At 71.1% G+C, this 95468-nt stretch carries 75 protein-coding genes, 2 tRNA genes, 2 pseudogenes and 1 riboswitch; of the genes and pseudogenes, 41 read left to right on the top strand and 38 right to left on the bottom strand.

What is annotated here, in order from left to right; translation table 11 throughout:
• The 5 genes from ACWCPY_RS28465 to ACWCPY_RS28445 all read left to right on the top strand — a co-directional run.
• Window positions 1-393: flavodoxin-dependent (E)-4-hydroxy-3-methylbut-2-enyl-diphosphate synthase (locus tag ACWCPY_RS28465; RefSeq protein ID WP_451269648.1), on the top strand; the 393-nt coding region annotated here is incomplete at its 5' end.
• Between the two features lie 26 nt (window positions 394-419).
• Complete coding sequence (gene dxs / locus ACWCPY_RS28460; RefSeq protein WP_451269646.1) at window positions 420-2321, top strand: 1-deoxy-D-xylulose-5-phosphate synthase; 1902 nt, start codon at window positions 420-422, stop codon at window positions 2319-2321.
• Window positions 2318-3715, top strand: coding sequence for an aspartate aminotransferase family protein (locus ACWCPY_RS28455; RefSeq protein ID WP_451269644.1), 1398 nt, complete (start codon window positions 2318-2320; stop codon window positions 3713-3715). Before dxs ends, ACWCPY_RS28455 begins: the two co-directional genes overlap by 4 nt.
• Window positions 3716-3776: 61 nt before the next feature.
• Window positions 3777-4385 (top strand): helix-turn-helix domain-containing protein, encoded by a 609-nt coding sequence (locus ACWCPY_RS28450; RefSeq protein ID WP_451269642.1) that lies wholly within the window; start codon window positions 3777-3779, stop codon window positions 4383-4385.
• 31 nt (window positions 4386-4416) lie between these two features.
• Entirely contained in the window at window positions 4417-4584 is a 168-nt protein-coding gene (locus tag ACWCPY_RS28445) for a DUF6126 family protein (RefSeq protein WP_451269640.1), read from the top strand.
• Window positions 4585-4607: 23 nt separating this feature from the next.
• Here ACWCPY_RS28445 and ACWCPY_RS28440 read toward each other — a convergent pair whose 3' ends face one another.
• Window positions 4608-5420 (bottom strand): tyrosine-protein phosphatase, encoded by an 813-nt coding sequence (locus tag ACWCPY_RS28440; protein ID WP_451269638.1) that lies wholly within the window; start codon window positions 5418-5420, stop codon window positions 4608-4610.
• A gap of 225 nt (window positions 5421-5645) precedes the next feature.
• On the opposite strand from ACWCPY_RS28440, the gene ACWCPY_RS28435 reads away from it, so the two are divergent.
• The 3 genes from ACWCPY_RS28435 to ACWCPY_RS28425 all read left to right on the top strand — a co-directional run bounded on the left by ACWCPY_RS28435 (window position 5646) and on the right by ACWCPY_RS28425 (window position 10169).
• Window positions 5646-7742, top strand: coding sequence for an alpha-galactosidase (locus ACWCPY_RS28435; RefSeq protein WP_451269636.1), 2097 nt, complete (start codon window positions 5646-5648; stop codon window positions 7740-7742).
• A gap of 297 nt (window positions 7743-8039) precedes the next feature.
• A riboswitch (cyclic di-AMP (ydaO/yuaA leader) is annotated at window positions 8040-8196 on the top strand.
• 3 nt (window positions 8197-8199) lie between these two features.
• On the top strand, window positions 8200-9135 hold the full coding sequence (locus tag ACWCPY_RS28430) for a M23 family metallopeptidase (protein WP_451269634.1): 936 nt from the start codon (window positions 8200-8202) through the stop codon (window positions 9133-9135).
• A 188-nt stretch (window positions 9136-9323) separates the two neighbouring features.
• Entirely contained in the window at window positions 9324-10169 is an 846-nt protein-coding gene (locus ACWCPY_RS28425) for an SGNH/GDSL hydrolase family protein (RefSeq protein WP_451269632.1), read from the top strand.
• Window positions 10170-10205: 36 nt separating this feature from the next.
• Here the strand turns inward: ACWCPY_RS28425 and ACWCPY_RS28420 are convergent, their stop codons facing one another.
• From ACWCPY_RS28420 to ACWCPY_RS28395, 6 genes are read right to left on the bottom strand one after another with little or no spacing between them, the layout of a single operon-like run.
• Window positions 10206-11084, bottom strand: coding sequence for an STM4011 family radical SAM protein (locus tag ACWCPY_RS28420; protein WP_451269630.1), 879 nt, complete (start codon window positions 11082-11084; stop codon window positions 10206-10208).
• Between the two features lie 6 nt (window positions 11085-11090).
• Window positions 11091-12452 (bottom strand): STM4012 family radical SAM protein, encoded by a 1362-nt coding sequence (locus tag ACWCPY_RS28415; RefSeq protein ID WP_451269629.1) that lies wholly within the window; start codon window positions 12450-12452, stop codon window positions 11091-11093.
• Entirely contained in the window at window positions 12449-13264 is an 816-nt protein-coding gene (locus tag ACWCPY_RS28410; RefSeq protein WP_451269662.1) for an STM4013/SEN3800 family hydrolase, read from the bottom strand. The genes ACWCPY_RS28415 and ACWCPY_RS28410 overlap by 4 nt, the downstream gene beginning before the upstream one ends.
• Window positions 13265-13301: 37 nt before the next feature.
• The gene (locus ACWCPY_RS28405) at window positions 13302-14456 is read right to left on the bottom strand and encodes an STM4014 family protein (RefSeq protein WP_451269627.1); all 1155 of its coding nucleotides are present in this window, start codon (window positions 14454-14456) and stop codon (window positions 13302-13304) included.
• On the bottom strand, window positions 14437-15408 hold the full coding sequence (locus tag ACWCPY_RS28400; protein WP_451269625.1) for an STM4015 family protein: 972 nt from the start codon (window positions 15406-15408) through the stop codon (window positions 14437-14439). Before ACWCPY_RS28400 ends, ACWCPY_RS28405 begins: the two co-directional genes overlap by 20 nt.
• A gap of 6 nt (window positions 15409-15414) precedes the next feature.
• Window positions 15415-16371, bottom strand: coding sequence for an STM4015 family protein (locus ACWCPY_RS28395; protein WP_451269623.1), 957 nt, complete (start codon window positions 16369-16371; stop codon window positions 15415-15417).
• Between the two features lie 192 nt (window positions 16372-16563).
• On the opposite strand from ACWCPY_RS28395, the gene ACWCPY_RS28390 reads away from it, so the two are divergent.
• Window positions 16564-16890 (top strand): hypothetical protein, encoded by a 327-nt coding sequence (locus ACWCPY_RS28390; RefSeq protein ID WP_072488886.1) that lies wholly within the window; start codon window positions 16564-16566, stop codon window positions 16888-16890.
• Between the two features lie 129 nt (window positions 16891-17019).
• Window positions 17020-18021 (top strand): DUF6745 domain-containing protein, encoded by a 1002-nt coding sequence (locus ACWCPY_RS28385; RefSeq protein ID WP_451269621.1) that lies wholly within the window; start codon window positions 17020-17022, stop codon window positions 18019-18021.
• Between the two features lie 61 nt (window positions 18022-18082).
• Here the strand turns inward: ACWCPY_RS28385 and ACWCPY_RS28380 are convergent, their stop codons facing one another.
• The 4 genes from ACWCPY_RS28380 to ACWCPY_RS28365 all read right to left on the bottom strand — a co-directional run bounded on the left by ACWCPY_RS28380 (window position 18083) and on the right by ACWCPY_RS28365 (window position 23251).
• Window positions 18083-18694, bottom strand: a complete 612-nt coding sequence (locus ACWCPY_RS28380; protein WP_266429819.1) for a TetR/AcrR family transcriptional regulator — start codon at window positions 18692-18694, stop codon at window positions 18083-18085.
• 105 nt (window positions 18695-18799) lie between these two features.
• Window positions 18800-19492 (bottom strand): hypothetical protein, encoded by a 693-nt coding sequence (locus tag ACWCPY_RS28375; RefSeq protein WP_451269618.1) that lies wholly within the window; start codon window positions 19490-19492, stop codon window positions 18800-18802.
• A complete protein-coding gene (locus tag ACWCPY_RS28370; RefSeq protein ID WP_451269616.1) occupies window positions 19417-22527 on the bottom strand; it encodes a S8 family peptidase in 3111 nt (1036 codons plus the stop codon). Before ACWCPY_RS28370 ends, ACWCPY_RS28375 begins: the two co-directional genes overlap by 76 nt.
• 160 nt (window positions 22528-22687) lie before the next feature.
• Window positions 22688-23251 carry a carboxymuconolactone decarboxylase family protein gene (locus tag ACWCPY_RS28365; RefSeq protein ID WP_451269614.1) on the bottom strand — a complete coding sequence of 188 codons (564 nt, stop codon included), beginning with the start codon at window positions 23249-23251 and terminating at the stop codon, window positions 22688-22690.
• A 148-nt stretch (window positions 23252-23399) separates the two neighbouring features.
• On the opposite strand from ACWCPY_RS28365, the gene ACWCPY_RS28360 reads away from it, so the two are divergent.
• From ACWCPY_RS28360 to ACWCPY_RS28330, 7 genes are all read left to right on the top strand, one after another.
• Entirely contained in the window at window positions 23400-23840 is a 441-nt protein-coding gene (locus tag ACWCPY_RS28360; protein ID WP_451269612.1) for a PPOX class F420-dependent oxidoreductase, read from the top strand.
• Window positions 23841-23939: 99 nt separating this feature from the next.
• On the top strand, window positions 23940-25181 hold the full coding sequence (locus ACWCPY_RS28355) for an MBL fold metallo-hydrolase (protein ID WP_451269610.1): 1242 nt from the start codon (window positions 23940-23942) through the stop codon (window positions 25179-25181).
• 378 nt (window positions 25182-25559) lie between these two features.
• Entirely contained in the window at window positions 25560-27479 is a 1920-nt protein-coding gene (locus ACWCPY_RS28350) for an ATP-binding protein (protein WP_451269608.1), read from the top strand.
• Window positions 27480-27486: 7 nt separating this feature from the next.
• Window positions 27487-27921, top strand: a complete 435-nt coding sequence (locus tag ACWCPY_RS28345; protein WP_451269606.1) for a roadblock/LC7 domain-containing protein — start codon at window positions 27487-27489, stop codon at window positions 27919-27921.
• A 2-nt stretch (window positions 27922-27923) separates the two neighbouring features.
• Window positions 27924-28295 (top strand): DUF742 domain-containing protein, encoded by a 372-nt coding sequence (locus ACWCPY_RS28340; RefSeq protein ID WP_329192307.1) that lies wholly within the window; start codon window positions 27924-27926, stop codon window positions 28293-28295.
• 349 nt (window positions 28296-28644) lie between these two features.
• Complete coding sequence (locus tag ACWCPY_RS28335) at window positions 28645-29205, top strand: GTP-binding protein (RefSeq protein WP_451269660.1); 561 nt, start codon at window positions 28645-28647, stop codon at window positions 29203-29205.
• Window positions 29202-29789 (top strand): GAF domain-containing protein, encoded by a 588-nt coding sequence (locus tag ACWCPY_RS28330; protein WP_451269604.1) that lies wholly within the window; start codon window positions 29202-29204, stop codon window positions 29787-29789. The genes ACWCPY_RS28335 and ACWCPY_RS28330 overlap by 4 nt, the downstream gene beginning before the upstream one ends.
• Window positions 29790-29801: 12 nt before the next feature.
• Here ACWCPY_RS28330 and ACWCPY_RS28325 read toward each other — a convergent pair whose 3' ends face one another.
• From ACWCPY_RS28325 to ACWCPY_RS28305, 5 genes are all read right to left on the bottom strand, one after another.
• Entirely contained in the window at window positions 29802-31712 is a 1911-nt protein-coding gene (locus ACWCPY_RS28325; protein ID WP_451269602.1) for a DUF2264 domain-containing protein, read from the bottom strand.
• A 33-nt stretch (window positions 31713-31745) separates the two neighbouring features.
• Complete coding sequence (locus ACWCPY_RS28320) at window positions 31746-34166, bottom strand: polysaccharide lyase 8 family protein (RefSeq protein WP_451269600.1); 2421 nt, start codon at window positions 34164-34166, stop codon at window positions 31746-31748.
• Window positions 34167-34189: 23 nt separating this feature from the next.
• Window positions 34190-35584 carry a M60 family metallopeptidase gene (locus ACWCPY_RS28315; protein WP_451269658.1) on the bottom strand — a complete coding sequence of 465 codons (1395 nt, stop codon included), beginning with the start codon at window positions 35582-35584 and terminating at the stop codon, window positions 34190-34192.
• A 159-nt stretch (window positions 35585-35743) separates the two neighbouring features.
• Window positions 35744-36838 (bottom strand): LacI family DNA-binding transcriptional regulator, encoded by a 1095-nt coding sequence (locus ACWCPY_RS28310; RefSeq protein ID WP_451269598.1) that lies wholly within the window; start codon window positions 36836-36838, stop codon window positions 35744-35746.
• Between the two features lie 62 nt (window positions 36839-36900).
• A complete protein-coding gene (locus tag ACWCPY_RS28305; RefSeq protein ID WP_451269596.1) occupies window positions 36901-37887 on the bottom strand; it encodes a hydroxyacid dehydrogenase in 987 nt (328 codons plus the stop codon).
• 339 nt (window positions 37888-38226) lie between these two features.
• On the opposite strand from ACWCPY_RS28305, the gene ACWCPY_RS28300 reads away from it, so the two are divergent.
• The 5 genes from ACWCPY_RS28300 (at window position 38227) to ACWCPY_RS28280 (ending at window position 45607) form a co-directional block, all read left to right on the top strand.
• Window positions 38227-39240 (top strand): ABC transporter permease, encoded by a 1014-nt coding sequence (locus tag ACWCPY_RS28300; protein ID WP_329819084.1) that lies wholly within the window; start codon window positions 38227-38229, stop codon window positions 39238-39240.
• A gap of 82 nt (window positions 39241-39322) precedes the next feature.
• Window positions 39323-40183: a carbohydrate ABC transporter permease gene (locus ACWCPY_RS28295; RefSeq protein WP_451269656.1), complete on the top strand. Its 861-nt coding sequence runs from the start codon at window positions 39323-39325 to the stop codon at window positions 40181-40183.
• A gap of 74 nt (window positions 40184-40257) precedes the next feature.
• Entirely contained in the window at window positions 40258-41931 is a 1674-nt protein-coding gene (locus tag ACWCPY_RS28290; protein ID WP_451269594.1) for an extracellular solute-binding protein, read from the top strand.
• Complete coding sequence (locus ACWCPY_RS28285; RefSeq protein WP_451269592.1) at window positions 41928-43394, top strand: M1 family metallopeptidase; 1467 nt, start codon at window positions 41928-41930, stop codon at window positions 43392-43394. The genes ACWCPY_RS28290 and ACWCPY_RS28285 overlap by 4 nt, the downstream gene beginning before the upstream one ends.
• The gene (locus ACWCPY_RS28280) at window positions 43391-45607 is read left to right on the top strand and encodes a right-handed parallel beta-helix repeat-containing protein (RefSeq protein ID WP_451269590.1); all 2217 of its coding nucleotides are present in this window, start codon (window positions 43391-43393) and stop codon (window positions 45605-45607) included. Before ACWCPY_RS28285 ends, ACWCPY_RS28280 begins: the two co-directional genes overlap by 4 nt.
• A gap of 183 nt (window positions 45608-45790) precedes the next feature.
• Here ACWCPY_RS28280 and ACWCPY_RS28275 read toward each other — a convergent pair whose 3' ends face one another.
• Both ACWCPY_RS28275 and ACWCPY_RS28270 read right to left on the bottom strand, forming a co-directional pair.
• The gene (locus ACWCPY_RS28275) at window positions 45791-46693 is read right to left on the bottom strand and encodes a transketolase family protein (protein WP_451269588.1); all 903 of its coding nucleotides are present in this window, start codon (window positions 46691-46693) and stop codon (window positions 45791-45793) included.
• A 73-nt stretch (window positions 46694-46766) separates the two neighbouring features.
• Window positions 46767-47468: a transketolase gene (locus ACWCPY_RS28270; RefSeq protein WP_451269586.1), complete on the bottom strand. Its 702-nt coding sequence runs from the start codon at window positions 47466-47468 to the stop codon at window positions 46767-46769.
• A 126-nt stretch (window positions 47469-47594) separates the two neighbouring features.
• On the opposite strand from ACWCPY_RS28270, the gene ACWCPY_RS28265 reads away from it, so the two are divergent.
• Together ACWCPY_RS28265 and ACWCPY_RS28260 are read left to right on the top strand one after the other, a co-directional pair.
• A tRNA-Pro gene (locus ACWCPY_RS28265) sits at window positions 47595-47671 on the top strand.
• Between the two features lie 176 nt (window positions 47672-47847).
• On the top strand, window positions 47848-50007 hold the full coding sequence (locus ACWCPY_RS28260) for an amino acid ABC transporter substrate-binding protein (protein ID WP_451269584.1): 2160 nt from the start codon (window positions 47848-47850) through the stop codon (window positions 50005-50007).
• 73 nt (window positions 50008-50080) lie between these two features.
• Here ACWCPY_RS28260 and fusA read toward each other — a convergent pair whose 3' ends face one another.
• Window positions 50081-52186 carry an elongation factor G gene (gene fusA, locus ACWCPY_RS28255; protein ID WP_451269582.1) on the bottom strand — a complete coding sequence of 702 codons (2106 nt, stop codon included), beginning with the start codon at window positions 52184-52186 and terminating at the stop codon, window positions 50081-50083.
• Window positions 52187-52716: 530 nt separating this feature from the next.
• On the opposite strand from fusA, the gene ACWCPY_RS28250 reads away from it, so the two are divergent.
• Window positions 52717-53349, top strand: a complete 633-nt coding sequence (locus ACWCPY_RS28250; RefSeq protein ID WP_451269580.1) for a class I SAM-dependent methyltransferase — start codon at window positions 52717-52719, stop codon at window positions 53347-53349.
• 19 nt (window positions 53350-53368) lie between these two features.
• Here the strand turns inward: ACWCPY_RS28250 and ACWCPY_RS28245 are convergent, their stop codons facing one another.
• On the bottom strand, window positions 53369-53695 hold the full coding sequence (locus ACWCPY_RS28245; RefSeq protein WP_451269578.1) for a hypothetical protein: 327 nt from the start codon (window positions 53693-53695) through the stop codon (window positions 53369-53371).
• 121 nt (window positions 53696-53816) lie between these two features.
• Window positions 53817-54701, bottom strand: a complete 885-nt coding sequence (locus ACWCPY_RS28240) for a DUF2510 domain-containing protein (RefSeq protein ID WP_451269655.1) — start codon at window positions 54699-54701, stop codon at window positions 53817-53819.
• Between the two features lie 108 nt (window positions 54702-54809).
• Here ACWCPY_RS28240 and ACWCPY_RS28235 point away from each other — a divergent pair, with 108 nt between their 5' ends.
• From ACWCPY_RS28235 to ACWCPY_RS28210, 6 genes are all read left to right on the top strand, one after another.
• Window positions 54810-55589 carry a crotonase/enoyl-CoA hydratase family protein gene (locus tag ACWCPY_RS28235; protein ID WP_451269576.1) on the top strand — a complete coding sequence of 260 codons (780 nt, stop codon included), beginning with the start codon at window positions 54810-54812 and terminating at the stop codon, window positions 55587-55589.
• 93 nt (window positions 55590-55682) lie between these two features.
• Entirely contained in the window at window positions 55683-56732 is a 1050-nt protein-coding gene (locus ACWCPY_RS28230; RefSeq protein WP_451269574.1) for a S66 family peptidase, read from the top strand.
• Between the two features lie 138 nt (window positions 56733-56870).
• Window positions 56871-57617: a FadR/GntR family transcriptional regulator gene (locus ACWCPY_RS28225; RefSeq protein ID WP_451269572.1), complete on the top strand. Its 747-nt coding sequence runs from the start codon at window positions 56871-56873 to the stop codon at window positions 57615-57617.
• 156 nt (window positions 57618-57773) lie between these two features.
• The gene (locus ACWCPY_RS28220) at window positions 57774-58541 is read left to right on the top strand and encodes a (Fe-S)-binding protein (RefSeq protein ID WP_451269570.1); all 768 of its coding nucleotides are present in this window, start codon (window positions 57774-57776) and stop codon (window positions 58539-58541) included.
• The gene (locus ACWCPY_RS28215; RefSeq protein WP_451269568.1) at window positions 58538-60085 is read left to right on the top strand and encodes a lactate utilization protein B; all 1548 of its coding nucleotides are present in this window, start codon (window positions 58538-58540) and stop codon (window positions 60083-60085) included. Before ACWCPY_RS28220 ends, ACWCPY_RS28215 begins: the two co-directional genes overlap by 4 nt.
• Entirely contained in the window at window positions 60082-60714 is a 633-nt protein-coding gene (locus ACWCPY_RS28210; RefSeq protein ID WP_451269566.1) for a LutC/YkgG family protein, read from the top strand. The genes ACWCPY_RS28215 and ACWCPY_RS28210 overlap by 4 nt, the downstream gene beginning before the upstream one ends.
• 51 nt (window positions 60715-60765) lie before the next feature.
• Here the strand turns inward: ACWCPY_RS28210 and ACWCPY_RS28205 are convergent, their stop codons facing one another.
• The 5 genes and pseudogenes from ACWCPY_RS28205 to ACWCPY_RS28185 form a co-directional block, all read right to left on the bottom strand.
• The gene (locus ACWCPY_RS28205; protein ID WP_451269564.1) at window positions 60766-62667 is read right to left on the bottom strand and encodes a DUF2264 domain-containing protein; all 1902 of its coding nucleotides are present in this window, start codon (window positions 62665-62667) and stop codon (window positions 60766-60768) included.
• Window positions 62664-63704 (bottom strand): hydroxyacid dehydrogenase, encoded by a 1041-nt coding sequence (locus tag ACWCPY_RS28200; protein WP_451269654.1) that lies wholly within the window; start codon window positions 63702-63704, stop codon window positions 62664-62666. Before ACWCPY_RS28200 ends, ACWCPY_RS28205 begins: the two co-directional genes overlap by 4 nt.
• 35 nt (window positions 63705-63739) lie before the next feature.
• Window positions 63740-63886 (bottom strand): annotated as a pseudogene (locus ACWCPY_RS28195) (carbohydrate ABC transporter permease); the annotation flags it as partial.
• A gap of 43 nt (window positions 63887-63929) precedes the next feature.
• A pseudogene (locus ACWCPY_RS28190) lies at window positions 63930-64337 on the bottom strand (extracellular solute-binding protein); the annotation flags it as partial.
• A gap of 102 nt (window positions 64338-64439) precedes the next feature.
• The gene (locus tag ACWCPY_RS28185) at window positions 64440-65576 is read right to left on the bottom strand and encodes a substrate-binding domain-containing protein (protein ID WP_451269562.1); all 1137 of its coding nucleotides are present in this window, start codon (window positions 65574-65576) and stop codon (window positions 64440-64442) included.
• Window positions 65577-65999: 423 nt separating this feature from the next.
• On the opposite strand from ACWCPY_RS28185, the gene ACWCPY_RS28180 reads away from it, so the two are divergent.
• The 3 genes from ACWCPY_RS28180 to ACWCPY_RS28170 are packed head-to-tail and all read left to right on the top strand — an operon-like array spanning window position 66000 to window position 69789.
• Window positions 66000-67916 (top strand): RiPP maturation radical SAM C-methyltransferase, encoded by a 1917-nt coding sequence (locus ACWCPY_RS28180; RefSeq protein WP_451269560.1) that lies wholly within the window; start codon window positions 66000-66002, stop codon window positions 67914-67916.
• The gene (locus tag ACWCPY_RS28175; RefSeq protein WP_451269558.1) at window positions 67913-68518 is read left to right on the top strand and encodes a DUF5825 family protein; all 606 of its coding nucleotides are present in this window, start codon (window positions 67913-67915) and stop codon (window positions 68516-68518) included. Before ACWCPY_RS28180 ends, ACWCPY_RS28175 begins: the two co-directional genes overlap by 4 nt.
• 5 nt (window positions 68519-68523) lie before the next feature.
• Complete coding sequence (locus ACWCPY_RS28170; protein ID WP_451269652.1) at window positions 68524-69789, top strand: MFS transporter; 1266 nt, start codon at window positions 68524-68526, stop codon at window positions 69787-69789.
• Window positions 69790-69879: 90 nt separating this feature from the next.
• Here ACWCPY_RS28170 and ACWCPY_RS28165 read toward each other — a convergent pair whose 3' ends face one another.
• Together ACWCPY_RS28165 and ACWCPY_RS28160 are read right to left on the bottom strand one after the other, a co-directional pair.
• A complete protein-coding gene (locus tag ACWCPY_RS28165; protein ID WP_451269556.1) occupies window positions 69880-71409 on the bottom strand; it encodes an amino acid permease in 1530 nt (509 codons plus the stop codon).
• Between the two features lie 87 nt (window positions 71410-71496).
• On the bottom strand, window positions 71497-72504 hold the full coding sequence (locus ACWCPY_RS28160) for a hypothetical protein (RefSeq protein WP_451269554.1): 1008 nt from the start codon (window positions 72502-72504) through the stop codon (window positions 71497-71499).
• Between the two features lie 442 nt (window positions 72505-72946).
• Between ACWCPY_RS28160 and ACWCPY_RS28155 the strand changes: the two genes are divergently transcribed.
• Genes ACWCPY_RS28155 through ACWCPY_RS28145 form a run of 3 tightly spaced genes read left to right on the top strand, consistent with a single transcriptional unit; the run spans window position 72947 to window position 77077 of the window.
• Window positions 72947-74380, top strand: coding sequence for an FGGY family carbohydrate kinase (locus ACWCPY_RS28155; RefSeq protein WP_451269552.1), 1434 nt, complete (start codon window positions 72947-72949; stop codon window positions 74378-74380).
• A 19-nt stretch (window positions 74381-74399) separates the two neighbouring features.
• On the top strand, window positions 74400-75848 hold the full coding sequence (locus ACWCPY_RS28150) for an FAD-dependent oxidoreductase (protein ID WP_451269550.1): 1449 nt from the start codon (window positions 74400-74402) through the stop codon (window positions 75846-75848).
• The gene (locus ACWCPY_RS28145) at window positions 75845-77077 is read left to right on the top strand and encodes an FAD-dependent oxidoreductase (protein WP_451269548.1); all 1233 of its coding nucleotides are present in this window, start codon (window positions 75845-75847) and stop codon (window positions 77075-77077) included. The genes ACWCPY_RS28150 and ACWCPY_RS28145 overlap by 4 nt, the downstream gene beginning before the upstream one ends.
• 7 nt (window positions 77078-77084) lie before the next feature.
• Here ACWCPY_RS28145 and ACWCPY_RS28140 read toward each other — a convergent pair whose 3' ends face one another.
• Both ACWCPY_RS28140 and ACWCPY_RS28135 read right to left on the bottom strand, forming a co-directional pair.
• Window positions 77085-77453, bottom strand: a complete 369-nt coding sequence (locus tag ACWCPY_RS28140; protein ID WP_362446091.1) for a hypothetical protein — start codon at window positions 77451-77453, stop codon at window positions 77085-77087.
• Window positions 77454-77586: 133 nt separating this feature from the next.
• Window positions 77587-78090 (bottom strand): DUF309 domain-containing protein, encoded by a 504-nt coding sequence (locus ACWCPY_RS28135; RefSeq protein ID WP_451269546.1) that lies wholly within the window; start codon window positions 78088-78090, stop codon window positions 77587-77589.
• Between the two features lie 108 nt (window positions 78091-78198).
• Here ACWCPY_RS28135 and ACWCPY_RS28130 point away from each other — a divergent pair, with 108 nt between their 5' ends.
• Both ACWCPY_RS28130 and ACWCPY_RS28125 read left to right on the top strand, forming a co-directional pair.
• Window positions 78199-80832, top strand: coding sequence for an ATP-binding protein (locus ACWCPY_RS28130; RefSeq protein WP_451269544.1), 2634 nt, complete (start codon window positions 78199-78201; stop codon window positions 80830-80832).
• A gap of 51 nt (window positions 80833-80883) precedes the next feature.
• A tRNA-Pro gene (locus ACWCPY_RS28125) sits at window positions 80884-80957 on the top strand.
• A gap of 56 nt (window positions 80958-81013) precedes the next feature.
• On the opposite strand, the gene ACWCPY_RS28120 is transcribed toward ACWCPY_RS28125, so the two are convergent.
• The 3 genes from ACWCPY_RS28120 to ACWCPY_RS28110 form a co-directional block, all read right to left on the bottom strand.
• Complete coding sequence (locus tag ACWCPY_RS28120) at window positions 81014-81388, bottom strand: hypothetical protein (protein ID WP_451269542.1); 375 nt, start codon at window positions 81386-81388, stop codon at window positions 81014-81016.
• A gap of 198 nt (window positions 81389-81586) precedes the next feature.
• Complete coding sequence (locus ACWCPY_RS28115; protein ID WP_451269540.1) at window positions 81587-82168, bottom strand: hypothetical protein; 582 nt, start codon at window positions 82166-82168, stop codon at window positions 81587-81589.
• 115 nt (window positions 82169-82283) lie between these two features.
• Window positions 82284-88475, bottom strand: a complete 6192-nt coding sequence (locus ACWCPY_RS28110; RefSeq protein ID WP_451269650.1) for a DNRLRE domain-containing protein — start codon at window positions 88473-88475, stop codon at window positions 82284-82286.
• 1120 nt (window positions 88476-89595) lie between these two features.
• On the opposite strand from ACWCPY_RS28110, the gene ACWCPY_RS28105 reads away from it, so the two are divergent.
• Together ACWCPY_RS28105 and ACWCPY_RS28100 are read left to right on the top strand one after the other, a co-directional pair.
• A complete protein-coding gene (locus tag ACWCPY_RS28105; RefSeq protein WP_451269538.1) occupies window positions 89596-90018 on the top strand; it encodes a GNAT family N-acetyltransferase in 423 nt (140 codons plus the stop codon).
• 105 nt (window positions 90019-90123) lie between these two features.
• Window positions 90124-91413 (top strand): cytochrome P450 family protein, encoded by a 1290-nt coding sequence (locus ACWCPY_RS28100; RefSeq protein WP_451269536.1) that lies wholly within the window; start codon window positions 90124-90126, stop codon window positions 91411-91413.
• On the opposite strand, the gene ACWCPY_RS28095 is transcribed toward ACWCPY_RS28100, so the two are convergent.
• The 5 genes from ACWCPY_RS28095 to ACWCPY_RS28075 all read right to left on the bottom strand — a co-directional run bounded on the left by ACWCPY_RS28095 (window position 91376) and on the right by ACWCPY_RS28075 (window position 95336).
• Window positions 91376-91870 carry an FBP domain-containing protein gene (locus ACWCPY_RS28095; protein WP_451269534.1) on the bottom strand — a complete coding sequence of 165 codons (495 nt, stop codon included), beginning with the start codon at window positions 91868-91870 and terminating at the stop codon, window positions 91376-91378. The genes ACWCPY_RS28100 and ACWCPY_RS28095 overlap by 38 nt on opposite strands.
• Window positions 91871-91880: 10 nt before the next feature.
• Window positions 91881-92435, bottom strand: a complete 555-nt coding sequence (locus tag ACWCPY_RS28090) for a nucleotide triphosphate diphosphatase NUDT15 (protein ID WP_451269532.1) — start codon at window positions 92433-92435, stop codon at window positions 91881-91883.
• A 120-nt stretch (window positions 92436-92555) separates the two neighbouring features.
• On the bottom strand, window positions 92556-93455 hold the full coding sequence (locus ACWCPY_RS28085; protein WP_451269530.1) for a hypothetical protein: 900 nt from the start codon (window positions 93453-93455) through the stop codon (window positions 92556-92558).
• Complete coding sequence (locus ACWCPY_RS28080; protein WP_451269528.1) at window positions 93452-94465, bottom strand: SPFH domain-containing protein; 1014 nt, start codon at window positions 94463-94465, stop codon at window positions 93452-93454. The genes ACWCPY_RS28085 and ACWCPY_RS28080 overlap by 4 nt, the downstream gene beginning before the upstream one ends.
• A 55-nt stretch (window positions 94466-94520) precedes the next feature.
• Window positions 94521-95336: an SDR family oxidoreductase gene (locus ACWCPY_RS28075; protein ID WP_451269526.1), complete on the bottom strand. Its 816-nt coding sequence runs from the start codon at window positions 95334-95336 to the stop codon at window positions 94521-94523.
• Window positions 95337-95468: the final 132 nt, after the last annotated feature.

The following is a 95468-nucleotide window of genomic DNA, read 5'->3' as shown; positions in this document are numbered from 1 at the left end:
GCCGAGGAGGTCAAGGTCGGTATCCAGATCCTGGAGTCGTTGAATCTGCGTCAGCGGCGGCTGGAGATCGTGTCGTGTCCGTCGTGCGGGCGGGCGCAGGTGGATGTGTACAAGCTGGCGGACCAGGTGTCGGCGGGTCTTGAGGGCATGGAGGTTCCGTTGCGGGTGGCCGTGATGGGCTGTGTCGTCAATGGTCCGGGCGAGGCCCGTGAGGCGGACCTGGGCGTGGCGTCGGGCAATGGCAAGGGGCAGATCTTCGTGAAGGGCGAGGTCATCAAGACCGTGCCGGAGTCGAAGATCGTCGAGACGCTGATCGAAGAAGCCATGAGGATCGCCGAGGACATGGCAGAGGCGGGGACGCCGTCGGGGGTTCCTGCCGTCACCGTGAGCTGAGACGGAACCAGAGAGGGGGCCCGAGCGTGACGATTCTGGAGAGCATCCGGGGGCCGCACGATCTCAAGGCGCTGAACGGAGCACAACTCGGCGAACTCGCCGAGGACATCAGGCACTTCCTCATCCAGGCGGTGGCCAGGACCGGCGGCCATCTGGGGCCCAACCTCGGGGTGGTGGAGCTCTCCATCGCCCTGCACCGTGCCTTCGACTCGCCCGCCGACCGCATCCTCTGGGACACCGGGCACCAGAGCTATGTGCACAAACTGCTCACCGGACGGCAGGACTTCTCCAAGCTGCGCGGCAAAGGGGGCCTGTCCGGATACCCCTCCCGGGAGGAGTCCGCGCACGACGTCATCGAGAACTCGCACGCCTCGACCGTCCTCGGCTGGGCCGACGGCATCGCCAAGGCCCATCAGGTGCTGGGGCGGAGCGACCACGTCGTGGCCGTCATCGGCGACGGGGCCCTCACCGGCGGGATGGCCTGGGAGGCGCTCAACAACATCGCCGCCGCGCGCGACCGGCCGCTGATCATAGTGGTGAACGACAACGAGCGTTCCTACGCCCCCACGATCGGCGGCCTCGCCAACCACCTCGCCACCCTCCGTACCACCGACGGGTACGAGCGCTTCCTCTCCTGGGGGAAGGAGATGCTCCAGCAGACCCCCGTCATCGGACAGCCGCTGTACGAGTCGCTGCACGGCGCGAAGAAGGGATTCAAGGACGCCTTCGCACCGCAGGGCATGTTCGAGGACCTCGGGCTCAAGTACGTCGGGCCGATCGACGGCCACGACATCGCGGCCGTCGAATCGGCCCTGCACCGTGCGAAACGCTTCCACGGCCCGGTGCTGGTGCACTGCCTCACCGAGAAGGGCCGCGGCTACCCGCCCGCGCTCCTGGACGAGGCCGACCGCTTCCACACCGTCGGCGCGATGGACCCGCTGACCTGCGCCCCGCTCGTCCCGGCCGACGGGCTCTCCTGGACCTCGGTGTTCGGGGACGAGATCGCCGCGATCGGCGCGGAGCGGCCGGACGTGGTGGCCATCACGGCGGCGATGCTGCACCCCGTCGGACTGACGAAGTTCGCCGAGGCGTTCCCCGACCGGGTCTGGGACGTCGGCATCGCCGAGCAGCACGCAGCCGTGTCCGCGGCCGGACTGGCCACCGGCGGCCTCCACCCGGTCGTCGCCGTCTACGCCACCTTCCTCAACCGGGCCTTCGACCAGCTGCTGATGGACGTAGCGCTGCACCGGTGCGGGGTGACCTTCGTCCTCGACCGGGCCGGCGTCACCGGACCCGACGGGGCCTCGCACAACGGCATGTGGGACATGTCCGTGCTCCAGGTCGTCCCCGGGCTGCGGATCGCCGCCCCGCGCGACGCCGGTGAACTCCGCGCCCAGCTCCGTGAGGCCGTCGACGTCGACGACGCGCCCACCGTGATCCGGTTCCCCAAGGAGTCGGTGGGGGAGCCGGTCCCGTCGGTCGGCCGGATCGGCTCCATGGACGTGCTGCACCGGGCGGAGCACCCCGATGTGCTGCTCGTCGCCGTCGGCGTGCTCGCCCCGGTCTGTCTGAAGGCCGCCGATCTGCTGGCCGGGGCCGGCCTGCGCTGCACCGTCGTCGACCCCCGCTGGGTGAAACCGGTCGACGAGGAACTGCCCCCGCTCGCCGCCCGGCACCGGCTGGTCGCCGTCGTCGAGGACAACAGCCGGGCAGGGGGCGTCGGCTCGGCGGTCGGGCAGGCGTTGCGGGACGCCGGGGTCGACGTACCGCTGCGGACGTTCGGCATCCCCGAGCAGTTCCTCGCGCACGGCAAGCGCGCCGAGGTGCTGGCCGACATCGGGCTCACCCCGGTGGAGATCGCCGGACGGATCAGCGCAGCACTGGCCGCCAAGGAGGCGGCGACGAGGACCGAGGAGAGCGGGGAATGAAGGACGACGGGCCCAAGGGCTTCGACCTGGCGCGACTCCTCGCGGAGCGCGGCGCCGAGCGCTACGAGCTGCACACGAGACACCTCAACCACCAGCTGCCCCGGATGCTCCGCACCATCGGCTTCGACAAGGTCTACGAACGGGCCGAGGGCGCGCACTTCTGGGACGCGGACGGCAACGACTACCTGGACATGCTCGCCGGATTCGGCGTGATGGGCCTCGGCCGGCACCACCCCGTCGTACGCAAGGCCCTGCACGACGTCCTCGACGCCTCGCTCGCCGACCTCACCCGCTTCGACTGCCAGCCGCTGCCCGGACTGCTGGCCGAGAAGCTGCTCGCGCACAGCCCGCACCTGGACCGGGTCTTCTTCGGCAACAGCGGCACGGAAGCGGTCGAGACGGCCCTGAAGTTCGCCCGCTACGCCACCGGCAGGCCCAGGATCCTCTACTGCGCCCACGCCTTCCACGGCCTGACGACCGGCTCCCTCTCAGTCAACGGGGAGGACGGATTCCGGGACGGCTTCGCCCCCCTGCTGCCGGACACCGCCATCGCACTCGGCGACCTCGACGCGCTGCGGCGCGAACTCAAGCGCGGTGACGTGGCGGCACTGGTCGTCGAGCCGATCCAGGGCAAGGGCGTCCACGCCGCGCCCCCCGGCTTCCTGCGCGAGGCGCAGGAACTGCTGCACAAGCACAAGGCCCTGCTCATCGCCGACGAGGTGCAGACCGGACTCGGGAGGACCGGCGACTTCTACGCGTACCAGCACGAGGAGGGTGTCGAGCCCGATCTGGTCTGTGTCGCCAAGGCGCTCTCCGGCGGCTATGTGCCGGTCGGGGCGACCCTGGGCAAGGACTGGATCTTCCGGCGGGTCTACTCGTCGATGGACCGGGTCCTGGTCCACTCCGCGAGCTTCGGCTCCAACGCCCAGGCTATGGCGGCCGGGCTCGCGGTCCTCGCGGTGATGGAGGACGAGGAGACCGTCGACCGTGCGCGCCGCACCGGTGAGCTGCTGCGCGACCGGCTGACCGCACTGGTCGACCGCTACGAGCTGCTGCACGAGGTGCGCGGGCGCGGGCTGATGATCGGCATCGAGTTCGGCCGGCCGTCCTCGCTCAAGCTGCGCAGCCGCTGGACCATGCTCCAGGCGGCCCGCAAGGGACTCTTCGCGCAGATGGTGGTGGTGCCGCTGCTCCAGAAGCACCGCATCCTCACCCAGGTCTCGGGCGACCACCTGGAAGTGATCAAGTTGATTCCGCCCCTGGTGATCGACGAGTCGGACGTCGACCGGTTCGTCACGGCGTTCACCGCTGTGATGGACGACGCACACAGCGGCGGTGGGCTGATGTGGGACTTCGGCAGGACACTGGTGAAGCAGGCGGTCGCCAACCGCTGACCGTTTTTGCCTGAGAGGCAAGATATTTGCCTCTCAGGCAGGATCCTGGCCCAATGGGTACATGAATCCTCCAGACGGAGGGGTGGCCGACGAGCTGCCCGGAGTCGCGCCCCGCCTGCGCGACCTGCGCCGGAGCCGTGGTCTCACCCTGGAGACCGCCGCTCAGCGGGCCGGGCTCTCACCCGCCCATCTCTCCCGGCTCGAAACGGGTCGCCGCCAGCCTTCGCTGCCGATGCTCCTCGGTCTTGCCAGGATCTACGGTACGACGGTCTCCGAGCTGCTCGGCGAGACACCCCCGGAACGGGACGCGATCATCCGCGGCGGAAAGTTCGAGGGAGCCGAGGCGGACGGCTGGATGTACCGGCAGACAGGCGGCTCCGGCCGGGCGATGCAGGCGCTCCGCGTCCGGGTTCCGCAGGCCGCGCAGAGCGATCTCGTGCGGGTACATCCCGGCGAGGAATGGCTGTACGTGCTCGCCGGGCACCTGAGGGTCTGGCTCGGGGAGACCGTGCACGATCTCGCCCCCGGGGACAGCGCGCACTTCGACTCGCTCACCCCGCACCGGATCACCGCCGTCGACCGTGAGGGTGCCGAGCTGCTCTTCGTCCACACCCTGCTGCAGAGCCCCGCCGCCGAGCTGTGTCTCGGCAGTGGCATCCACCGCCGCTGAGACCGGTCTCCGGTCGCCAGAGAGGACCGTCATGTCCGATTCGGAGAACTTCGACCCGCTGGGGTCGAACAAGAAGTACGAGGCCCAGGAGCGGAAGTTTCCGCGCGGTGTGGTGATCCGGCTGTTCGCCTACCTCATCGCCGGACACATCTTCGCCGCCTTCCTCTACCTGCTCTTCGCGGTGGCCGGCAAGGGCTGACCACCACGACCGGGCGGCCCCGGCTACGCCTCGTCGAGGAGCCGGTCGCGCAGCCGCTCACGGGTCCCGGGGGTGAGTCCCAGGCCCTCGGAGAAGTAGCGCTCCGTGCTGCCCCAGGTCTCCTCGATGGTGGCGAACGCCGCGGCGAGGTACTCGGCATGGGCGCCGAAGAGCGGATTCAGCAGTTCCATCACCTCGGCCGACATGCCGTCCGCCGAGGTGTCGCTGCGGCGCACCCGGTAGCGCCGGTGGGCGTCGTTGGACTTGAGGTAGTCGGCCTCGATGGCGTCACGCTCGACGCCGACCGCGAGCAGGGACACCGCGATCGACAGACCGGCCCGGTCCTTGCCCGCCGCACAGTGCATCAGGGCGGGCACGCTGTCCTCGGCCAGGGCGTGCAGTACCCGGCTGTGCTCGGCGGTGCGGTCCCGGATGATCGAGCGGTACGAGGCGACCATCCGGTTCGTTGCCTTGCCGTCGCCGAGGATCGAGCGCAGTTGCTCGGTGTCGCCGTTGCGGACCATGTGCCAGAACTCCGCACCGTCGGCGGGGTCGGAGAGCGGGATGCTCACATTCCGTACGCCGGGCAGCTCCACGTCCAGACCGTCGAGCCGGCGGTCGGCGGCATTGCGGAAGTCGAAGATCGTGTGCAGGCCGAGGCCGCCGAGGAAGGAGGCGTCCTCGGTGGTGGCGTGTGCCAGGTGACCACTGCGGAAGAGCCGCCCGTGCCGCACCCGCCGTCCGTCCGCGGTGGGCAGCCCGCCCACATCGCGGAAGTTGCGGACACCCGCCAGCTCGGGTTCCGCCGACGGTACCTGCGGCAACTGCTGCGTCACAGCGACTCCTGGGGTGTCCGGTGCCGACGCGGGTCGCCGGCGAGGCAACTTCCGCGACGGTACGACATTGGTTCCTCAGGCAATCATCTCGGCCTTTCCCTGTCGATACCCGGGCGAACTCCGGTGCTCCAGTGGCGAATCCGCCCGGTGAATTCCTGGCAAGTCCGTTGCCCACGCCCCAACGATGATCGATGATGTGCGGAACTGTTGGAATGTGGGGATGCGATGATCGAGACGGGCAACACCGGCCGGACCTGGCTGCTCACCGGGGCGAGCAGCAGCTATGCACTGCGACTGACCGAGCAGGACGAGCTGGTCCATCTGCACTGGGGGCCGAGGATCTCCCTCGCGGCGGCCGAGGCGCTGGCCGCCGCGCCGGAGCTCCCCTTCAGGGCCTTCGAGTCCCACCTCGACGGCCGGGAGGAGTATCCGGTGGAGGGCGGCCCCCGGTTCGTGCGCCCGGCGCTCTCGGTGCGTACCCCCGAGGTCCGCGGCACCGAGTGGGCCTTTGCCGACGCCTCGGTGGACGGGGACGAGCTGCGGCTCGGCTTCACCGACTCCGTGCACCGGCTCGACCTCACCCTGCACTACCGGATGCGGGACGACTCCGACGTCGTGGAGCGCTGGGCCACCGTCGCCCATGCCGGACCGGACGGCCCGCCGCTGGAACTGCTGCGCGCCGACGCGGCCGCCTGGTCGTTGCCGGCCCGCGACGGCTGGCGGCTGAGCCGGCTGCACGGACGCTGGGCGGCGGAGTCGCGGCTGGAGCGGGCGGAGCTGCTCCACGGCGAGAGCGTCATCTCCAGCCGGCGCGGCCACACCGGGCACCAGTACCTGCCGTGGGTGGCCCTGGACGCCGACGGCGCGGCGACGGAGGAGAGCGGCGAGGTGTACGGCTGCGCGCTCGGCTGGTCCGGCTCGTGGCGGATCTCCGTGCAGCGGCTGCCGGACGGGCTCGTGCAGATCACCGGCGGCGCCGGCTACGACGACTCCGGACTGCTGCGGCTCGCGCCGGGGGAGTCGTACACCACGCCCGTGTTCGCCGGGCTGTGGAGCGGCCAGGGGTTCGGCGGCGCGAGCCGCGCCTGGCACGCCTGGCAGCTGGCCCATGTGATCCCGGACGCGGAGAAGCCGCGGCCGGTGCTCTACAACTCCTGGGAGGCGACGGGCTTCGACATCTCGCTGGACCAGCAGCATGCCCTCGCCGTGCGCGCTGCCGCGATGGGCGTCGAGCTGTTCGTGGTGGACGACGCGTGGTTCGGGCAGCGGACCAGCGACCGGGCCGGCCTCGGTGACTGGACGCCGAATCCGGACCGCTTCCCCGGCGGGCTGAAGCCGCTCGCCGACGAAGTGCACCGGCTCGGCATGCAGTTCGGAATCTGGGTCGAACCGGAAATGGTCAATGCCGACAGCGACCTCTACCGCGCGCACCCCGACTGGGTGCAGCACTTTCCCGGACGGGCGCGGACGGAGTACCGCAACCAGCTGGTGCTCAATCTGGCCCGCCCCGATGTGCAGGAATATCTCTGGGAGCAGCTGGACACACTGCTCTCCGAGACGCCCGTCGACTATGTGAAGTGGGATTTCAACCGCTGCTTCACCGATGCGGGCTGGCCGGGCGAGGAATACCCGCAGAAGCTCTGGATCGAGCATGTGAACGCCCTGTACGCACTGATCGACCGGCTCAGGGCCGCACATCCCTCGGTCGCATTCGAATCCTGCTCGGGCGGCGGCGGCCGGATCGACCTGGGGATCCTGTCCCGTACGGACCAGGTGTGGACCTCCGACAACACCGACCCGCTCGACCGTCTCGCCATCCAGGAGGGCTTCGGGCACATCCACCCGGCCCGGGTGATGGCCGCCTGGGTCACCGACAGCCCGAACCACCAGCTCAACGGCAGGGTCAGCTCGCTGCGCTTCCGTTTCGTGAGCGCCATGGCCGGTGTGCTCGGGGTCGGCGGGGACCTCACCGAATGGAGCGAGGAGGAGCTGGCCGAGGCGCGGACCTGGGTGGAGCTCTACAAGGAGATCCGGCCGGTCGTGCAGCACGGCGCGCTGTACCGGCTGCGCGAGCCGCGCGGCGGACTCAGTGCGGTCCAGTACGTCCACGGCCAGGAGACCGTGGTCCTGATGTGGCTGGAGGCGCAGCGATACGGGGAACGGCCCCCGGCCCTGCGGCTGCGCGGGCTCGACCCCGCGGCGGCATACACCTGCCTGGACACAGGGGCGGTGCACCACGGCTCGGCGCTGCTCCACCAGGGACTGCAGAGCGGACTCCAGGGGGATCTCGACGCACGGGTGCTGCGCCTGCGAAGGGTGTGACAGAAGGGGCATGTCCGTAATGCGGTCTTTTGTCTGAACATCGCCCGTTTATGCGGGAGATGATCGCCGCCTCGTGAGCGGGATCATATCCGTGACGGTGTGTGGCGGCAGGAGGGTCGGGCATTCCGTGCGCCGTGCGGAAAGCCAAGATCCGTAATCCACGGAGTGTGACCGGAATTCCGCACCGATTTCCCCGGTGCGGAATCCGCAATGGAACCCGCCGCTTGTTCTCGCCGTCCCGACTCGCTTACGGTCACCGTCAATCCGGACGGACCGCCTAATCCTGCCGCCGCCCGGAATTCGTACCCACTCATCGCGTGGCAGGAGCGGGGGAACCAGGTAAGTCGCCGACCGGAGAAATCCGGCCGGCTCGGGGTGAAGTCGCACTCGGTGCGGCCGGGCATCTCCAGCCCGAACCCGACAGCTCACCTCGCAGGCGCCGGAGAGGAAGCACGTCATGCCCATATCGGGTAAGCACCGCCGTACGAAGATCGGTCCCGTCGCCCGTGGCGTCGCCGCGGTCGGTGCCGGTGGCGCCGTCATCGCACTCCCGCTGCTCGGTGCCACCGGTGCCCACGCCGCGGAGCAGGCCGCCCCGGCCGCCGCCCCGCAGTCGGCCACCGCCGCCGCGCACGCCCAGCCGGTCACGCAGAAGCAGGCCGCCACCACGACGTACTCCGTCGTCTCCGGCGACTACCTGTCGAAGATCGCCGCCGAGCACAAGATCGAGGGCGGCTGGCAGCAGCTGTACCAGGACAACCGCAAGGTCGTCGGTGAGGACCCCAGCCTGATCTTCCCGGGCATGAAGCTGACCCTCGGCGGCAAGGCGGCCGGCAACGCCGCGCCCACCGGCGCCGGCACCGGCTCCGCCCTCCCGTCGAAGGCGCCCTCCGCCGCCGCGGCCGCCGAGAAGTCCGCCCCGGCCAAGTCCGTGACCGCCGCCCCGCAGTCCAAGGCGGCCTCCGCCCCGGCCGCCAAGAGCAGCAGCTCCGGCTACGTCCACCCGGTTCCCGGCAACCACACCACCAACTACCGGGCCTCCGGCTCCAACTGGTCCAGCGGCAGCCACAGCGGAATCGACTTCCCCGTCGCCACCGGTACCAGCGTCAAGACCATCACCTCCGGCACCGTCGTCACCGCCGGCTGGGGCGGCGCGTACGGCAACCAGGTCGTCGTCAAGCACGCCGACGGCCACTACTCGCAGTACGGCCACCTGTCCTCGCTCTCCGTCTCGGCGGGCCAGACCGTGACCGTGGGCCAGCAGATCGGCCTCTCCGGTTCCACCGGCAACTCCACCGGCCCGCACCTCCACTTCGAGGTCCGCACCGGCCCGGCGTACGGCTCGGACATCGACCCGATCGCCTTCCTGGCCTCGCACGGCATCTACGTCTGAGCCGAACGGCCGGGCAGCTGAGCGACACAGCATGACCTGAGCAACACAGAAGGGGCGGTGCGCGGCGGCGCACCGCCCCTTCTGCTTATTCCCTCTTTATCAAAACTGACCGGGTGGTCTATCTCACCACCCGTCAACCCCATATTACGGTCGCGTAGGTCACATTCGGCGGTGCAGGATAAGCGTTTGTGGCAGACGATTCGAGAAAAAACCAACGTGGCGTCAACAACCGACAGGGCGTCATCGGGTCGTACGCGGCGATCGGCGACAGCTTCACCGAGGGAGTCGGCGACCCCGGCCCGGACGGGACCTTCGTCGGCTGGGCGGACCGATTCGCGGTACTTCTCGCGGACCAGCTCCCGGACCCCGATGCGGCGACGGGCGGCGAAGGCTCCGCGCACGGCAATTTCAGGTACGCCAATCTCGCCGTACGAGGACGCCTCCTCGACCAGATCGTCGAGGAGCAGGTGCCGCGCGCCAAGGAGCTCGCACCCGATCTGGTGAGCTTCTGTGCGGGCGGCAACGACATCATCCGGCCGGGCACCGACCCCGACGACGTGGCCGAGCGCTTCGAGCGCGCCGTCGCCGAGCTGACCGGGGCGGTCGGCACGGTCATGGTCACCACCGGCTTCGACACCCGTGGCGTTCCCGTGCTGCGCCATCTGCGCGGCAAGATCGCCACGTACACCGCCCATGTCCGGGCCATCGCCGACCGCTACGACTGCCCGGTCCTCGACCTGTGGTCGCTGCGCTCCGTCCAGGACCGGCGCGCCTGGGACGACGACCGGCTCCATCTGTCGCCCGAGGGACACACCAGGGTCGCGCTGCGCGCCGCCCAGGTCCTCGGTATCGACGTGCCGGCCGACCCCGACCAGGAATGGCCCCCGCAGGCGCAGCGCGGCACCCTCGAAGTACGGCGCGACGACATCCACTGGGCGCGCGAGTACCTGGTTCCGTGGATCGGCCGGCGGTTGCGCGGCGAATCCTCCGGCGACCACGTCGAGGCGAAACGGCCGGACCTCCTGCCGCTCTAGACCGTCTCGCGCAGTCCCGCCGGACGTGTCCGGAGCTCAGACACGTCCGGCGAGCAGCGGCGGCAGCGATGCCGGTATCCGCTCCAGCACACCGCCGGCGAAGACGTCGTACAGCGGCAGCGTCTCCAGATGCACGTAGCCGATGTGGCAGTCGCAGACCGCCAGCGGACAGGCACGCGGACCGAGGGCCCTGCGGTAGCTCCCGTCGTAGAGATTGCCCAGCTCTGCCGGGACGAAATGGCAGCGTCGCACGGTGCCGTCACCGTCCACCGAGACGACCGACTCACCGGTCCTGCAGGGCAGCCCGGCCGACCGGTGCGGACGCCGGCTGTACGGGAAGAGCGGGTCGATGGCCGTCCAGCGGTCCGCCTCCTCGTCCGTGTAGCTGTGGCCCTCCGCCGCGTTCACCCAGAGATAGACCTCCTCCGGCAGCGCGGCGCGCAGCCGCCGCGCCTCGTCGAGATGGTCGTCGAGCCCGACCACACCGACACTGTGCCGGATGCCGAGCGCGGTCAGCTCCCGGCACTTGGCGAGGAACCGCTCGTACGGCGTCTGCCCCGGGTGGTACGTGCACCACAGCGCGATCTTCTCGCGGCCCGCCTCACCGGCCTCGGCCAGCCACCCCGTACGGCTGCTCATGTTGGTCTGGATCGCGACCCGTCGGATGTGCGGCAGCTGCGCCAGCTCGACCAGCGCACGGCGGTACCAGGAGCGGACCAGCCCCTCGCCCCACGGGGTGAAAAGCACCGAGATCCGGTCACCGGTCTGCGCCGCGGCCCACGCCGTGAACCGCTCCAGCGCGGCACGGTCGGCCCGCAGCTGCTCCGGGCTGTCGCGCCGCTTGGCGAAGGGGCAGTACGGACAGTCGTAGTCGCACGAGGCGAGCGGGCCTCGGTAGAGGATCGTCAGGTCCATGGGCGCTCACTTCAACTCGTACGCGGCCATCGTGGCCCGTACACCGGGGGAGAACAGTTCCGGGCCCAGTGCGTCGGAGTGGGCCAGGCCCTCGGGGGAGAGCCGCAGCAGTCCCAACGCCCCGGCCGACGCGTCGAGCCAGCCGCGCGCCTCGAACCGGGCCAGTTCGAGGGGGAAGTCGTCGGCCGGCGAGGTGCCGAACCGCTCCCTGTAGTCGGCCAGGCGCAGCCCCTCCGCCTGGAGGACCGACTGCAGGAGGTGGCGGCGGCGCGCCTCGTCGCCGTCGACGTACCGCCCGACCTCCGCGCGGGAGAAGTCCTCGGTGGCCGCGTAACCGTCGATGATCGCCCGGACCTCCCGCATCTCGACCGCGTAGTCGAAGGAGTAGTGCAGTCCCGTGGTGTACGAGCGGGCACCGCACCCCAGGCCGATCATGCCGTCGGTCTGGCAGGCGTAGTCGTCGGGCCCGTCCGTCCGCGGGGCGTCGGCGCGGCGGAACATCCGCATCGAAACCTGCTCGTAGCCGTGGGCCAGGAGATGGTCCCGGCCCGCGCGGTACAGCCGCAGCCGCTGCTCGTCCCAGGCCGCGTCCGCCACGGCCTCGCTGTCGGCACCGAGCCGTCCCAGTCCGGTCAGCGGGCGCACGTACAGCGGGTAGAGGTACAGCTCCTCCGGCCGCCAGCCGAGCGCCGCGTCCAGCGAGGCGCGCCAGCTGTCCTCGGTCTGCCCGTCGATGCCGTAGATCAGGTCGATGTTGAGGACCGGGATGCGGGCGTCACGTATCCGGTCCAGCGCCGCCTCCACATCGGCGCGCCGCTGCGGGCGCACGGCGGCCCGCGCCTCGGCCTCGACGAAGCTCTGCACCCCGATGCTGATCCTGGTCGTCCCGCGGTCGGCGAGGACGGCCAGCCGGTCGGCCGTCGCGGTCGACGGCGACGTCTCGACCGACAGCGGGACGGACCGCAGATCGGCGCCCATCCGCTTCTCCGCGATGTCGCAGAGCCGTTCCAGCTCCACCGCGGTCAGGAACGTGGGCGTACCCCCGCCGAACGCGGCCGCGGCGAAACGCGCCGGCTCCTCGTCGCCCAGCGCCTCCCGTACCGCGGTGGCCTGCCGGTCCAGCGCGTCGAGATAGCGGGTCGTCAGCTCGTCCGGGGCGCCGATCCGGGTGAAGAGATTGCAGAAGCCGCACCGGACCTCGCAGAACGGTATGTGCAGATAGAGCGAGAGCGCGTCCTTGCGCTCGGCCGCCCACAGCTCGCGCAGCGCCGGCCGGCCGGCGAGCGGCCGGTAGGCGGTCTTGTGCGGGTAGGCGTAGACATAGCTCTGGTACGGCCGGGTGGCCGGCACGGTGGTGGTGGTGCTCATGGTGCGATGGCCCCCGGTTCCAGGAAGAAGTGCGCGTACGGAACGGTCCAGACGGACTCGTGACCCAGCCGGTGACCGGTGTAGCCGTCGTCCCCGTACGCCGTGCCGTGGTCCGAGCAGACGATGGCGAAACAGCGACGGCGGCTGCTCGCGGCGGCGAAGAGCCTGCCGATATGGGCGTCCACGTACTCCAGGGCCGCGGCGTGCGTGTCGCGGGAGTCGCCCGCCTCGCGGGTGGCGCCCGGCCGGTGGAACCAGTTGGGCTGGTGCAGTGCGGACACATTGACGAAGAGGAACAGCCGCTGCTCCTGGGGGAGTCCGGCGACCACCTCCTCGGCACGGGCCACCTGTGCCTCGAAGGAGGTGGACGACGCCACGCCGAACTCCGGCTCCCAGTGGCTCTCCTGGAACATGCCGGGCAGCACGGAACCGAGCGGCGCCTGCTTGTTGAAGAAGCCGACACCGCCGATGCACACCGTGCGGTAGCCCACGCCGGCGAGGCCGGAGAGCAGATCCGGCGTGTCGAAGACGAAGGTGCCCGAGGCAGTGGACTCACTGCCCGCGAAACGCGCGGCGAACAGCCTCGGATGCGGCCCCTGGCCCGCCGGTGTCGGCAGGAATCCCGCGAAGATCGCCTGGTGGGAGGCGTAGGTGAAGCTCCCCGGCGCATGCCGCTTCTCCCAGACGCCGCCCGGCAGATGGCGTGCCAGATGGGGGATGCGGCCCGCGGCGGCGAGCTCCTGCGCCACGTCGTGGCGCAGCGTGTCGAGGGTGACGAGCAGCAGGTCGTGGCTGCCCACGATCTGGCTCATGTCCGGGTTCCGGGCGTCCACGGGGGCGCGCGGGGTGTCAGGCAGTGGCGGTTGCACGGTGGTTCCTTGCTGTGTTCATTACGGCGGCGACCTGCGCCGCGTAGGTGTCCAGGCCCTCGGCGCCGCTGCCCGCAAGCCCGGTCAGCCGCGGCAGGAGGTCCCCGAAGGCGTTGACCTCGCCGACGGCGAAGCGCCGCCAGCCGGTCGCGGGCAGCAGATCGACGCCCACGCACAGGGTGTCCGGGAAGCACCCCGCGGCCCGCTCGCACACGGCCAGGGCCTCGCTCCAGCTGCCGCCCGCCGCCTCGACGGCCTCACGGACCTCGCCGAGATCCCCGCGTTCGCCGCCGAGGTGGAGGTTGGTCATGGGGGAGCGGCTGGTGCGCACCACGGCGTGGGTGGCCCGGCCCGCCACCACCACGACCCGCAGATCCGTCGCCCGGCCCCGCCGGGTGGCCTTGGGCAGCCAGCGCTCGATGTGCAGGCCGTCCGGTGCGAGCGCGTCGACGAGCGCCGCGACCTCCCGCTCCGTCGTGACGCGGCGCACCCGCAGGGAGTTGAAGAGCCGGCCCGACATGTCACGCTCCACCGACGTGGTGGCCCGGACCCGGCCGGGCCCGGCCGTCTCCACGGCCAGGACCCCCGAGGCGGACGAGCCGTGTGCGAGCTTCACGAAGACCCGGGGCAGGCCGTGGTCCGCCATCCGTTCCCGTACGTCCGCCCAGTCCCGCACCACGGGCGCCGCGGCTCCCGAGGTCGGCGAGGCCGGTACCGGCACCCCGGCCCGGTCCAGCACCGCATGGCAGAGCCGCTTGTCGAACAGCACCGCCACATCGCCGGGATCGTCGAGCAGTACGGCACCGGCCGCGGCCGCCGCGCGCGCCACCTCCCGCACGGCCGAGGTGAAACGGACGTACCAGAGGGCGGTCCCCTCGACCCGGGTCGGATCGCCGACCGCGCGGAGCAGCCGTTCCACCTCGGCGTCCTCACCCGGGGAGTCCATCCGGACGGTCTCACCGGGCAGGAATCCGGCTTCGCCGCGCAGGACGTCGAGCCAGGACACGACACGCGCCGCCGGCAGCCCGGCTCCGCGCACGGCGTCCTGGAAGAGCGTGACCCGGCGGTTGCCGGGCACTCCCACGACGGCGAAGCGCGGCGCCGGGCCGGGCGTACTACTCGCCGACGGCGACATAGCGGTCGATGTCCTCTTCCGGGTCCCAGTACTCGACCTCGTCGATCTCGACGTTCACCCGGTCCGGACCGAGGAGGTCCCTCAGGCGGTCCACCAACGGGTCGCTCATGTAGTGGTGGTGCAGGTCCAGCGAGGTCAGGTGGGTGAGCGGCTGGCCCGAGAGCAGCGCTTCGGCTCCTTCGTCACCCAGGGTCCCCATCGAGAGGGAGAGCGTCTCCAGCTGGGCGACGACCGGGGCGGAGGCCACGGCGGCCGCGATCTCGTCCTGGATCTCGCTGTTCCGCAGCCCCAGGTGACGCAGGGCGGGGAACGTCGCTCCGGACAGGAGCGGAGCGAGGTCCTCGATCCCGGTGTCACCGCCGTACTCGGTGACGCCGAGCCAGAGGTCGAGGTGCTCCAGCGCGGGCAGCTCGGAGGCGCCGATCGCCCGCACGAGCCCGGACGGAAGCCCGCCGGACTCGAACCGCAGCGACTTGAGCGACGTGTGCCGCACCGGCCGCAGACCGAGCGAGGACCCGTCGGAGCCCTGCTCGCCGCAGCCGCGAACCGTCAGCTCCTCCAGCTGCCCGAACGCCTCGACCACCGGAGTCACATCGCACATCTCCAGCCACGACACCTCGCACTCCTCGCTGACGACATCGGCGAGGAAGAGCGCCCGCAGGGCCGGGAAACGGTCCGCGTGACCGACCAGCAGATCGACGACCGGGGCGAAGGACTCGTACTCCTCCTGCCACCAGGGGCCGATCAGCAGGGCCCGCACCCGCGTGGTGTCGACCGTGTCGACGAAGTGCTGCCACAGCGGGCCGAACGTCAGATCGCCCTGCCAGGCACTCTCCAGCCGCCAGGCGACCGAACCCGCCTCCGGCAGCGGAGTGCCGGGGGTCCGGTCCGGACCGGACAGGGTGTGGACGGGCAGGCCGTGCGACGACTCGGGATGCTCGATGTCAGTCATGGCGTGTCACTCCGCGGCCGAGGTGTAGCGGCCTTCGACGCCGCGGTCGCCCCAGGGCTTCTCGCGCTCCGACACGTCGACCCGCACACCGTGCGGCTTCAGCGCCTCCGTGATCCGGCGCTCCATCGGTTCGGTCATGAAGTGGTGGTGCAGATCGAGCTCTTCGAGATGGGTCAGCGGCTGGCCGTCCAGCAGCGCCGCCGCGCCCTCGTCGCCCATGGTGCCGTTCGACAGGTCGAGAACACGCAGCTGTGCGACGACCGGGGCACTCGCGACCGCCGTCGCGATCTCGTTCTGCAACTCGCTGTTGCGCAGACCGAGATGGGTGAGCCGGTGGAAGCGGGTGCCGGAGAGCAGTGGGGCCAGGTCGGCCACATCGGCGTCGCCCCCGTACGCGGAGACGCCGAGCCAGAGGTCGAGCCGCTCCAGCGCGGGCAGCTCGCTGTCCACAATGCCCCGGATCACCCCGACCGGCAGGCCGCCGGTCTCGATGGTCAGAGAACGCAGCCGCTCGTGCTTCGTGGGGGAGAAGACCAGGCCGGTGCCGCCGCGCACGCCCAGTTCGAGCAGATTGGGGAAGGTCTTCAGCAGCACCGTGACATCCGTCTGCTCGATCCAGGAGATCTCGCTCTCCTCCGAGATCATGTCGCCGACGAAGACGGCCTCCAGCGAGGTCAGCCGGTCGGCGGCGGCGATGATCAGATCGATCGGGTAGGACGAGTCCTCCTCGTACGACTCGCCCCACTGACCGACGATCAGGGCCCGCACCCCGGCCGGGTCGACCGCCTTCAGGAACGCCTGGAAGGCCTCCTCCCAGGTCATCTCCGATTCGTCGTCGAACGGATCGACCGAGATGCGCCAGGCCGCCGCGTCGGCGGCCTGCACGGGCGCCTCACCCGTCGCGTGCTGGAAGTCGACAGTGGGAAGGCCGAGCAACTCGTGCAGATGGTCCACACCGGACATGACCGTGAGCTCCTGGAACTGGGGGAACGGCTGATGCCCACAAGGTTTATCAAGCCGCACTGACAACGGGGCGACCGGGACCGCCGCGACGGGTCGTCGGGTCCGGCCGGCCGGCGGTCGATTGTCAGACCCGCCCCGTAGCGTTTTCTGCGTGGCCGGCACAGCGGGTGCGGCCATCGAGGGGAGACGTCTGTGTACCGGCAGGGCGATGTACTGATCGTGTCGTTGGACGAGTCGGCGGTGCCCGCGCACCTCGTGGACGCGCCGGGCGAGCCGAGGGACGGCAAGGGCCGCATGGTCCTCGCGCTGGGCGAAGTCACCGGCCATGCCCACGCGGTCCAGGGGCCGGGCCGGCTGATGCGCGAGGCGGGGGCGTTCGGGCCGATGCTGCTCCACCTTCCCGAGGGCGGCCGGGTGGTGCACGAGGAGCACGCGGCGATACCGCTGTCCAAGGGCTGGTACCGCGTGGTGCGCCAGCGGGAGTACACACCGGGCGCGGTCCGCATCGTCGCGGACTGACGGCGGCCGGGGAAGGGGACCAGGAGGTCCCGCGGCGCACCGGATCACCGTGGCGCACGGCGCGGAGCGCGCCACGAACAAGACAGAACAAAGAACCAGATCGCAGAACACAGGGGACGGGGAAGACCGATGCAGTACGTGGACTCATGGCGGACCGTGGCAGCGGCGACCGGTGCGGCGGACCGGTCCGCGGCCGAGGACGGGCTGCGGCTCGCCTACCGCAGCGCAGGACTGGCCGAGCCGGAGCGGATCGTCTGGGTCGACTCGCCCAGGGCCGCGGTGGAGGCCGTCGAGAAGCTCGTCGACGCCGGACGCTCGGTGCGCGACGAGGTGCGCACCCGGCCCTGGGCGCAGGAGCGTCGCCGGATGTACGACGAACTGGGACCGGCGGGCTGGTCCGCGCTCTGGTCCGCCACGGGCGCACAGCTCTGGGAGACCACCGCGGCACTGGCCGACCGGATCAGGGCCGGCGTCGTCGCCGACCTCGCCGCGCGCCCCGAGGAGGAGTCCGACGTCCGGCTGGTGCTGCTCGACGCGGTCCTGGGGCAGCACGACGCGGCCTGGCTCGCCGCTTTCGACGGCCGGGGCGACCGGCTCGACGGTCTGGCCGAGGTGGCCAGGCACGCGGGCTGGTGGTGGCCCTACGAGCGCGTCGTGGTGATCAGCGAGCGCCCCGAGGCGCTGCACCGGGACGAGGCGGGGCGGCTCGATCGCGGGGACGGCCCGGCGCTCGCCTACCGCGACGGTTTCGCCCTTCACGCCTGGCGCGGCATGCCCGTGCCCGCCGAGTTCCTGGACGAGCTGAACTCCCTCACCCCGAAGCGCATACGCGAGGAGGAGAACGCGGAACTGCGCCGCGTGATGCTGGAGTTCTACGGATACGACCGCTACCTCACCGAATCCGGCGCCGAGCCGGTCCACCGCGACGAGACGGGTGTCCTGTGGCGCATCGCGATGGACGGCGACGAGGACGTGGTGATGGTCGAGGTGGTCAACTCCACCCCGGAGCCGGACGGCACGCACCGCGTCTACTGGCTGCGGGTGCCCCCGGGCACGAGGACCGCGAAGGACGGTGTGGCGTGGACCTTCGGACTCCAGGGCGACGCGTACGCTCCGGTGCGCCAGACCTGAGCGCCGCCGGCCGCCCGGACCGCGCGGCCGGACCATCGCCCGGACCGCCGTCGGGGCGGGGTCAGGCCGTCAGCGCCTCGTGGTCGATGCCCAGTTCGCGGGCGAGTGCCTCGTCGGTCCAGGCCAGCATCGTGGCCCGGGAGAGCGGACCCGCGTACGACGTCGTCTGCACGGCCAGACCGTCCAGCAGGGCGGTCAGCCGCCAGGCCGCGGACATCGGGTCGTCGCAGTGGAACTCACCGGCGGCGGCGCCCTCTTCGATGACCTCGGCCAGTTCCGCCTTCCACTGCTGGTCGAGATCGCCGGCCACATTGCGCAGGGCCGGATCACGCAGCGAGGCGGCCCAGGCCTCGATCCACAGCCGCCAGCCCTTGGCCTGCCCCGTCGGCGCGTACCAGCGGACGGCGGCGCGCAGCCGCCGTACCGCGCTGGTGCGGCGGCCGAGCACCTTGCGCAGCTGGGCGAGGTCGGCCTCGGCGGCATGCGCGAACGCTGCCGCGACCAGCTTCTCCTTGGTCGAGAAGTGGTAGAGCACGAGCGCGTTGCTCACTCCGAGCACGGCGGCCACATCGGCGATCCGTACCGCCGCGACGCCCCGTACCTCGATCTGTTCGACGGCAGCGCGCAGCAGCTCCTCACGACGCTCCGCCACGCTCAGGCGCACTCTTGCCACGGCGTCACCCTAGCGAATATGCCACGCACGGGAAGACCGGGGGGCGGAGCCGTCGACGACCCCGCCCCCTTCTTCAGACGGCGCCTCCGGCGCCGGTCCGCGCCGTCAGCACCAGATGTCGGCGCAGCCGGAGTTGTAGGCGTCGATCAGCGTCTCCGTCAGCGAAGCGCCCGAGGCATCCGTGACGGTGGACCTCAGATCGGCCTTGGCCGTCCCGAGCGCCGGCACGGTGACCTTCCACCGGCCGTCGGCACCGCGGGCCGTCCGGGCCGGCTTCCAGTCGGTGCCGTCCGTGGCGTACCAGACCTTCAACGAGGCGATGGTCAGCGCCTTCCGGTCGCCCTGCGCGGTGAGACCGACCGTGTAGTCGAGCGGCTTTCCGGGATCGGCCGCGTTCTCCCCGGAGAGCGGCAGCCGGTAGTCCAGGTCCAGCAGCCGGGCCGGGGCGGCCGACTTCTCGTGCCCGGAGCGCAGCCGCCACTCGCTGGTGATTCTGCTCCCGAGCATCCACGTCACCGGATCGGGCGAGGTGCGGGTGGCATCGACGGTGAGCCGGTACCAGCCCGTCCCGCGCGGCAGGTCGAACGTGGCGCGTCCCGGTGCGGCGTTGCGGGCCAGCACCTTTCCGCTGTCGTCGGAAAGGACCGTGCTCCCGCTGTCCGCGCCCGGTGCCGTCTCGGCGCGGTGCCCGGCCGCGTCGGAGAACACCGGCAGTGCCACCTTCAGTTTGTCGCCCTCCCTGACGACCTGTGCGGTACCGGCCTGCCGGCCGAGTGCCGGGTTGAAGGGGGCGGACATCCAGTCGTCCCGGTACTCGGCGTCCGCCCGGTAGACGGTGGGCGGGCCGACGAGCGTGCCCAGCGGATAGACCTGGTCCCGGACGTCGTACTGGTAGTGGAAGGTCGCCGTCGTCCACGCCACCCCGGGGAGAAGTGGAGCCGCTGCTCCGACGGCGGACGGTAGCGGGTCACCTGCTGATAGAGCGTCAGCCCGTGCCAGGTCGTCCAGGCGTACATGCCCTTGGGGTCGGACGGGTAGCCGTGGGTGCGTTGTGTCGTGCGCACCTCGGCCAGTTCGGACCGCCGGTCGAACCAGTCGGCCCCGGCCGGGACCCGGCCGTCGACCGAGTGATGCAGATAGTAGGCGTCCGCCCCGGCGCCGACGCCGTTCAGCGTCAGTGTCAGCGCTCCCTGGGCGAGCCGGTCGCGCAGCCCGGGCACACTGGCCGGGTCCAGCCGGAGCACCGGAGTGGGCCGGTAGACGGAGAGCCCGTAGCCGACGTACATGATGGCGGCCGTTCCGGCCTCGGTCAGTTTCTGGTAGAGCCCGTTGTTGAACGAGGTATTGCTGGTCGCCGGTGTCCACAGCACGATCCTGCCCTTGAGGTCCACCGCCGCCGGGTCGGTGTCCGCCCCGGTGCCGATGTCGACGACCTCCCCGGTCGCGGTGCCCAGCCAGCTGTAGATGCTGTACTGCGACAGCAGCAGCTTCAGAGCCTGCGGGGAGGAGCCGGGCTCGTGCGCGTCGACCTCCCGCTGCTGCCAGCTCAGTCCGCCGAAGAAGGTGAGCCCGTCCAGTGGGCCGCCTGTGGTGGGCACGGCCTCGACGCGGTACTGACCGGCGGAGCTCGGTGCGACGAGCCCGTTGTCCGCGGTGCCCGAGCCGGTGTCGATCCGCGAGGCGATCCCGGTCGCCGACTGGAGGGCCACCCGGGCGGACCCGTCGTCCACCCCGATCCGCACCGGCTCGGCGCCCTCGGTGTCCAGTGCGACCGAGGTGTCCCGGTCCACCGTCACCCGCCGGGCGAAGTGGATCGCCGTGGTCCCGACGACGGTGTCGTCGACCGCGTCGTACTCCCAGGTGTGCCCGAGGACCCGGTAGCTGCCGCGCGGCAGCGTCACCTTCCTCGGCACGGTGCCGGTCAGCCCGATCAGCTGGGACGCACCGGTCCGCTCGTTCTGCAGGACCACACCCGTCGAGGTGGCCCTGCTGCCCGCGCGGGGCGCGGGGCCGGTCAGGGTGAGGGTGTGGGTCTCCGGGTCGGCCTGGATCGAGACGGGTACGGTCGCCCGTCCGTGCCCGGGCCAGGTCGCGGTCACGGCTCCGTCGTACGTCGTCCCCGGCTCGACCCGGGACGGTTCGAGGGTGACCGTGGAGACGGCCGAGGACCGCGCGGGCACGGTCAGCGTCCGCGCGCCGAGTCGTACCGCGCGGTCCCGCCCCGCGGAGAGCGTGAGCCGCACGGGCTTGCCGGTGGTGTTCGTCCACGTCAGTTCGCGGCCCTGCGGCTCGGCCGAGCCGTTCGGGTACGTGGCCCCGGCCGCCAGTGCGGCGGGTTCGGCGACCACCGCGGCGGACAGCGCGGCCGGTACGTCGACCAGTCCCGAACCGGTGTCGGAGACCGTCGCGCCGTCCACCCGGGCCGCGCTGCCGACCAGCGCGGCCTTCAGCAGGGCGCCGGACCAGTCGGGGTGCCGCTGGGCCAGCAGGGCGGCGGCGCCCGCCACATGAGGGCTCGCCATCGACGTACCGGAGAGCGAGGCGTACTGCTCGGTGACGGCGGCGTCGTCCAGGGTGCCCGCGGCACGCGCGGCGACGATGTCGCTGCCGGGGCCCGAGACCTCCGGCTTGACGGCGGGCCGGCCCTGGCGCGGTCCGCGCGAGGAGAACGGCGACATCGCACCCGACTTGGTGACCGAGCCCACGGTCAGGGCCGCGTCGGCGGCGCCGGGCGCGCTGATGGTGTGGTCACCGGTGTTGCCCGCGGCGATGACGAAGAGCGTGCCGTGCTCCGCGGAGAGCTTGTCGACGGCGGCGGACAACGGGTCGGTGCCGTCGGACGCCACGCTCGTGCCGAGGCTCATGTTGACGATCGCGGCGTCCTGGTCCACGGCCCACTGCATGCCGGCCAGGATCCAGGAGTCGTAGCCGTAGCCGTCGTTGTCGAGCACCTTGCCCTCGACGAGTTCCGCACCCGGCGCCACCCCCGCGTACCGGCCCCCGGACGCGGCCCCGGAGCCGGCGACGATCGAGGACACATGGGTGCCGTGGCCCTGCCTGTCCTGGACGTCACCGTCCCCGGTGAAGTCCTGCGAGGCTACGACGGCGTTCTTCAGATCGGGGTGGTTCCGGTCGTAGCCGGTGTCGAGAACGGCGACCCTGGCGCCCTTCCCGGTGATCCCGGCCCGGTGCGCCCGGTCGGCGCCGATCTGTGGCACGGACCTGTCGAGCGTGGCCCGCACCCTGCCGTCGAGCCACACCTTCCCGATGCCCCGGTCACGGGCGCGTGACGGTGTGCCGAGCTGTTTCCAGACGGTCCCGGCCGACTTCTTGGGCACGTCCAGGGCGGAGGTCCCGGCGGTCGGGAAGGCCGCGGCGACGCGTGCTCCCTCCGGGGCGCCGGGGCTCGGAGACTCCTGCGTGGCGCCGCCGACGAGAATGCGCAGCGAGTCCGTCTCGGCGTCCGCGTAGCCCGAGGCGGCGAGCTCGGTCACGTCGAACAGCCGCTGGTCCACCCGGCCGCGGGAGATCTGGCCGAGGGCATCGATGGGGACGGCGTACTCGTGGCCGCCCGCCCGGAAGCGGGTGAAGCCCATGGCCTCGCGGCCGTCGCCCGGCACGATCGAGCTGATCTGTACGCCGTTCCCATGGCCGGAGTACGTCACCACATCACCGGTCAGCAGGGTGACGGTGCTGCCCCGGCCGGCCATGGCCGGGGGTGTGGGCGGGTCGGCCGGGGCGGGGCTGTGGTCGGCGGCGGCGGGGAGTGTTCCACCGGCGAGGGCGGCGGCGAGCGCGGTGGCGCAGACCGTCATCCATCTGGTCCGTCTCATTCTCACCTCGTGAACTCGTTGGTTCTCAGCGAGTGATGAGGTGAGAGTGTCAGGAACATGGCGATCGGGGGCCGGGTGCGGGCTGGCGGGTAGCTGCCATGGCGGCTACCCGCCGCACGGGCCGGGGGACCGAGGCGGAGCAACCGGCCGGGTCGCCGGGTCAGCGGTTCGTGGGGCGTTCCACCTCGCACCGGTCCTTGAAGCCCTGGCTGGTCAGGCCGAGAGCGGAATTCGTCCGGGAGCGCATGTTCTCCACCGCGACCACCGTCGTGAGCTCGACGAACGCCGCCTCACCGAGCGTGGTCCGCAGCCGCTGCGCCAGCTCGTCCCCGACCTCCGGAGGGGTGAGGCTCATCGCCTCCGCGTACTCCATGACGTCGCGCTCCAGCGGGGTGTACACCTCGCTCTCCCGCCACACCGGCACATCGCGCAGCTTGCGCGGGTCCATGCCGTGGCGGTGGCTCTCCCAGTAGCCGAAGTCCATGCACCAACTGCAGCCGATGGTGGCCGCCGACGCCATCACGGCCAGCGCCTTGAGCTGCGCGTCCAGCTTCTTCCAGCGGCCCACCGACAGCTCGAACCGGGCCCCGGCCCACAGCACCCCGGTGTGGTGGGCGGAAGCCCGCAGCGGATCGATGACCTTGCCGTACGTACGGTTCGAGTACCACGACACAGCACGGAAGAGGAGGGAACGGGGCGGGTCGAGCGGGATTCGGGCGGTCATGGCCGGTCTCCTTCGGTACGGCTCCGGTGCCCCAGGGCGGTGCCGTGGGGCCGCTTGCACCGGTGTGACGGACGAGGGGTCCTCGGATGTGACATCGCGATGCGGCCGGATACGGAATCCTGCGGCGGGCATGTTCGTTGGATCCGGCATGACGGGATTCGACGCACGGCAGGAAGCGCTGCTCGGGCTGCTCGCCGAGGAGAACGGCGGAGTGCTCGTGACACTCAGGCGGGACGGCAGGCCCCAGCTGTCCAATGTCAACCACTTCTACTACCCCCAGGAGCGCATCGTCCGCGTCTCGATCACGGACGACCGGGCGAAGACGAAGAACCTCCGCCGCGACTCCCGGGCGAGCTACCACGTCACAGGCGCGGACCGCTGGGCGTGGACGGTCGTGGACGCCACCGCCGAACTGTCCCCGGTCGCCACCGATCCGCACGACGCGACGGTGGAGGAGCTCATCGCCCTCTACCGCGACGTCCAGGGCGAACACCCCGACTGGGACGACTACCGCGGCGCGATGGTCCGGGACCGGCGCATCGTGCTGCGGCTCCACATCGACCACGTGTACGGGCAGTCGCGCGGCTGAAGCGGCCCGTTCCGGCCGCCGGCCCCGCGGGCCCTGCGCCCTCGCGCCGTCGTACCCCCCGCCCATAATGAGACGAACCGACTCCCCCCAGGAGATGTTGTGACCGGCGCTGACCCCTTGCCTCCGCTCCGCACCCGGCTGCGTTCGCTGCGCCCCGCCGCATTCGGCGCGGACCCGGGCGGTGCCCGCATGGAGCGCATCCGCCGCTCGCCCAACTTCGCCGACGGCGTCTTCCAGAACCCGGTGGGGGCGCGGACCAGGCCGTCCGGATCCACCCTGGAGTTCGCCAAGGTCTACTTCCGCAAGGAGGAGCGGGCGCGCCGGGCACCGGCCGGCACCGTGCCCGTCCACGCCACCACCTACGCCGATCTCGCCGAGACACCCGCCACCGGGCTGCGGCTCACCTGGATGGGCCATTCCAGTGTGCTCGCCGAGATCGACGGCCGACGGGTGCTCTTCGACCCGGTCTGGGGCGAGCGCTGTTCCCCCTTCGCCTTCGCCGGTCCCAGGCGACTGCACCCCGTCCCGCTGCCGCTCGCCGCGCTCGGTCCGGTGGACGCGGTCGTGATCTCGCACGACCACTACGACCACCTCGACCTTCCGACGATCCGGGCCCTCGCCGGCACGGACACGGTGTTCGCCGTCCCGCTGGGAGTCGGCGCCCATCTGGAGCGGTGGGGCGTGTCCGCCGACCGGATGCGCGAACTGGACTGGAACGAGACCACGAAGATCGCCGGGCTCGGCCTGACCGCCACCCCGGCGCGCCATTTCTGCGGCCGCGGTCTGCGCAACCAGCAGCACACGCTCTGGGCGTCCTGGGCCGTCGCCGGTCCCGAGCACCGCATCTACCACAGCGGCGACACCGGCTACTTCCCCGGCTTCAAGGACATCGGCGCCGAGCACGGACCGTTCGACGCGACGATGATCCAGATCGGTGCGTATTCCGAGTACTGGCCCGATATTCATATGACCCCGGCCGAGGGGATGCGGGCCCATCTGGATCTCCAGGGCGGCAAACCGCTCGGGGCGATGCTGCCGATCCACTGGGCCACCTTCAACCTCGCCCCGCATCCGTGGGCCGAGCCGGGCGAGGGCACCCTCGCCGCGGCACAGGACGTGGGCGCCCGGGTCGCGCTGCCGCGGCCCGGCGAGCCCTTCGAACCCACGGCGCGGACCGTTCCTTCCGAGCCCTGGTGGCGCGAGGTGGCCCCGCAGCCGCTGGAGCGCCGGCCCGCGGGCGCGGCCCGGATCACGGACCTGTCGGCCGATCTGCCAGGTGACAAGGACCGGGCGTCCGAAGGCGCGGAGGCCGACCACGCCGAGGTGGCGCCGAGCGCGTAGCGGCGTACGGATCACGCGGGGGGCATCAGACGGCTCGGCCCGTCCGGCACGACCGGACGGGCCGAGCCGTTTTCCCGTGTCCGTTTTCCTGTGTCCAGGGGGCGTATCCGTAGGCCGTTCGGGTGCCTGCCGACCAGGTCTCGATGCGGAGTAATCGGTCGACCGTGCGAAAGCTCATACCAGAGCGGGACGGATGGCGGGCAAGTTCGACAACTGCCCGCCGAACCCGCGCGATCGACGACTACCGTGTGTGGCCGGTGATCAACGGTGGGCTCATGACGTCCGAGCCCGCCCGACCGAAGAACCGAGCCTGACCGACCACCGTAGGCGCCACCGCATGAACGCCGATTCCAGGTGCCCCACGTACCGAGGACACTGATGTCTCAACTTCGCGCACCCGAAGCGCGACCGGAACGCCGAGAAGGCGGACGGCACGGCCGACCGGGTGCCCGTTCCCACTCGGCCACGGGCAGGCCGCGCGCCGCCCAGCCGTCCCCCGAGGCGCGTATACGCCCCCAGATCCTGCGCACCGCGGTGCTGCCGACCCTCGTAGCGGTACTGAGCGGAGCCGCAGCGGTCATCTTCACCGCCCGCACCACCGGAGCCCGGCCCTCCACCGAGCTCTGGATCGCGCTGGGTGCGGCCGGTGCGCTGGCGCTCGCCGCGGTACTGGCCGCCTGTCTCGCCGCCAACCGCGTCGCCACCACCGTCTTCGGCCGCTGCCTGGCACTCCGCCGCGCCAGCGCCCAGGGCCAGGCCGAACTCCAGCGGGTGGTGGAACAGCTCCGCAACGGCGAGCCGGTGGCCGCGCGCAGGCCCATCGAGCCCGCCGCCCCGGGCAGCGACGCCTTCGAGCTGCTGGCCCAGGAACTCGGCCGCCAGCAGGAAGCCGCCGTGGCCGCGGTCGTCCAGGCCTCCCGGATCCAGGACCACTCCGGCGAGGAGCAGAAGGTCGAGGTCTTCGTCAATCTCGCCCGCCGCCTCCAGTCCCTGGTGCACCGCGAGATCCAGCTCCTCGACGAGCTGGAGCACGAGGTCGAGGACCCCGATCTGCTCAAGGGTCTCTTCCACGTCGACCATCTCGCCACCCGCATCCGCAGGCACGCCGAGAACCTCGCCGTCCTCGGTGGCGCCGTGTCCCGGCGGCAGTGGAGCAACCCGGTCACCATGACCGAGGTCCTGCGGTCGGCGATCGCCGAGGTCGAGCAGTACCCCCGGGTCAAGCTCGTCCCGCCGATCGACGGCACGCTGCGCGGCCACGCCGTGGCGGACGTGATCCACCTCCTGGCCGAACTGGTGGAGAACGCGACCGTGTTCTCCGCACCGCACACCCAAGTGCTGCTGCGCGCCCAGCAGGTCACCGCCGGACTGGCCCTCGAAGTGGAGGACCGGGGGCTGGGCATGCCGGGCAACGAGCAGAAGCGCATGAACGCCCTGCTCGCCGACCCCGACCAGGTCAACGTGGCCCACCTGCTCCAGGACGGCCGGATCGGCCTGTTCGTCGTCGCGTCACTGGCCCGCCGGCACGGCATCGCGGTCCGGCTGCAGAGCAACATCTACGGAGGCACGCAGGCCGTACTCGTCCTCCCGCAGTCCCTGCTGGGCGTGGACGGGGACACCCCGGCCGCGGAAGGCGCTGCCCCGGTCCCTGCCCCGGGCCCCGTACACCGTCCACCGGCCGAGGACGAGAGGAGCGGCCACCACAGGCCGAACCCGAGCCTGAGCCCCGGCCCGCAGCCGAGCACCGGACGTCAGCCCCATGTACCCAGCCAGCCGCTGCGCCTGCACCAACCGCCCCAGCAGGCGCAGGGCCAGGGCGAGGCACCACCGCTCCCGCTGCGCGCCGAGCGCCCCGACCGTCCCACCCCGGCCGAGGCCCGCCCAGGAATCCGGCCCACGGACGACGTCCCCGACGCGCTCCACTCCGAGCCCGGAGCGGTACACGGCACCATGGGCCGGCCCCAGCTGCCCCGGCGCGCCAACCAGGAGCACCTGGTCCCGCAGCTCAGGGAGGCGCCGGCCCCACGCACCGAGGACGAACAGGCCCTGCACGACCCGGGACTCGTCGCCGCCTTCCGACGGGGCATCGAACTCGCCGAGGCCCGCAGCGAGTCCGAGGGCGACCCCGCCCCCGAGCCGGACACGGGCCTGGAGACGGTGGCAGACCCGCAGTCGTGGCAGTCCCGGCCCCCGCCCGAACCGCTGCCGGTGCGCGGGCTCACCGCGACCGCCGCCCCGTACCCCCCGGCCCCGGACGCGGCCGACGGCCACCTCGAAACGAACACCTCCAAGGAGTAGATGCACCATGGCGACCGATATGCCGTCCGGTCAGGTCTCGGACCTCGACTGGCTGCTGAGCGGACTGGTCCAGCGTGTCCCGTACACACACAGCGCGGTTCTCCTCTCCGCCGACGGGCTGGTGAAATCCCTTCATGGCATGGACGCCGACAGCGCCGACCACATGGCGGCGCTGGCCGCCGGCCTGTACTCGCTCGGCCGCAGCGCGGGCGCGCGCTTCGGCGACAGCGGCGAGGTACGGCAGGTGGTGGTCGAGCTCGATTCGACCCTGCTGTTCGTCTCCACCGCCGGGTCCGGCACCTGCCTCGCCGTCCTCGCCGGACGCGAGGCGGACGCGGCGGTGCTCGGCTACGAGATGACCATGCTGGTCAAGAGCGTCCGGCCCTATCTGATGACGCCGGTGAGACAAGCGGCCGGAACCCCCGGCCCCACGGGGCTGTGAGGGTGTCGGTCCCACAGGACGGGCCGCTGCTCGACGACGCGGCCGGCCGGCTCATCCGCCCGTACACCGTGAGCAACGGCCGTACCCGCCCGACGACCGTGCTCGACCTGCTCTCCCTGGTCATGGCCACAGGGACCGAACCTCAGACACATCTCGGCCCCGAGCACTCCGTCGCGCTGGGACTGTGCGGCGGCCCCACCTCGGTGGCCGAGATCGCCGCCCATCTGCGCTTGCCCGCGGTCGTCACCAAGGTGCTCGTCTCCGACCTGGTCGACTGCGGGGCAGTGACCGCGCACCCGCCCGCCTTCCATGACATGCCCACCGACCGATCTCTGCTGGAGGCAGTGCTCGATGGCTTACGACGACAGCTCTGAGGGCTTCGGCAGCTCTGCCGCGTACGGGAACAACGCAAGCTCCGAAGGGATCGGAAGCCACGGAGGTCACGGCCACTACGGGGACGCGCAGAACCACGCGAACGCGCGGGACTACGGAGCCGCGCAGAGCTACGACTACGGGGAGAGCCAGGGGTACGGCTACGGCGACGCGCAGGGCTACGGCGATGTTCCGGGCTACGGAACCGGGCCGGGCTACGGAACCGGTCAGGGCTTCGAATCCGGGTCGGACTTCGAACTCGCACCGCCCCACGGCGACCCCCGCAGCACCCCGGACGTCTCCGGAGCCGCAGGCCCCGCCGGTAGCGAGGGCTTTCCCGTCGCGCTCAAGGTGCTGGTGGCAGGCGGCTTCGGCGTCGGCAAGACGACATTCGTCGGCGCGGTCAGCGAAATCGCACCGCTGAGCACGGAAGAGCTGCTGACCCAGGTCAGCGCCGCGACCGACAGTCTGGAGGGCATCGAGTCCAAGACCGCGACCACCGTGGCGATGGACTTCGGCCGCATCACCCTCGACGAGCAGCACGTTCTCTACCTGTTCGGAACCCCGGGGCAGGAACGCTTCTGGTTCATGTGGGACGAACTCTCCCAGGGAGCGCTCGGAGCGGTCGTGATCGCGGACACCCGCCGGCTCGCCGAGTGCTTCGCCGCCGTCGACTTCTTCGAGCGGCGCGGCATCGGGTTCATCATCGCGGTGAACGAGTTCGACGGCGCCTACCGCTACGGGCCGGAGGAGATCAGGGCCGCACTCGACCTGGGGCCGGACGTACCGGTGGTGCTCTGCGACGCCCGGATCGCCAGCTCGGGCACCGGGGCGCTGGTCACGCTCGTCCAGCACCTGATCAACGCCACCTCGGCACCGGCCCCGCTGACCGGCTTCGGAGTGCGCCCGTGACCCGGAACGCCACCGGTCGCCTGCTGCTCACGCCCGTCGACCACGACGCCGCCATCCGTACCCAGCGGCTGAGGAAGCTCGGGCTCGGGGAACGCGCCGACGCGTCGTTCGACAACTTCGACGCCTTCGCCGACCGGGTGGCCGAGGTGACCGAAGTGCCCTTCTCGATGGTCAACTTCATCGACGGCAACCGGCAGTTCTTCGCCGGACTGCACACCCCGGCCGGCACGCACAGGGGCTCCGACCTGGGCGCCGCCGCCGCGGGCAGCAGCCGCAGCGGCCGGTACGTCGCGCTCGACCGCGGCTACTGCCCGCATGTCGTCGTCCGGCGCAAGGCGCTCGTGCTGGAGGACGTCTGCGACTACCCGAGGTTCGCGGGCAATCCGGTGGTCGACGAAATAGGCATTCGCTCCTACCTCGGCGCACCCCTCATCGACCGCACGGGTGTAGCCCTGGGGGCGGTCTGCGCGGTCGACACCGTGCCCCGCCCATGGGGCAGGGCGGGGCTCGACACCATCAAGTCGCTGGCCCTGGAGCTCGTCGGGCACATCGACCAGCGGGAGGGGAACAGCATCGGAATCTGACTCCGGCGGCGGTCAGACCTCGACCGTCGTACCGTCCAGGAAGGTCAGCACCACCGAGTCCGCACCTGCCCGTACCCGCACCGCGTCGCGCAACGCCTCCGGATGCAGGGTGTCCCGGGAGAGGGCGTGCAGCGAGACATGGACGCTCCGCCCGCCCGGGTGCGGTCGGCTGCGGAGATACGGGATCGCCGAATGCGGTCCGTACGCGTTGGACTGGACATCACGCGCCACAGCCGCCCCTTCCGTACCGCCGTCCCAGCCGTGCAGCGCGATCAGGGCACTGCTCAGACCGTCGGCCGTGCGCGCGAGTGCCCAGTCGGGTCCCGACAGGGCGAACGGGCTCCGCGCATGGGAGACCGCGTGACCGCCCTCCCGCACCACCACGCCTTCCGGCGCCTCCACCCGGTGCACCCGGATCTCCCACGGGCCGTGCAGCACACTCGTCGTCTCGATCCGGTACGGATGGTCGTCACCGGGCAGCCGGGCCGCGTACCAGGAGGCCGCGACGCGGTCCTCGCAGCGCAGCGGATGGATCCGGCGGCGCAGCGACGGGGTGCCGTCGGGTGCCACCAGTGCCAGATGGCCGTCGACGGAACGTGCCACGGCGTGCGGGGCGGCCTCGGGCGCCGTCGCCGTCGAGTAGGCGAACCTGGCGTAATGCGGATCGTCGGTGCCCTCGGAGGGGTCGGCCGACTCGTCGTACGGCGGATTGTGGTCGCTGCCGTGATTGACCAGCCGGACGATGCCGTCGTCGCGGGTGCCGTGCAGCAGCCAGCCGGTGGCGGGCAGTGCCGTGTACTGGTCGGACTCCTCGATGGGCAGCGGCAGTTCGCGCTCCGTCCACACGGCGTGGTCGGCCGGCAGCAGCAGTCCGAGGAAGCCCTTGCTCGCCCAGTACGGCGAGGCGGGACCGGAGTACGGCTGGGTGCTCGGCAGGAACGTGTCGTACCAGCCCAGCGTCAGCAGCCCCCGCTCGTCGGGCACACCGCGCTCCGCGAAGTGCCGCATCGTGCCCGAGGCGAGCCGGCGGGTGAGTCCCGGTGCCAGCGGGGTGCAGTCGGCCAGCGCCCCCATCCATACCGGCGCCAGGGCGGCGAACCGGTAGGTCAGCGAGCGGCCCTGGTGCACCGGCGCGCCGTCGGAGCCGAAGAAGTGCGGATAGTCCTCCAGGAACCGGCTGAGCCGCTGCCGGTAGACCTCGGTCCTGCCCCCGTCGTCGGCGCCCGCGATCCGCGACCACAACAGCGGGTACAGATGCATGGCCCAGCCGATGTAGTAGTCGAAGTTCCGGCCGTCCCCATCGGTGTACCAGCCGTCACCGACGTACCAGTCCTCGATCCTGTCCAGGTTCGACTCGATGTCCGAGCGGCTGTACGGCGCACCGACCGAGGCGAGGAACTGCTCGGACACCACCTGGAAGAGCCGCCAGTTGTTGTCCCAGGTGCGTCCGCCGACGAACCCGGAGAACCAGTCGACGACCCGCTCCTGCACCCGTGCGTCCAGACGGTCCCAGATCCACGGCCGGGTCTCGTGCAGCGCCACCGCGACCGAGGCCGCCTCCACCATCTGCTGCGAACAGTCCGTCAGCTTCGGCCAGGCCTCCCCACTGCCGGGGTCGGTGCCGGCGGCCAGCCCTGCCGCGTACCGCTCGATCAGCGCGGGGTCGACCGCCCCGCCCGCGCCCCCGATCCGGCAGGCGGCGAGCAGGAACGACCGGGCGAACCCTTCGAGGCCGTCCGAGACGACCCCCGACCAGCTGCCCCGGCCGGGCAGCCGGTACTGGGCGAAGCCAGGGGTCGCGTACGGCACCAGTGCATCCAGCATCCGGTCGGCCGTCGCCTCCCAGTGGGCCCGGGTCCAGCCGGTTCGGGACGACAGGAGCCGGTCGGGCGGCGGCAGGTGGAGATGCGGTGCGACGGACATGGTGGTGGTGCTCCTCGGGTGGTGCGGGATGGGTTACCGGTTGAGTTCGGCCCGGTGGGTGTGGCCGCGTGAGCCGCCGACGGCGACGGTGAGTACGGGCCTGCGGCCCGGAACGAGACTCACCGAGCCGTCGGCGGACCGCACCGACCGTACGGGGAACGGCAGCTCGACCGAGAGCGTGGTGAGCGTCCGTCCCGGGTCGGCGACCGCGACGCGGACCTGCGCGCCGTGGCGCTGGACGAGTACCGACGCCGGGCCCGATGCGGTGATCCCGGCCGCCGTTCCGGCGCGCCAGAAGTTCACCGCCGTCAGCCCTTCCCGGCGTGCCTCGATGGCCTGCGCGGTGGTGTCGTTGGCGATGATCCGGACCGGCCGGGACCGTGACCAGACGGCCGTCGCCGCGACCGACGCGCCGGGCAGCAGCACATAGGCGTAGTGGGCGTCGGTGGGGGAGGGGCCGTGGTCCGTCCAGAGCGTCACATAGCGGCGGGTGACCGGGTCGGTGCTGCCGGCCGTGTCCGCCCCGGTGTCGATGGCCCGCCAGGTGCCGGTGCGCTCCTCACGCAGGGCGCGCAGGTCGGTTCCGCCGGGGAACACATAGCCGCCCACCTGGTCGACATGCGCCCACCGGGCCTGGCCGAACTCACCGCTCCAGCCCTGCTCGACGGGCTGTCGGACGCCGTCGACCACCAGCCGGTGGCGCCCGTCCGCGCCCAGACTGCGGTTCTCGACGACCGTCTCGACCGGCAGGCCGTCGCTCGCCGTGATGCCCGCGCCGAGCGCGATCACAGCGTTGTCCAGCAGGAACCACGACTTCCTGGACCGCAGAGTGGTGCCCTGGGCGCCGATCACCTCCATCGCGGCGGCCCCGTACCGGCCGTCCAGCACGGCACCGCCGGCGACGGCGTTGGCCGGACGGTAGGTGGACGTACCGGCGCCGGTGCCGAGATCGGTCCGCTGCCGGGTGTCGACCGTGGTGCCGGGGAGCCGGTACGGATCGACGGTCGGCCAGAAGCCGTCGTTGAACTGTGCCAGGTCGTCGCCGTCGTACAGATACGTCATGCCGTCGCCGGTGTACCAGCCGTGCAGATTCTCGCCGTTGCCCGCCTCGTACGCCGAGATCCGCTTCGACGACAAGGACAGCGCGCAGGCCCAGCCGGGGCGGCGGTGCACGACGCGGTCCATGTCGGCGAAGACATGGCTGCCCGTGCTGCGCGGTCCGGCCGGCACGCCGTGGTCGTCCAGTACGGCCTTGGCCAGGGCGAGTTGGGGCAGTGTGGCGAGCGTCCCGAAGGGAGTGGTGCGGTTGCGGGTCAGCCAGCCCTTCACCAGGGCCCGCCACCGCTGCGCGTACTCGGCCGGGGCGCCGGAGGCCAGGAGCAGGATCGCCGCGAGGGCCGTCGCACCGTCGCGGTGGTCACCGGCGCGCTCCCGGGAGATCGCCCGGCCGCGCACCGAGTCCATCATCAGCCCGTCGAAGACCACCGGGGCGAAGGTCCGCTCGACGGCGTCGTACATCACCGACACCTTCGGGTCGGCCACCGCCCACTCCGAGCCCGCCAGCAGGGCCAGCAGATACGCCGTGCCACTGAGCAGCACGATGCCGTACGAACCGGTGTAGGCCACCACGTCGTGCTGGACGAACGAGCCGTCCTCGTAGAAGCCGTCACCCGAACTCGTGTACCGGAAAAGACTGTTGCGCCCCGAGTCGCGTACGTCGGACAGTGCGTCGCGGGCCGATACGAGCTTGGCCGCATCCCGCCCCAGCAGTCCACGCAGTGCCACGATGACGGCCTTGTCGGTGCGGTTCGCCCCGGTCTCGGAGAGCGTGGGGGAGTTGGTGCGACGGTCCGCGTCCGGGCAGAACCGGTCGACGACCGCCAGATAGTCCGCCAGATCGGCTCCGGGGAGCCGGTCGCGCAGGACGACGGAGCAGTCCATCAGCGCACGCGGGGCGCCGATCTCCCAGAACCACCAGTTGCCGGTCTCGCGCTTGGCCGGGTTGTACGCGGTGTCGTGGGTGAAGCGCAGCGCCGCGATCAGCGCGTCCGCCACCTGCGTCGATCCGGCGAGGGAGGTGCCCTTCGTGGCCCAGGCCGTCGCGAGGGTGCGCAGCCGGGTGTAGCTCTGGCCGAAGTTGCCCGGGTCGGTGAGCGGCGCGAGGTCCGGCCACAGGGCGGTGCGGCCGGCGTCGCGGTCGAAGGTGGTCCACAGCTGGGTGGCCGTGGTGTCCAGGGCCGCGACCGCGGCGGTGAAGTCGGGGTCGGCCGGGTCGAATCCGCCGCCGGTGAGCAGGGATTCGGCGCGCTGGAGGAGGGTGGCGAAGTCGGCGCCGGCCGCGGCGGAGGTGTCCGCGACGGGCGAGGCGTGTGCCGCGCTGGCCGTGGTCATGAGCGCGGCCGTGACGGCGGTGGCGCTGCTCGCCGCGAGGAGCGATCGTCTGCTGAGGTTCACGGTGAACTCCCTTGCCGCCGTGGTCAGTCGGCCAGCCCGGCCGGGTCGACGGGCGACTTCGGCAGGTTCAGCGCGGCAAGCTCGGCCCTGCCCGTGGCGTCGATCGGGAACGCCCAGGTGTTCACGAAGAAGTCCGTGAGGTCGTAGCCCGCGACCCGGCTGGAGTAGGTGGCGAGGGCCCGGTAGCGCTTGTCGTTCTCGGTGTAGTCGGACTGCGGGTTCTCCTCGCGGACCAGCTTGTGCAGCCGGGGCCAGAAGTCGTCGCCGAACGCCAGCTCCAGCTGGCGCAGCGGGACGAGCTTCTCGTACGCGCCGAAGGACTTCTCGTAGGTCAGCCCGGCCGTGCCGAACTTCAGCCGTGCCGACTGGAAGTAGGTGAGCCCCGTCTTCGGGTCGACGGTGAGCAGGTTGGACGGCTGCTTCAGGGTGCGCTGCGCCGCCAGCGAGTAGATGTTGACCGTGACCTCGGTCAGACCGCCGGGCTTGTACGCCATCTGCTGGTGGAGATGGCCGAGTTCGTGGTAAAGCCCCCAGCCCCGCGTCCGTAGCCCCTCCACGGTCGTGGCCCGGTCCAGGTAGGCGCGAGGAAAACCGTTGTAGCCGTGGGTGGCGTAGGCGCCGACACCGCTGGGCACCTTGCTGACCTCGGTGAAGTGGTACGGCCCGGCCTTGCGCCGGTGCACCGGCTTCGAGCCGTCCAGGCCGCTGATCCGGGCGTGGGAGTCGATGATCGTCTCGACCAGCCCGAGCAGTGCGGCATGGTCCTCGTCGCGGTACAGCAGTGCGCCCTCGCGAGTGAGGGTCATGATCGTGTGCGGTGCGTGCAGTTCGACGTACGGCGATGTGGTGAGCGTGTCCAGCTGCCGCTGGTAGTCGGCCTCCGAGGTGCGGCCCAGGGCGAAGACCGGCATGGGCACGGCGCCGGAGCGGACCAGCACACCGGCCCGCTCGCCGCGTCCCGTCAGCGTGAGGTAGACCGGGCCGCCGTGCGGGTCCGTGACGGTGTTCGCCCCCGCGGTCAGCGGATAGGCGCGCGGCTCGGTGATCTCGCCGTAGTAGTCCCAGGCGCCGATCCACAGGGTGGGCAGCAGACCGTCGTGCGGCTGGACGGTGAGGGAGAGCGGGGTACCGGCCGGGACGTACAGGCCGGTGGGCTGGAACTCCGAACCCCGCAGGGCCTGTCCGAGCCGCAGCCGCTCCGCCTCGGCGGCGGACCGGGCGGTCAGGGTCAGCTTGACCGGGCGGCCGGCCCGGAGCTCCGGGCCGGTGGCGGAAGTGGCGGCCCGGGCCGTTCCGGCCGCGGCGCCGAGCGCGACGGCCGCTCCGGCACCGGCGGCCGCGGCGAGAACGGAACGCCGGCCGACGGGCGAGGAGACGGCGGAAGGAGTGGTGGCGGAGCCGGCGGGGTCTGTGGGCATGCGCATGCGGAACTCCCTGCGGAAACGAGTGAGGGCGGAGGCGTGCGGAACAGTGCTGCTCGGCGCCAGCATGTAAGCGGTTGCTATTCAGAGGCAAGAGGGGATGGGAAGTTACTGTGATTTTCTATGGCCAACTGTGGACAGGCGGGAAGTAACCGGTCACTTCCCGGGGGAACGGCCTGGCCGCGGTGCGACGGAATCGCGTACCACGATGTGGGTGCCGAGTCGCAGCGCACCCGTGGTCGGCTCGCGCCAGTCGTCCTCGTCCCCGCTGTTCACGGCGAGCCGAACCGCCTGGCGTCCCATCTCCTCCAGCGGGACATGGACGGTGGTCAGCCTCGGCCGCAGCTCCTGCGCCACCGGAATGTCGTCGTACCCCACCAGGGACACGTCCTTCGGCACCCGGATCCCGGCTTCCTCCAGCGCCTGGGCCGCGCCCGCCGCCACCATGTCGTTGGCCGCGAAGACCGCAGTGAAGTCCGGTCCGTCCCGGAGTACTTCGGTCATCATCCGGTAGCCGAAGTTGCGGCTGAAGGCGCCGGGCCGGACCAGCTCGGGGTCCGGGGTGATGCCGCGCAGCCGCAGTGCCCGCTGGTGGCCGGCGAGCCGGTCGCGGGTGGTGGAGAGCTTGGGCGGGCCGCCGAGGTAGAGGATCCGCTCGTGTCCCTGCATCAGCAGATGGTCGGTGATGGCGAAGGCGCCGCCCTCGTTGTCGTACTCGACCGCGACGGTCGGGGCCTGCTCGCCCAGCGGCGGCCTGCCGCACAGCACCAGCTTCGATCCGCCCGCGTCCAGCTCGCGCGCCCTGCGGGCCAGTTCGGTGGTGTATCCCCGGTCGGCGATGGAGCCGCCGACCACGACCACCGCGTCCGCCCGGCGCTCGTGCATCAGATCGATGAAGGCCAGCTCCCGCTGCGGGTCGCCCTGGGTGCAGCAGACCAGGCAGAGCCGTCCGCCCAGTGCCGCCTCCCGTTCCACACCGCGCGCGATGTACGCGTAGAACGGGTCGATGACCTCGTTGACGATGATCCCGACGGTGCGGTTGGAGACGCCGGCCAGTGCGCGGGCGTGGGCGTTGACGACATAGCCGAGCTCGCGCATCGCGGACTCGACCCGCTCCCGGGTCGCCTCGGCGACGGGGTAGTTGCGGTTCAGGACGCGGGAGACCGTGGCCGTCGACACACCTGCGCGCCGCGCGACGTCGGTGACCGTCGCCCGCCGTTGTCCGTCCCCGGCTGTGCTCTGCCGGCGCATCCGGCTCACCCCCTGGTGGCTGTTGTGTGACGCCGAGCCTAGAGGCTGTACCGGGGAGGGGCTCACGCGATCCTCCCCAGATCGGCCCGGTGCACCGGGTGGTCGAACGGGGTGCCGTGCGCGTACCGCGCCAGTTCGTCCACCGCGAGCGCTCCGAGGCGCCCGACCTCGTTGCCCTGGGCGCCCGCCATGTGCGGAGTGAGGAAGACGTTCGGCAGGTCCCACAGGGGGTGTTCGTCCGGCAGCGGCTCGGGCGACGTCACGTCGAGGACCGCGTCCAGCCGCCCGCTGACCAGGTGCCCGGTCAGCGCCTCGGTGTCCACCAGGCGGCCGCGCGCGGTGTTGACGAGCAGGGTGCCCGGCCGCATCAGGCCGATCCGGCGGGCGTCGATGATCCCGCGGGTCTCCGGGGTGTCGGGGGCGTGGACGGTCACCACGTCGCTGGTCGCGACCAGGGTGTCGAGGTCGGTCGGGGTGACGCCGAGCAGCTCCGCCTCGGCCGCACTGACATAGGGGTCGTAGAGCAGTACCTCCGCGTCGAGGATCCGGAGGAGCTCGATGACCCGGCGCCCGATGCGGGAGGCCCCGATCACCCCGATGGTCAGCCCGTGCGTGCCGAGCCAGTGCTGCCGGTCGAGGTCGGCGCCGGTGCGGTGGGTGCGCCGGGTGCGGAAGAGCCCGGCCAGCGGGAACACCCGCTTGGCGCCCATGATGATCGCCGCCAGGGTGAACTCGGCGACCGGTACGGCGTTGGCGGCGGCGGCCGACGAGACGACGATCCCGCGATCGAACGCAACCGGGGACAGAAACGTTTTCACCGTGCCGGCCGCATGGATCACGGCCCGCAGCGCGGGCGCCCGGTCCAGCAGTGCGGCGTCGACGGGCGGGCAGCCCCAGCCGGTGAGCAGGACCTCGGCCCCACTCAGCGCCGCGGCGGCCTCCGGGGAGCCGAACTCGCTGATCACGGACGGGTCGAGGAGCTCGGCGGTCTCTTCCAGGCGGACCCGTACCGGTGGGGGAAAGACATCGTCCAGCAGTCCGGGGCTCATGACCAGGAGCGTGCGCGGCCGTCGCGGGGACGGTGTCGCGGCGTCGCTACCGGAATGTGCCGGTGCCTCTTCGGTGGTTCGCACCCTGCCTCCGGACAGTAATCGCGTTCTATGGGATGACCGGCACGCTAAGGAGCGTGATGGTCGACCGTCAAGCGCTCATCTTCTCGAACTGTCCGGTTGAGCAGCATATTTGCGGGTTCGATGCGCTGGATTCGGCCGCCGGAACATCGCGGCTCAACGACTTTTGCCTGGATCTCTTGACGCTTGGGTTAACCGCTTACTAACTTGCGGCCCCAGAAGGCCCACCACGCGCCACCCAGCCGAACAGGACGCACCATGGCTGAAACAGCACCCCCGTTGCCGCGGGAAAAGCGGCGGCAGAAGGCTGAAACACACTCCCCGCCAGCCGCCGGGGCCGTTGTCGCACAGCGCCGGCTGAGCCTCTGGCAGCGGATCAAGCGGGACCGGGTGATGCTGCTGCTCACCCTGCCCGGCCTGCTGTACTTCATCGTCTTCCACTACGTACCGCTGCTCGGCTATGTCGTGGCGTTCCAGGACTACCAGCCGTACCTCGGCTACATGCACAGCGTCTGGGTGGGGTTCGCCAACTTCTCCGCGGCGTTCAGTGAGCCGGCCTTCTGGTCCGCGACGTTCAACACCCTGGAGATCGCCCTCGTCCAGCTGGTGTTCTTCTTCCCGATCCCGATCGCCCTGGCCCTGCTGCTCAACAGCATCGCCAGCGACCGGATCAGACGCTTCGTACAGAGCGTCGTCTATCTGCCGCACTTCATCGGCTGGGTCATCATCGTCTCGATCTTCCAGCAGATCCTGGGCGGTGCCGGGCTCCTGCCCGACGTCCTCGGCGGTCTGGGGCTGCCGCGCTACGACATGATGAGCGACCCCGACGCATTCCCCTGGCTGCTGACCCTCCAGGTCGCCTGGAAGGATGCCGGCTGGGGCACGATCATCATCCTCGCCGCGCTGCTGAACATCGACAAGCAGCAGTACGAGGCCGCCGCCATCGACGGTGCGGGACCGCGCCGACGCCTCTGGCACGTGACCCTGCCGGGCATCGCCCCCGTACTCATCCTGCTGCTGATCCTCAACCTCGGGCAGATCCTCTCCGTCGGCTTCGAGCAGATCCTGCTCCAGCGTGACGCGGTCGGCCCGGACGCCGGTGAGGTCCTCGACACCTACGTCTACTACCACGGCATCAAGGACAACGACTGGGGCGTCGCCGCCGCCGTCGGACTCGTCAAGGCGGTCATCGGCACCGCACTCGTCCTGGGCGCGAACAAGTTCGCCCACCGACTCGGCCACGAAGGGGTGTACCGCGGTGCTGACCGCTGAGAAGACGCGCGCCACAACGGAATCCACCGCACCGGCGCCCCGCCCCGCACCCGCCGGCAAGTCCGACGGCCGGCCCCCGTGGATGGAACGGCCGACCCGCATCGGACAGACCGCCAAGGCGATAGCCATCGTCGTGGTCGTCCTCGCCGTGGCCTACCCACTGGTCGGCGTCATCGGCACGAGCTTCGCCTCGCAGACCGACATCATCAAGAGCTCCGGCCTCGTCCTGTGGCCGGACCACCCCACCCTGGACGCCTACCGCACCATCTTCACCGGTGGAGTCGTCACCCGCGCGCTGATCGTCTCCGTCGGCATCACCGTCATCGGCACCCTCGCCAGCCTCCTGGTCACCGTCGGCATGGCGTACGGGCTCTCCCGCCGCGAGGTCACCGGCTCCCGCTTCATCCTGATGACGGCCCTGTTCACGATGCTCTTCAACGCGGGCATCATCCCGAACTTCCTGCTGGTCAAGGGCCTCGGCCTGTACGACACCTACGCGGCGCTCGTCATGCCCACCCTGGTCAGCGCGTTCAACCTGGTCGTCCTGCGGTCCTTCTTCATGAACCTGCCCGAGGAGCTGTACGACGCGGCGAAGGTCGACGGAGCGGGAGATTTCCGGGTCCTGGTGCGGATCGTCCTGCCCCTGTCCAAGGCCGTCCTCGCCGTGATCAGCCTCTTCTACGCGGTGACGTACTGGAACGCCTTCTTCAACTCGCTCCTGTACCTCAACGACTCCGACAAATGGCCGCTGCCGATGGTGCTGCGCACCTACGTGCTCCAGGGCCAGAGCCTGAACGCCGCCTCGGCCGGCGAGGTGCTCGCCCCGCAGCAGGCTGTACAGATGGCGGTCCTGGTGATCGCCGTCGTACCGATCCTCTGCGTCTACCCGTTCCTCCAGCGCTACTTCACCAAGGGCGTGCTCACCGGCGCAGTCAAGGGCTGAGAGGCCACCCGACGGGCCTCTGAGCGCAACCACCGCCCCCCACTCCTTCCTTCCCCTCTCTCAAGGAGATTCAGGTGTCGAGCTCCACCCCCATCAACCGCAGAGCGCTGTTCCGCATGGGTGCGGGCGTCGGTCTGGGACTGGCCGCCGCCCCGCTGCTCGCCGCCTGCGGCGACGGCGGCACGACCGCGAAGGCGGAGGCCAAGAGCGCCTCGCTGCTGCCCAGCACCGCGGTCCGCAACATCGGCCTCGACCCCGACCTGGCGGGCACCGCGGCCGGTGTTCCGCAGGGCTACTTCAGCTACCCGGCCAAGCCGCTGCGCGCCACGAAGGGTGCCCCGCTCAAGGGAGCGAAGCCGATCGGCGCGACGATGGAGACGTTCTCCCCGCCGCCGCCCGCGCGCGGCAGCAACGCCGCCTGGCAGGAGATCGAGAAGCTCCTCGGCGGCCAGGTGAACGTCACCGCCGTTCCCGCCGACGACTACGGCACCAAGTTCTCCACCATGGTCGCCAGCGACAGCCTGCCCGACCTCTTCATGTACCCGGAGAGCGGCGGCGTCGACAACAAGGCCGCCTTCCTCCAGGCCAAGTGCGCCGACCTCACCCCGTACCTCGCCGGGGACAAGGTCAAGGACTACCCCAACCTGGCCGCGATCCCGAAGGGCGCCTGGCAGTCCGCCATCTTCGGCGGGAAGCTCTACGGCATCCCGATCGCCCGCACCGGCACCGGCGGCGCCGGCGTGTACCGCCACGACCTGTTCGAGCAGGTCGGTGTCACCAGCCTCGACCAGATCACCGACCTCGACCGGTTCGTCGAGGTCTGCAAGGAACTGACCCGGCCCAAGAAGGACCAGTACGCCATCATCGCGGGCGCGACCAGCATGCTCGCCATGTCCGCGGGTGCGCCCAACTTCTGGCGGCTGGACGAGAGGACCGGCAAGTTCACCCTCGACCTGGAGACCCCGGAGTACCGCAAGGCCGTCGAGACGGCGCGGCTGCTGTACAAGGCCGGCTGTTACTACCCGGGCACCCTCCAGATGTCCGGGGCGCAGAAGGCCCAGTACACGGACATGTTCAAGAACGGCAAGGGCGCGTACGTCTACGACGGCATGCCCACCTATCTGGCGCCCGGCGTCGGCTACATCGCCTCGATGAAGGCGATCGACAAGAAGTACGACCCGCGCCCGCTCGTGCCCGTCGGCAAGGACGCCGTCGCCTGGATGGACAACATCTCGCTCCAGAACACCCACATCAAGAAGGCGTCCGGGGACCGCGTCAAGGAGATCCTGGCCCTCGCCGACTTCGCCGCGTCCCCGTTCGGCAGCCAGGAGTACACGCTCATCAACTACGGCGTCGAGGGCACGGACTTCACCCGCGACGCCAAGGGCAATCCGGCGCTCACCAAGCAGGGCACCCAGGACGTCACCGTGCCCTGGAAGTTCATGGCCTCCGCCGTTCCCGCCATCTTCAGCGCCGACTCCGAGCAGGGCGTCCGTCATGTCCACGATGCCTTCACCAGGATGATCCCGATGATGGTGCCGGACCCGACCCTCCAGTACTCCTCGCCCACCTGGGACTCCAAGGGCTCCGGCAGCCTCAACACGCTGAAGGGCGACGGGCTGAAGGACATCATCTCCGGCCGCAAGCCCATGTCCGCCTACGACCAGCTCGTCAAGGACTACCTGGCCAAGGGCGGCGAGCAGGCCCGCGGCGAGTTCGAGGAAGCCTTCCAGAAGGGGAAGAAGTGACGACGCGACGCTCGGCCCTGAAGCTCGGCGGCGCGGCGGTAGCCGCAGCCGTCGCCGTACCCGCACTCGGCCCGACCGCCCTCGCACAGCCGCACCGCTTCGACCCGAAGCCCGGCTCGGACGGCGTCGGCGACCCGCTCTTCCCGACCCTCGGAAACGGCGGCTACCAGGTCGTCCACTACGACCTGACCTTCGACTTCACCCCGGTCAGCTACGACTTCACCGCCGTGGTGCGGATCGACGCCAAGGCCACCCAGGACCTCTCCGCGTTCAACCTCGACACCGACGGCCACACCATCGACTCCGTCACCGTCGGCGGTTGCCCCGCCACCTGGGCGCTCGCCCCCGGAAAGAGCGGCCAGGAACTCACCGTCACCCCCGCCCGCCCGCTCCACAACGGGCAGGCGTTCACCACCGAGGTGCGCTACCGGGGCAACGGCAAGGCGCCCCGACTCGGCCTGACCGGCTGGAAGTTCGGCACCGACGGCGGCTTCGCGTCCGCCGCCCAGTCCTCGCGCGCCGACACCTTCCTGCCCTGCAACGACACCCCGTCCGACAAGGCGACGTGGACCTTCCACATCAGCGCCCCGCAGGGCTACGTCGCCGCCGCCAACGGCGAACTGCTCCACAAGACCCCGCGCGCCGACGGCTCCACCGTCTGGCACTTCGCCCTGCGCGAGCGCATGGCGACCGAACTCATCGGCATCGCCGTCGTCAAGGGCACCTATCTGTACGGCACCAGCCACCGCGGACTGCCTCTGCGGCACATCGTCCCGCAGGGCCAGGAGGACAAGTACGGTCCGATCGTCGCCCGTACCGCGGACCATCTCGCCTGGCTGGAGGCGAAGTTCGGCCGCTACCCGTTCTCCGTCTACGGCGTCCACATCTACGACGGCTACACCGACGCCCTGGAGAACCAGACCCTCTCCCTGTTCTCCACCAACTGGTTCAAGCTCAACGCCGACGGCCAGCCGGGTTACGAGACCACGATGGTCCACGAACTGGTCCATCAGTGGTTCGGCGACTCCGTCACCCCGGACGACTGGCAGCAGGCCTGGCTCAACGAGGGCCCCGCCGTGTACTACGCCGGACTGTACGGCGAGGAGCGCGGCTGGTCGGTCTTCGAGGACAAGATGAAGGCGACGTACGAGAAGCTCGACGCGGTCCGCGCCGCCGACGGCCCGCCCGGACTGCCCAAGGCGCTCGGCGGCACCAACATCTACGACGGCGGCGCGCTCGTCCTGTACGCCCTCGGCCTCCGGATCGGTCAGCGGAAGTTCGACCGCGTCATGCGCGAGTGGGTGAAGCGCTTCAAGGACTCCACGTACACCAGCGAGGCCTTCATCCGGCACACCGTCGACGTCACCGGAGACAAGTCCCTCGACCCGTTCCTGCGCGACTGGCTCTTCGGAGCCGTGAACCCGCCCATGCCCGGCCACCCCGACTGGAAGGCCTCCGCGTGAACCGCCGCTCCCTGAACGCCGTACGAGGAACCGCCGCTGCCTCCGCCGCCGCCTTCCTGGCCGCACTGCTCGCCGCGCCCACCGCCCAGGCCGCACCCGGTGCCCGCACCCTGTACGCGGCCCCGGACGGACACGGCACCTCCTGTACGGTCGCCCGCCCCTGCACCCCCGAGGGCGCCCGCGACCGGGCCCGCACCGAGAGCGGCCACGACGTCCGCGTACTCCTGAAGAACGGCACGTACGAGCTCGACCAGCCGCTGAGGCTCGGCGCCGCCGACTCCGGGAAGGACGGCCGCACCGTCACCTGGAGCGCGGCCCCCGGCGCCCGCCCCGTCCTCTCCGGGGGACAGGACATCACCGGCTGGCGGCAGAACACCGACGGCACCTGGACCGCCGAGGTCCCGGCCGGCGTCACCCCGCGTCAGCTCTTCGTCGACGGCAGGCGCGCGACCCGCGCCCGCGGCGAGGCCTGCGCGGCGAGCACCTGCGACGCCACGAAGACCGGCATGACCGGCGCGGTCGCCACGGGCATCGCCGACTGGCAGCGCCCCACCGACGCCGAAGCCGTCATCCGGGTCCGCTGGCGCAACTACCATTGCCGGATCACGGGCGTGAACAGCGATGCCATGACCTTCGCCCAGCCCTGCTGGACCAACTCGGCGAGCGGCACCGACCGCACCGGCCCCGCCTGGGACTCCACCACGGTCGACTCCACCCGCTACAGCGGTGTCGCCTTCTTCGAGAACGCCCCCGAACTCCTCGACCAGCCGGGCGAGTTCGTCTGGAACTCGAAGAATCGCACCGTCACCTACCTGCCGCGCAAGGGCGAGAACATGCGCCATGCGCGGGCCGTCACCCCGCACACCGAACAGCTGCTCGTCGTCGACGGCGCCCATGACGTCACCGTCAGCGGGATCGGCTTCGCGTACGCGGCCTACCGCCAGCCCGGCACCGACGAGGGCTACGCGGGCATGCAAGCCGGTCTCACCCTGACCGGAGCCACCGGCCCGGTCGATCACGCGGGCCGCTTCTACACCAAGCCGGCCGCCGCGGTGACCGTCCGCGGCGGACAGCGCGTACGCATCGAGAACGCACGGTTCGGCCGGCTCGGCGGGGCGGGCGCGATCCTCGAAGCGGGCACCAAGGACAGCTCCGTGACCCGCTCGTCCTTCACCGACCTGTCCTCCGGCGCCGTCTACGTGGGCGACACCGAGCCGATGCCGTCGGCGGCGCTCGCGGGGGAGCGGAACACCGTCGCGTACAACACCATCACCCGCTCCGGCGTCGAGTACACCGACTCGGTCGGCATCTGGGCCGGGTACGAGGCCGGGCTGACCGTCGACCACAACAGCCTGGACCACCTCCCGTACTCCGGGATCTCGGTCGGCTGGGGCTGGAACCAGCCCGAGTCCCAGAAGTCCGTCCTGCGTGACAACAAGGTGACGGACAACCGGATCACCGACGTCATGGAGGTCGCTCAGGCACAGCACGACGGCGGGGCGATCTACACCCAGGGCGCACAGCCGGGCACGGTCGTCTCCGGCAACTACATCAACCGCTCCGCGTTCGGGAACACCGAGCGCGACGGCAACGGCATCTACCTCGACGAACAGTCCTCGCACATCCTCGTCGAGAAGAACGTCATCACCCGCATCGGCTACAAGTGGGTCTCCAACTGGGCGGACTACGGCATCCAGAACACCGCCCGCGGCAACTGGACCGACACGGCCGCGCCCGCCCTCGGCGGAAACGGCTCGGTCATGACGGACAACCTCACCGGCCTGGACCGGCTGCCGGCCGGGGCCCTCGCCGTCGCACACCGGGCGGGCGCCCACGGCGGCCCGGTCGAGCAGCTGCGCACCGACCTGGCCCGCACCGGCACGGCCACCCAGTCCTCCACCGAGGGCACGGCGGGCGCGGCGCTCGCCCTGGACGGCGACACCAACACCGACACCCGCACGCTGTCCGAGGCGGGCGCCTGGTGGCAGGTCGACCTGGGCAGTCGGCAGCACATCCGTCAGATCGAGATCTGGAACAACTCCTCCGCCACGACCGCCGACTTCGACGTGGTCACGGACGACGCGACGGTCCACGTCAGCGGGAAGGCGCTGCGCCCGACCGTCCTGGACCTGGACAGCCGCACCCGCACGGTGAGGATCGTGACATCCGGAACCGGACGCGTGGCACTGTCCCAGGTGCTCGTCCACCCGTAGGGCCTGTACGGCTCCGGTCCACCGGGCAGCTCCCAAGAACGCCGCCGGTCACCCGACCGGCGGCGTCGCCCTGCTCGCCCGCACCACCGGGCCCGCCGCCCCGCCGTCCGCTCCCGCAGCGCGGTGCCATCACGTCCTCGCCCGGTCGATCCGGCAGATGCCCGCGCCTCGTCGCTGCCGCCTTCAGCGGCGGAGAAAGGCGCCGATCCGTTCCCGCAGCCCCCGGGCGTCCAGGCCGTGCGCGGCGAGGTGCTCGTCCATCTCCCCGTACTTGCGCAGCTCGGCCCGCCCCACCCCGAGGCCCAGCACGCGGTGCGGCAGCTCGGTGAGCGCGTCATTGGCGGCGGCCGTGGAGGTGCCCGCCAGATACGGCTCGACGATCACCACGTCGGCGGCCCCGTGACCGCCGACCGCCCGCCGCAGCCCGGCCCCGTCGAACGGGCGCACCGTCGTCGCGTACAGCACCGTCACATCGAGCCCGTCCGTCGCGGCGAGCACGTCGTCGAGCATCGGCCCGACCGCGATCACCACCCCGCCGGCCCCTTCCCGCACGGCGGTGAACCCGGTCCCCGCGCCGACAGGCCGCGGCCGGTCGTTGGACTGCGCCGACAGGCGCACATACACCCGGCCGTCCCCGGCCGCGGCCTCCCGCAGCAGCGCCTCGGCCTCGTCCGGGTGACCCGGCACATGAACCGTCCAGCCGTCCAGGGTGTCCAGGAGTGCGACATCGCCCGGCGACATATGGGTGAACCCGCCGGCCGGCCAGTCGTACGAGGCTCCCGCACTCACGAGCACCCCGCCCACTCCCTGGTGGCCGAAGTCCAGCTTGACCTGCTCGAACGGCCGCTCCACCAGAAAGCTGGCGAAGGTGTGCATGATCGGCCGCAGCCCGGTGAGCGCCATGCCGGCACCCGCTCCGACCAGCAGCTGCTCCCTGATTCCCACATTGACGACCCGGTCCGGATGGGACCGCTCGGCCCGGTCGAAGCCGGCCCGGCTGATCTCGGCCAGGACCAGCGCGAGGCGCGGGTCCTCGTCCAGCAGCTGTGACGTGGTGGCGATGAAACGGTCACGCATCGTGTCCATCTGAAGTGTCCCTCTCATGTTCTCTTCGGTCCTCGCGGCGGTACGCAGCGGTGCTCCGGGCCAGTCCCCCGGGTCATTCCTTCGGATCGACGCGCGCCACCACGGCCCGCGGCCGTCCGGGGTGCGGCGCGGTGAAGGCCGCGTACAGCGCCTCGTGGTCCCGCCCGTCGACGGTGCCGACCGACCAGCCCGCCGCCTCGAACCGGGCCGCGATCCCGCCGGGCCGGGCGTACGAGGCCGACGCGTTGTCGATCACCACGGTGTGCAGCTGCTCCAGCCCGGCCGGGCCGGCAAAGGCGAGCGCCTCGTGATTGCTGCCCTCGTCCAGCTCGGCGTCCCCGACCAGCACCCACACCCGCGGATCGGTGAGCCCCTGCGCCCGCAGTCCGAGCACGCTCCCCACGGCCAGCGGCAGCCCGTGCCCCAACGAGCCGCTCCCGATCTCGACCCCCGGCACGAGTGTCCGGTCCGGATGGTGCCCGAGCGGCGAGTCGTACGCCCCGAACCCCGGCAGCAACTCCTCCCCCAAGAATCCGTGCGCCGCCAGGACCGCGTAGTACGCCATCGGCCCGTGCCCCTTGGACAGCAGGAACCGGTCGCGGCCGGGTGCGTCGACGGTGCCGGGTGTCACCCGCAGCACCCGGTCGTAGAGCACCCAGAGGGCGTCCAGGGTGGAGGTCGCCGCGGGGCCGTGCTTCTCGTCCCCGGTCATCAGGCTCATCAGGCGGTTCATGTCGCGGTAGTGGTGCTTCGGTGCGGCGGTGGTGTTCGTCATGGAACAAGCGTTGAACATCAAGCATGGTTGAGGTCAAGAAGGAAAGGCGTTCGTGACCACCCGCCCGAGTGCGGTATTGTTCTCATGCGCGTTCAGCCAGGGGGAAGCCCCAGGTCAGACGGGCATCGGGACGTGGCGCAGCTTGGTAGCGCACTTGACTGGGGGTCAAGGGGTCGCAGGTTCAAATCCTGTCGTCCCGACCATGCGGAAACGCAGGTCGGAGGCCGTTCTCTCATTCGTGGGAGGGCGGCCTTTCGTGCGTTCGGGGGTGTGGCGGTCGGCATGACGTCCGCCCGGTGCCCGCGTACCAGCCGTCGAGCACCCGAGGTGCCTGTCGTGCGGTGGGGAATGTGCTGAGGCCGAGCCGGTCGGCGTCCGCATGGGCGGCGGGCTGGTCGGGCTCGTCCTGAAGGTGATCAGCGCCTTAAGGTTTCCCCACCACCGCACGGTCCGCTGGTACGGCACCCGGCGCTTTCCCCGGCAGCGCACCTTCGAGGCGGTCTGCGAGGAGCTGGAACGGCTGCGGAGCGAGCCCGCGGCGGCGAAACAGCTTCTGCTCGTCGAGGCGCTGCTCGCCGACATCGACGCGCACTACGGTGTCGTCCGCCGCCTGAACAGGGCGCGCCGCCCCGTCCTCCTGCTGCCCGACGTGGACACCGTGCCCGCGCGGCGGATCATCCGGGACCGGCTCATCGAGGCTTACGACGGAGAGTCCCGCGCCCTGCGCGTGTACCCCGTGGTCATCACCACCTCGCTGCCCGGCGGGGCCGCGCCCGCGGCGGGCGCGAAGCCTCCCGTGCCGGTGGACGGCCTCGCGGAGGCGATCGGCGGGCGCTTCGCCGAGCGGGTGCGCGTCGCGGAGGAACGCGGCCGCGGCCTCTCCACGCCGCTGCCCAGCCGTCTGGTCCAGGTCGCCCTGGACGACGCGCGCGGCCCGCAGCCCGGACTCCGGCCCGGCCGCCGCATCCTGGGGCCGGTGACCGCCGTGGTCACGGCGCTGGCGCTCGCCGCGGCCGGGCTCGGCACCTACTACGGCTTCTTCCGTGAGCCGGAGAGCTGCGGCAAGGGCCTTGAGGTGCACGGCGCGGAGTGCCTGGGCGTCTCCGACGGCAGGGGTGTGTTCATGCCCGCCGTCGACGGCATGCCGGAGGTCTTCGCGCGTATCGCGGAACAGAACAAGGCGGTCGCCGGAACGAAGCACGCCACCGTCGCGTTGCTCATCCCGATGGAGTCGGACAATCCGGCGGTCCGGCGTCAGATCCTCAGCGAGGTCCAGGGCGCCTACCTGGCCCAGGCCGCGGCGAACGGGGCGGACTCCGCGAAGCCGCCGATCCGCCTCGTCCTCGCGAATCCGGGGAAGGGGTATGAGGAGTGGAAACGGGCGGTCGATCAACTCCGGCGTGAAGAACCCGACGTGAGGGCCGTCACGGGATTCAACCTCAGCCTGACGAAGACCAGGGAAGCTCTCGCGTATGTGACCAACACACTGAAGCTTCCGGCTTTCGCCAGTGTGGTGACGGCCGACGACTTCTCCAATCCCGAAGGCAAGGAAACGGTTCCCTTCCCCGGCCTCGCCCGGGCGGTGTCCACCACCAAGGAACAGGCCCACGCGCTCCTGGCCTTCGACCCGGACCTGGCCGGGGCGGAAACGGCCCTGGTCGCCGACGACCGGCCGGGCGACGACTACAACCGTTCCCTGCGGGACGCCTTCGCGGAGGCCAGAGCGGGCAAGGGACAGGGCGGGGTGCAGGACATGCGCTTCGAGTCCCCGGGCGTCGAGGAGGCCGGCGTCACCCCCAACGAGTTCGAGGACTTCGCGGGAAACATCTGCCGCTCCAACGCGCATGTCATCTACTTCGCCGGCCGCGCCCTCCACCTGAAGCTCTTCGTCGGCAAACTGGCCACCACCTACTGCCGGGAGAAGAAGTCGTACACGGTGATCACCGGCTCGGACGCCACGACGCTCGACCAGCGCCTCGACGACCGGCACCGTGCCCTGCTCCGGGGCGATCCGGGATCCGGCAAGCCGTCCGTCACCATCCGTTACGCCGCCCCGGCGCACCCCGACGCCTGGAGCATCGAGCTGCGGAGGTGGCAGCAGGACCCGAGACGCAAGGGACAGCAGCCACCGCTGTACCTCAGGGAGGCCCAGGACGCGATGGACACACTGCGCCAGGGCATCACCGAGCAGGGCGGAACCATCGGTGACGTGTATCTCGACGACGGACGCACCATCGTCACGTACGACGTCGTCCTGACCGCGTCCCGGGCACTGGCGCGAGCGGTCCACACCAGCGGGCAGGAAGTGCCGACGGCCGAACGGATCCGCAAGGACCTCGGGAAGCTGAACGCCGACCTGCGGGTGCGCGGGGCCAGCGGCTGGATATGCCTCACCAACGCGGGCAACCCCTACAACAAGGCCCTGTCCGTGGTCCATCTCGAACCCGGCTCGAAACGGCTCACGTTCGAGGGGGTGGCCTGGCCGACCGGGCACGCTCCCGCGCGTGAGGACGACTGCGTGATCCCGGCGCATCCGTAGCCCGGCGCGAGGGAGGGGGACGCCGCGGGGCCGGGCCGGCCCCGCCCGCGGACGGGCGGGACCGACGAGGTCGCTACCGGGCCGGTGCCTCCGGGGAGACCGGCTTCGGCGCCGGGGCGTAGCCGGTGGGGCGGGAGGTGAACGTTCCCCGGCCCTGCGTCCGGCTGCGCAACCGGGTCGCGTAGCCGAACAGCTCCGCCAGCGGCACGGTCGCTGTGATCACCGCGGTGCCCGCCCGGGTGGTGGAGCCCGAGACCCGGCCGCGCCGCGCCGCCAGATCACCGAGAACCCCGCCCACGGCGTCGTCGGGCACGGTGACGGTGACCTCCGCCACCGGCTCCAGCAGCACCATCGCGCTCGCGCGCAACGCCTCACGGAGCGCGAACCTGCCCGCGGCGCGGAACGCCATCTCCGAGGAGTCCTTGGAGTGGGTGGCCCCGTCGGTCAGGGTGACCCGCAGCCCGGTCACCGGGTGCCCGCCGAGGGGACCCTCGGCCAGCGCGTCCCGGCACCCGGCCTCCACCGCGCGGACGTACTCCTGCGGCACCCGCCCGCCGACGACGGTCGACCGGAACACGAAACCGGCTTCGCCGCCGTCGCCGGCGTCCAGGTCGTCGCCGGCCTCCAACGGCTCCGCGTCGAGGACGACATGGGCGAACTGGCCGGCGCCCCCGTCCTGTTTCACATGCCGGTACACCAGCCCGGACACCCCGCGGGCGACCGTCTCCCGGTACGCCACCTGCGGCCTGCCGACGCCGATGTCCAGTTCATGAGCGCGCCGGATCTTCTCCACCGCGACCTCCAGATGCAGTTCCCCCATTCCCGAAAGCACCGTCTGACCGGTCTCGGGATCGGTACGGACCCTCAGCGAGGGGTCCTCCTCGACGAGCCGCGCCAGCGCCGTCACCAGCCGTTCGGTGTCGGTGCTCCGGCGGGCCTCCACCGCCACGGAGACCACCGGGTCGGCCGAGGTGGGTGGTTCGAGGACCAGGGGTGCCGCGGGGGTGCACAGCGTGGCCCCGGTGCGGGCCGCCTTCAGCCCGATCACCGCGACGATGTCCCCGGCCACCGCCGTGTCCACGTCCGAGTGCCGGCCGGCCTGCACCCGCAGGATCCGTCCGACGCGCTCGTGGCGCCGCGTCCCCGCGTCCAGCACCGTGTCCCCCTTCCTGATCGTTCCGGAGTACACCCGCAGAAAGGCCAGCCGTCCCGTGGCCGTCGAGTTCACCTTGAACACCAGCGCGGCGAACGGCGCCGCCGGATCGGCGGCCCGCTCCTGCACCGCGCCGTCGAGGGCGCCGCGCACCGGCGGCACGTCCAGCGGTGAGGGCAGGAAGGCCACGACGGCCTCCAGCAGCGGCTCGATCCCCCGGTTGCGGTAGGCCGAGCCGCACAGCACCACGAGGGCCTCACCGCTTCGGGTCAGGTCGCGCAGTGCGGCCGTCAGAGTCCGCTCGGAGACGGAGGACTCCGCGCAGAACTCCTCCAGTGCGGCCGGATGGAGTTCCGCCACCGTCTCTTCGAGCAGCCGCCTGCGGCGCCCCGCCTCTTCGCGCAGCCCGTCCGGCACCCGCACTTCCTCGTAGGTGTCGCGGCCGTCGGCCCAGACCAGTGCCCGCATGCGCAGCAGATCCACCACTCCGGTGAAGCCGTCCTCGCTCCCGATCGGCAGCTGGACCACCAGCGGGACGGTGTGCAGCCGGTCCCTGATCGAGGCGGCCGCGACGTCGAGATCGGCCCCGGCACGGTCCAGCTTGTTGATGAAGGCGATCCGCGGCACCCCGTGCCGGTCGGCCTGCCGCCACACCGACTCGCTCTGCGGCTCGACACCCGCGACGGCGTCGAACACCGCGATCGCACCGTCCAGCACCCGCAGCGAGCGCTCCACCTCGTCGGAGAAGTCGACATGGCCCGGGGTGTCGATCAGGTTGATCCGGTGACCGTCCCAGGTACAACTCACCGCGGCGGCGAAGATGGTGATGCCGCGGTCGCGTTCCTGGGAGTCGTAGTCGGTGACGGTCGTCCCGTCATGGACCTCGCCCCGCTTGTGGACGGCGCCGGTGAGATAGAGGATCCGCTCGGTGACGGTGGTCTTGCCCGCGTCGACATGGGCGAGGATGCCCAGATTGCGAACGGCGGTCAGCGGACTGATGGGTTGACGGTGGAGTTCGGTACGCACGGCCCATGGCCTTTCGGAATGATCCGGAACGGGACGGCGCGATTCCCGGACGGCCCGGCCTGTGAGCGGGCCGGGCGAGGACCCCTGAAGCGGTGCGTCACACCGGAGGGCTGCCCGGGTGTACGGACGCCGGGCGGTGCGGGGTCAGTTGTTCGTCGCGGGGGACCGGTACGGGCCGCGCAGCCTGCACCGGGCGCACGTGGACACCAGGATCACCTCGTACCGCGACGGGGGAACGACGGCGGTGGTGCGGTAGCGCACGGCCGGTCTCCCCTCACTCGTCACGGTGCGCGCCGCGGAGCTGTCGCGGCGTGCGATGCGTGGCGAGTGTAGTGAACCCGGGTGCGGGCGGGGAACCGGTTTTCGGGGCCGCCGTCGACGGGGGCTCGGGGCGTGCCGCGCCCCCGTTCTCTCATTTGCCCAAGGGGCCCCTGGTGCCCATGTGGCTTGCCAGGGAGGGGCGTTGAAGGTGGTGGCGAATGATGAAACGATTCCCGGGACCACAGGGGGCTAGGGAAGGAACAGCATCGATGGACGAGGACCACGGCCTCGCCGCCGCCACGGTGTTCGACGCGCTGGGCGCCGACTACGAGCGGGCCTTCGGCGGATCCGCCGCCCATCGCGTCTCGTTGCAACGGCTGCTGGGCGATCTCGCACCGCGCAGCCGGGTCCTGGACGTCGGCAGTGGAACGGGGCGGCCGACCGCGCTGACCCTGACCGAGGCCGGGCACGATGTGCTGGGGGTCGACGTCTCGCCCGTCATGGCCGAGCTGGCGGCCCGGCAGGTGCCCGGCGCGGCCTTCGAATGCGCCGACATCCGCGAACTCCCCTTGTCCGAGGGTGCGTTCGACGCGGCCTGTGCGTACTTCTCACTGCTTCAGATGTCCCGCGAGGACCAGGCCCGGGTTCTGCGGAAGCTTGCGCGGCTGCTGGTTCCCGGCGGCCATCTGGTCGTGGCCACCGTGCCGCTGGACGTCGAGGACTTCGGTGTCGTCTTCATGGGGCACGAGGTGCGGGCGACGAGCTTCGGACCGGAGGAGTTCACCGAACTGGTCACCGAGGCCGGCTTCTCGGTGGTGTGGGAGCAGAGCGCCCTCTTCACCCCGGAGTACGAAGCGGCGGTGGCCGAGCCCCAGCTGTTCCTGCACTGCCGGCGGGCCTGACACCGGGGCCGGCGCTCTTTCAGCGCTCGGCCGGCAGCCGCTCCGGGCGACGCGAGCCCCGGACCCCGGGACACCGCCGGACCAGGGAGCCGCGGCGCCCGCCCGCACGCAGCGGGCGCTTCCAGTTGCGCAGCGCCTGCCTGCCGCACCCACGCCACTGCGCGGGCGAGACGGGTACGGCCGGCCCGCCCCGCGTGACCAGCGCGTTCACCGGAGTCAGCGGATCCGTCGCCAGGGTCTTGGCGAGCAGCACGCCGATCACCAGCGGGGCCAGGGACAGCGCCAGGGTCGTGCCGGCCGTGGTGACCTGCTGGATGCGGGGGCGGAGCGGTGCGTCAGGAAGCATGACTGTCATTCGACCAGCGGCCGTCCGCCGCCGGATCGGAGCACGTACTCAGCTCGACCCGCCCTCGTACTCACACCGGGATGCACGAGGGCGGGCCACCGTGCCCGTCCCCTGACGGGACCTACGCGTTGGTGCCGGGGCCGGAACCCGTTCCGGAGGCGGCCTTGATGCCCTTGGTGATGTCGTCCATGACCGAGAGCGCGGGCGCCTTGGAGTTGATGTCGAAGCCGGACCGGACCACGATCAGCATGTCCTTGGAGCGGGGGGACGGGAAGGCCAGCGACTGGACGTACCCGTCGTCACCGTCCTTCGTCACCACCTTCCAGCGCACCACGTAGCCCTGCCGGCCGGCCACGGTGACCGGCTCGGACTTCAGCTCCTGATGCGAGGTGATGCCGCCGTAGATCTTCTCGCCGTACGACTCGGTGGCATTGGCGGAGATGTCCTTGACCGCCGTGGCCTTCGCGGTCGTGGTGTCGAGCTTCAGGCCCTTCGCGGGCATCGAGAACACTCCGCCGCGCACGCACTGCTCGGAGGTGTCACCGGGGCAGGGGTACTCGCCCGTGGTCACCCCCGCACCGGCGATCCCGGAGCTGCCCTTCCAGCCGTCGGGCACCGGCAGGCTGATCCCGCTGGTGAGATCCGTGGCGTAGCCGTCCTCGGTCTGCGGCATCTGCCGCTCGGGGCTCCCGCTCTCACCGTCGCCGCCTCCGCCCGGCGCACCAGGCCCCCGGCCGGGGGCCTCGGAGGGCGCGGTGGACGGATTCGGCGCCGCACGTCCGTCGGTGCCGCCGGAGTTGTCCGACAGCAGGAAGAGGCCGCCCCCGATGGCGGCGAGGGCCACCACACCGGCGGTGATGCCCAGTCCGACACGCATCCGGCGACGCCGGACCACGGCGGGTGGCACGCGGAGCTGGTCGGTCCAGCGGGTGCCGTCCCACCAGCGCTCGTGGACGGGACCGATTCCTGTATACCCGGGGTCTGGGTGCCAGCCGGGCGGGGTCATCTGGGTCACGGGCCCCACCGTAGAACGATTGCGTGAGAATCGCATGAATCAGCTGTGCCGGCGGGGTTCTCCGCCGTCTCCGTGTCAGCCACTGTGGGAGGCCGAACGATGAGTGAACAGCCAGCCGTGCGGATCGAGCGCGACGGCGCTGTGTTCACGGTGATCCTGAGCCGGCCCGGGGTCCGCAACGCCGTGGACGGGCCGACCGCGAGCCGACTGGCCGACGCCTTCCGGGAGTTCGACGAGGATCCGGACGCGTCCGTCGCCGTGCTGTGGGGTGAGGGCGGGTCGTTCTGCGCGGGCGCGGACCTGAAGGGCATCGGTACGGAGCGGGGCAACAAGGTACTGGCCGACGGCGACGGGCCGATGGGGCCGACCCGTATGCGGCTGAGCAAACCCGTCATCGCGGCGGTCTCCGGTCATGCGGTGGCCGGGGGCCTGGAGCTGGCCGTCTGGTGCGACCTCCGGGTGGCGGAGGAGGACGCGGTGTTCGGGGTGTTCTGCCGCCGCTGGGGTGTGCCGCTGGTGGACGGCGGAACGGTGCGGCTGCCGCGTCTGATCGGTGAGAGCCGGGCCATGGACATGATCCTCACCGGGCGGCCCGTCCCGGCTGCCGAGGCGTACGCCATGGGGCTCGTCAACCGGATCGTGCCGACCGGCGAGGCACGCGGAGCGGCGGAGCGGCTGGCCCGGGAGATCGCCGCTTTCCCGCAACTGTGTCTGCGCCACGACCGGCTGTCGGTGCGCGAGCAGCACGGTCTGAGCGAGCCGGAAGCGCTGGCCGCGGAGTACCGGCACGGTCTGGTGCCGCTGACCTCGGGGGAGACGCAGGCCGGGGCCGAACGGTTCGGGGGCGGTGCGGGCCGCCACGGATCCTTCGACGAGTGACCGGTGGACCGGTGGCGGGGCCCTGTCCCGCCGCCGGTCCACCGGACCGAAAACCCGACGACGCCGTCTCGGTGGCCGCCCTACGCTCATCGGATGTCGACCACCCATGAGTACCCCGCCAAGCCCCGGCCCGGTGACCGGGTCGCCGTGCTGTCCCCTTCCTCCGGTCTCCCCGGCATCCTGCCCCTGCCCCATGAACTGGGACTGCGCAGGCTCCGCGAAGAATTCGGGCTCGAACCCGTGGAGTACCCGGCCACGCGGAAGATGGGCTCCACTCCACAGGAACGGGCCGCCGACATCCACGCGGCGTTCGCCGACCCGGACATCAAGGCCGTGATCTCCAGCATCGGCGGCGACGACCAGATCACCGTGCTGCCGTACCTGGACCGCGACCTGCTGCGTGCCAACCCCAAGCCCTTCTTCGGGTACAGCGACAACACCAACCTGCTGGTGTTCCTCGAAAACCTGGGCCTCGTCGGCTATCACGGCGGCACGGTGATGGTCGAGATGGGGCGTCCCGGCGCGATGCACCCGCTGACCGCCGAATCCCTGCGGGCCGCGCTCTTCACCCGTGGTGCCTTCGAACTCACCCCGGCCGAGGAGACCGGCGGAGTGAACGGCCGGTGGGAGGAGCCCCGTACCTTCGACTCCGAACCCGAGATGCGGCCCTGCGACGGCTGGATATGGCACAACGCCGACGGCCGGACCGTGAAGGGTGCGAGCTGGGGCGGAAGTCTGGAGATCCTGTCCTGGATGCTGATGGCCGATCGCGAGATCCGGCCGGTGGACAGTTATGCGGGGCGGGTGCTGTTCCTCGAAACGTGCGAGGAGATGCCCTCTGCTGACGAGGTCTACCGGATTCTGCGGAACATGGGGGAGCGCGGTCTGCTCGCGCAGTTCCCCGCCCTCCTCATGGGCCGGGCCAAGAACTGGTCGTTCGAGCAGCCGCTCGACGCCGAGGCCGGGGAGCGGTTCCGTGAAGATCAACGGCAGGCGGTTCTGCGGGCGTTGAGCGAGTACGCCCCCCAGGCCATGGCCGTCCTCGACGTGGACCTCGGTCACACCGACCCGCAGCTGGTCATTCCGTTCGGCGGGCAGATCGAGGTGGACGGAGTGGGGCGCCGCATCGTCGTCACCTACTGAGCCGGAGCCGGAGCGGCAGCCGGAGCGTGGGTGGCGCCCAATCTTTGGTCCGACCATATGCGGTGTGTGACATAGTTGAAGATCGGGCAGCAGAAGCGACGGCAACCGGACGATTCCGGCCGAGGCAGGGGGTGACGGATGCCCGTCGAATGGCAACCCGTACGGCAGTCCCGTACGCATGAGCTCGTGCTCCAGAGCATCGAGGAACGGGTGTTCGCCGGTGAGCTCCGGGCGGGCGACCGGCTGCCGCCCGAGCGTGAGCTCGCGCCGGTGCTCGGGGTCAGCCGCTCCGCGCTGCGCGAGGCGCTGAGGGTGCTGGAGACCATCGGTGTGCTGGTCGCGCAGCCGGGCCGGGGGCCGGATGCCGGGGCGCGGATCGTACGCAACCCCGACGACGCGCTCGGGCGGCTGCTGCGGCTCCACTTCGCGCTGGGCAGCTACAGCCTGGAGGACGTCCTGGAGGCGCGCGTAGTGCTGGAGAGGTCCAGTTTCGAGGCGGCCGCGCGGCATGCCTCCCCCGAGGACCTCGGCGAGGCGGAGGCGCTGGTCGTGCGCATGGGGGAGCCGGATGTCGGGGTGCCGGAGTTCAACGACCTGGACACCCGGTTCCATGTGCACATCGCCCGCAGCTCCGGCAACGAGCTGACCTCCACGCTCACCTCCGCCGTCCGTGAGTCGGTGCGCCCGCTGATCCTGCGGGCGCTGGAGGAGGCCGAGGACTGGGCGGCCACGGCAGCCGCGCTCAACGCGGAGCACGCCGAGCTGCTGGGGCTGGTACGCGCCGGCAGGGGCGCGAAGGCCGCCGATCTCGTCGAGCGGCACATCCGCAGTCTCCACGGCACGCTGGTCGACGAGAACTCCGGCCGGGCGCGCGAGGACTCCTGACCCGGAAGGTTCCGGCCGGGTCGGCCGGAGCCCTCCGCGTGTCCAGGGATTGTCAGGTGCATGTAATTCAACGCGGCGCCGCGGCCTTCGTGTTCCGGACCGAGGCTAGTATGGTCGGACCATATAAATGCAGAAGCGAACGATCGGGGAGACCCCATGCGCATCGGACTCTTCGCCACCTGTCTGGGAGACACGCTCTTCCCCGAGGCGGTGAAATCGACCGCGGTCCTGCTCGCCCGCCTGGGCCACGACGTGGTGTTCCCGCCGGAGCAGACCTGCTGCGGTCAGATGCATGTCAACACCGGCTATCAGCGTGAACCCGTGCCCCTGGTGCGGAACTTCGCCGAGCAGTTCGGCGACGCCTCGATCGACGCAGTCGTCATGCCGTCCGGATCGTGCGCGGGCTCGGTCCGTCACCAGCACGAGATCATCGCCGAACGGTACGGGGACGCGGCGCTGCGCGCCGGCGTCGCCACGGTCAAGGCCAAGACGTACGAGCTGTCGGAGTTCCTCGTGGACGTCCTGGACGCCGAGGACGTCGGCGCGTACTTCCCGCACCGGGTGACGTACCACCCCACCTGTCACTCCCTGCGCATGCTCCGCGTCGGGGACAAGCCCCTGAAGCTGCTCCGGGCCGTCGACTCCATCGACCTCGTCGAGCTCCCCGAAGCCGACTCCTGCTGCGGATTCGGCGGCACCTTCGCCGTGAAGAACGCCGAGACGTCGACCGCGATGCTCCAGGACAAGATGCGCAACATCGCCACCACCGACGCCGAGGTCTGCACCGCGGGCGACTCGTCCTGCCTGATGCACATCGGCGGCGGACTCTCCCGGATCAGGTCGGGCACCCGCACCCTGCACCTCGCCCAGATCCTCTCCGCCACCCGCACCTCGCCGTACGTCCCCACGGAGGCCGTCCGATGAGCAGCACCTTCCTCGGCATGCCCGCGACCCCGCCCCGCTCCCCGTACGGGACCGGCAATCTGCGCGGCGACCGGAAGTTCCCCGAGGCCGCCCACGACGAACTGCGCAACGAACAGCTGCGCCGCAACCTCGGCCGGGCCACCCGCACCATCCGCGCCAAACGCCTCGACGTCACCGGTGAGCTCCCCGACTGGGAAGCACTGCGCGAGGCGGGCTCGGCCATCAAGACCGACACCATGAACCGGCTTCCCGAACTCCTGGAGCAGCTGGAACGTAACGTCACCGAGCGCGGCGGCACCGTCCACTGGGCGCGCGACGGCGTCGAGGCCAACGAGATCGTCACCCGGCTGGTCAGGGCGACGGGCAGCAGCGACGTCATCAAGGTCAAGTCGATGGCCACCCAGGAGATCGGCCTCAACGAGCACCTCGAATCGGTCGGCATCACCCCGTACGAGACCGACCTCGCCGAACTGATCGTCCAGCTCGCGCACGACAAGCCGTCGCACATCCTGGTCCCCGCGATCCACCGCAACCGTGACGAGATCCGGCAGATCTTCCTCAAGGAGATCCCGGGCGTCGACCCGGGACTGGACAACGTACCCGCGCATCTGGCCGCCACCGCCCGCGCCTATCTGCGCGAGAAGTTCATGACGACCAAGGTGGCGGTCTCCGGCGCGAACTTCGGCATCGCCGAGACCGGGACCCTGGCCGTAGTGGAGTCCGAGGGCAACGGCCGCATGTGCCTGACGATGCCCGACACCCTGATCACCGTCATGGGCATCGAGAAGGTGCTGCCGCGCTTCCAGGACCTCGAGGTCTTCCTCCAGCTGCTGCCGCGCTCCTCCACCGGCGAGCGGATGAACCCGTACACCTCGATGTGGACCGGGGTGACGCCGGGCGACGGGCCGCAGGAATTCCACCTGGTCCTGCTCGACAACGGACGCACCGCGGCGCTCGCCGACCGGATCGGACGCGAGGCCCTCAACTGCATCCGCTGCTCGGCCTGCCTCAACGTCTGCCCGGTGTACGAACGGGCCGGCGGCCACGCGTACGGATCGACGTACCCCGGACCGATCGGAGCGGTCCTCACCCCGCAGCTCGCCGGGATGCACGCGGCCAAGGGCGACCCCAACAGCTCGCTGCCGTACGCCTCCAGCCTCTGCGGCGCCTGTTTCGACGCCTGCCCGGTCAAGATCGACATCCCGTCGCTCCTGGTCGAACTGCGCCATCAGAACACCGAACAGTCCGCCACGACGGCGGAGAAGCTGGCCATGAAGGCCGCGGCCACCGTCATGAAGCACCCGAAGCTCTTCACCGCCGCGCAGAAGGGGGCGGGGATCGGCCGTGTCGTCGGCGGGCGGGACGGCAGGATCTCGCATCTGCCGCCGCCGTTCAGCGGCTGGAGCGAGAGCCGGGACACCGCGGTGCCGCCGAAGCAGACCTTCCGCTCCTGGCTGGCATCGGCGGAGGGCGCCGCGACGATGCGGGCCGCCGCGGGCGAGTACGAGAAGAACCGCAAGCAGAAGGAGGAGGAGGGCAAGTGACGACCGCTCGTGAAACGGTGCTGGGCAGGATCAAGGACGCCCTCGCCCTCGCCCCCACCCCGGACATCACCGTCCCGCGCGCCTACCGCACCGGCCGTACCCTGCCCGACGACGAACGCCTGGCTCTCTTCACCGACCGGCTCGTCGACTACAGGGCCACGGTGCGCACCTGCACCGCGGACCGCACGGCCCAGGTCGTCGCCGAGGTGCTGGGGGAACACGGGGCACGGCGGATCGGCGTGCCGGCCGGACTCGATCCGCGGTGGCTCGACGCGTACGACGGCGAGGTCCAGCAGGACTCCGGCGACATCCCGGCGCCCCGGCTCGACGCCCTGGACGGGGTCCTCACCGCCTCCGCCGTCGGCTGCGCAGAGACGGGCACGATCTTCCTGGACGGCTCGCCCGGCCAGGGACGGCGGGCGCTGTCCCTGGTCCCCGATCTGCATGTGTGCGTCGTCGATCTGTCGACCGTCGAGGCGGGGGTGCCGGAGGCGGTGGCCCGGCTGGAGCCGCAGCGGCCGACGACGCTGATCAGCGGACCCTCGGCCACGTCCGACATCGAGCTGGAGCGGGTGGAGGGCGTGCACGGTCCGCGCACCCTGGCCGTGGTGATCAGGACGGACCGGTAGGGCCCGGCCGGCGGGCGGGGTGCGCGGCGCGAGGGCCGCGCACCCCGGCGCTCAGCCGTGCGTGACCGTCATCGGCTCGAAGCGGATGCGGGTCGTCGCCGCGTCCCTTGCCCAGCGGACCTCCACCGTTTCCCCGTCCACGGCCACCCCGCTCACCACCGTGTCGAGCGGCGCCGCGCCGGGCTCCGCGGTCAGCGAGGCGAGCGAGACCAGGACCACCGTGCCCTCGGCGGGCGCGGCCAGCCGGGGCACCACCGCCCAGGGGGTGTACGCGGTGCCCTGCGGGGCCCGTACCTCGTCGCGGGACTCCCAGCCGTACAGGCCGTGCAGGGCGGAGGTCAGGGCGTCGTCACGGCCGGTCGCCCAGCCCGTCTGCTCTACCCGGGCCCCGTCCGGCGCGCCGACCACCCGGTGCACCCGCAGGTCGTACCGGCCGAGCGCCACGGTGACGCTCTCCACCCGCATCCCCGGCACCATCGGGGAGCCCGACGTGAACACGGGGCGGTGCCAGGAGGCGGCCCAGCCCCAGCCGTCGCCCCCGCCGGCGCCCAGCGCACGGATGACCCGGCGACCACTGCGCACCCCGGCGACCACCACGGCCAGGTGGTTGTCCGCCGCGTTCCCCCCGGCCGTGGGTCCGGTCACCGTGGAGTACGAGTGGCGGCTGTACAGCGGATCGTCCTGCACACCCGACTCGCCCTCGTGCGGGCGCACATGGTCGCTGCCGTGGTTGTGCAGCCGTACGATCCCGTCCGCGCGGGTGGACTGGACGAGCAGCCCCGGCGCGGGCAGCGCGAGCACCCGGTCGGGGCCCTCGCTCGGCGCGGGCTCCTCGGTCGCGGCCCACAGCGGATGGCCCTCTGGGGCGAGCAGCGAGACGAAGGCCTTGGACGCCCAGTACGGCGACGCGGGCGCCGAGTAGTTCTGCAGCGACGCCTCGTGCGGGCCGTGCCAGCCGAGGTTCAGCAGCCCGTCCGTACCGGTCGCGCCCCGGTCCAGGAAGTAGCGCAACGACCCGCTGATCACCCGCCGCGAGGCGCCGGGCGTGAGCGGGGTGTGCCCGCTGACGGCGCCCAGCGCGACCGAGGAGGCGGCTGCGAAGCGGTAGGTCAGCGAGCGGCCGAAGTGGATCGGCGCACCGTCGCCGCCGAACAGCAGCGAGAAGCCCTCCAGGTGTTCGCGCAGCCGGGCGCCGTAGTGCGCGGACAGCTCCGCGTCGCCCGACAGATGCGCGTCCAGCATCGGGTAGAGGTGCAGCGCCCAGCCGTTGTAGTGGTCGAAGGCGCGGCCGTCGCCGTCCGCGTACCAGCCGTCGCCCCGGTACCAGCCCTCCAGCAGTTCGAGGGCTCGCTGCTTGGCCCGGGCCGTCCGGGCGTCGCCACGGCCCACGGACTCCAGGAACCCGGCCACGGAGTAGGGGAAGAGATACCAGTTGTTGGGGGAGGGGACGTGCAGCAGCGCGTCGCGCAGCCACTCCTCGGTCCGGTCCCGCACCCCGTCGTCCAGCCGGTCCCAGAGCCACGGCCGGGTCAGCCGCAGGCCGATGGCGACCGAAGCGGACTCGACCATGGGCTGCCCGAAGACGGAGTGGTCGCGGATCAGCGGCCAGGACTCGGCATCGTCACGGCCGGGGGTACGGGTGCCGGCCGCGAGCCCGTCCGCGTACCGGTCGAGCCAGCCGTGCGGGTCCTTGCCGTCCGCGCCCGCGACCCGGAAGGCGGCGGCGAGGAAGGTGCGCGCGTAACCCTCCAGACCGTCGGAGCGCACTCCGGACGCGGACGGCCTGCCCGGCAGGTCCAGCAGCGCGCCGCCTGGGGTGGCCCACTTCCACGCGGCCCGGAGCAGCCCGTCGGCGGCGGCCTCCCAGTGCGCGCGGGTGTAGCCGGTGTGCGGGCTCGACACCCGGTCCTCGGCGGGGAGTTCGATCGGAGAGATCGGATGGGGAGCGGTCATGCGAGAAATGCCAGCCTTTCGCGTCGTACGGGATGGGCGAAACCGTCGCCCGCGGCCCAGCGGCCTGCCTCGTCCGCCGCCAGATCGACCAGTCGGCGCAGCTCGTTGCCCTGCGATCCGGCGAGGTGCGGGGTGATCAGGGCGTTCTCGCACTCCCAGAGGGGGTGTGCGGCGGGCAGTTCGTCGGGATCGGTGACGTCGAGGATCGCCCGGATCCGCTTCTGCCGGAGTACGTCGGTGAGCGCGTCCTGGTCGACGACGGCGCCCCGCGCGGTGTTGATGAGGACGCCGTCCGGGCGCATCGAGGTGAGCAGTTCACGGCTGACGAGCCCGCGGGTGGCCGGCAGCAGCGGGGCGTGGACGCTCACCACGTCGCTCTGCGCGAACAGTTCGCCGAGGCCGACGGGCCGGACGCCGAGCGCGGCGGCCTCCTCGGCACCGACGTACGGATCGTGCAGCAGGACGGGCAGGTCGTAGGGGCGCAGCAGCTCGACGACGCGCCGGCCGATCATGGAGGCGGACAGGATGCCCACGGTGCGGCCGTAGTTCCCGACCCGGTCGGGGGTGGCGAGCCAGTTGTCGCGGCGGCGCCGTGCCCGGTAGTCATGGGCCCGCTCCAGGACCCGCTTGCCGGAGAGCAGGATCATCGCGACGGTGTACTCGGCCACCGGCAGCGCGTTGGCGGCGGCCGCCGAGGACACCTCGATGCCGCGTTCCCAGCAGGCCTCGGTGATGTGTCCGCGGACGCTGCCCGCGGTGTGGACGACGGCACGCAGGCGCGGCGCCGCGTCGAGGGCGACCTCGTCGAGCGGCGGGCAGCCCCAGCCGGTGACCAGGATTTCGACGTCGGCCAGCACGGCGCGGGCCCGGCCGGTGGAGAAGTCGTCGATCGCAGGCAGCGGCGCGAGATCGCACACCGCGTCGAGCGCGGCCAGGGACCGGGCGTCCAGGAGCGCGTCCGCGGCGGCCGGTTTCATGGCGACGGCGGCGCGCGGCCGGTTCGGGGTGGCGGGGGCGGAGCGGTCTGTGCTGGGCATCTCTCTCCTGGCGGGGGACGGGGGCGGTGGCCCGGTCACTTCACGGCACCTGCGGTGAGCCCCGACTTCCAGAAACGCTGGAGCAGGGCGAAGGCGAGGATCAACGGCAGGACCGCGAGCAGCGAACCCGTGATCACGACGGGGTAGTACTCGGGTGAGACGGTGGCGGCGCTGTTCCAGCGGCACGCCGAAGACGCGGCCGTCGAAGATGGTCAGGCCGAGGGCCTGCGGCAGCAGCCGGGCACGCAGGCCGTCGCCGACCAGGCCGGTGATGTCACGGGCGACCCCGTCGATGGCGAAGCCGGGGAGCTGGGGGTACTCGATCGTGGCGACGTCCGGGGCGTTGCCGGCCCGGGCGGCGTTGCTGAGCTCGGCGTAACCGCCCATGGCGCCCGCGGGGACCTGCTGGAAGTCGACCTGGACGGTGCCATGGGCGCGGTTGAAGGCGTCCACCACCTGCTGGCTGCCGCGCAGGGCGGACCAGAAGGTGATGCGGGTGGTGCGCTTCCCGCTTCTGCCGCACGGGCCGGACGCCGCGTCGCCGTCGCCACCGCCGCAGGCGCCGAGCGCACCCGCCAGCGGCAGGGCGGCGATCGTGGACAGCACGGTTCGACGGCTCTGTCGACCGGGCATCTGCGCCTCCCGCGGCTTCTCAATCGGCTCACGGGGAATCCTGATCGGCTGATCGGTACTGGTCAAGTGATCGCTCAGAAGAAAATCAAAGCGGTCAAACGATCACTCTCCGGGGGGTGGCGGCCCCTGCGCCGATCCGCGCACCTCAAGAGTGGGGAGCAGCTCAGTCCGGCGCACCGGACCGTTCGCTCCCACGCCTCCGGAGAGCCGGTGGAGCAGCAGCTCGGCGGCGGCCCGGCCGATCTCCGCCTTCGGCGGTGCCACCGCCGTCAGCGGAGTGCTGCCGAGGGCCGCGACCACATCGTCGTACGCCACCACCGAACAGTCCCGGGGAACCTCGACACCGCTCTCGGCCAGCCGCTGCACCAGCATCAGCGCATCCACGTCGCCGTGCAGCACGGCCCCCGTGGCACCCCGCTCCCGCAGCAGCGCGGCGAGATCGAGAGCGGCCCGGCCGCCGGCCGCCGGAGCGGACCCGCGGGGCTCCGCGGCGGCCTCCGGCGAGCTCAGCACCACCGACCAGTCCTCCACCTCCGGACGGGCGGCCGCGATCTCGGCGAACGCCGCACGGATGCTGCGCGCCGTCGGGCTGTCGTCACGGGCGGCCAGCACGATACGGCGATGCCCCAGCGACACCAGGTGGTCCACGGCGAGATGCGTTCCGTACCAGTGATCGGAGCAGACGGAGTCCAGGGCGTGCAGCGCACTGCCCGGCCGGGGCCGCCGCTCCATCAGCACGGTCGGCACCCCCACGTCGGCCAGCCAGCCGTAGTCCAGCTCCTCCGAACGGGCGCTGGGCCAGCGCGGCGCGATCAGCAGCCCCCGCGCCCCGTCCGCCAGCGCCCGCTCCACCAGCGGACGTTCGGCACCGGGCGACGGGGGAGCGATGTGCAGGGCGATCCGGATCCCGGACTCCTCCAGGACGGACCGGGCACCGTGCAGCGTCTCGTACAGGTACGAATGCCGCTCCGGGACGACCAGGGCGACCGCCCCCGCCTCCCCGGCCTGTTCCTCGCCCCGGGCCGCCGGGACCGCGGCGGGCGGCACCGGCTCCCGCACCGGCCGGGCCACCCCGTGCCCGCGGCGCAGCCGGCCGGCCCGGGCCAGCTCCTCGACGTCCCGCCGGACCGTGACCACCGAGACGTCCAGCTCGGCCGCGAGCGCGCTCACCTTGACGGCGCCGCGCGACTCCACCACCGACAGGATTCGCTGACGCCTGAGTTCAACCGGCTCCCGCATGCTGCTGTGGCCCCCTCGCCGTACCGCCGCGTGTTGTTCGTTTGAACGCTTCCGGTGAGCGTTCGGGTCGCAGCATAGCGATCGGGCTCCACTCGTCCACGGCTGCCGACCGTCCCGTCGACCCCACCAGCCCCAGCAGGCACTCTTGCGACTCCCGCACAACGGCACCTAACGTCAGCGGACTTGGGACCGAACGCCGAGGGGAGGGGCACATGGAGATCAAGAAGGTAGTGGTCCGCGAGGAAGAGGCGAAGAACCGCGAACGGCAGACGATCGAGAAACGCCCGACGCGCTGAGCCGGAGCGTTCCGGCCGGAAGATGACGCGACCGGCCCACCGGGCCCGGCGCGCCGCGGCCGGACAGTGACGAAAAGGGCGGACGCCGGGTGCGGCCCGGCGCCCGCCCCGTGCCGTGGGAGACACAGTGCGCATACATCTGGTGACCATGCCCTGGCAGCCGATCGAACTTCCCTCGCTCCAGGTGGGGCTGCTGCACTCGCTGCTGGACCGTACGCGGCCGCACGACGAGGTCCGCGAGTTCCACGGCTCCCTGCGCTGGGCGGAATTCCTGCTGGAACGCTCGCGGGGAGCGCTGCGGCCCGGCGACCACGTCGCGGTCGGAAGCGAATCGATCTTCGACGGCCTCGGCGACTGGGTCTTCTCCGGTGTCCTGTACAAGGACCCCGAATGGGGCGTGGCGCAGCTCAAGGAGTACGCCACCCGGCGCGGGACCGACATCTCCACCGCGACCGCGATGAGGGCCCACGCGGCGGAGTTCATCGACGGGAGCGCGAGCGCGATCCTCGGCGAGGAGCCGGATGTCGTGGGATTCACCTCCACGTTCATGCAGAACGTCTCCTCACTGGCGCTCGCCGCGGAGCTGAAACGACGCCGCCCCGGACTGACCGTCGTGTTCGGCGGCAGCAACTGCGACGGCCCGATGGGCCACGCCCTGCACCGCAATCACCACTTCGTCGACCATGTGGTGCGCGGGGAGGGGGAGTACGCCCTGCCCGCCCTGCTCGCCCATGTCGAGGCGGGCACCGCTCCGGCCGATGTGCCCGGACTCTGCTGGTGGGACGGGGCGGAGTCGCGCGCCAACGAGGAGTCCCGGCGCACCGTGGCGCCCGCCGACATCCCCTCGCCCGACTACGACCTCTGGCAGGCGGCCATCGACGCCTCCCCGCTCGCGGAGTACGTCCATCCGAAACTGGTGGTGGAGGGGGCCCGGGGCTGCTGGTGGGGCGAGAAGCACCACTGCACCTTCTGCGGGCTCAACGGATCGGCGATGACCTTCCGCGCCAAGACCGGAACCCGGCTGTGGGACGAGGTCGACCACCTGGTCCGGCGCCACCGCATCCTGGACGTCGTCACCGTCGACAACATCATCGACATGGCGTACTTCAAGGATTTCCTCCCGCTCGCCGCCGACAGCGACTGGGACCTGCGCATGCACTACGAGGTCAAGTCCAACCTCACCCCGGACCAGCTGGAACTGCTCGCCCGCGCGGGTTCGGTCCATATCCAGCCCGGCATCGAGAGCCTCAACAACAAGGCCCTGGAGCTGATGGACAAGGGGGTCGGTGCGGCACGCAACATCCGTACGCTCCGCGAGTGCGAGAACCACTCGCTCACCTGCTCCTGGAACTATCTGTACGGCTTCCCGGGGGAGAGCGCCGCGGACTACGACTCCGTCATCGACCAGATGCCCGCGCTCGTCCACCTCCAGCCGCCCGGCGGCGCCCACCGCATCCAACTGGAGCGGTTCAGCCCCAACTTCGCCGACCCCGCGCTGGGCTTCCACGAGCGCAGGCCCGCCGAGATGTACCGCCACGTCTACGACCTGCCCGAGGAACAACTGGCCGATCTGGTCTACCTCTTCGACACCCCGCCCGCCGGGATCGGCGGCGGGACCGAGGCGCGGCTCAAGGCCGCGGCCCGCGACTGGTACACCGGCCACCCCTCCTCGACCCTGGTCCTGGAACAGCCCGGGGGCACGGACGGCGAGGACGTGCTCCTCGTCCACGACCGACGGCACGGCTGGCCGCGCCGCACCCACCGGCTGACCGGCTGGCGGGCCGCCGCCCTCCGCCACCTGGAAGCGGGCCGCACCCGGCCGGCACTGCACCGGCTGCTCACGGCCGACGGGGCACCGCCCTCCGCCGAGGAACTGGACGCCTGGCTCGACGAAGCGGTCGCGCTGGGCCTCCTCTTCGACGACGGGCGTTCCTGCGTGTCCCTGCCCACCTGGCGCGTACCGGTCCGTTCGGTCGAGCGCATCCAGGAACCGGACAGGACGCCGGACGCGCCCGACAGCAGCGGAGAGAAGGTCGCCGGATGAGTCCCCTGCCCGCACCCCCTGCCCGTCCCGCCCCCGCCCTGCCGACCGGGCCGGTGCCGCACCGGATCCGAGGACGGCTGGTGACGGTGGACGAACCCCTGCGGCTGGGCGCGGGTGGCCGGCCGGCGGCGGCAGCGGTCCGGTTCCTGCGCGAGTGCCAGAGCCACGATCTCGTCGTGCGGTGGACCCCGGCGACCGACGACCCCCTGTTCACCGGGCCCGCGCACGAGGTCGCCGCCACGGCCGGACTCCTGCGCCACCTGCCCGCCCCCGGCCCGCTGCCCGGCGAACCAGCCGAACTCACCGTGTGGCGGGACCGCCACGCCTACGGACAGCTCTACCACCGGCGCGGCCCCGGCTTCGTCACCGTCATGGACCGCAGGGAGCCCTCGGCCGCCGCCCGCTTCACGATCGACGACCCGGACCTGCTCGCCGCCTTCCGTACCGTCCAGGACCCCACCGCCACGGCCACACTGAGCCCCGTCGGACGGGAAGCGGTGGAGCTGCTGGCCTCGGAACGCCTCGCATGGGTGACCGACGGCTGGGCGGTGGCCCTGCCACCCCGCATCCGCCGGTGGCCGGTCCCCTGCACCGACATCTGAGCCGGATGGAGCAGCTGCCCGACCCGCCTCGCCCTTCCGCCCGCACACGCACCGCCGGGACCGGCCCTCCCGGCCGCCCCCTGCTGCGCCACCGGCCGTTCGCACTGCTGTGCGGGGAACAGATCGCCAGCTCCGTCGGGCGCCAGGTCACCACCCTGGCCCTCGCACTGCTCGCCGTGACCCGGCTGGACGCGGGACCGTTCGGCGCCTCCGCGCTGATGGCGCTGAGCTACCTCCCCGGCGCGCTGCTCAGCCCGTTCGCCGGTGTGCTGGCCGACCGGGCGCGGCTGCGCACCCTGACCGTGGTCCTCACCGTTCTGCAGGTGCTCGTCGTCGGCTCCGTACCACTGGCGGCCGCCGTGGGCCGGCTGGGGCTGCCCCAGCTGTACGTGGTGGCCACCGCGTCCGGCGCGCTGACCTCCATGCTCGCCGTCGCCCTCCAGGCGGCCCTGCCCCGGGTCGTGCACCCCGGACAGCTGCTGTCCGCCAACTCCGTGCTGACCGGAGCCCGTACAACCGGACAGATCGGCGGCCCCGCGCTCGGCGGCGTGCTGGTGGGCCTGACCGGTGCCTCGACGGCACTGCTGGCCGCCTGCGTGGCGTACGGAATCGAGTCGCTGCTGCTGCTCGCGCTCCCCGCCACGCTCAACACCCCGGCCCAGCAGGGGAGAAGCGACACGGAATCCCGAACAGCGGCCCTACGAGCGGGACTCGAAGTGGTGCGCGGTGAAAGGGTGCTGCGCCGGCAGGTGCTCGCGGGGGCCGGGTTCAACCTCGGCAGCGGGGCCGCAGACGCGCTCTTCGTGCTCTACGCCACCCGCGATCTGGGGCTTCCCGCATGGCAGTTGGGGACCGTCTACGCCGCGTTCAGCGTCGCCACCGTCCTCGGAGTGCTGCTGGCGGGCCGGTTCGCCGCCACCATCGGGCTGGCCAGCGCCACCCGGATCTGCGCCGTGGTGGCCGCCCTCGCGATCTTTCTGATCCCGGGCGCCTCCCTGGGGCCCGGCTTCCCGGCGCTGCTCGCCTACCAGTTCCTCTTCGGCCTCGCGGCCACGGTCTGGGCCATCTCCATGACCACCACCCAGCAGCTGATCACACCGCCCGAGCTCCAGGGCCGGGTCGCGGGGGTCCTGCAGGCCGCACTCATCGGCACGGTGCCGGTCGGTGCGCTCGGGGGCGGTGCGCTCGCCGCCTGGCTGGGCAACGTCCCGGTGCTCACCGGCGGCGCGACGGTGGCACTCATGGCCGCCGCCTGCCTCTGGTGGCCGTAGGGCCTCCCGGCCGGGGCCGCATGCGCGCGGCCCTCCCGGAGCGCCCCTGCGGTCGGGGCCGTTCCGGGAGGGCCGGCGGGACGAGCGGGCTCAGACGATGCCTTCCTCGATCTCGGCCTGCTCGCGGGCGTTGCCGTACGCCGAGGGCGTGCTGTACGAACGCCGGGCGACGAACCACCACACGGTGGCCAGGACCAGCACCGCGATCAGCGCGATCGACGCGTAGTTCATCGAGTCGACCGTCACCGGGGAGGACTGCGGGAGCAGGAACAGCACGGTCACGATGGCGACCCACACGACGGCGATCCAGCCGATCGGCTTGCTCCAGCGGCCCAGGTGCCAGGGCCCGCGCTCGAACCGGTTGCCGGAGCGCAGCTTCAGGAAGATCGGGATCGCGTAGGCGGGCGTGATGCCGATGACGTTGATCGCGGTCACCGCACCGTACGCGGTGGCGGAGTACAGCGACGGCAGTGCGAGCACCCCGGCGACGACGACCGACAGCCACACCGCGTTGACGGGTGTCTGGGTGCGCGCGCTCACCTTGTGCCACAGCGCCGAGCCCGGCAGTGCGTTGTCACGGCTGAACGCGAACACCATCCGGCTCGCGGCGGCGACCTCGGCGTTGCCGCAGAACAGCTGGGCCGCGATCACGATCAGCAGCAGGGCGGTGGCCCCGGAGGTGCCCAGCGAGTCGATCAGGATCTGCGCCGGCGGCACACCGGTGGCACTTTTCTGGGTACCCGCGTAGTCCTGGATGGCGAAGGTCAGCCCGGCGAGCAGCACGAAACCGGCGATCCAGGAGACCCAGATCGCGCGGACGATGCCCTTGGCCGCCGTCACCGAGGCGTTCGACGTCTCCTCCGACAGATGGGCCGAGGCGTCGTAGCCGCAGAAGGTGTACTGCGCGAGGAGCAGGCCGATCGCCGCCACGTACAACGGGTTGTGCCAGCCCGTGTCATTGACGAACTCGGTGAAGACGAACGACGGCGACTGGTGGTGCGAGGGCACGATCGCGAGCACGGAGACGATCACCGCGACACCGGCGAGGTGCCACCACACACTGATCGAGTTGAGCACACTGACCAGACGGACGCCGAAGAGGTTCAGCACGGCGTGCAGCAGCAGGATGCAGACAAAGATGATCATTGTCTTGCCCGGTGTGGGAGTGAATCCCCACTGCAGATTCATCAGCGCACCGGTGAACAGCGCCGCACCGTAGTCGATGCCCGCGATCGCGCCCAGCAGACCCAGCAGATTCAGCCAGCCGGTGTACCAGCCCCACTTGCGGCCACCGAGCCGGTCGGCCATGTAGTACAGCGCGCCCGAGGTCGGGTAGGCGCTGGTCACCTCGGCGAGCGCCATGCCGACGCAGAGGACGAAGAGCCCGACACCGGCCCAGCCCCAGAGCATCACGGCCGGACCACCGGTCGACATGCCGAAGCCGTACAGGGTCATGCAGCCAGACAGGATCGAGATGACGGAGAAGCTGATGGCGAAGTTGCCGAAGCCTCCCATGCGGCGGGCGAGCACCGGCTGGTAGCCGAGTTCGCGCAGTCGCTCCTCCTCGTCCTTCGGCGGGGTTGCCTCCGCACCCGACTGGGTCGGGGTGGATATGGACATCGGGAAAACCTCCGTGAGCGGGATGGGAAAGGGACGGTCGGGGATCGGTTCGGGACGGGAGGAGGCGCGGCGGCGAGGCGCCCTCGCTCAGCGGTGCGGCCCCCGTCCGGGGGTGCGGGGCGCCGCGAGGCAGCGACTGCGGGCGCGCAGGAAGACGTCCTCGGCGTCTCCCGGGCCCTTGCGGCCGCGTGTGCGGTACACCCATGGAACCGAAGTGAAATACGGGCCGAGCTCCTCGAACACCGTTGCCGCCTCGGCGAATTGGAGCGCCCCCCACAGGGCGTGGGCCAGGTGGTTCAGGTCGAGCAGGGAGTGCGAGATCGGTGGCGTACGACGGAACCAGAGCTCCAGCGCACGGGCCGCGTCCCGTTCCGCGTCCTCGGTGACCCAGTGCAGGTCGAGCGCCTTCTCGTGGCCCTGCTCGCGGCGGTAGCGCTCGACCCGCACATACAGGGGCAGCACGTGCAGAGCGGAGCCGTCCGGCGCCGAAGAGGCAGCCCACTGGACGAAGTTGACCGCCTCCGAGAGGGAGCCGCCGGCCTTTCGGGCGTACACGAACTGGAGCATCCGGTGATAGGCCTCGCGGTTGCACGGATCGCGCTTGTCGGCCTCCGCGAGCAGTCCCCACGGGCCGGGGAAGAGCATCGGCCCCGGCGGGTGCAGCCGGTGCTCCTCCAGCTGCTGCCGCTCGTCCAGCTGGGACAGGGCCAGCAGGCACACCCAGGGCACCGGGTCCGCGGGCGAGGCGTTCGCGGCCGTGCGGCAGGCCTGCCAGGCCTCCTGCCACAGCTCCTGTGCCCGGTGATGGCCCTCGCGGTGGGCACGTACCGCCCGCTCGACGACGACCCGCGCCTGCATCACCGTGGCGGCGACGCTCCGGGGGTCCTCGGCCAGCCAGGCCTGCACGGCGTCCGAACCGGCGGCAACCGCCCCGAGCACCTGGGTGCGCTGGGTCCACAGCGTCCAGTCCGGCGTGCTCTCCAGCAGCGTCCGCATGGACATCCAGCGTCCGGTGCGCAGGTCCTGTAACGCGACCCGCAGATCGTTGTCATGGCCGGCCGGGTGGTAGACCGGCCGAAAATCACTGTTGGCCATCGACTCGTCCTGCCCCCGTACGACAGGCCGGCACGCGACGTTCGGAAGTTCTTCTCAGCACGTCACGCAACCCGGTGGTGGCATGGAACCCATGCAGATGCGGAAGGCCGGGGAACCGGTGGATCGGGGCTCGGGGCAGTGTGTCGGTCTCATCAATCCTCAAGGACGTGGGGGGTGAAGCAGTTGTTGAAGAACGAACTGCTCGAAAGCGTCCGGTTGTTGCTCGGCGGTGAGTGTAAGGCCAGTCACTCCGAACTCCGGACCGATTCGCGGATCTTACTCAAGTCGGCTGATCCACTTGGATGTTGAAAGATGTACCGGTTGCTCCGGCCGTGTCCCCGGCGGCGCTTGACGTACGCGGTGGTCTGCACCACTCTGGGCGGCGAGTTCAGTGATCACGATTCCGTTCAAGCCGCAGAGCTTCCGCACCGCTGGAGAGTCGATGACAGGCCCGGTACTCGCCGTGGACCAGGGCACGTCGGGCACGAAGGCTCTGGTGATCTGCCCCGAGCGCGGTGTGATCGGATCCGCTTCCGTTCCGGTGAGAGTCCGGCACGGCTTGGGCGGGGCGGTCGAGGCGGACCCCGCCGAACTGCTCGGCTCGGTCGTCGAAGCGGGCCGCCGGGCCCTGACGGAAGCCGGTGAACCGGTTTCGGCGGTCGGCCTCGCCAACCAGGGCGAGACCGTGCTCGCCTGGGACCCGGACACCGGGCGGCCGCTCACCGAGGCGATCGTCTGGCAGGACCGGCGCTCCGCCTCGATCTGCGATGAACTCTCCTCGTACGACGAGGAGTTGATGCATCTCACCGGGCTGCCCCTCGACCCGTACTTCGCCGCGCCGAAGATGGCCTGGATCCGCCGGGAGCTGACCCGTGAAGGCGTCGTCACCACCACCGACTCCTGGCTCGTCCACCAGCTGACCGGCGCCTTCGTCACGGACGCGGCGACTGCCGGACGCACCCAGCTGCTCGACCTCGACCGGGCCGGCTGGTCACCCAGGGCCCTGGAGGTCTTCGGTCTCGGCGACGAACGGCTGCCGGACGTCGTCGACTGCGACGGCACGGTCGGCACGACGGCCGCCTTCGGCGGCGAACTCCCGCTGACCGGACTGCTCGTGGACCAGCAGGCCGCACTGCTGGCCCAGAACGCCCTGGACCCCGGCAACGCCAAATGCACCTACGGAACGGGCGCCTTCCTGCTCGCCCAGACCGGGCCCGCCCCGCGCCGCGGTTCCACCGGACTGGTCAGCTGCGTCGCCTGGCGGCTCGGCGGCCGTACCAGCTACTGCCTCGACGGGCAGGTCTACACCGCCGCGTCCGCCGTCGACTGGCTCGCCGGCCTGGGGGTGATCTCCGGCGCGGCCGACCTCGACCCCGTCGGCGCCACCGTCCCCGACTCCGGCGGCGTCACCTTCGTACCGGCACTCGCCGGACTCGCCGCCCCCTGGTGGCGCGGGGATCTGCGCGGATCGGTCACCGGCCTCGGCCTCTCCACCACCCCGGGCCATCTGGTGCGCGCGCTGTGCGAAGGCATCGCCGCCCAGGTCGTCGAGCTCACCGAGGCCGCCGCGACCGACCTCGGCTCACCGCTGACCTCGCTCCGCGTCGACGGCGGCCTGACCCGCTCCGCGCTGCTCATGCAGACCCAGGCCGACCTGCTGCAACGGCCCGTCGAGGTGTCCGCCCTGCCCGACGTGACCGCGCTCGGCGTCGGAGCGGTCGCCCGGCTCGGCCTCGACCCGCGGCTCCCGCTCCGTCAGGCGGTACCCGACTGGAGACCCGCCGCCGTGTACGAACCCCGGATCGGCGCCGACGAGGCCGCCGAACGGCGCGCCCGGTTCCGGACCGCCGTGCAGACCCTGCTGGACCAGGCCTGAGACGTACGAGAGCCATACGATGCACCCCACGATCACCACAGCCGGCCCACTGACGGACACCGGCACACCCGGGACCCGGCCGGGCGACGGACCCGACGCCCCGGTCTACGACGTGACCGTCGTCGGCGCGGGCGTCGTCGGCGCAGCCATCGCCCGCGAACTGGCCCGCTACCGGCTGCGCACCGCGCTCCTCGACGCCTCCGACGACATCGGCAACGGCACGTCGAAGGCCAACACCGCCATCCTGCACACCGGCTTCGACGCCGTACCCGGCTCCCTGGAAGCCCGGCTGGTACGCGAAGGGCAGCACAGACTCCGCGCCTACGCGGCCGAGACCGGCATCCCCGTCGAACGCGTCGGAGCCCTGCTCGTCGCCTGGGACGAAGAACAACTGGCCGCACTTCCCGCCCTGCTGGCCAAGGCGCAACGCAACGAATACCACGCGGCACGCCTCCTGGACGCCGGTGAACTGCGCGCCCGCGAACCCCACTTGGGCCCCGGCGCCCTCGGTGCACTGGAAGTCCCCGACGAGAGCATCATCTGTCCCTGGACGACACCGCTCGCCTACGCCACCCAGGCCGTGCGCGCCGGAGTCCACCTGCACCTCAACTGCCGGGTGCGGCACATCGACAGCGGCGACGACGGCCACACCCTCACCACCACCCGGGGAACGCTGCGCACCCGCCATCTGATCAACGCCGCCGGACTCCACGCCGACGAACTCGACCGGGAACTCGGTCACGACGACTTCACCGTCACCCCGCGCCGCGGTCAGCTCATCGTCTTCGACAAGCTCGCCCGCGACCTCGTCGGCCACATCCTGCTCCCGGTGCCCACCGCCGCGGGCAAGGGCGTACTGGTCGCACCGACCGTCTTCGGCAATGTGCTGCTCGGCCCCACCGCCGAGGACCTCGACGACAAGACCGCCACCGGATCGACCGCCGACGCGATCACCCTGCTGCGCGAGAAGGGCCGCCGCATCCTGCCGGAACTGCTCGACGAGGAGGTCACCGCCGTCTACGCCGGACTGCGCGCCGCGACCGGCCAGGAGGACTACCGCATCCGGTCCCGGCCGAAGAAGCGGTACATCGCCGTCGGCGGCATCCGCTCCACCGGACTCACCGCCTCCATGGCCATCGCCGCCCATGTCACGGAACTGCTCGGCGAATCGGGCCTCGCTCTCGGCGCACCGTCCGAACTGCCGCCCGTCACCATGCCCAACCTCGGCGAGGCCTTCCCGCGCCCGTACCAGGACGCCGACCGCATCGCGGCGGACCCCGCGTACGGCACGCTGGTCTGCCACTGCGAACGGGTCTCCGCGGGGGAGATCAGGGACGCCCTCGCCGGCACGGTGCCGCCGCACTCGCCGGACGGCCTGCGGCGCAGGACCAGAGCCGGGAACGGCAGATGCCAGGGCTTCTACTGCGGGCCGGCGGTCCGCGCACTGTTCGAGGAGGCCCGCCCATGACCCGCAACGAGCGCACCGTGGACGTGCTGATCGTCGGGGGCGGCCCGGCCGGTCTCGGCGCCGGGGCCGAACTCGCCGCGTCCGGGGCGGGCCGGGTCGAGATCCTGGAACGCGAACAGACCGCGGGCGGCATCCCCCGCCACTGCCACCACGGCGGATTCGGCGGGCGTGCCATCGGGGGAGGGGAGACCGGACCCGCGTACGCCCGCGGCTGCGTGGCCGCCGCCGTGCGCGCCGGGGCCACCCTGCGTACCGGCGTCACCGTCACCGGCTGGGCCGGAGAGCTGACCGTGGACACCACCGCGCCCACCGGCCTGGAACGGATCACCGCCCGCGCGGTCGTCCTCGCCACCGGCGCCCGCGAACGCCCCCGCAGCGCCCGCCTGGTCCCCGGCAGCCGCCCACCCGGCGTCTACACCACCGGGGAACTCCAGCAGGCCGTCCACCTCTACCGGCAGCCGGTCGGCAGCCGCGCGGTCGTCATCGGCAACGAACCCGTCAGCCGTGCCGCGGCGGACACCCTGCGCGCCGCCGGCCTGGACGTCGTCGCCATGGTCACCGACCGGCCTGCCTCCCGGCTCACCGCCCTGACCCGGCCCGGCGACCGCACCCCGGTCCTCGGCCGTACCACCGTCACCGCGCTGACCGGCCGGGAACGGCTCACCGGCGTCCGCGTACGCCATCACGACGGCCGGACCACGACCCTGCGCTGCGACACCGTCGTCTTCACCGGCGACTGGATCCCCGACCACGAACTGGCCCGCCGAGGCGGCGTCACCCTCGACCGCGGCACCCGCGGCCCCGCGTACGACGCCGCCCATCGCACGACCGGAACCGGGGTCTTCGCCGTCGGCAATCTGCTGCACGGCGTGGAGAGCGCGGGCGTCGCGCTCGCCGAGGGCCGGGCCGTCGCCGCGCCCGTACTGCGTCATCTGACAACAGGCGCCTGGCCCGCCGGGCGGCCGTCCATCGCGGTCGAATCCCCACTGCGGTGGATCGCACCGAACCTCATCGGCCCCGACGGCGACGTCCCGCTCGGCGGCCGCTTCACCCTGCGCACCGACCGGAGGCTCTCCTCGCCGCTGCTCCTCGTCCGCCAGGACGGCCGGGAACTCCACCGGCAGCGTCTGCTGCTGCCCGCCGTGCCGGACCGGGCGTTCCATCTGCGCGCCGAGTGGCTCGACCGGGTCGATCCGCACGGCGGGACCGTACGGATCGCGGTGCGCTGACCATACGTCAGGGAATGAGCAGCCAGTCCGAGCCGATCGCCGCGACCAGACCGAAGGCCAGCAGCCAACTGCCGAGCCGGGTACGGCCGTTACGGCTGAGCTCGATCACGATCCCGCACAGGATCAGCGCCAGCCCGTACACCCCGACCACCAGGACGGAGGACCGGCTGGCGATCCGCAGCGCGAGGACCACCGCCATCGCCGCCATGCCGACCGACGAGAGGACCACGCGCAGCCGTCTCGCCTGGCGCGGCGTCAGCTTCCGGTCCCCGGCGCCGTCGGCCGCCTCGGAGTCCGTCTCCGCGACGGCTTCGGGATCGGCCTCCGGGACGGGTATGGGGGTGTCCACGGCCTGGTCCTGGTCAGAAGTGCTCATGACGCGCGATCGTAATGGCTGCGGGCCGCCCTGTTCACCGCTCCGGGTGACGGGCGGCGAATGTGGCGCACGTCCGACGCGTGTCCGGCCACATCCGGCCCCTCGCACCGGCACGCCCCGGGCCCGGTCCGGGTCACGGGGCCGGGGGCCGCAGGCACGGCGCCTCGGCGGCCGCGTCGACGGTCCCGCCGTCCGCGGTCTGCCCCGCCGTCACCCGCCCGGCCAGCTCCTGGGCCCAGACGGTCAGGTCGTCGACCCCGATCCCGTACGGCCGCAGACCGGTGAACTCCGCGAGCGCCGCCGCGCCGCGCCGCAACAGCCGCGCCCCGCCCGTCGCATTGCCCCGGGCCGCGTGGGTCAGTCCCACGGCCAGCTGCGCGAGCCCGCGCCACAACTCCCGCTCCGCCGCCGGGCCCGACTTCCACGCGTCCTCGAACACCTCGTGCGCGTGGAACGGCATCCCCGCGTCCAGCAGTCGCTGCGCCTCCCGCACGGTCTCCTCGGGGGTGCGCACCACCCCCTCCGGCTGCCGCTCGACTCCCGGAGCCCCGTAGGGAAGGGGACGCCCCAGCCCGTCACGCGGGCGCGCGTTGCGCGCCCTGCCCTCGCCGTCGCGGTCCCTGCGCGTCTCGTCCACTCCACGATTGTGCCCCGCACCTGCGGCGAACTGTCCGAACCACTGTCCGTGGACCCCCGGACACGACTAGTGTCGAAAGTCATCCGTACCACCCTGGGGAGGGTAGGCATGAAGCAGTCCCGGCCGCTGTACGAGCGCGAACCGGAACTCGCTGCCGCCGCACAAGCCGTGGACGCCCTTTGCGGCGCCCAGGCCGTCGGCGGGCTGCTGATCTTCAGCGGCGAGGCAGGCATCGGCAAGACAGCACTGCTCGGCGAGATCCAGTCGATGGCCGCCGACCGCTGCACGGTCTGGTCCGCGCGGGGCGGCGAGACCGTCACATCCGTGCCGTTCCACGTCGTGCGCCAGCTGCTGCAGCCCGCGCTCGACCGGTTCCCGCCCGACGAGGTGAGAGCCCTGTTCGGGTCCTGGTACGAGATCGCCGCGCCGGCCCTCGGACTGGCCGAGCCCTCCGGTCCGCAGCCGGACCCGCAGGGTGTGCGCGACGGCCTGGACTTCGTCGTCGCCCGGCTCGCGTCACGGCTGAGTCACCGTCCGCTGCTGCTCATCATCGACGACGCGCACTGGGCGGACGGTGAATCCCTCGCCTGGCTCGCCTCGTTCACCGCCCGCCTCGGTGAACTCCCCGTCCTGGTCGTGCAGGCCCACCGCCCGGAGGAGCTGGCCGCCCGCCAGAAGGAGAGCGGACCGGGCAGCGCCCACCCGTCCCAGGTCCGGGTCGCGCTGCGCGCCCTCACCCCGGACGCCACCGCCGAGCTGGTCCGCGCGGCCCTCGGTGAACATGCCGACGACCCGTTCTGCCGCGAGGTGTGGGCCGTCACCGGCGGCAACCCCTACGAGGCGGTCGAGCTCGTCGCCAAGGTGCAGGACCGCGAACTGGCGCCGCTGGAGGAGTCGGCAGGGCTGCTGCGCGAACTCGGCGCGTCGGCACGCGGCAGCGGCCTCGTCGCCCGCCTGGAACGGCTCGGCACCAACGCCAACCGCTTCGCCTGGGCCGCCGCCGTCCTCGGCACGGACATCTCCCAGGACCTCGCGGCCACCCTGGCCGGAATGAGCCCTGCCGAGGCCGCCGACTGCACGGCACGGCTGCGCGAGGCCCGTATCGTCACCGGCTTCGACCCGCTGGAGTTCGTCCATCCGCTCATCGCGAGCGCGGTCTACCGGTCCATCCCGCCGGCCACCCGCACCGCGATGCACGGCCGGGCCGCCTGGGCGATCACCCGCGCCGGACTCGGCCCCGCCGCGGCCTCCCGGCACCTGCTCGAAGTGCACCCGGACGACGACCAGGAACTGGTCGAGCAGCTCCGCGAAGCGGCCAAACAGCACCTCGCCGTCGGCGCCCCGGAGGCCGCCCGCCGCTGCCTCGAACGCGCCCTGCAGGAACCACCTCGCCAGCGCGTGAAGGCCACCCTGCTGTACGAACTGGGCTGCGCCACCCTGCTCAGTTCCCCGGCCACCACCGTCCAGCACCTGCGCGCCGCCCTCGACATGCCGGGACTCGACGACGACCAGCGGGTCGACGCCACCTACCGGCTCGCGGCCGCGCATTCGCACAACAACCAGCTCAGGGAAGCGGCGGGCGCCCTCGCCGCGGAGGCCGCCCGCACCGCTCCCGGCCCCGGCCTGATGCGGCTCCAGGCCGCCCACTTCCTCTGGGAAGGCATGCTGGCCTCCGAGGACGACGGTCCAGGCCGCTCCGGCCGCCTCGCACGGAACGCCGACCATCTGCACGGACGCGACAACGCCGAGCGCGCCCTGCTCACCCTCCGCGCCTTCGACGCCATGCTGCGCGGCGAGAACTCCCAGCTCGTCGTCGACCTCTGCGAACGTGCCCTGGTCGACGGCCACCCCGCCCGGGGACTCGGCTGGACCGACGCGGAGTGGGGCTTCGAACTGCCGACCCTCGTCGGCATCACCTACGCCTTCACCGACCAGCTCGACCGGGCCGAGGAACTCTTCGGCGAGGCCGTCCGCGCCTTCGAGATCTCCGGCTGGAGCGGCGCGCACCTCGCGTTCGCGCACACCCTGCTCGGACTGGTCCACCGCCGTCGCGGCCGGCTCGCCGAGGCCGAGGGCTTCCTGCGCGAAGGGCTGCGCCTGGCCGACCGTGTCGGCAGCGGACTCCCGGTCCACTGGGACGCGGCCTGCCTGCTCATCGACACCCTGGTCGCCCGCGGACGCGTCACCGAGGCCCGCGAGATCGCCGACCGCTACGCCTTCGGCGCGCCCTACCCCAGCGCGATGGTGCTGCCCGACGGCCCGTGCGTACGAGGCCGTCTGCTGCTGGCCGAAGGCCGTACGAAGGAAGCCGTCGTCGAACTCGAAGCGGCCGGCCAGGCCCTCGAACCCCGCGGCAGGTTCAACGGCGTGTGGGCTCCCTGGGCCGGCGACCTCGCCCGGGCCCTGGCCGAGGAGGACCCGGCCCGCGCCGGGCAACTCGCTGCCTCGGCCCGGGTGCACGCCGAGCGCTTCGGCACGGACACCGCGATCGGCGAGGCCCTGCGCTGCGTCTCCCTCTTCGCCGCCCCCGAGGACGCCATCCACCTGCTGGCCGAGTCGGTCCGTCATCTGGAGGCGTCCCCGTCCGCGTACGAGCACGCGCTGGCCCTCGTCGACTACGGCATCGCGATCCGCTCCCCGCGCGAACTCGCCAGGGCCCACAAACTGGCCACCGCCTGCGGCGCGGAATCCCTGGCGAACCGCGCCCACCAGGCACGGGCGTCGATCCGGGCCTCGGAGTGAGGTAATGTTTGTCCCGCGAAGCCGCCCGGCAAGAACCGGGAGGAAGCGCATCGGGACGTGGCGCAGCTTGGTAGCGCACTTGACTGGGGGTCAAGGGGTCGCAGGTTCAAATCCTGTCGTCCCGACTGGAGACAGTCGCAGATAAGGGCCGGTTTCGGAGCAATCCGAAACCGGCCCTTGATCATTCCTGGGGACCAGTTGGAGGCCGGTGTGCCCGAGCTCGGCGGGTTACGGCGATCGGGCTCGGCGGCGAGCGTGGTGCGCGCTGCACGCCGAGGTGTACGGAGAGCGCCGCCCCGGCGGACAGGATGGGCTGGGCGATGAGGGGGCGGACCTTCGCGACGGTCGGAACCTTGCGGGCCCGCTTGCCCTTTGTGCCCTTGCCGGTCAGCCCGCCGGGCGCGGGTGCGGTCTGACGCCCCACGGTCCAGATCCTCTGGGTGGTGTCGATGTCTCCGACACGGCAGCCCGAGATCTCTCCGGTCCGTGCGGCGGTGCACGCGGCGAAGGTGACCACGTCTCCGCAGTCGCGGTACTGGTCGTGAGAGGCGGCCACGAGCGCGTCGGCCGGCGCGACGAGGGTTTCCCGGTCGGGCAGGGCCGGCGCCCGTGGGCCGAGGCGTTCGTTCTGGGGCCTGCTTGTGGACTTTCTGCCAGCCGGTCACCCGGGCGGCGTTGACCACGACGTCTTCGTCTCCCCGGCCTGCGGCCTCATCTGCTGCCGACGTCTCAAAAAGGCCCACTCGTGATCGTGTTACCAGCTCTCAGTAACGACTCCGGCCCCGTCGAAGTGGATGACTGAACCGTCCGAGCCGGTTCGTAGAAGTAGTCTTTGTTCAGGGAAGGTCACCAGAATTGACAGTGCGTGAGGTGCTGGCTTTCGAGTTACGGGAGCAGCTGGCCGGTCCCGGTCGGCCACCTCGATGTGGTCGATCCACGGAGCTGTGAGCACTTCCAGGAAGCGCACGCTTTCGTATCCGTCATCGATACTGAACCGGCCGGTGTAGATGAGCGATTCCGCATCCGAGATCCTTGCCATGGTATCGCCGCGCAGCGCGCCCCGGACGTCACTGGCGATTTCCGGGTCAATTCCGACGAGACCACCACTGAGGTGATCGGGCTCCTGCCAAGTCCCGTCAGAATTCCGTAGCGCATAGTAGATTTCCTCGGCCACCAATCCGTCACGTCGGCGATGAACGACCAGAACGAATCCGATGGCGCCACAAAGAGAAACATCCGTCATGAGGATACGGTCGGAGGAATTCTCAAATTCGTCTCCCCCCGATTCAACTGTCCGGGAAGATCGGGAAAGAGTAGCGTGAGCAATCTGTTTCATATTCACAAGGATTTTCACTCTCTTTGAGCGGGAGGGTGCCGTAGGTGCGTGGTGACACGCCCCGCCGGGGCGTGTCACCACGTTCGTCAGAACACTCGGGCGCCGAGCGAAAGGATCATTTTGCGATACAGGTATCCGTCATCGATGCCACAAAACTGTTCCAGCCGATGACTATCGCTTGTCCGCCGGTCCAGATCTTGGTGCCCGGTTTGACCTGGATGTTGTAGTGGGTGAACCACTGTGTGGCACGGACCTGGCTCCAACTGTTCTTGCTCTGGAGCTTGACCTGCTTGTTACTGCGTCCGGGCTTCACACCCCAGGTCTCGGCGCGGGTCATGTTCTTGGCGACATAGCGGTTGGTCCATCCCATGATCTGAACGTTGACCTGGTATGAACGGTACGGCCAGCCGTTGCTCTTCGCCTTTCCTCCGCCGCGAAATGTCGTGACGATACGCATCCCATAGCCGTTCCGGAAGCGCTTCTTGCCGCAGTTGGGAGTAGTGCCGCTCACGTCGGAGGCGCCGCACGGATCTTGGTTGGCGTAGTCGTAGGCATTGGCGGAGCCACCGGAGACCGGATCGGTCTGCAGGAAACGCCCCCGGGCAGGGTCGTACAGACGCACGCCCATCAGGGTCAATCCGGTCAGGGTTTCGGTCGATCGCTGCTCGGACCCCTGCCACCCGTAGCGAGCGGGCGTCTGGCCCGCTCGCGGGGCGCCGTACTCATCGTTGTCCATCACCACGGGGGCCTTGCTGATGTCCAGCGGCAGCTGGAGCGCGATGTCTCCGTGGATGTTGGTGAGTTGCAGGACGATGTCACCGGTCCTGCTCGTGGTGGCGGCGAGTCCGCTGGCGGCGTTCTCGACGTAACGGGTCAGCGCACCGGTGGTGGTGTCCTCCACGATCCATCTGGGGTTGTCGTTGTCGCTGTCGTAGTGGTTGACCTTGGCAGCCGTTTGCGTCCAGGAAGAACCGGAACCGCTTTCCACCTTCCACGAGCGGAATCGCAGCATGGCGTCGAGTGCCCATGTCTGCCGTTTGCCGCCGGTGGTCTGCTGGTGCACGAGGTCGTTGGCGTAATAGCCGAGCGACCCGTGTCCGGGGGCGGCGGTGATCCGGCCGAAGGCGTCGTAGGAGTAGCCGGGGTCGGTCAGGCGGTCGGCGCTGTCGTGAGCGTGTGTGGTGGTGGTGCCGCCCGTGGTGGCGCAGCTGACGCCGGGGGCGGCGGAGACTGTGGTCAGGGACTTGCGATTGCTGCGCTGGTCGAACCCGTACACACGCCGTGTGCAGACGCTGTCAGCGGTGTCCTCGACTGTGGTCAGCCGAGCCGCCCCGTCATATGCGAAGGCCTGGTCGGACCACCCGGTGTGACGTGTCTGTCTACCGGCCGCGGATTCGCTGACGCGGTCCGAGAGCACGACTGTGCCGTCGGATGCCTTGGTGTACGTCCGTGACGTGGCGTCGCCTGTCGGACTCTTCTCCTGGGTCATCACGAAGCCGCCGGGCAGGGTTTCGCTCGCCACCGCGCCGTCCGCGTCGTAGGCGGCTTCGAAGGAGCCGGCCACGGAGTCGGTACTCCTGGTGGCGAAGCCGCGGGGCTCGGCGGTGTGGTTGTAGGCGAAGGTGACCGTCGAGGGGACGGAATCGGAGGCCTTCAGTGGTCTGTCCAGCAGATCGAACTGAACTTCCGTCGTACCTCCGTCGACATCGGTGTAGGAGATCTGGCGACCGAGCTTGTCGTAGAGGCGGGTGATGTCCCCGCCGGTGGGCGAAGTTGTCCTGGCCTCCAGTCCGCTGGACGCGTCGTACGTGGTGGTGGCCGTCGGGACCGCCTGTCCCGTCCCGCCGGTCGTCGTGACCGCGACGGGCCGTCCGGCCGCGTCATAGCTTGTCGTCGATGTGCGCGTGATCCCGTTCGCGGTTTCCGAGATCTTGGACTTGTTGCCCCACCAGTCGTATTCGGTTGTGGTCTGGACTAGTTCGGCGGGCTGGGTGCCACCACCGGTGATGTTGCCACCGGGACCGGTCCAGCACGGCTGGTCGGCCCATTCGGGTCGGCCCTTGCACCGGCCTGTGCCTGTTGCGCTCCAGTATTCGGTGAGACGGGCGGACGCGTCGGTGTCGGTCGCGCCGGGCGGAATCACCGCAGTGATCCGACCTCGCGTGTCGTAGTGCGTGGTCGTTACCAGATTCAGGCCGGCCGGGTCTTTCACCGTGGCGATCGGCAACCCCGCTACCCAGTCGTACCGGGTGTCGGAACGTTGTTCCGCAGCCATGATCGTGTCGTGGCCGCGGACGCTCGCACCGGTGACGGAGCGTGTCGTCTGATCCTTGATCGACGCGGTTCCGTCGGTGGGACGTCCGTCGTCGTAACTGTTCACCGTCCAGGTGCGGGCCGGGACGGACGTGCCGCCGGCGACCAGGACCGTACTTCCGTCCTTCAGGTCCTTGGTGAGATCGACTCGGTGGAGCGGCCCCATTTGTTCCACTGCCTGGGTGCCGCTGGGATTGTAGGTGGAGCTCGTGGAAAGCAGGTACGCCCGCTCGGCGGACGGCAGCGACGCGATTCCCAAGTCTGCGAGCTGGGCACGGTCCTGGGCCGAAATCCCCATCGCCAATGTCCGGTTGCTCGCGGTCAGCTCACGGATGGTATTGCCGAAGCGATCGCTTTCGGCGACCGATATGTGACCACCTGGTGTGGCGCCGTTGACCGGACGTCCGGAAGCGCCGAGGTAGCTCACGGAGGCGCGTTCGTACTGCTTGCCGTTCAGGCCGCTACCGATGTGCGCGGCGGGAATGGAATCTGCCGGGAAGATCGCGGTGGCATCGGTGGGGACATCCTGCTGGCCCCACGCGGCCACTGCAGCCGAGCCCATCTGATAGGGAGCGTTCACCCCGGTCAGCGGCACCTCGTAGACGAGGCTGGTCACCGCGGTGCCCTCGACGGTGGCGGTCGTGCCGGGCTTGAGCGCCGGGCGCGACACCTTGAGCAACATACCGTCGCCAGCCACGGGAGAGCTGCCGACCTTGCCGTAGGTGAACGTCCAAGGCAGTTCTCCGGCTGGGGTGAGCCCGGTAATTCGGCCTGCGGCGTCGTAGGAGTAGGCAGTCTTGAGCGCGGGGCTTATCTGAGGGTTCCACGCCTCGCGGAGTCGTCCGTCCGTGTCATAGGCGTACGACTGCACAGCCTTGGACGTTGCCGCAGTCGCGCCGGGGCCGGTCGACCACAGGCGGATGCTTTTCACCTGCCCAATGAAATCGCCCAACGTCGTGGCGGTCGCGGTGGTCGAGTCCGCGTAGTCGTATTCGAGTACGCGGCAGCCCTTGGTGGAAGGCCCTTCACCGCAGGTTGCGGACGCGACCGCTGAGGTGGGAGCCACGACACGTACGGGACGAGCCAGCCTCTTGGAACCCACGGTGACGGTCTCGGAGACGATCGTGGTGGTGGAGTCAGCCTTGCCGTCCAGCCTGGTGGAGGTCACGTTCCACGTCGTGGAGGTGGCGTCGAGCTTCTTGAACGTGGTGACGGAACCGTCGGAGGTCACCAGGGTGAAGTCTCCCGTGACGCTCCCCTTGAGGCTGAGCGTCTGCGACCCTGCCTCACCGATCCATCCGGTTCGCGACGCGTTCGCCGTGAAGTTGATCTCGTCACCGTTGTTCGTCATCACGGCGACAGAGGTGTCCGAGATCCTGCGTACGTAGGTGTAGTCGGATTCCGTTAGTTCAGCGGTGATTCCGGACGTCCACTCCTTGCCGAAAACGGGTGCTTGCCCCTCTTCGGCGTTGCTGACGACCGGCGTGCGGGAAGAAGCCGAACGGTTCACCGAGAGGCCGAAGTAGGAAGCCTCGACCTCGGAGAGACCGAAGTCGCCGGTCAGGAGATTGAGCGTGCCGGGGCCGACACGGCTGCTGGACGAGCTGTTGGCGTCTGCGTCCACGACGACACCGAGCGGCTGGGTCGCACCGGTGGGGGAGCCGGGGCCGGTGAAGTCGGCCTTGAGCTGAATCGAACCGTCAGGCGCCACGGTCCTCGCCGCATCCCAGACCAGGGGCTTGTTCCTGCCATTCGTCATGGGCACCGGCCACGCGGTGAGCGCGGTATCGCCGGACGTCACGTCAGCGGTGGGAATCCGTGTCCACGCATCGGCTTCGGAGCGACGCCAGGAGAAGGACACCGCGTCGTACTTGGCGCCGTCCGCGTCGGCGACCAGCTCCATGCGCCGTGCAGTGCGCTCGCCCTCCGAGGGCTTGATGAATCCGCCAGGGCCGACGTGGAAACCGTATTCGATGGCTTCGGACTTGTTGTCCGCCTTGTCGACCGTGCGGACCTGGAGGGTGTGGGTACCGTTCTTGGCCGGAGTGACGGACAGGGCCTTGGCCCCTGAAGCGCCGTTCGTGGCGGCCTTGGTCCAGGTCACGCCATCCAGTGACCATTCGAGCCAGTTGTGGTCCGACGCCGGCGGGGTGACGGTGAAGGTTCCTGCCTGGCCGGCACCCTTGACCCAGTCGTTCGGCGGGTAGTCGGCGGACGTGATGCCGGTTGGAGCCGAGGGCGAGGTGGTGTCGACTGTGAACGTCTTCCAGGCGGACCAGCCCGTGTTGTAGTGCGTGCCGTCGTACGGCGACGTGCGGAACTTGTACGTCTTGCCGTGGGCCAGCACCCCGGTGGGGACCGTCACCGATGCCACTTGTCCGGAGGCTGCGAACTTCGAGACAAGGACATCGCCGACCTGGGTGTCGGTGGCGTTGTCAAAGATCTGAAAGGTGCCGTTGACTTTGTCGCCATTGGGGTCGATGAAGGTGTCACGCAGGGTCGGTGTGACCGTGTTGACCATGTAGGTGCCGCCGTAGGAGAAGTACGGAGGGCCGGCTTCCTGCTTGGTGCCGGTACGAGGCCGGTAGTTGTAGTTGACGACCAGCTTCGGCGGGTTGGACGCCGCGTTGGCCGAGTTGACGCGCTTCCACTGAGCGACGACGGACTCGCTGGTGGCGCGGATGCCCATGTGACTGCGGTTGGCCTTGGCGGAGGCCCACTCCTGCGTGAGCGTCGTCACGTCGGCGTTGATCCAGCCGTCGGGCTGCGAAGTGCAGTCGGCGTTGCCACGGGTCTCGGTGGAGGTCGCCTTCTTCGCAGTCATCGTCGGGCGGTTCGTCCACCGGCTCGATGTGGACGCTGCTCCGGACGACCAGACCTCCCACGGGTAGAGCTTGCAGTCCGTGTTGGCGGAGTGGAAGTTCCACAGACTCAGCTTGGCGTTGAGGATCAGCGCGTCCTGGATCGGCGTGGTGTTCCAGGAGATGAAGGACTCCGCGGTGCGCGGGGTACCGTTCGCGTTCTTCGTGCCCGGGTTCCCGAAGTCCAGCTCCTTGTCGGTGGACCAGTCGACGGTCTCGCCCTGCTGCACATACGTGTCGAACACGTTGCTCAGCGACGAGGTGGACGGGTCGACGGTCACCGGATAGGCGGTACTCGGGTCGGCAAGGAAATCGGCGTCCGGGGTGATGACCAGGTCGACTCCGCCCTTGGTCCTGACGACCTCCAGGCCGACCCTGGCACGATTTGTGTGTTCCCCGGATCTCTTGTCGACGGTGGCGTCCCACATCATCGGGGCCGGCATCACGGCACTCTTCTTGGACTTCTTGTCCGTGAAGAGGACGCTGCCATCAGCCTGTTCCCGGATCTTCAGACCCTTGGTGAGCAGCGGCAGTGTGTAGGAGAAGCCGGGCTCGGGCCTGGTTTTGACTTCGACGAACTGCTCGAAGCCGGTACGTGTGGCCTCCACGACCACGTTCGCGCCCGGAACGGCGTTTCCGTAGGTGGCACGGGTGCCGTCCAGCTCGGGGGTCGGCAGGCCGCCGCGCCATTGCAGGGTGATCGCCTCGTCACCGCTGCCGAGGGTGACCAGGTCCGTGGCGGGGGCGGACTGGGCAGCGCGGAGCGAGGCGGCCCTGGTACCGGACTTGCCCGCGAGCCTCAGCCCGCGCGGGTGGGCCTTGGACACGACCGAGCCGTCGGCCTCGGCTGTCAGCTTGACGTCGACGTCACGCCAGTCACCCGTAGTAGGGTCCTGGAAGCGGACCGGACCGGCCGAGAGTTCCGTTGTGAGCGATCCGTCCTTGTTCACCCAGGTCGTCGATGTTTCCGTTCGCTCCGACAACGCCTCAACACGCTTACCGGAAAGCCTTGCCGCCACACGCGCGGAAGAGATATCCGCCGCCTGTGTGGCCGTTGGCTGCACCTGAGCAGCAACTGCTCGAGAAGGCACCGCGGCCGCGGAACCCGCCCCCTCAAGAAGGCTGATGGACAGGGCAAGGGCAAGGCTGCCCGCTGCGCAGCGCAGGCCCCTCCCTGCCCGGATCCGTCCGCGCCCTTCTGGCGCGGGTATCTGACTGCTCATCATTCCTCGGTTCTCGACTACATGTTCACCACGAATGTGATGCATATGTGAACGTAGCGAGGAGGCGGTGATCCGAAACTTGGGCAACCAGGCGTAGGTCCGGCATACCCGGCGGTCAACCCAAGTGATCTTGATCCTTTCGTAATGAAAAGGTAAAGCCCTTACCCTGATGTGCACAGATCATGCATAGTTCCCCATTCCATTCAGGGGAACGAATCGCGCCACCGGCCCCACCCGAACGACTGCCGGGTCGCCTTGCGGCGAACCCTCGGGCCGACGACTGCGCACAGGTCGCCCTGCCGGTCACCGGATACGCCTACGCGGACTTAGGCCAATACCGGCAGGCCAAGGGCAATCCGGTCGTTCTTGTCGGTGTGCCGAGAGCGGGTCAGCTGAAGCCATCTGGTGAGCGACCGTCGGACCGGGTCGGGGTGCTGACACAGGCTTTCTCCCGGTCGCTTGTGGACGGGGTGTTGGAGGAGATGGGCCGGGTGGAGCAGAGCGGTGTGGCGCTTGTGCGGCAGTTGTCTGCGCGGATGTGACGTCCAGTCGCCGCACCGGACACTCGGGGTGCCTTCTGCCGCGACTGGCGGCACTACGTTCGACCTGCCTGACGCGAAGGCGGACGTGGAGGCGTTCGGCCGTCCGCCTCGCTTCGGTCGGGGTGAACAGAGCTTCGGCCGCCCGCAGTTGTGCACGGTCGGCCTGGCGGAATGCGGCACCCATGTCGTCTTCGACGCCGCAACCGGGGCCCTGTGCACCGGAGAGCAGACTCCGGCCGGGGCAGTCCTGGTGTCTCTGCGACCAGGGATGCCACTGCCGGCCGACCGCGGCTTCTACGGTGTGGACCTGTGGTGCAAAGTCGTAGCAACTGGGGCGGACCTGCTGTGGCGAGTCCGTAAAGACCTCGTGCTGTGGGTAGTTGAGCAGCTGTCGGACGTTGCCGGCGCAGTGTTGTGGATCTCGCCGCGGTGCCGGTCTGGATCCCCGGGCCGACCGTGATCCGCGCACAACCGCATCATCCGGATCTGTGTGCGGCGGGGCGTACTCGTCCTGGCCGACGGCGCCTACCAGGACGTCGGCCCCGGGTCACCACCGGCCTCCGGCGCGACTGGCCGTCACGGCCGACGGCGGGCAGTCGCAGGGCGAGGTACTGATCTGCCAGGACGAACTGGACGACAGGGACATCGAGCTCGCCTACGGCATCGGGCCCCGGTACCGGCGCCGGGGACTGGCGTCCGAAGCGGTCACGGTGGACACCGAATACGCCGTTCAGCGCCTCGGTGCGCGACGGGTGGTGCTCCGGATCGAGGCCGGCAACGCCGCGAGCGCCGCCGTGGCGCGATCGACCGGATTCCGGCCCACCACGGACGAGCCCGTCGCTCGGGAGGCGAAGGGGCGGCGGGTGCTGCTGCGGACCTGGTGCCACGGGAACGGTGGACCCGCATCCTGACCGCGCGGGCCGCCACGGGGCCATTACGCTGGAACGCAGCAGTGCACGAATGGTTCAGGGCGCACAGAACCGCGCGGAGAGGTGCGGTGGCCTCCGGGAGGCATGATGAGCCAGCAGCCGGTCCTTCTTCCCTACGCCGATCCGGCCTTCGTGGCGGACCCCTTCCCGGTCTACCGGCAACTGCGCGAGGACGGCCCGGTGCGGCGCGCCGTCATCGCCGGCGGCCTGGACGCATGGCTGGTCACACGGTACGAGGACGGCCTCGCCGCGCTGTCCGACCCCCGGCTGAGCAGCGATGTCCGCGACGCGTCCGATCCCCGGCTCATCGAGCGGCTGCCCGCCACGGACCGCGAGTCCGCACTGCGCAACATGCTCCGCACCGATCCCCCCGACCACACCCGGCTGCGCCGGCTGGTGTCCAAGGCGTTCACCGCGCACCGGGTGGCCGGGCTGCGGCCCCGCGTCCAGGAGATCGCCGACCGGCTGCTCGACGGGATCGGGCCGGACGGCCGCGCCGACCTCGTCGAAAGCTACGCACTGCCGCTCCCGGTCACCGTGATCGGCGAACTGCTCGGCGTGCCCGTCAGCGACCGGCACGATTTCCAGCGGTGGACCGACGACCTGGTCCTGCAAGGGGCCGGGCCGCCGGACCGGGCCCGGACCGACGAGGCATGGCGGAACATGCGCGGATACCTGACCGGGCTCGTCGCAGCCAGGCGGAACCGCCCCGGAGACGATCTGCTCAGCACGCTGGTGACCGCCCGGGACGAGGAACGGAGCCTGGACGAGGACGAGTTGATCGCCATGGTCTTCCTCCTGCTGGTGGCCGGGTACGTCACCACGGTCAACCTGATCGGCAGCGGCATCGCGGCGCTGCTCGCTCACCCCGACCAGCTCCGGATGCTGCGGGACGACCCGGCGCTGCTGCCGGGAGCGATCGAGGAGTTCCTGCGTTACGACGGACCGGTCAACCCCGGCATCGCCCGGTTCGCGCGCGAGGACGTCACCATCGCGGGCGTGGACATCCCGCGCGGCGCGACCGTGCTCGTCGCGTCCGCCATCGCCGACCGCGACCCGGACCACTTCCCCGACCCCGACCGCCTGGACATCTCCCGGCAGGACAATGCCCACCTCGCGTTCGGGCACGGCATCCACTACTGCCTCGGGGCGCCGCTGGCCCGGCTGGAGGGGCAGATCGCCATCGGCACCGCGCTGCGCCGCCTCCGTCACCTCGCCCTGGCCGTGCCGGCCGGGGAGCTGCGGTGGCGGCCGGGAGCGCTGCGCGGCCCCGAGCGGCTGCCCGTCACCTTCACCGCCGACGCCCCGGCCCGGGACCGGTCCCGCGTCGGCGGGCGGCTCAGCCGAGGAGCTTGGCCAGGAACGCGTCGAGATTGACCCTGGTCCGCTCCACCTGCTCCTCCAGCGTCAGGGACTCCTTGAAACGGCTGCCCGGCGCCGCGGTCCTCCTGCCCCGGACGTACAGCGAGCAGGCGAGGTCGGTACAGATGTACAGACCGACCGAATTGCCCTCGCGCCCCGCGGCGCCGGTCTTCCGGGCGGTCATGAGCGAGACGCCGTTCCCCGGGTGCGTGGTGAGACACAGCGAGCACATGCTCCGGTGGAGGAAGCCGCGCTGCCGGGAGGGGAAGCGGAGCGTCACGCCGATCAGTCCGTCGCCGCGTTCGGTGACGATATAGCTGCGTCCGGGGGCTGAGAGATCCCGCCACCCCAGGAAGTCCAGATCGTCCCAGGGCTGCTCGTCGAGGTCACGGGGCAGCGGCAGACGTTTCGCCTCCCCCTTGGAGCAGTTGATGAACGATGCGCGGATGTCCTGCTCGGTCACGGCCTTCATGCGGGGGACGCTAACTCTGCCTATGATCACTAGGCAAATGATTAATAGGGCAAGGTTGAGCGCCGCCCGCAGGGCCCGCGGGGTCCGCGATGGTCAGCCGGTGCGCGGGAGGGTGCTCGATCGGGAGATCGGGACGCCAGGCCGCGAGCACCTGTGCGGAGGGGCCGAACAACGGCTCCGGGAGGGCATCGAGCCCGGTCCACTGCCAGCTGCTGATCAGATGGGGCTCGGTCACCTGTGGGCTCCCCGACCGCAGGGTCACCGCCGCGCCCATCGAGACCCGGTTGATCCCCCCGATCACGTCGTGGAGCATGGCGAAGACGCGTACGTCCTTCGCGTCGGCCTCCAGCCCCGTCTCCTCCCGGAGCTCGCGGACGGCCGCGTCGGCGATGGACTCGTGGTTCGGGTCGACCTTGCCGCCCGGCAGCTCCCAGGTCCCGCCGTGGTGCCTGCCGAGGAGGACCCGTCCTTGTCCGTCCTGCACGACCACACCCACGCCGAGCGCCGCCTGCGCCTGTGGCGGGCGGGTGTTGCGGGAAGAGGTGTCCGCGGGCGTGGTTTTCATGGTGCTCCCTGTGCTGCTCGCAGGTGGGGGCGTGCCGCGGGCGCGGGGCCCGGCACTCCGGTCGTACGGGGCAGCCTACGGACCACCGCGCCGCCGCCCTGCGCGCGGACCGGCCGGACGTCAGAGGGCCAGCCGCAGAGAGGTGGCCGAGATGCCGAGCCGTACCGTCTGACCCCACGTCAGTTCCAGTGCGTCCGTCTCCATCCCGTCACCGAAGACCACCACCCGGTCGGACTCGACGGTGAGCCTCAGCCCCTGCCCGCGCCCCAGCTCGCCGGCGACCAGCGAGGTGCCGGTGGCGGGGGAGGGCCAGGCCTCGCGGACGAACCAGAGGAGGTGGGGGTCGGTGGGTGCCGGGAGGCGGAGGTCGCTGCGGCGCTCCTGCCACAGCGAGCGGAGCCAGCCGGTGGCGCCGGTGCCGGTGCCGACGAGGACCCCGGAGGAGGCCTGAGGCTCGGCGGCGGCGTCGGGCGCGTCCGGGCCGAGCCGGTAGCGGGCGGTCTGATGGCCGGGCGGGCCGAGGTAGATCTCGTTGAGGGCGAGGAGTCGCTGGGTGTCGTCGGCCACCGCCTCGACCATGGTGAGCTCGTCCGCCGCGCCAGCGGGGGACGCGGCCGCCCTCAGCAGGGCGGCCGCGTCGCGGGGCCGGTGGCGGACGAGCACGCCCGGATTGCGTCCGGGCTCGGTGTCGATGCCCACGACGGGCTGGCCGGAGAGGTACTTGGCCGCGTTCGCGACCAGCCCGTCCTGTCCGACGACGACCACCACGTCCTCCGGCCCGAACAGGAAACGGTCGAGATCCGCGCGCTCCACCCGTGACTGCCGCCACTGGAGCGGAACGGCGGCCGCGACATCGGCGAGGGCCTGCTGGGTCCGCCGGTGGCGCCGGGCCACCTCGTCGATGGCCCGGCCGCGGCTGGAGAGGAAGAAGGCGGCCTGCCCGTGCGTGCCGTGCCGTGTCAGCAACTCCTCGTACTCGGTGGTGCGGTGGACCAGGACCGCGCGCGGGGCGAGGCTCATGCCCGGGTCTCCGGGCCGGTGTTGCCGAGCTTGCTGAGCAGGCCGGTGAGGACGTCGGGGGAGAGGGTGAGGCTGTCGATGCGCGGCAGGTTCTCGGCGAGCCTGGTCGCCGCGAGGGCGTGCAGGGTCGCGGCGTCCACCTCCCCGTGCACCCGCAGCCAGGCCGCCTGGGACTCGGCCCGCGCGGCGCCGACCTCGCGGGCGGCCTCGGCCTCGGCCCGGGCCAGCCGCACCTTGCGTGCCGCCTCGGCCTCGGCGCGCACCCCGTCGGCCGCCGCGTGCTCCTCGGCCTCGCGGCGGGTGTTGGTACCGCGCTGCTCGACCAACTGCTCCTCCCTGCGGGCCAGTTCGATCTGGCTGGCGAGCTCGTTCTCGGCGATGGCCCGTTCCCGCTCCACCGCCACGGCACGGCGCTCGTAAGTGGCCCGGTCGGCCTCCTGCTGGATCTGCTCGCGGGCGGGGGTGCGCAGCGCGCGCTCCACCTCGGCCTCGGGGCGGATGGCCACCACCCGTACCGCGACCACGTCGATGCCGGTGGCGGGCAGCCGCGGTTCGGCGGCGAGTCCCGCGGCGACCCGGTCGCGTACCGAGGCGACCCCGTCGACCAGCGCCTCGGCCAGTGTCGTCCTGGCCAGTACGTCGAGGGTGTGCTGCTGGGCGGTCTCGGTCAGCAGGGTGGCGATCTGCTCCAGCGGGGCGCCGCGCCAGACCCCGGTGTCCGGGTCGACCGAGAAGTCCAGCCGGGCGGCGGCCTCGGCCGGGTCGCTGATCCGGTACGTCACGGTGGCCTGGACGGTGACGTCCTGGAAGTCGGACGTGCGGGCGTGGAACGCCATCGCCAGCTCCCGGTCGTTCACCGGGACTTCCGAGAGTGCGGCACTCAGCGAGCGGTACCAGAAGCTCAGCCCCGGCCCGTCGTGGACCAGCCGGCCGCGCTTGTGGTGGCGGATGTGCGCGGTGGGTGCGGAGCGCAGGTGGCGCCAGCCGAAGCGCCTGGTGATGTCGGCCATGTCGGGCCCCCCTTTATTCTCGTCACGAGGACGATAACGGGGTCGATGGTTATCGTCAAGAGGACGAGAAAGAGTGCTTGCCGACCTCGCCCGTCGTCTCCCGCGCCGTTGCGAGAAATCTGGCCGGCACCTCGCCCCCGCCGTGCACCGCCAGATCGGCGCCATTGACGTAGGAGGCCAGGTCGCCCGCCAGGTACAGGCAGGCGCGCGCCACATCGTCCGGTGCCGCCATCCGTCGCATCGGGATGACCCCGGCCAGCGCGGCGCCGCCGTCCTCGCCGTAGACGGATGCCGCGCCTTCCGTGCGGACGAGCCCGGTCGTGATGTGGTTGACGCGCACCTTCGGTGCCCATTCCAGGGCCAGTGCCCGGGTCAGTGCGAGCAGTCCGGCCTTCGCGGCCGTGTACGCGGCCGTGCCCGGCTGCGGGGTGTGCGCGGAGACGCTGCCTATGTTGACGATCGATCCTCCGGTGTCCTGTTCCCGCATGATCCGGTTGGCGGCCTGTGACACATGGAACGGGGCCAGGAGGTTGAGGGCGACGATCTTCTCCACGAAGCGCGGTGACACGGTGGCCGCGTCGGCGTCGGGGGAGCCGCCCGCGTTGTTGACGAGCACGTCCAGTCGTCCGAAGCGATCCGCCGCCGCGTCGACCAGCGCCGCGGCGGCCTCCGGGTCGCGGACGTCGGCCGGCCGGAAGTGCGCCCGGCGGGTGCCGCTCTGTGGCAGCTCGGACGGTTCGCCACGGCCGCAGACCATTACGTCCGCCCCGGCGGCGAGGAACGCCTCGGCGATCGCGGCGCCGATGCCCTTCGTGCCGCCGGTGACGATCACGGCCCGCCCCGTGAAGTCGATGGGATTGCCGATGTCCATGCGTCCGCCCCGCCGTCTTCCGTCCTGCACGGTCGGGTAAATCTACCAACTGTTTGTTTGGTGGAACAGGTGCGAGAACCGCGGGCGGCCGGTGACTCCCGCGGAGACACTGGCCGCCCGGATGGTGCGCCG

It is taken from the genome of Streptomyces sp. NPDC002403 (assembly GCF_053593015.1).
Note: the sequence above shows the minus strand (reverse complement) of the source record. Positions and strands in the feature narration are given on the sequence as shown.

What these genes read in the sequence shown, in the direction of transcription:
- ACWCPY_RS28325 (WP_451269602.1), bottom strand. Translation starts at nt 31,712, where the DNA reads ATGTCCGTCGCACCGCATCTCCACCTGCCGCCGCCCGACCGGCTCCTG.
- ACWCPY_RS28305 (WP_451269596.1), bottom strand. Translation starts at nt 37,887, where the DNA reads ATGAGCCCCGGACTGCTGGACGATGTCTTTCCCCCACCGGTACGGGTC.
- ACWCPY_RS28235 (WP_451269576.1), top strand. Translation starts at nt 54,810, where the DNA reads ATGAGTGAACAGCCAGCCGTGCGGATCGAGCGCGACGGCGCTGTGTTC.
- ACWCPY_RS28245 (WP_451269578.1), bottom strand. Translation starts at nt 53,695, where the DNA reads ATGCTTCCTGACGCACCGCTCCGCCCCCGCATCCAGCAGGTCACCACG.
- ACWCPY_RS28435 (WP_451269636.1), top strand. Translation starts at nt 5,646, where the DNA reads ATGATCGAGACGGGCAACACCGGCCGGACCTGGCTGCTCACCGGGGCG.
- ACWCPY_RS28165 (WP_451269556.1), bottom strand. Translation starts at nt 71,409, where the DNA reads ATGTCCATATCCACCCCGACCCAGTCGGGTGCGGAGGCAACCCCGCCG.
- ACWCPY_RS28230 (WP_451269574.1), top strand. Translation starts at nt 55,683, where the DNA reads ATGTCGACCACCCATGAGTACCCCGCCAAGCCCCGGCCCGGTGACCGG.
- ACWCPY_RS28260 (WP_451269584.1), top strand. Translation starts at nt 47,848, where the DNA reads ATGGGCGGCGGGCTGGTCGGGCTCGTCCTGAAGGTGATCAGCGCCTTA.
- ACWCPY_RS28275 (WP_451269588.1), bottom strand. Translation starts at nt 46,693, where the DNA reads ATGGACACGATGCGTGACCGTTTCATCGCCACCACGTCACAGCTGCTG.
- ACWCPY_RS28395 (WP_451269623.1), bottom strand. Translation starts at nt 16,371, where the DNA reads ATGTCCGGTGTGGACCATCTGCACGAGTTGCTCGGCCTTCCCACTGTC.
- ACWCPY_RS28400 (WP_451269625.1), bottom strand. Translation starts at nt 15,408, where the DNA reads ATGACTGACATCGAGCATCCCGAGTCGTCGCACGGCCTGCCCGTCCAC.
- ACWCPY_RS28095 (WP_451269534.1), bottom strand. Translation starts at nt 91,870, where the DNA reads ATGAAGGCCGTGACCGAGCAGGACATCCGCGCATCGTTCATCAACTGC.
- ACWCPY_RS28150 (WP_451269550.1), top strand. Translation starts at nt 74,400, where the DNA reads ATGCACCCCACGATCACCACAGCCGGCCCACTGACGGACACCGGCACA.
- ACWCPY_RS28185 (WP_451269562.1), bottom strand. Translation starts at nt 65,576, where the DNA reads ATGCGGGAGCCGGTTGAACTCAGGCGTCAGCGAATCCTGTCGGTGGTG.
- ACWCPY_RS28205 (WP_451269564.1), bottom strand. Translation starts at nt 62,667, where the DNA reads ATGACCGCTCCCCATCCGATCTCTCCGATCGAACTCCCCGCCGAGGAC.
- ACWCPY_RS28240 (WP_451269655.1), bottom strand. Translation starts at nt 54,701, where the DNA reads ATGACCCCGCCCGGCTGGCACCCAGACCCCGGGTATACAGGAATCGGT.
- ACWCPY_RS28455 (WP_451269644.1), top strand. Translation starts at nt 2,318, where the DNA reads ATGAAGGACGACGGGCCCAAGGGCTTCGACCTGGCGCGACTCCTCGCG.
- ACWCPY_RS28420 (WP_451269630.1), bottom strand. Translation starts at nt 11,084, where the DNA reads ATGGACCTGACGATCCTCTACCGAGGCCCGCTCGCCTCGTGCGACTAC.
- ACWCPY_RS28445 (WP_451269640.1), top strand. Translation starts at nt 4,417, where the DNA reads ATGTCCGATTCGGAGAACTTCGACCCGCTGGGGTCGAACAAGAAGTAC.
- ACWCPY_RS28310 (WP_451269598.1), bottom strand. Translation starts at nt 36,838, where the DNA reads ATGCGCCGGCAGAGCACAGCCGGGGACGGACAACGGCGGGCGACGGTC.
- ACWCPY_RS28225 (WP_451269572.1), top strand. Translation starts at nt 56,871, where the DNA reads ATGCCCGTCGAATGGCAACCCGTACGGCAGTCCCGTACGCATGAGCTC.
- ACWCPY_RS28145 (WP_451269548.1), top strand. Translation starts at nt 75,845, where the DNA reads ATGACCCGCAACGAGCGCACCGTGGACGTGCTGATCGTCGGGGGCGGC.
- ACWCPY_RS28350 (WP_451269608.1), top strand. Translation starts at nt 25,560, where the DNA reads ATGTCTCAACTTCGCGCACCCGAAGCGCGACCGGAACGCCGAGAAGGC.
- ACWCPY_RS28385 (WP_451269621.1), top strand. Translation starts at nt 17,020, where the DNA reads ATGCAGTACGTGGACTCATGGCGGACCGTGGCAGCGGCGACCGGTGCG.
- ACWCPY_RS28315 (WP_451269658.1), bottom strand. Translation starts at nt 35,584, where the DNA reads ATGCCCACAGACCCCGCCGGCTCCGCCACCACTCCTTCCGCCGTCTCC.
- ACWCPY_RS28220 (WP_451269570.1), top strand. Translation starts at nt 57,774, where the DNA reads ATGCGCATCGGACTCTTCGCCACCTGTCTGGGAGACACGCTCTTCCCC.
- ACWCPY_RS28345 (WP_451269606.1), top strand. Translation starts at nt 27,487, where the DNA reads ATGGCGACCGATATGCCGTCCGGTCAGGTCTCGGACCTCGACTGGCTG.
- ACWCPY_RS28405 (WP_451269627.1), bottom strand. Translation starts at nt 14,456, where the DNA reads ATGTCGCCGTCGGCGAGTAGTACGCCCGGCCCGGCGCCGCGCTTCGCC.
- ACWCPY_RS28270 (WP_451269586.1), bottom strand. Translation starts at nt 47,468, where the DNA reads ATGACGAACACCACCGCCGCACCGAAGCACCACTACCGCGACATGAAC.
- ACWCPY_RS28365 (WP_451269614.1), bottom strand. Translation starts at nt 23,251, where the DNA reads ATGACCGCCCGAATCCCGCTCGACCCGCCCCGTTCCCTCCTCTTCCGT.
- ACWCPY_RS28410 (WP_451269662.1), bottom strand. Translation starts at nt 13,264, where the DNA reads ATGAGCCAGATCGTGGGCAGCCACGACCTGCTGCTCGTCACCCTCGAC.
- ACWCPY_RS28375 (WP_451269618.1), bottom strand. Translation starts at nt 19,492, where the DNA reads ATGTCCGCCCCCTTCAACCCGGCACTCGGCCGGCAGGCCGGTACCGCA.
- ACWCPY_RS28250 (WP_451269580.1), top strand. Translation starts at nt 52,717, where the DNA reads ATGGACGAGGACCACGGCCTCGCCGCCGCCACGGTGTTCGACGCGCTG.
- ACWCPY_RS28075 (WP_451269526.1), bottom strand. Translation starts at nt 95,336, where the DNA reads ATGGACATCGGCAATCCCATCGACTTCACGGGGCGGGCCGTGATCGTC.
- ACWCPY_RS28080 (WP_451269528.1), bottom strand. Translation starts at nt 94,465, where the DNA reads ATGGCCGACATCACCAGGCGCTTCGGCTGGCGCCACCTGCGCTCCGCA.
- ACWCPY_RS28085 (WP_451269530.1), bottom strand. Translation starts at nt 93,455, where the DNA reads ATGAGCCTCGCCCCGCGCGCGGTCCTGGTCCACCGCACCACCGAGTAC.
- ACWCPY_RS28370 (WP_451269616.1), bottom strand. Translation starts at nt 22,527, where the DNA reads ATGAGACGGACCAGATGGATGACGGTCTGCGCCACCGCGCTCGCCGCC.
- ACWCPY_RS28360 (WP_451269612.1), top strand. Translation starts at nt 23,400, where the DNA reads ATGACGGGATTCGACGCACGGCAGGAAGCGCTGCTCGGGCTGCTCGCC.
- ACWCPY_RS28115 (WP_451269540.1), bottom strand. Translation starts at nt 82,168, where the DNA reads ATGAAACAGATTGCTCACGCTACTCTTTCCCGATCTTCCCGGACAGTT.
- ACWCPY_RS28155 (WP_451269552.1), top strand. Translation starts at nt 72,947, where the DNA reads ATGACAGGCCCGGTACTCGCCGTGGACCAGGGCACGTCGGGCACGAAG.
- ACWCPY_RS28215 (WP_451269568.1), top strand. Translation starts at nt 58,538, where the DNA reads ATGAGCAGCACCTTCCTCGGCATGCCCGCGACCCCGCCCCGCTCCCCG.
- ACWCPY_RS28200 (WP_451269654.1), bottom strand. Translation starts at nt 63,704, where the DNA reads ATGCCCAGCACAGACCGCTCCGCCCCCGCCACCCCGAACCGGCCGCGC.
- ACWCPY_RS28430 (WP_451269634.1), top strand. Translation starts at nt 8,200, where the DNA reads ATGCCCATATCGGGTAAGCACCGCCGTACGAAGATCGGTCCCGTCGCC.
- ACWCPY_RS28100 (WP_451269536.1), top strand. Translation starts at nt 90,124, where the DNA reads ATGAGCCAGCAGCCGGTCCTTCTTCCCTACGCCGATCCGGCCTTCGTG.
- ACWCPY_RS28175 (WP_451269558.1), top strand. Translation starts at nt 67,913, where the DNA reads ATGAGTCCCCTGCCCGCACCCCCTGCCCGTCCCGCCCCCGCCCTGCCG.
- ACWCPY_RS28130 (WP_451269544.1), top strand. Translation starts at nt 78,199, where the DNA reads ATGAAGCAGTCCCGGCCGCTGTACGAGCGCGAACCGGAACTCGCTGCC.
- ACWCPY_RS28160 (WP_451269554.1), bottom strand. Translation starts at nt 72,504, where the DNA reads ATGGCCAACAGTGATTTTCGGCCGGTCTACCACCCGGCCGGCCATGAC.
- ACWCPY_RS28415 (WP_451269629.1), bottom strand. Translation starts at nt 12,452, where the DNA reads ATGAGCACCACCACCACCGTGCCGGCCACCCGGCCGTACCAGAGCTAT.
- ACWCPY_RS28450 (WP_451269642.1), top strand. Translation starts at nt 3,777, where the DNA reads ATGAATCCTCCAGACGGAGGGGTGGCCGACGAGCTGCCCGGAGTCGCG.
- ACWCPY_RS28090 (WP_451269532.1), bottom strand. Translation starts at nt 92,435, where the DNA reads ATGAAAACCACGCCCGCGGACACCTCTTCCCGCAACACCCGCCCGCCA.
- ACWCPY_RS28170 (WP_451269652.1), top strand. Translation starts at nt 68,524, where the DNA reads ATGGAGCAGCTGCCCGACCCGCCTCGCCCTTCCGCCCGCACACGCACC.
- ACWCPY_RS28140 (WP_362446091.1), bottom strand. Translation starts at nt 77,453, where the DNA reads ATGAGCACTTCTGACCAGGACCAGGCCGTGGACACCCCCATACCCGTC.
- ACWCPY_RS28295 (WP_451269656.1), top strand. Translation starts at nt 39,323, where the DNA reads ATGGAACGGCCGACCCGCATCGGACAGACCGCCAAGGCGATAGCCATC.
- ACWCPY_RS28300 (WP_329819084.1), top strand. Translation starts at nt 38,227, where the DNA reads ATGGCTGAAACAGCACCCCCGTTGCCGCGGGAAAAGCGGCGGCAGAAG.